Consider the following 87,301-nt stretch of genomic DNA (forward strand, 5'->3'; position numbering starts at 1 on the left):
GCTGGCGACCATGGTCCCCGCCCAGGCCGCCACCCCCGCCCTGGTCACCGTCGGCTTCCTGATCCTGGCGAACTCCATCAAGGAGATCGACTGGTCCGACTTCACCATCGCGATGCCGGCCTTCCTCACCATCGTGATGATGCCGTTCACCTACTCCATCACCAACGGCATCGGCTTCGGCTTCATCACCTTCTGCCTCCTGCGCATCGTCGCCGGCCGCGCCCGCACCGTCCCGATCGCGATGTACGGCGTCGCCGCCGTCTTCGCCTTCTACTACCTGATGCCGGCCCTCGGCCTGCTCTGACGCCGCCCGGCCCCACGACGGCCCTCCCCCGCGCCGCGGGGGAGGGCCGTCGGGCTGTTCGATATCAGGCGAGGTGTGATCTCGATATCATGGGGATCCGCCGGCCGACGGAAGGACGACCATGACACGTACCGTCATCGACCTCGACGACGACCTCCTCGCGGAAGCCCAGCGGCTCTTCGGGACCTCCACCAAGGTCGCCACGGTGAACGCCGCCCTGCTCGAAGCGGTCAAGCTCGCCCGCCGGATAGAGTTCGCGGACGCCGTGGCCAGCGGGGAGTTCGACCTCCTCGGCGAGCCCGGTGACCGGGCGGTGGCGTGACCCGGGAGCACTTCCTGATCGACAAGTCGGCCCTGGCGCGGTGGGGCAAGGCAGCCGTCCGCCCGGTGCTCGACGACCTCTCCCAACGGGCCCTGCTCGCCGTCAGCCCGACGGTGGAGATGGAGGTGCTGTTCAGCGCCCGCACCCTGGCCGAGGCCGAGCGGCTGCGCCACCTGCTCCGCGGCTTCGACTACCTGCCGTGCCCCGACGAGGTGTGGGACCGGGCGAAGCAGGTGCAGCAGCAGGCGTTGTTCCGCGGGAACCACCGGGCGCTGTCGATGGCGGACCTGCTCATCGCGGCCACGGCGGAGCGGCACGGCGTCACCGTCCTGCACTACGACGGCGACTACGACATGATCGCGGCGCTCACCGGGCAGCCCACCCGCTGGGTCGTACCGGCGGGGACGGCCGACTGAGTCCCTGCCCGAGCGGCTGACGCCTCCCCTCACCAACGGCATCGGCTCCGTCACCTCCCGCCCCCTGCGGGGCGGAGCAGTTCCGCGGGGGAGGACCTGGGCGACCTCACGGTCCGGTCCGGTTCTGAGGGCCGAACGAACGGCTGTGGGCCACGACGCGGCTTCCTCCTCCGGCGAAGAGCGTGGTGCGCAGTTCACCCCTTGAGCCCGTGCGGGACGAGACGAAACGGACCGGCGGAACGTCCCGAGCGTCCTGCGAACGCGGTGGGGACGTCCGGAAAGACGTCTTTCCACCGCCCGCAGGCGACAAGGCGACAGTCGGGTACAGGGGCGCCGTGCGGTGCGAGGTGCACCCGGAACCGCCACGGCGGGCCGGGAGGCCCGTTCGGGGCGGTGCCGGGAGGGGGTTCAGCAGGGGAGGCGGCCGGTGCGGGAGGAGCCGGGGGGCCACAGGACGTCGACCGGCAGGCCGGCGGCTCGGGCGGTGGCGACCATGTCGGCCGTTCCGCCCGGGCCGTTGCCGGGGCGGCCGTCCCAGACTGCGATCAGGCGGTCGGCGAGGCGTAGCAGTCGGTCGTTGGCGGCGACGTACGCGGCCGGGTCGAGCCGGGCGGCGGGCAGGACCAGGACCCGGTGTGCGGAGGCCCGGAGGCGGTCGAAGGCGGCGCGGTCGGCCGGGTCGGTCGGTGGGGGTGGGTAGTCGGGGGCGGGCAGGACGGCGAGCAGGCGGGCGCCGCGGGCCAGGACGGCCTCCGCGAACAGGGTGTCGGCGCCCGGGGCGAGGCAGGAGACGCCGGTCAACTCCGTTGCGGGGTACGGCGCGAGGAGGGCGTCCAGGGCGGTGCGGACGGCGCGGGCGGTGTCCGGGGCGAGGTCGAGGTGCCCGGTCACGGCGATCACGGGCATGGCGGGCGCTCCCCGGGCTGGACGTCGGTGCTGTGCCGGATCCTGCCAGGACGGCGGCCCGGTGGGCGGGAGTTGGCGCGGATCGGGCCGAAAACCGTCCGGCCGTACGGGAGTCGGTCCTGTCCTCCGGAGCGGGGCCCGCCGCGTGCTGGACAGTGCGGGTCGCCCGCCCGACAATCACGCTATGGCCGCTCAGGAGTTCAGCACCCAGCTCGCCCGCCCCTCGCAGGCCGAGCGGGACAGCGCGCTGGAACTGCTGCGGGACGGGGTCGGCAGCGGCCGGCTCTCGCACGACACCTTCATCCGCCGGATGGAACTGGTGCTGACCGCCCGCAGCCGCGCCGAACTCGCCGAGGTGGTCGGCGACCTGCGCACCTACGGACCGGTCTCCCGGGCGCTGCTGCGCACCGTCGCCAGGGTCTCCGCGCTCCAGGTCCGGCTGCGGCAGACCTGGCACGCCGAGCAGCTGACCAGGCTGCGGCTGCCCGATCCGGGCGTGCGGCGGCTGCGGATCGGCCGGATGACCGGCTCCGACCTCCGGCTGGGCGACTCGACCGTCTCCCGGCGCCACGCCGAGCTGCGCTTCGAGACCGGCGACTGGGTCCTCTACGACCTGGGCTCCAGCAACGGCACCTACGTCAACGACCGCCGGGTGGCCGGCGGCACCGTGGTCCGGGCCGGTGACCGGCTGCGCTTCGGACGGCTGGGCTTCCACCTCACCGCGGACTGAGCGCGCGCCGGACGGGGAGGAGCGGGCGGCCGGGCGGCCGGCGTCGAGTCGAACGGACGGATGCCTCGCGCGCGTGTGGTCGAAATCAATTTTCCTTAGACTCGGTAATGACGTAGGCTAAGGACATGCCCGAGATGTACGAGGACGACCTGCTGGCGGTCAGCCAGCTGCGGTCGGCCGCGATGCGCCTGGCCCGCCGGTTGCGACACCAGCGGGTCGAGGAGTCGCTGAGCCCCACCGAGATGGGGGTGCTCGGCACGCTCGCCCGCTGCGGCAAGGCGACGCCGGGCGAGCTGGCCCGCAAGGAGCACGTCCAGCCGCCGTCCATGACCAGGATCATCGCGATGCTGGAGGAGAAGGGCCTGGTGCGGCGCGAGCCGCACCCGGAGGACCGCCGACAGGTGGTGGTCAGCAGTACGGAGCAGGCCGAGGAGATCCTCAACGAGTCCCGCCGCCGGCGCAACGCCTGGCTGGCCGGGCTGGCCGAGGGCCTCGACGCGGAGGAGTGGGAGCGGCTCAAGGCGGCCGCGCCCGTGCTCTACAAGCTGGCCAACCTGTAGCACCGCCCCGATCCCGACCGATCCGTTCGATCCCGTCCGACCCGTCCCGGGTGAACGAAGGAGAACCGCATCACCGCAGGACCCACCAGTGCCACAGACCGCACCGCGACCGCCCGACCGGTCGCGGTGCGCCGAGGGGAGACCATCTTGACACCGCCGGCCGCCCGCGCCGCCGCGATCCGCACCGCGACCATCCGCACCGACCTCCGTACCGACACCCGGCGCCCGGTCACCCGCCCCGCGGGCCCGCGCCACGAAGAACCGCTCGTCGACGAAGCGGCCGCCACCACCGGGGCGGCGCCCGCCGGCGCCCCCGCCGCGCAGAGCCAGGCACCCGCCTCCGCGGGCCTGCCGGGCAGCGGCGACGACGACCCCGACGAACGCACCGCGGCGGTGACCCCCGCCGCTTCGCCGGGCCGGTTCACCCGCCCGGGAGGGATGTTCTCGTCCCTGCGCATCCGTAACTACCGGTACTACTTCGCCGGCCAGGTGGTCTCCAACACCGGCACCTGGATGCAGCGCATCGCCCAGGACTGGCTGGTGCTCAGCCTCACCGGCAGCCCGTTCGCGGTCGGCATCACCACCGCCATGCAGTTCCTGCCGATGCTGCTGCTCGGCCTGTGGGGCGGCGTCCTCGCCGACCGGCTGCCCAAGCGCCGCCTGCTGATCGCGACCCAGGGCGCGATGGGCCTGCTCGCCGCCGTCCTCGCCGTGCTCACCGTCACCGGTGCCGTCACGCCCGTCGTGGTGTACCTGTTCGCGCTGCTGCTCGGCCTGGTCACGGTGGTCGACAACCCGACCCGGCAGGCGTTCGTCAGCGAGATGGTGCCCGCCAAGGACCTGGCCAACGCGGTCAGCCTGAACGCCGCCAACTTCCAGACCGCCCGCCTGGTCGGCCCGGCCGTCGCCGGCGCGCTGATCGCCGCGGTCGGCAGCGGCTGGGCGTTCGCCGTGAACGCGTTCTCCTTCGTCGCGGTCATCGGCGGCCTGCTCGCCATGCGCAGCAGCGAACTGCGCCCCGTCGAGCGGATCGCCCGCGAGCGCGGACAGCTCCGCGAGGGCCTGCGGTACGTCAAGGAGCGCCCCGAGCTGCTCTGGCCGATGGTGCTCGCCGGTTTCATCGGGACCTTCGGCTTCAACTTCCCGACCCTGCTCTCCGGCTTCGCGCACGACACCTTCCACGTCGGCGCGGGCGCGTACGGCCTGCTCAACACCGCGATGGCGGTCGGCTCACTGACCGGCGCCCTGCTCGCCGCCCGCCGCGGCGCGCCCCGGCTGCGCCGCCTGGTCTTCGCCGCGTGCGCCTTCGGCGCGCTGGAGGTGCTGGCCGCGTTCGCCCCGGGCTACTGGACCTTCGCCCTGCTGCTCACCCTGATCGGCGTGTTCGGTCTGACCTTCAACACCTCGGTCAACTCGGCCCTCCAGCTCGGCACCGACCCCGAGATGCGCGGCCGCGTCATGGGCCTGCTGGTCCTGGTCTTCACCGGCGGCACCCCGATCGGCGCCCCGCTGGTCGGCTGGATCACCGCCCAGTACGGCCCGCGCTTCGGCCTGCTCGCCTGCGGCCTGGTCTCCGCCGCGGCGGCCGGCGTGGTCGCCCTGGTGCTCGGCCGGATCAGCGGCCTGCGCCTGCGCCTGGACCCGCACCCGGTGCGGACCCGGGGCCGGGTGTTCTCGGTGGTGCAGAAGGACGACCTGGCGACCGCCTGCTAGTCCCTCGGCGGGTCAGTCCGCGGGCCGGTCCGCCGGCGGACCGGCCCGCCGGCCCGGGTGGACGCGCAGCTCCAGCAGTTGCCCGGGCCACGGGCCGGTCGGCCGGTCCTCGGTGAACGCGGCGGTGCGGGTGAACCCCAGCCGTTCGTACTGGGCGACCAGCCCGCCGTCGCCGCCCGCGTAGCAGTCCACCCGCAGCAGGCCGGCGCCGCGCTCGCGGGCCAGGCGGCGGGCGTCGGCGACCAGGGCCGCCCCGACGCCCGCCCCGCGGTGGGCCGGGTCGGTCACCAGCCAGCGGACGAACAGCTCCGGCTCGCCCGCCGCCGGGAGGCCCGCGGGGGCGCGGTCGGCCAGCACGCAGATGCCGAGCGGGCCGCCGCCACCGCCGCCGCTCTCGCCGTCACCGCCGTCACCGCCGCCGCCACCGCCGCCGCCCTGGCCGCCGCCGCCGTCGTCGGGCCAGGCGATCCGGACCAGGTGCTCCGCCGTGACCCGCCCGGCCCGTTCGACCGCGCCCGGACGCCGCGACCAGGGCACCGGGCCCCACTGGTCGGTGCGGCCCCGGGCGGCCAGCCAGGCGACCGCGCCGTCGAGCAGGGAGAGCAGGACGGCGGCGGATTCCGGTCCTCCGGTACGGATGCGCATGACCTTCTTTCTATCCGACTTCCCGGCCGACCCGCGGGCAGGGGGTGCGGCAGGATGACGGGATGAGGCTCTTCGTCGCCGTGAACCCGCCGGCCCGCGTCAAGCAGGAACTCGTCGACGCCGTACAGCCCCTGCGCGCCCTCCCCGGCGCGGACCGGCTGCGCTGGACCGAACCCGCCGGATGGCACCTCACGCTGGCCTTCCTGGGCGAGGTCCCGGCCGACGAGGTGGCCGCGCTGGAACGGGAGCTGGCCCGGTTCGCGAGCACCCACCCGGTGCACCGGCTGCGCCTGGCCGGGGCCGGCACCTTCGGCGAACGGGCGCTCTGGGCGGGCGTCGAGGGGGACGTCCAGGCCCTGCGCCGGCTGGCGGCGGACGTGCGGACGGCGCTCGACGCCACCGACGAGGAACGCGGCTTCCACCCCCACCTGACCCTGGCCCGGGCCGCGACCACCCGCGGCCGCGGACCCGCCGGCCCGGGCGGGCCGCGGACGCTGGCCGCCCCCCTGCGGGACTTCCGGGGCACGCCGTGGACGGCCGCCCGGATCCAGCTGATGCGCAGCGAGACGGGCTACGGCCCGGCCCGCTACACGGTGGTGGAGGGCTGGCCGCTGGGCACGTGAACGGCGGCCGGGACGCGGGGCCGCGCGGCGGGTCTCAGCCCAGGTCCGGGGCGTCGCGGAGGACGACGCGGGCGGGGGCGGTGGTGCCGAGTTCCAGCAGGGCGAGGGTGTTGGGCCCCGGGCGGAGGAGGGGCCAGGGGCAGTACAGGGTGTGCTGGGGGCCGCGGGCGTCGTAGCGGCCGAGCAGGAAGCCGTTGACCCAGAGGTAGCCGTGCCCGCCCTCGGGGACGGCGAGGAAGGCGTCGCCGGGGGCGTCGAGGTGCAGGGTGCCGCGGGCGAGGAGTTCCGGGGCGGGGGTGCCGGGGGACCAGGTGCCGGGGTCGGGGAGCGGGTCGAGGGCGAGCGGTTCGGCCTGCCAGCCGTGCAGGTACTGGCGTTCGTGGCGGACGCCGGTGAGGCCCTTGGCCTCGCCGGTCGGCGGCCCGTAGTTGACCCGGCCGAGCGATTCGACCAGCAGCCGGACGCGGGCGCCGCCGCCCGCGGCGACCGGCTCGGCGGGGACGCCCCGTTCGAGCGAGGCGACGTGCTCGCCGTCCACCCGCAGGGCGGCCCGGTCGCACAACCCCTCGACGGTGAGCGGGAGTTCGGGGCTGAGCGCGGGTACCGTCGCGGTGTAGCGGACCAGGCCGTGCTCCAGCCCGAGCTCCTCGAACGACGGCGGCACGGGGGCGGTGACGGCGGGCCCGAACGGCAGCTCGGCGCACTCGTCGAGGAGCACCTCGCGGGCCGCCAGCAGCGGTGCGGGCGCGGGCAGCACGGGTTCGCGCTCGTCCAGGTAGCGGACGAGTTCCGGCTGTTCGGCGGCGAACTCGGCGATGACCTGCCGGAAGGCGTCGAACTTGGCGGTGGGCAGGCCGCGTTCGTCGAGCGGGGCGTCGTAGTCGTAGGAGGTGGTGGTCGGCTGGTAGGGGGAGTGCGTCCAGTCGGTGGAGTTGAACGGCGGGTCGGCGTGGTTGGCGCCGGCGGTGGTGCCGAAGTTGGTGCCGCCGTGGGCCATGTAGAGGTTGACCGAGCCGCCGGCGGCGAGCAGGCGGCGCAGCGTGTCGGCGGCGTCGGCGGCGTCCCGGGTGTGGTGCGGCTCGCCCCAGTGGTCGAACCAGCCGTTCCAGAACTCCATGCAGAACGGCGGGTCCTCGGGGCGGTGGCGGCGCAGCACGGCGAAGGCGCCCTCCGGGTCGGAGCCGAAGTTGACGGTGGCCAGCACGCCGGGGACGGTGCCGGCCGCGAGCAGGTGGTCCTCGGGGCCGTCGGAGGTGAACAGCGGGACGGCGATCCCGCGCTCGCGCAGCCCGCGGGCCAGGTGGTCCAGGTACGCGGCGTCGCCGCCGAACGACCCGTACTCGTTCTCGACCTGCACCATCAGCACGCCGCCGCCGGGACGGCCCCACTGCCGCCCGACCACCTGCGGCAGCAGCGCGTCGAAGTAGGCGTCGACGGCGGCCAGGTACTCCGGGTCGCTGCTGCGGACCCGCCGGCCGAGCCGGGCGGTGAGCCAGCCGGGCAGCCCGCCGTTGTCCCACTCGGCGCAGATGTACGGGCCGGGCCGGACGATCGTCCACAGCCCCTGCCGGTGCGCCTCGTCGAGGAACGCCCCGAGCTCGTCCAGCCGCGCGTACCGGCCGGTCGCGGGCTCGTGCAGGTTCCACGGCACGTACGTCTCGACCGTGTTCAACCCCATCGCCCGCACCGCCGCGAGCCGGTCGGCCCACTGCTCGGGGCGGCTGCGGAAGTAGTGCACCGCGCCGGACAGGATGCGCAGCGGCCGCCCGTCGAGGCGGAACCCGGTCGAGTCGTAGGTGAGCATGCCCCCAGCCTGCCCAACGCCACGGCCTCCAGCCGCGGAGACATGCGGAACATCCGGGGCGCGCCTCCCGGGGCCCTTCCCCGGCTCTTCCCCGGCCCCTTCCCCGGGCCCCTGATCGCGGGGCCGGGCGTTCGACCGGCTAGTCTCGAAGGGTGGACCCGAAGACCCGTATGCGGATCGTCACCGGCGCGTTCGTCCTGCTGCTCGCCGTGGTGATCGTCAGCGCCATCGTGCAGAAGTAGCCGCCGTCCGGCCCGCCGGGGCGGCCCCGGGACGCGTCGAGGGCCCCGGTCCGGTGGACCGGGGCCCTCGACGGAGGCGGGCGGGTCAGTCGTTCAGGTGCTCGACCACGTAGTCGATGGCGCCGGTGAGCTTCTCGACGTCGGCCGGGTCGACGGCCGGGAACATCGCGATGCGCAGCTGGTTGCGGCCCAGCTTGCGGTAGGGCTCGGTGTCCACGATGCCGTTGGCACGCAGTGCCTTGGCGACCGCGGCGGCGTCGACCGAGTCGTCGAAGTCGATGGTGCCGACGACCTGGGAGCGCTCCTCGGGCTTGGCCACGAAGGGCTGCGCGAAGGAGGACTTCTCGGCCCAGGAGTACAGGATCGAGGAGGACTCCGCGGTGCGGGCCACCGCCCAGTCCAGGCCGCCCTGGCCGTTCAGCCACTCCAGCTGGTCGGCCAGCAGGAAGAGGGTGGAGATGGACGGGGTGTTGTACGTCTGGTCCTTCGAGGAGTTGTCGATCGCGGTCGGCAGGTCGAAGAACGGCGGGACGTACCGGCCGGAGCCGGCGATCTCCGCGGCGCGCTCCAGCGCGGCCGGCGAGAAGGTGGCCAGCCAGAGGCCGCCCTCGGAGGCGAAGGACTTCTGCGGGGCGAAGTAGTAGACGTCCGTCTCGCGGATGTCGACCGGCAGGCCGCCGGCGCCGGAGGTGGCGTCGACCAGGACCAGCGAGCCGGCGTCCGCGCCCTCGGGGCGGCGGATCGGCATCGCGACGCCGGTGGAGGTCTCGTTGTGGGTGAGGCCGTAGACGTCCACGCCCGCCTCGGCGACCGGCAGCGGGTGGGTGCCCGGGGCGGTCTTGATCACCGTCGGCTCGGCCAGCCACGGGGCGGCCTTCACGGAGGAGGCGAACTTGGAGGAGAACTCGCCGAAGTCCAGGTGCTGCGACTTCTCGCGCACCAGGCCGAACGCGGCGATGTCCCAGAACGCGGTGGAGCCGCCGTTGCCGAGCACGACCTCGTAGCCCTCCGGCAGCGAGAACAGCTCGGCGACGCCCTGGCGGACGCGCTTGACGATGTTCTTGACCGGGGCCTGGCGGTGGGAGGTGCCCAGCAGGGAGGTTCCGGTGGCGGCGAGGGCACTCAGGGCCTCGGGGCGCACCTTGGAGGGGCCGCAGCCGAAGCGGCCGTCGTTGGGCAGATTGTCGGCGGGGATCTGAATCTGAGCCACCCCCGCAGCCTATCCCCCGGACGCGCGGCGGCGGAACGCCCGTCCGGCCGCTGAGACGTGATCTTGCCCGCCCCGGACAGCCCGCACCGGGGCGCGTGACCCCTGGTCAGGGGGCGTGCGCGCGCCCGGCGGCGGACGTGTCCGAACTGACGATCCGTCAGCTTTTCACCCGGAAGTGGCTCCGGGAGCGGCTCCGGAGGCGGGTCAGCCGGCGATCTGGTCCCAGCCCTCGATCTCCTGCGGCTTGCGGGAGCTCGGGCCGATGTAGCGGGCGGCCGGGCGGACCAGCCGGCCGGTGCGCTTCTGCTCCAGGATGTGCGCCGACCAGCCGGCGGTGCGGGCGCAGGTGAACATCGAGGTGAACATGTGCGCCGGGACCTCGGCGAAGTCCAGCATGATGGCGGCCCAGAACTCGACGTTGGTGGCCAGGACGCGGTCCGGGCGGCGGTTGTGCAGCTCCTCCAGCGCGGCCTTCTCCAGCGCCTCGGCGATCTCGTAGCGCGGCGCGCCGAGCTCCTTGGCGGTGCGGCGCAGCACCCGGGCGCGCGGGTCCTCGGCGCGGTAGACCCGGTGGCCGAAGCCCATCAGGCGCTCGCCCTTGTCCAGGGTCTTCCGCACGTAGGCGGCCGCGTCGCCGGTGCGCTCGATCTCCTCGATCATGCCGAGCACCCGGGAGGGCGCGCCGCCGTGCAGCGGGCCGGACATCGCGCCGACCGCGCCGGACAGCGCCGCCGCGACGTCCGCGCCGGTGGAGGCGATCACCCGGGCGGTGAACGTGGAGGCGTTCATGCCGTGCTCGGCGGCCGAGGTCCAGTACGCGTCGACGGCCTTGACGTGCTTCGGGTCCGGCTCGCCGCGCCAGCGGATCATGAACCGCTCGACGATCGTCCCGGCCTTGTCGATCTCGCGCTGCGGGACCATCGGCAGGCCCTGGCCGCGGGCCGACTGGGCCACGTACGACAGCGCCATCACGGCGGCCCGGGCCAGGTCGTCGCGGGCCTGCTCGGCGGAGATGTCCAGCAGCGGCTTGAGGCCCCAGACCGGGGCGAGCATGGCGAGGGCGGACTGCACGTCGACCCGGATGTCACCGGAGTGGACCGGGATCGGGAACGGCTCGGCGGCCGGCAGGCCGGGGGCGAACTTGCCGTCGACCAGCAGGCCCCAGACGTGCCCGAAGGAGACCTGGCCGACCAGGTCCTCGATGTCCACCCCGCGGTAGCGCAGCGCCCCGCCCTCGCGGTCGGGTTCGGCGATCTCGCTCTCGAAGGCGACTACACCCTCAAGGCCGGGTACGAAATCCGACATCAGAACGGCTCCTTCAGTGATCCGACGCGGCGGGCGGCCGTGGTGGGGCGGCACGCCGGTGGCCGATGGTGGTTGGCACTCGGTGTCAGATTGTCAGGCACGGAGTGCATTGCGCCATACACCGTGACGGTGATGTTTCCCCCACGGGCCGCTCGAACCCCTGTCGTCTCCGGCTTCCTCGACGGATTTTCGGGACGTCCCGGGCGCTAGCCGGACGATTTCCCGCGCAGCGGGCCGTGGAGCGGTGGCGAGCCACCCTATCCCCAGCCGTTCGCCCGGACGCGGCGGCGCCCGGCGCTTGTCGTACGGGATGATGGAGGGGTGCCTACCGCGGAACGCCACCCGAACGCCGAGCCGAGCGCCCCGTCCCTGCCCGCCGGGCCCGCCGGCCCCGCCGCGCCCCCTGCGGCTGCCGCGCCCGTCGCGCCCGTCGCGCCCGCCGGGCCGACCGGGCCCGCCGGGGAGCGGCCCGGGCCGGACCCGTCCGTGATGCGCGAGCACTACCGGCACGCCGGGCTGGCCGAGGAGCAGCTCGCCGACGACCCCTACCAGCAGTTCACCCGCTGGTTCCACGAGGCGGGCGAGGCGGGCGTGGCCGAGCCGAACGCGATGGTGCTCTCCACCGCCGACGCCCTGGGGGTGCCCTCCGCGCGCACCGTCCTGCTCAAGGGCTACGACCGGCGCGGCTTCGTGTTCTTCACCAACTACGGCTCCCGCAAGGGCACCGACCTGGCGGCCAACCCGAACGCCGCGCTGCTCTTCCCGTGGATCACGCTGGCCCGCCAGGTGATCGTCGCCGGCCGGGTGGAGAAGGTCGGCCGGGACGAGACCGCCGCCTACTTCCGCACCCGCCCGCACGGCTCCCAGCTCGGCGCCTGGGCCAGCGAGCAGTCCAGCCCGGTGGCCGACCGCGAGGTGCTCGAACAGCGCTACGCCGACCTCGCCGCCCGGTACCCGGAGGGCGAGGGCGTCCCCGTCCCGCCGTTCTGGGGCGGCTACCGGGTCGTCCCGCGCAGCGTGGAGTTCTGGCAGGGCCGGGAGAACCGCCTGCACGACCGGCTGCGCTACGTCGCCACCGCCGACGGCTGGCAGGTCGAGCGGCTCTTCCCCTGACGGGCGCCGGTTCCCCAGTTCGAGTCCCGCTAGCACGGGCGGTCGAACGGCGGTACCGCCGAACGGGCGAAAACGCGGCGACTGACCCTCCCTCAACTGCCGTACGGAGTACGGTCGGCGGTGCCGATCGCGGGTTTTCGAGCGGGGGTTGCCGGTAACCGGCGGGGGCTATGCTGTGCATCGGTGTCAGGCCGCAGTGACTCACGACACTGTCTTCCGGCTGCGGCGATCCCCCGTCCGCACGCCTCAGTGAAGAAGGCAACGCCGATGACCACTGCCCTCGCCGAAGACCTGACCGAGCCCCGGGTCGCCCTCCAGCGCGCCGCCCTGGCCGACCTCGCCGCGCTGGACGCCGAGGACCTCGCCGCCCAGATCGCCCGGGTGCTGCCGGACGCGGCGGCCCGCCAGGTGGCGGTGGCCGCGTTCCAGTCGTCGATCTGACCGTACGGGAACAGCCGGATCGGTTCGCCCGCGATGTCCGCCACCGTGCCGTTCAGCCAGTTCGTGCTGAAGGTCCACAGCCGCTGTGACCTGGCCTGCGACCACTGCTACGTGTACGAGCACGCCGACACGAGCTGGAGCCGCAAGGCCAGGGCGGTCTCGGACGAGGTGCTGGAGCGGACGGCCGGACGGATCGCGGAGCACGCCAGGACCCACCGGCTCCCCGCCGTGCACGTCGTGCTGCACGGCGGGGAGCCGCTGCTGGCCGGTCCGGACCGGCTGCGCCGGGCCGCCGAACTGCTGCGGGCCGCCCTGCCCGCCGGGTGCGCGCTGGACCTGCGGATCCACACCAACGGGGTGCTGCTGGACCGCCGGTTCTGCGAACTCTTCGCCGAGCAGGACATCAGGGTCGGGGTCTCGCTGGACGGCGACCGGCTCGCCAACGACCGGCACCGCCGCTTCGCGGACGGCCGCTCCAGCCACGCCAAGGTGCTGGCCGCGCTGGCCCTGCTGCGCGAACCGGAGTTCCGGCACCTGTACGCCGGGCTGCTGTGCACCGTCGACGTGGCCAACGACCCGGTCGCGGTGTACGAGGCGCTGGTCGCCGAGCAGCCGCCGCGGATCGACTTCCTGCTGCCGCACGCCACCTGGGACCACCCGCCGGCCCGCCCCGAGGGCGCGGGGCCGACCCCCTACGCGGACTGGCTGCTGGCGGTCCACCGGCACTGGACCGAGCGGGGCCGCCCGGTGCCGGTGCGGATCTTCGACTCGGTGCACCGCACCCTGCGCGGCCGCTCCAGCCTCACCGAGTCGCTCGGGCTGGACCCGGCGGACCTGGTGGTCGTCGAGACCGACGGGACGCTGGAACAGGCCGACAGTCTCAAGACCGCCTACGACGGCGCGCCCGCCACCGGCTTCGACGTGTTCGCGCACAGCCTGGACGAGGTCGCCCGGCACCCGGGGATGCTGGAGCGGCAGTCCGGCCTGGCGGGCCTGGCGGCCCGGTGCCGGGCCTGTCCGGTGGTCCGCAGCTGCGGCGGCGGCCTCTACGCCCACCGATACCGGACCGGCGGGGGCTTCGACCAGCCGTCGGTGTACTGCGGGGACCTCTTGAAGCTCATCACCACCATCCGCGACCGGGTCTCGGCCCGGGCCGCCGCGCCCGCCCGGCCGCGGCAGCCGCTGACCGACCGGCACCTGGACGAACTGGCCCACGGGCTCGGCGGCGCGGACGCCGTCACCGCCCTCGGCCAGGCCCAACTGGAGCTCTCCCGACGGCTGGTGACCGCCGCCGGGGCGCCCGGGAACAGCGCCGCCTGGCAGCTGCTGACCACCGTCGACCGCGCCGCGCCCGGCGCGCTCGACGCGGTGCTCGCCCACCCCTACACCCGGACCTGGGCGGTGCGCCGCCTGGCCCGGGACGGGCGCGGCGACCAGGAAGACCAGGGCGACCAGGGCGGGCTGGCCGAGCTGGCGGCCGCCGCCGCGGTTCGCGGGCGGACCGGGTTCGAACTGGTGCTGCCGGTCCGCGCGGGCTGGCTGCACCTGCCGACGCTCGGCCGGCTGCGGCTGGACGGCCGGACCGAGGCGGTGCTGCGCGGCGACGCCGACGGGCTGTCCTGCGCCGGGCACACCGTCCGCTGGGACCGGCCGGGCGACCACCTGTGGCAGCCCGTCCGCAGGGTCGCGCTGCCCGGCTGGACGCTCGCCCTGGAGGACACCGACCCGCGGCGCGACAGCCACCAGTGGCCCGCCGCCGACCGGCTCTCCGACGCCGAACTGCTCGACTGGACGGGCGCGTTGCGCGAAGCCTGGGAGCTGCTCGGCCGCGACCTGCCCGACTACGCGGCCGGCATCGCGGCCGGCCTGGGCACCGTCACCCCGCTCGCCCCCGGCCCGGACGGGCGCGACGTCAGCGCCGCCGCCCGGCAGGCGTACGGGGCGGTCGGGATCGCCCGGCCGACCACCGCCCCGGTGCTGGCGCTGCTGCTCGCCCACGAGTTCCAGCACGTCAAGCTCGGCGCGGTGCTCGACCTGTACGACCTGCACGACCAGGCCGACGACCGGCTCTACCACGCCCCCTGGCGGCCCGACCCGCGCCCGCTGGAGGGCCTGCTGCAGGGCACCTACGCGCACCTCGCGGTCGCCGCGTACTGGGCGGGCCGGGTGCGGGCCCACGACGGCCTCCGGGACGACGCCGCCACCGCCGCCCGGCTCCAGCTGGCCACCTGGCGGGCGCACACCGCGGACGCGATCGGGACGCTGGAGCGCTCCGGCTCGCTCACCCCGCTCGGGCTGCGCTTCGCCGCCGGGATGCGCGCCGCGCTGGCCCCCGCCCTGGAGGTGCCGGTCGGCGCCGCCGCCGAGCGGGCCGCCCGGGAGGCCGCCGCCGCGGACCCGGCCGCCCGGCAGGCCGCCGCGGTGCGGCGGTGACCGACACCGCGCTGCTCCGGACCGGACCGGGGCGCACCCGACCGGAGCCGGGGCCGCCCTGGTCGGTCGGGCAACTGGCCGGCCAGCTGCGCGAGCTGGGCGTCCGGGAGGGCGGGACGCTGCTGGTGCAGTCCTCGCTGCGGGCGGTCGGGCCGGTGGCGGGGGGCGCGCACGGGGTGGTGCGGGCGCTCCTCGCGGCGCTGGGGGCGCGCGGCACGCTGGTCGTCTACACCGCTACGCCCGAGAACTCCCGCACCTCCCCGTACTACCGGGCCCGGACCGCCGGCCTGACCCGCGCCGAGCTGGCCGAATACCACGACCGGATGCCCGCCTGGCACCCCCGCACCCCCGCCTCCCCGACCGTGGGCCGGCTCGCCGAGGTGGTCCGGCAGTGGCCCGGCGCGCTGCGCAGCCCGCACCCGCAGACCTCGTTCGCCGCGCTCGGCCCCGCCGCCGGGGAGCTCACCGCGGTGCACCCGCTGGACTGCCACCTCGGCGACGAGTCGCCGGTCGGCCGGATGTACCGCGCCGGGGCCCAGCACCTGATGCTGGGCGCGCCGATGCGCCACTGCACCCCCCTGCACCTGCTGGAGTACTGGCAGCCGGACCGGCCGCAGCAGCTCTACACCTGCGTCCGGCGCACCGACGGCGCCGCCCGGGCGGTCGAGGAGTTCACCGCCACCCGGCTGGACGACGGGCACTTCGAGGAGATGGGCGGGATGCTGCTCCGGGAGCTGGCGGAGCTGCGGCAGGGCCCGGTCGGCGCCGCCCGGAGCGTCCTGCTGCCGATCCGGGAGGCGGTCGACCTCGCCGCCAACTGGTATTCGGACAGGCGAAGTTGAGACCGGATCAGATCAAGGCCCTATTCCATTCGGACCGCCGGTCTTCCTACACTTGAGACCCTTTCGGGGGAACAGTGACAGGCGGGCTCGGGGGAGGCGCGTGTGAGCAGCGGTGCGGGCCAGCGCAAGGACGCGCCCAGGCCGTACTTCTTCCTCAGCTACGCGCACACCCCGCGGATCAACTCGCGCGGCGCCGCCGACCCCAACCTCTGGGTGGCCAAGCTCCACCAGGACCTGTGCGAGGCGATCCTGCAGATCACCGACGCGCCGTCCGGCCACCCGGTCGGGTTCATGGACCGCTCCATGCACCAGGGGCAGAAGTGGGCCGAGCGGCTGTCGCGGGAGCTGGCCACCTGCCGGGTGTTCGTGCCGCTGTACTCGCCGCGCTACTTCAAGTCCGAGGCGTGCGGCCGGGAGTGGCACCTGTTCACCCGCCGCTCGGTCTACCAGCGGCGGCCCACCGCGGAGCGGATGACCGGCATCGTCCCGGCGCTGTGGGTCTCGATGGAGCACTACCAGCTGCCCCGGGTGGCCGGTGAACTCCAGTTCAACCACGACAGCTTCGGCGCCGAGTACGCCACCGAGGGCCTGTACGCGCTGATGAAGATCGCCGCGTTCAGCTCGCAGTACCACACCGCGGTGTGGCGGCTGGCCCGGCGGATCGTCGACGTCGCCGAGCAGACCGTCATCCCGGCCGGGCAGGTGCTCGACTTCGAGTCCCAGCCGTCCGCCTTCGACCCGCCCGACAGCGCCGACCAGGTCCGGATCTCGGTGTTCTCCTACCGGGAGCGCGAACTGCCGCCGCAGCGCAGCCCGCTCTGCTACGGCGAGCAGCGCGCCGACTGGCAGCCCTACCGCCCGGACTCCTCCCGGCCGCTGGCCCAGGACGCCGCCGACATCGCCCGCGGGATGGGGTTCCAGCCCACCGTGCGGGAGTTCGAGGAGGAGTCCGAGCACCTGCTGACCGGCGAACGGCCGGCCGCCCCCTGCGTCCTGCTGGTCGACCGGTGGGCGTTCCTGGACGGGCGGCGCTCCGAGGCGGTGCGCCGGGTGGACCGCCGCAACCACGGCTCGGTGGCCGTCATCGAGCCGTGGAACCGCGGGGACCAGCAGAACCTCGACCACGAGCGGATGCTCGACGAGCTCGGCGACAGCGTGCTGACCGTCAGCCGCCGCTCCCGGCGGCGGCCCACCCTGCGCGAGGAGGCCGCGGTCGGCACGCCCGGCAGCATCGAGGAGTTCCGCGGCGAGATGGAACGCGCCGTGATGCGCGCCTGCACCGCCCACGAGCAGCAGCGGTACCAGAGCCGCCCGGAGGACGGCCCGGCCGACCGCAGACCCGGCATCGGGCCCTGAGCCGGGCCCACGACGGCAGCAGGACACCGGGCGGTCGGGACTCCGACCGGTGAGCACGGCGTGCGGTACCACGACGGGCACCCAAGGGCCCGGGGGAGGGAACGTCATGACCGAGAGGCCGACGAAGGGCCCGCAGCACCAGTCGCCCCGCCGCGACACCACCGAGGACCGGCGGGGCCGGATCGTCACCTTCTACTCCTACAAGGGCGGCACCGGCCGCACCATGGCGCTGGCCAACGCCGCCTGGATCCTGGCCGCCAACGGCCGCCGGGTGCTGGTCGTCGACTGGGACCTGGAGGCCCCCGGACTCGCCCAGTTCTTCCGGCCCTTCCTCAACCCCGAGGTGGTCGCCGCCACCACCGGCATCATGGACCTGTTCGGCGACTACCTGGAGGAGGCCCGCCGCCCGGTCGACCGGGACCCGGACTGGATCGAGGACTTCGCCCGGATCCACCCGCACGCCCTCTCGCTGGCCTGGCCGCACTTCCCCGGCACCGGCCGGATCGACCTCGTCCCCGCCGGGCAGCAGAACCGCGACTACTCCGTCGCCCGTCTCGACTGGGACCTGCTCTACGAGCGCTACGAGGGCCGCCGCTTCATCCAGTCGCTGCGCGCCGACATGAAGCGCCGCTACGACTACGTGCTGATCGACAGCCGCACCGGCCTCACCGACACCGCCGACATCTGCACCGTCGAGATGCCCGACGACCTGGTGGTCTGCTTCACCCTCAGCGACCAGTCGATCGACGGCGCCTCCCGGGTCGCCCGGGTGATCGAGGACCGCTACGGCGACCGCGGCATCCGCATCCTGCCCGTCCCGATGCGGATCGACGAGGGCGAGAAGGAGAAGGCCGACGCCGGCCGGGCGCTGGCCCGGGTCAAGTTCGCCGGCCTGCCCGCCGACCGCGGCGAGGCCGACCTGGCCCGCTACTGGGCCGGGGTGGAGATCCCCTACCGGCCGTTCTACGCCTACGAGGAGATCCTCGCCCCGTTCGGCGACCAGACCGGGCTGCCCGGCTCGATGCTCGCCGCCAACGAGCGGCTCACCAAGGAGATCACCCGCGGCGAGGTGCTCGGGCTGCCGCCGATGCCCGAGGACCTGCGGCTGCGCTTCCTCGACGGCTTCGCCCGCCGCCGCCCCACCGCCCCCGCCGACCTGTACCTCAGCTACGTCCCCGAGGACCGGGCCTGGGCGGACTGGATCTCCGCGCTGCTCGCCGACGCCGGCTACCGGGTCGTCCCGCGCGACGTCGGCGCCGGGGCCAACCCGCGCGAGGCCACCGGCCGCGGCATCGACTCCGCGTACCGCACCGTCGCCCTGCTCTCCGCCTCCTACCTGCAGTCCCCGCAGGCCCAGGCGCTGTGGGACCGCACCGTGCTGGCCGACCCGGCCGGCGCCCGCCGCCAGCTGATCCCGGTCCGGGTCTCCGACGTCCGGCTCAACGCGCCCTACAACAACCGCAACCCGGTCGACCTGATCGGCCGCGACGAGGCCGCCGCCGCCACCGCGCTGCTGCGGGCGCTCGGCCGCACCGAGGCCGAGCTGCCCGAGCGCAGCCCCGGGGCGCCGCGCTTCCCCGGCACCAAGCCCACCTACTGGGAGGTGCCGCAGCGCAACCACTCCTTCACCGGCCGGGTCAAGGTCCTCGACGACCTGCGGGCCCAGCTCGCCGGCGGCACCACGGCGGTGCTGCCCCCGCCGCAGACCCTGTACGGCCTCGGCGGCGTCGGCAAGACCCAGGTGGCGCTGGAGTACGCCCACCGGTACATGTCGCACTACGACCTGGTGTGGTGGATCGACGCCGAGCAGAGCGAGAACGTCGTCTCCGACCTCGCCGACCTCGCCGGGCGGCTCGGACTGCGGGTCGGCGACAACGTCAGCGAGGCCGCCCAGGCCACCCGCGACGCGCTCCGGCAGGGCATCCCGACCCCCAACTGGCTGCTGATCTTCGACAACGCGGACGAGCCCGCCGAGATCCGCCGGTTCTTCCCCGACGGCCCCGGCCACATCCTGGTCACCTCCCGCAACCAGGGCTGGTCCGGCCAGGCCGGCGTGCTCAACGTCGACGTCTTCGACCGCACCGAGTCCGTCGACCACCTCACCCGCCGGGTCCGCGGCCTGGCCCGCGCCGACGCCGACCGGGTCGCCGAGGCGGTCGGCGACCTGCCGCTGGCCGTCGAGGTCGCCGCCGCCTGGCTGGAGACCACCCGCACCCCCGTGGAGACCTACGTCAACCAGCTCAAGGCCGAGGCCACCAAGGTCCTCGCGGCCGGCGAGACCCCGGTCGACTACCCCACCCCCGTCGGCCTCACCTGGAACGTCTCCATCGCCCGGCTGCGCGAGCAGTCCCCCGCCGCGGTCCGGCTGCTCGAACTGTGCGCGTTCTTCGCGCCCGAGCCGATCTCGCTGCGGCAGTTCTTCTTCTCCGAGCAGATGCGGCTCGCCCTCCACCCGTACGACGAGGAACTCACCGACACCTTCCTGCTCGGCAAGGTGCTGCGCGCCGTCAGCCGCTACGCGCTGGCCAAGACCGACGCCGGCTCCGACTCCTTCCAGGTCCACCGGCTGGTCCAGGCCGTCGTCCGCAGCGGCATGAGCGAGAGCGAACGCAACCTCGCCATGCACCAGGTGCACCGCATCCTGGTCAACGCCCGGCCCCCGCGCGGCGACACCGACGACCCCGCCAACTGGCCGACCCTGGAGAAGATCTGGCCCCACCTCACCCCGTCCCGGGCCCAGGACTGCGACGAGCGCGAGGTGCGCGAACTGCTCATCGACCGGGTCCGCTACCTGTGGAAGCGCGTCGACCTCGACCAGGCCCTCCAGCTCGGCCACCAGCTCGACACCGCCTGGACCAGCCGCTCCGAGAACGAACCCGACCCGGTCGAGCAGAAGATCTGGCGCCGGCAGATCCTCAGCCTGCGCCTGCAGATCGCCAACGTGCTGCGCTCCCAGGGCTCCTACGGCGAGTCCCTGGCGCTCAACCAGGCCACCCTGGTCGGCCAGCGCGAACTGCTCGGCGAGCACCACCCGTACACCCTGATGACCGCCAACTCGATGGCCGCCGACCTGCGCTACCTCAACCGCTTCCAGGAGGCGCTCGCCCTCGACCAGGACACCTACGACCAGTTCGTCGAACTCTTCGGCGAGGACGACCCGCGCACCCTCACCGTCGCCAACAACCTCGCCATCGACCACCGCCTGGTCGGCAACAGCCTCGCCGCCCGCGACCTCGACCAGGACACCGTCGAGCGCAACGCCGCCGTCCGCGGCCCGCACCACCCCTACACCCTGGGCACCAAGTCCAACCTGGCCCGCGACCTGCGCGAGATGGGCGACTACAAGGGCTCGGTGGAACTCCTGCGGGAGGTCACCGAGGCCTTCGCCGACCTCCAGCAGTCCGACCTGCCCGAGGAGCTGCGCAACGCCAAGTCGCTGGCCGTCTCGCTGCGCCGGGCCGGCCAGTACACCGAGGCCCGGGAACTCACCGAACGCACCTACGAGCGCTACGTCGACCTGTTCGGCCCCGACTTCGCCGACGCCCTCGCCTGCCGGCTCAACCTCGCCGCCGACCACAGCGCCGCCGGCGACAAGGAGACCGCCCGCGACATCGCCACCGACGCCTACGAGGGCCACCGGCGGCTCTTCGGCGACCAGCACCCCTTCACCTTCGCCTGCGAGAACAACCTCTCCATCTACCTGCGCGGCTCCGGCGACATCGAGGGCGCCATCACCCACGGCCGCACCGCGGCGGCGGGCCTGGCCCGGGTGCTGGGCGACGACCACCCGTTCGTCCTCAACGCCATGATCAACCTCGCCAACGCGCTCGGCGAGAACGGCGAGCACCGGGAGGCGGAGGCGCTCGGCCGCACCGCGTACGAGGGCCTGGTCAACCGCTACGGCGCCACCCACCCCGACGCCCTGGTCTGCCAGGCCAACCTCGCCATCACCCTGCGCGAGGCCGGCCGCCGCAACGAGGCGGAGGCGCTGCGGATGCAGGCGGTCGCCGGGCTGGTCGAGCTCTTCGGCGAGGACCACCCGTCGGTGGTCGCGGCCCGCGGCTGGCAGCGCAGCAACCGCGACCTGGAGCCGCAGCCGCTGTGAGGGCGGGCGGGGACGGGCGGAGACGGGCGGGGGCGGGCGTCGTCGGGCGTCGGCAGGGGCGCGCGGGTGGCCGCGCGCGCCCGGTGGCGCCCTACGCGTGGGCGGCCCAGCGGATCGCGTCGGTCATCTCCTTGAGCGCGCCGAAGTGGGCGGCGCCCGGTTCCAGGTAGAGCTGGGCGCCGGGGATGTGGTCGGCCAGCCAGGAGGAGTGGCCGACCGGGGAGAACCTGTCCTCGGCGCCGTGCCAGAGGCGGACCGGGGCGCGGATGCTCTCCACCGCGAAGCCCCAGTCGGCGATGAAGGCCAGCACGTCGTCGATCCAGCCGTCGGCGCCGTAGCGGAACGCCTGCCGGTAGGTCGAGTGCAGCATCCGGCGGATGCCGATGTCGGCGACCACGGTGCGGTCCGGCGGGGTCAGTTCGGGGACCAGGTTGCGGATCAGCTGGGCCGGGTCGCGGCGGATCACCCGGGACCGGAGCTGGAACTGGCCGGCGATCCGGGGCTGACCCAACTCGGCCTGCCGGTAAGCCTGTTCGTTGGACGGGGTCATGCCCTCGAACCAGTCGAGGCCGTCCGCGTGGCGCGGGGCGAGCGAGACCTGGGTGGCCGCCCGGCGCACCCGGTCGGGCAGCAGCGCGGCGCAGGCGAGCGCGTGCGGGCCGCCGCCGGAGCGGCCGACCACGGCGAAGCGGTCGAGGCCGAGCGCGTCGGCGATGACGGCCACGTCGGTCGCGGCGGCGGCCACCGCGCGGCCGGGCAGCCGGGTGGAGTCCCCGTAGCCGGGCCGGTCGAAGGAGATCAGCCGGACCCGCATCCGGGCCAGGACGGCGCTGCGCGGGGCCGGGCCGACCCGGCTGCCCGGGGTGCCGTGCAGCAGGAACACCGGCCGGCCGGACGGGTCTCCGGACGTCTCGACGGCGAGGACGCCACCGTCCGGGGTCTCGATCCTCCGTGTCGCCACGCGGCGGCCCTCCTGCTCAGCTGGGGATGTCGAGGCTGCGCACCTCGCGGCGCGCCTGCCAGGTGGTGTGCTCCCGGGAGATGGCGTCCTCGGCGTCCCGGGCGAGCCGGGCCCAGGTCTCCTCGGCGTCCGCCGCGTTCAGGTCGGCGGAGGCCAACAGGGCCTCCACCTTGGAGAGTTCGGCCGCGGCCAGGGTGTAGGCGGCGGCCTGCGGACGGTACTGGCGCAGCTGGGCCCAGGCGGAGACCGAGGCGGCGACGGCCGAGATCGCGCCGAGCGCGTCGAAGCCGAACTGGCCGAGCGCGCGCAGCACGGCCAGCAGCAGGCCGAGCGCGGGCAGCACCACGGCGAGCCGGCCGACCCGGCGGGTGGCGTTGCGGCACTGGATCGCCTTGGCCTGGTACCACTGGCGCTGGCTCTGCACCCGCTCGCGCAGGTAGACCTCGCGGCGCACCGGCAGCGGCTGGTCGCGCAGCCGCTCCATGGTGTCGGTGATCTGCGGGTGGCGGGCCGGGGCGCGCCAGGTGCTCAGCTCCTCGGTGACCCCGGGAGAGACCAGTTCGGTGTCGAACTCGCCCAGGATGCCCGAGAGCTGGACGTCGTAGAGGCGCTCGGCGTCGGGCAGCTTGCGCGGCGGCGGCTGGTAGGAGTCGGCGCGCACCGCGTACTTCCACACCAGCGTCTTCACCGACTCGGCGACCGCCCGGCCGTCGTACCAGAGCCGCTGCGGGTTCTGCCGGGCGACGGTGAGGGCGATGAACAGCGCGCCCAGGTAGGCGAGGGCGGCGGCCCAGGCCCAGACCGGGCCGTCCGCGGAGCCGGCGAAGGCGGCGCCGACCAGCAGGAGCAGCTCCCAGCGGGAGAGCGCCACCGCGCGGGCCTGGCCCTGCAGGGACGCGCCGTCGGCGGCCCAGAAGACGCCCGGGAGCAGCTCCTGCTCCCGCACGAAGCCGATCGAACGCCCCGCACCAGCCGCCATCCCCGCCCCCCGCAGCGCAGTCCCACCGGTCTCGGGAGTCCTTCCCCGTGCCGGGTGAACTTACGCGAACGGCAACGGAGTTGGCCGAATGGGACGGGTCCGCGGGCGGGGTGGCGGGGACGGCCGGGCGGCGGGTGGGGCGGCGGGGCGGGGCGGGCCGCCCGCCGGGTCACCAGGCGTAGAAGATCCGGTCCGCGTTGTCGGCGATCACCTTGTTGTTCCACTCGGTGCCGCCGTCCACGTTGCCGGAGCGGAACAGCGGCGGGGTGATGCCCCGGTCGGCGAGCTTGGCGATCGCGGCGGCCGTGACCGACTGCATCAGGGCGCTGGTGGTGATGGTGGACACCGAGCCGAACGGGGCGCCCGCGCCGGGGTGGTCGAGTTCGCCGTCGCCGATCCCGATCTTGCTGTCCAGCACCACGTCGCAGTGGTCCTTGAGGTAGGTGCCGGACGGGTGGTTGGAGGTGACCGCGCCGGGATAGGCCAGCGAGGTCACGCCGATCACCTTCAGGCCGCGGTCGCGGGCGTGCTGGGCCAGCTCGACCGGCATCACCTGGCGGCCGGAGAGCGAGATCACGAACAGCAGGTCGCCGCTGCGGGCCGGGGTGAGGTCGAGCGTGGTGGTGGCCAGCCCGGAGACCCGCTCCAGGGCGCTGCCCAGGTGCGCGGGCATCACGTTGACGCCGGTCATCCCGGGCACGTTGAGCAGGTTCATCACGACCAGGCCGCCGGCCCGGTAGACCACGTCCTGGGCGGCCAGTGAGGAGTGCCCGGCGCCGTAGGTGAAGATCCGCCTGCCGTGCTCGACGGCCTCGGCCAGCAGCTCCGCGGCGGCCTCGATGTTCTCCCCCTCCTCGGCGCGGATCCGCTCCAGGTGGGCCACGGCGGCGTCCAGGTACCGGCCGACCAGCTCGCTCATCTCTGCTCCGTCCGAGCTCGGTGGTGGCCCAGTGGTTTGGACCACACTGTGGAGAAAGCTACGGCGTGCACGGTGGCCCGTGCCGGACCCGGCTGTCAACCGGCGCGGAAAGGGGGCGGGCATAGCGGGCGGGCGCAGCCGGTTGTCATTCCCATGCGTCAGAATTGGCGGTGAGGACACCGAAGAACGGAGCCAGGCGCGATGTCAGGGCTGATCGACACCACTGAGATGTACCTCCGCACCATCCTGGAGCTGGAGGAGGAAGGCATCACCCCGATGCGCGCCCGGATCGCCGAGCGGCTGGAGCAGTCCGGCCCGACGGTGAGCCAGACGGTGGGCCGGATGGAGCGGGACGGGCTGCTCCAGGTCGCCGAGGACCGCCACCTCGAACTGACCGGCGAGGGCCGCAAGTTGGCCGTCCGGGTGATGCGCAAGCACCGGATCGCCGAGTGCCTGCTGGTCGACGTGATCGGCCTGGAGTGGGAGCAGGTCCACGAGGAGGCCTGCCGCTGGGAGCACGTGATGAGCGAGACGGTCGAGCGCAAGGTGCTCGCCATGCTCGGCCACCCGACCCAGTCCCCGTACGGCAACCCGATCCCGGGCCTGGACGAGCTCGGCGACACCAAGGCCGAGGGCGAGGGCTACGACGCCGGGCTGATGACGCTGGAGACGGTCGCCGTCGCGGACGGCGCGGACGGCGCGGACGTGGTGGTCCGCCGGATCGGCGAGCCGATCCAGACCGACGGCGAGCTGATGCGCACCCTGCGCCGGGCGGGCGTCCGCCCGGGGGCGACGGTGCGGGTCGCCCCGGCCTCCGGCGGCGTGCTGGTCGGCACCGGCGAGAGCGCGGCCGAGCTCGGCAAGGAGATCGCCGCGCACGTGTTCGTCGTCCAGGCGTAGGACGTAGCAGAAGGCGCGAAGGCGAGAAGGCCGGGCGCACGGTGCGGCGCGGGTCGCGGCACGGCGCACGGCGGCAGGGCCCGGTGTCCCCACACCGGGCCCTGCGCGTTCCCTCCCGCTCCCCCTGCTCCCCTCCGGTCCCTCCCTGCTCCCCTCCGGTCCCCACCCGTCGCGGGGTGGTCGTGCGCGGCTCCCCGGCCGCGCCCGGCCGCCCCTCTCCCTCCCGCCCCGGTCTCCCTCCCGCTGCCGCATCCGGCTTCCCCGTCCGAACGCCCTCCCGGCAGCCCCCCGCGCTCTCGGCCCGCCCGCTCCTTCCGCTCCGTCCGTTCCGTTCCGTGCCGACGCTGAGGATGATCCCCTCGGCAACCGCGGCCAATCCTTGAGCGATGTCACCCGATCGGTGGGCTTCCCCCGTTGACCTGCGGGTATGACGACCGGTTCCGGAAGATCACGCTCCGGACGGCCGCGACGGACGAACGGCGGGCCCGGCGGTGCACGAACGGCGGGCCCGGCCTCCGGATCGGGAGGCCGGGCCCGCCAGGGCCGCGCGGGGTGTCGCGCGGGCTGCCCCCCACCGGATCGGCCGGGGGCACGCTCGGGAGGTCAGCGCACCGCCGCCGCCGGGCGCTGCGCGGAGCGCGGGGCGCCGGCCTCGCGCCCGCAGGCGTACGCGAGCGGGCTGACCAGCTCCAGCGCGTCCGGCAGCCAGCGGTTCAGCGCGGACGGCGGCCGGGCCCACTGCGCGGACGCGTACCCGCCGACCCGGGACGGCGGGGCCACCACCCAGTCGCCCTCGCCGCGCGCCACCAGGTCGAGGCGGTCCGGGGACCAGCCGATCTGCCGGAGCATGTCCGGCAGCTTGCCGACCACCCCGGGCAGCACCAGGAAGTGCAGCCGCCGCCCGCTGCGCCCCGGCGCGGCCGGCACCGCCACCACCGGGCCCAGTTGCAGCCCCATCCGCTCCATCCGGGCCAGCGCCAGGCAGCCCGCCACCTCCGGCACGTCCAGCACGTCGAACGTCCGGCCGGTGGGCAGCAGGATCGAGGCCGCCGGGTTCTCCGTCCACCACTTCCGGACCACCCCGGGCCCGGCGCTCGCCCGGCCCCGCCAGTCGTCGCCGACGGGGTGCGCGCCGGGGAGCGCGCAGCGCTCCTCGCCGCACGAGCAGCGGGCCGGGCCGTCGCCGTCGCCGTCGAGCAGCCAGGCGCCCGGCGCGACCTCCCAGTGCCGGTCCTCGGCGTAGCGGACGGCTTCGATCAGCAGCGGCGGCAGGTTCGGTTCGGGGGCTCCCGGGGTGTTGTCCACGTGCAGCACAACTACCGTCCGTGAGTGCGGGTTACGGCCCGGGGCCGAACGCTTCGAACGGGACGCGCCCTGTCACCCGGGACGGTGATCCTGGTCGGAAACCCTCGGCCGGACAGGGGCGGTAACGGGCGCAGTGGGGGCGCACAGGGGCATTCACCCGGGCGCGTGGGGAGCGGGTACGTCACCGTGGGTATTCCGCATGGTGTTGCACAGTCGTCGCCCTCCGGTCGGGTCCGGACGGCGTTGGGGAGGCGGAAAAATCCCATGGCCGCGAGACCACTCGTCGCACGAGAGCCGAACGAGCGTCTGCAGCAGCTGATCCAGGAGGCGGGCTGCTCCAACGCGGGCCTGGCCCGCCGGGTCAACCTCTGCGGCGCAGAACACGGACTTGACCTTCGCTACGACAAGACCTCCGTCGCCCGCTGGCTGCGCGGGCAACAACCACGCGGGCAGGCGCCCGCGGTGATCGCCGAGGCGCTGGGCCGCAAGCTCGGCCGCGGCGTGACCGTGGACGAGATCGGCATGGCCGACGGCAAGAGCCTCAGCTCCGCCGTCGGCCTCCAGTTCGCGCCCAGCCTGGGCGCCGCGCTGGAGCAGATCTGCGAGCTGTGGCGCAGCGACGTCGGCAAGCGGGACTTCCTGGCCGGGACCACCGTCGCCGCCTCCGCCCTGGTCGAGCCCAGCCGGGACTGGCTGATCACCCCGCCGGACCCGGTGGTCGCCCGCACCGGCGGCACCCGGGTCGGCCTGGCCGACGTCGCGGCGATCCGGGCCACCACCCAGATGCTGGTCGACCTCGACCACCGCTTCGGCAGCGGCCACGTCCGCCCGGTCGTGGTGCACTACCTCAACAGTGTGGTCTCCGGCTTCCTCGGCGGCTCCTACCGGGACGAGACGGGCCGTCAACTCTTCGGCGCGGTCGCCCGGCTGACCGAACTGGCCGGCTACATGGCGGTCGACACCGGCCAGCCCGGCCTCGCCCAGCGGTACTACATCCAGGCGCTGCGCCTCGCCCAGGCCGCCGACGACCGCGGCTACGGCGGCTACGTGCTGGCCGCCTCGATGAGCCACCTCGCGGCGACCCTCGGCAACCCCCGGGAGATCGCCCAACTCGCCCGCGCCGCCCAGGAGGGCGCCCGCACGGTGGCCACCCCGACCGCGATGGCGATGTTCTACGCCGCCGAGGCCCGCGGCCACGCCCTGCTGGGCGACGCGTACGCCTGCGAGAGCGTCGCCGCCAAGGCGCTGGCCGCGATGGAGCGGCGCAACCCCGCCGACGACCCCGACTGGATCGTGCACTTCGACGAGGCGTACCTGGCCGACGAGTTGGCGCACTGCCACCGGGACCTCCAGCAGGGCGAGCGGGCCGAGCACTACGCCCGCACCGCGCTCGAACTGCACCCCGCGCACCGGGTCCGCCGCCGCGCCGTCGACCTGGTCCTGCTCGCCACCGCCCAGCTCCAGCAACGGGACCTGGAACGCGCCTGCGAGACCGGCACCGAGGCGGTCCGGCTGCTCAGCGGGCTGCGCTCCAACCGGGGCGTGGAGTACCTGGACGACTTCCGCACCCGGCTGGAGCCGTACCGCGGCCACCGGGCGGTGCGGGAGTTCCACGCCCGGATGGACGGGGAGGCCGCGTAGGGCCCGCGCTCCGGACCCGCCCCGGCGGGCCGCGGAACGTGAAGCGATAGCACAGAACAGCAGCCCACGTAGTCACCTGTGCCGGTGAACCGGTACCGTGGCCTCGCAGTTGTGGTCCGCCGTCAGCAATCCGGCGGGGCAACCGAAAGGCCCGGGATCCCGGTGCCGTGCACAGGTGAGGAATCGCGTTGAGCCAGCGCCGCTCGTATCCCAACTCCGGCGAGTTCAATCTGGACGACCTGTTCCGCCCGGAGCCCGCCGCAGACGGCCAGGGCAGTCCGGCGCAGGCCGCCGCGCAGCCCCCGTACGCCCAGCCGCAGCCCCCCGCGCCCCCGCAGGCCCCCGTCCCGCAGCAGCAGTCCGCGCCGCCGCTGGGCCAGAGCGGCAGCCCCGAGTACTGGGGCGCGCCCGGGCAGCAGGCCCAGGCGGCCCCGCAGGCCCCGGCGGGCGACGAGGGCGCCACCCAGTACCTGCCGCCCTACCCGGCCGGCGGCCCGGCCGTCGGCGGCCCCCCGCCGGGCTACCCGCAGCAGCCGCAGCCGGGCTACTCCGACGCGACCTTCGGCGGCCAGGGCGCCCCGCAGCAGCAGGCGTACGCCCCGCAGCCCTCCTACGGCGGGAACGGCGGCTACGGCGCCCCGCAGCAGCAGGCGTACGCCCCGCCGCAGCCCGCCCGGGACGGCGGCCGCCGCAAGCCGAACCCGAAGGTCCTGATCGGCGCGGGCGTGGCCGGCGTCGCGCTGGTCGCGGTGCTGGTCGGCGTGCTGGCCGGCGGCGGGGACGACAAGCCGAAGGACACCGCGAAGAGCGGGGCCCCGGCCGCCCAGAGCGCCGCCCCCAGCGCGAACGGCGGCGACGCCGGGGTCACCCCCGAGGCGAAGGCCCAGGCGCAGGCCATGTCGGACCTGCTCGGCACCGCCAGCTCCAGCCGCACCTCGGTGGTCAACGCGGTCGCCGCGGTCGGCAAGTGCCAGAACCTGCCGGACTCGCAGGCCGCGCTCACCGCGGCCGCGGGGCAGCGGCAGGACCTGCTCACCAAGCTCGGCGCCCTGAAGGTCGACAAGCTGACCGACGGCGCGAAGCTGGTCACCCAGCTCCAGCAGGCCTGGCAGGCGTCCGCCACCGCCGACTCCGAGTACGCGCAGTGGGCGGGCGACCTGACCGGCGGCTGCGACCCGGCCAAGGCCAAGGACAACGACCACCTCCGCAACGGCGACGCGGCGAGCGGCACCGCCACCACGGCGAAGAAGCAGGCCGCGGAGCTGTGGGGCGCGATCGCCGGGAAGACCGGGCTGCCGAACAAGAGCGCCGGCGAGCTCTGAGCCCCCGGCGGGGCCGGAGCACCGGGAAGGGCCGGAGCGGGGGAGTCCCCGGTCCGGCCCTTCCGCGTGTCCCGCCCGCGTGTCCCGCCCGCGTGTGCCGCCCGCGTGTGCCGCCCGGCGGGCTACGCCGGGGGCGTGTCGCCGGTGAGCACCCAGCGGACGTCGGTGAAGCCCTGGTGCTGCTCGGTCAGGCGGCCGTTCTGGACCCGCTGGAAGGTGACCGAGGTGTTCACCAGGCGGGGGGAGTCGGCGCTGGGCAGCATGTCGGCGACGCCCCAGCTGAGCGGCGGGGTGGCGCCGGCGGTGTCGATCGGGTCGCCGCTGTCGAGGACCACCTGGAGTGCCTTGGGGGTGACCGGCCGGCCCGGGCCGATCCGGTCGGCGGCCTGGCGGAGCACCTCGTAGGCGACCCAGGTGGTCTGCACGCCGGGGTCGGCGACGTCGATGGTGGCGCCGTTGCCGTAGCCGCGGACGGTGGCGCGCAGGCCGTCCCAGACGGCGGAGGACTCGGCGGGGAACCAGCTGGTGGCGTACGCGCCGCGCAGCGGGCCGTTGTCGCCGCCGGTGGAGTCGACCACGGACTGCTGGAAGGAGCCGATGACGGAGGCGAGCTGGGTGTTCTTCGGGTTGGCGCGGCGGTACGGGTCGAGCAGGTTGGCGGTGGGCTCGGCGCCGAGCGCGGAGAGCAGGCAGTTGCCGGGCCTGTCGTCGCCGATGGCCCGGCGGGCCTCCTGCGAGTAGTCGTTGGACTTCTCGGGCGCCTTGATGTCGACCACCTTGATCCCGGCCCGCCCGACCGCGCCGCCGAGGTGGTTGACCAGTCCGTCGCCGGCCCGGGTGTCCGGGCGGATCAGCGCGATCTGCTTGCAGCCGGCCTCGACCAGCTGGCGTCCGCTGCCCGCGACCAGGGCGGGCAGGCCGCCGTTGACCGGGTAGGAGAGCGGGCTGCTGAACTCGGGGCCGGAGAGGCCGTAGCCGCCGACGAACGGGATGCCGGCCTGTTCGAGGACCGGCATGAAGGTGCTGCCGTACTGGCTGGCGGAGCCGACCACGGCGACCGCGCGGGCGTCGACGGCCTGTTCGGCGCAGGCGGTGGCGCCGTCGGTGGTGTCGTGCTCGTTGCAGGTCAGGACGCGGACCCGGCGGCCGGCCAGGCCGCCGTGGTCGTTGAGCTCGCGGCCGACGGCCTCGGCGAGCGCGGTCATCCCGGGGCGGTCGGCGGCGCCGGTGTCGGCCGGGGCCCAGGTCATCACGGTGACGTCCTGGCCGGCGGCGTCGGCGGCGGCGGGTCCGCCGCAGGCGGAGGCGGCGAGCAGGGCGGGCAGCAGCGCGGCCGAGGCCGCGAGGGCGGCGGTGGAGCGGCGGCGTCCGCTGACGGCGGGTGGCGGCTGGGGGGTTCCGTTCCGCGTCATGACGCTCTTTCCTCCCTGGACGTGCTGCTGCGGGTGGTCCCGTGCTCCGTTGCGCAGGCTCGGCGGATCAAGGGTGGTGGCCACCGGGCACGCCGGGAGGGACGCGGCGTGAACGGACCGCCAACGCGGGAGTAACACGGAGCGCCCCCGCCCGGCGGCGCACGTGGAGGGGGTGGCGGGGGCCCCGGCGGGGGCGGATGTGGAGCCGGGCCCGGTCGGGAACGTACGATCGGCTCCCGTGTCCGACAGCATCGATTCTCCGCACCGGTCTGCCCGAAACACTTCTCGAACGGGCGGCCGCTCCAGCACGATGGGCGGCATGCCTCTGAGTGATCTGCCCTGGTGGCGCTGGCGGGCCCGGATCCGCTCGGCGCTGCACATGTTCTCCGACCCGGTCTTCCAGCGGGCGGCCTGGCTGGACGGCTCCGGCGGGTACGGCGACGTCACCGACGCCGTGTACCGGCTGGTCGAGGACACCTGGCTGGACCGCTGGTCGGCGGAGAAGTACGTCGGCTCGATCTTCCGGGACTCCGCCGAGGCGGTCGCGGTGGACGGCGCGGTGCTGCGGGTGCTGCGGATCGTGCACCAGGTCGGCGCGGACGCCCCGGCCGCGGCCTACCTGGGCCACCCGGACTGGCCGGAGGCGGTGCGGGCGGCCCGCGAGGCGCACCACCGGCTGGCCGCCGGCGACGGCGAGGACCCGGACCTGCCGCCCCGCTCGCTGGCGGAGCTCCGGCGGCTGACCGCGCGCGGCTGACCGCCCGGCGCGCTGACGGCGGGCTGACCGGGCGGTCCCGGATGCCGGTCGGCGTCCACGTGCCGGGTCGATCTGTGCCAGGCTGGGCCGTCGCCGTCACCCACCCGAGCCGAGAAACGGGGCCCCGCACGATGGAAGAGACCGCCCGCTCCCAGTACGTCCTGACGCTGTCCTGTCCCGACAAGCAGGGCATCGTGCACGCGGTCTCCAGCTACCTGTTCATGACGGGTTGCAACATCATCGACAGCCAGCAGTTCGGCGACGCGGGCACCGGCCTGTTCTTCATGCGGGTGCACTTCTCCGCCGAGCAGCCGGTGACCGCGGAGAAGCTCCGGGCGAGCTTCGCGGCGATCGGCGCCTCGTTCCGGATGGAGTGGCAGATCCACGCCTCCGCCGAGCGGATGCGGGTGCTGCTGATGGTCTCCAAGTTCGGGCACTGCCTGAACGACCTGCTGTTCCGCACCCGGATCGGCGCGCTGCCGGTGGAGATCGCCGGCGTGGTCTCCAACCACACCGACTTCCGCGAGCTGACCGAGTCCTACGGCATCCCCTTCCACCACATCCCGGTGACCGGGGACACCAAGGCGGCGGCCGAGCAGCGGCTGCTCGACCTGGTCGACGAGGAGCGGGTCGACCTGGTGGTGCTGGCCCGCTACATGCAGGTGCTCTCGGACGACCTGTGCAAGGCGCTGTCCGGACGGGTCATCAACATCCACCACTCCTTCCTGCCGAGCTTCAAGGGCGCCAAGCCCTACCACCAGGCGCACGCCCGGGGCGTGAAGCTGATCGGCGCGACCGCGCACTACGTCACCGCCGACCTGGACGAGGGCCCGATCATCGAGCAGGAGGTCGCCCGGGTCACCCACGACGTCACCCCCGAGCAGCTGGTGGCGCTCGGCCGGGACGTCGAGTGCCAGGCGCTGGCCCGCGCCGTGAAGTGGCACAGCGAGCGCCGGGTGCTGCTGAACGGCACCCGCACGGTGGTGTTCGCCTGACCGCGGGCCGCGCCTGACGCCCGATCGGCTCCCCGTCCGCTCCTGCTCGCTCCCGTCCACTCCCGTCCGCCGCGGTCAGCTCCCGCGCGTCCGGCGGCGTTCGAGTGCCGTTGGACATTTGTAGGAAGGGTGGTTCGCACGTGGCGCCCCCCGTGTCGGAGCGCCGTCGGCGGTACGGTCGGGCATGCCCGTGCGGGCGGTGCCGCCGTCCGGTCGTGCGAAGCCCGGCAGGGTGAGCGGGACAGTATGCACCGAGCCGTCCCCCGAACGCTGGAATATGCCCGAAGCTCTTGCTGCGACCCGGTCGCGGAATCATTCTGGGGCGTATTCGTGTCGATGCCATGGGCAGTCCTGGTCGGTGACCTCCGCTCCGAGCGGCCGACCGGAGCGGCGGGATCAAGCGGGCCGAATACCTAGTGCGGGTGGTGGAACGGTGCAGGTACTCCAGGTACAGCTGGCGGTCCAGGCGGACCCGGCGGAGGTGTCGCGGGCCCGGCGGTGGGTCCGCGACCGGCTGCGGGCGGGCGGGATCGACCAGGACTCCCCGGTGGCCGAGACCCTGGTGCTGGTGGTCTCCGAGCTGGTCACCAACGCGGTGGTGCACACCGGCCGCCCGGCGGTGCTCAGGCTGCTGCTGCCGGCCGGCCCGGCCGCCGGGCCGGCCACCGTCCGGGTGGAGGTCGCCGACGCCAGCCGCACCGCCCCCGCGCCGCGGCACGCCGGGCCCGACCAGGAGGCCACCAACGGGCGCGGCCTGGAGCTGGTCGAACTGCTCTGCGAGCGCTGGGGCTGGTACCCGGACGGCTCCGGGAAGCGGGTGTGGTGCGAGATCGGCGGCCCGGACGCGGCGGGCTGCCCGCTGGCCGTCCAGCCGGCCGCCCCGGTGGCCTCGGCGCGCTGAACCGGGCGGCGGGGCGGGGCGATCGGGCAGGGCGGTCAGACGGTGCGCGGTGCCGTGGCGCGCGGTGCCGCAGTGCGCCGGGCGCCCGCCGGGACGGCCCCCGCGCGCCGGTCGCGCGCGGCCCGCGCCCCGGACGATCCCGTCTGAATTTCGGACAACCCATTGACGTGACGTATCCGACTGATCACTCTTGGGTGCGGCGCCCGTTGCGAGGGGACGCCGAGGGAGACCGGGCGGTGCCGACACTCAGGGGGTCGTTGGCCGTCCCCGTCCGGAACCTCGGCGAGATCGGGCCGCCCGGGCGTCACGGCTTCAGGGCCCGGACGCCGACCGGACGGCGGACCGCCGTGCCGTGCTCGGGGTGCGCACGGCGGGCCGTCGTACGGTCACGCGGCGCGCAGACGCCGCATCGTGACCGGAAATCGCTGGAAACCGGCAGTGGTCTACACCAAAACTGTGGGATGTGACCGCACCCGAACTGCACACCGCTCCCACCCCGCAGGTCAGCGCAGCGAGACCGCCCGCCATCTGGTCGGGCAACTTCCGCCTCTACTTCACCGCCCGCTCGGCCGGACTGCTCAGCGACGCGATGCTCCCGGTCGCCGTCTCGGCCGGCCTGATCGCCGCCCACCACTCGACCTCCACGGTCGGCTTCGCGATGGCCTTCCTGCTCGGCCCGTTCGCCGGACTGGTGCTGTTCGGCGGGGTGCTCGCCGACCGGTTCACCGCCCGGCGGCTGATGATCTTCGCCGACCTGCTCAACCTCACCACCCGGATCCTGCTCGCGGTGCTCTTCTTCCGCGGCTTCGACCAGCTCTGGCAGCTCTACCTGCTGCTCGCGCTGGCCGGCACCGCCGCCGCGATGTTCCAGCCCGGCGCCGCCTCCACCGTCCCGCTGGTCTCCACCGACGTGCAGGGCGCCAACGGCGTGCTGCGGATCTCCGAGGCGCTCACCACCCTGGTCGGCCCGCCGCTGGCCGGCCTGCTGGCCGCCGCCTCCACCGGCTGGGTGATGGTGATCGCCGCCGTGATGTACGCGGTCAGCGCCTCCTGCCTGCTCGCCCTGCGGCTGGGCCCCGTCCCGGCCCCGCCGCCCGGCGACAGCCTGTGGCGCAACCTGGTGGGCGGCTGGCACGAGTTCTGGTCCCGCAGCTGGATGTGGGGCGTCATCCTGATCTGGATGGTCTTCACCGTGCTCTCCTGGGGCCCGCTCGGCCCGGTGGTGGCCGGCCAGATCATCGAGCGCGAGGGCGGCACCGTCTACGGCCTGATCAACGGCATGTTCGGCGCGGGCACCGTGATCGGCGGCCTGCTGGCGATCCGGGTCAAGCCGGTCCGCCCGCTCGCGGCCGGCGCGGTCGCGCTGTTCGCCTTCGCCGCCCAGCAGTTCGCGTTCGCGGCCGGCCTGCCCTGGCCGCTGCTCGGCACCGCCCAGCTGGTCTCCGGCATCGGCATCAGCTTCTGGGGCGTCATGTGGGCCACCAGCGTGCAGACCCAGGTCCCCGGAGAGGTGCTCAACCGGATCCACGCGTACGAGGTGGCGGGCTCCGTCTGCATGTTCCCGCTCGGCTCCGCGCTGGCCGGCCCGGCCGTCAACGCCCTCGGCGCGACCCGGGTGTACCTGATCGGCGGCGTCGTCACCCTGGCCGTCGCCTCGACGCTGCTGCTCAGCCCGCCGATCCGCAACCTGCGCCGGGTCCCCGACGGCGGGGCGGTGGCCGGCGGGCACTGAACCGCCCCCGGCTGTCAGGAATTCGGGCATTCGTGGCAGCCGGACCCGTCGTCGCGGCGGGGCCGGACCGGGAGACTCGGACGGGTGAAGGAACTGGAACTCAGCACCGGCCCGGCCCCCGAACCGGACGCGGGCCCCGCCCCCGCCGCGGGCCCCGAACCGTCCCGCCGCACCCCCCGCGTCCACTACGGCTGGATCGTGGTCGCCGTCTCGCTGGTCGTGCTGATCGGCTCGGCCGGTTTCCGCTCCACGCCCAGCCTGATGATGGACGCCCTGCACGACGAGTTCGGCTGGTCCCGCGCCACCATCTCCAGCGCGGTCTCCGTCAACCTCGCCCTCTACGGCCTCACCGCGCCGTTCGCCGCCGCCCTGATGGACCGCTTCGGCGTCCGCCTGGTGGTGGTCTGCGCGCTGCTCACCATCGCCACCGGCGCCGGACTCACCATGCTGATGACCCACCCCTGGCAGCTGGTCCTGTGCTGGGGCGTGCTGGTCGGGCTCGGCAGCGGCTCGATGGCCGGGGCCTTCGCCACCACCATCTCCGGACGCTGGTTCGAGGCCCGGCAGGGCCTGGTCACCGGCGTCCTCACCGCCGCCGGCGCGGCCGGGAACCTGGTCTTCATGCCGCTGCTCGCCGCGCTCGTCGAGCACCAGGGCTGGCGCACCGCGGTCGTGGTGGTCTCGCTGTGCGCCACCGCGGTGGCCGTCCCCGTGCTGCTGCTGATGCGCGAACGGCCCTCGGACGTCGGCCAGTTGCCCTACGGCGCGACGACCGCCCCGCCGCCCCCGGCCGTCGACGGCTCGGCGGTCGCCCGCTCGCTGCGGGTGCTGCGGCTGGCCGCCCGCGCCCGGGCGTTCTGGCTGCTCGCCGGGTCGTTCGCGATCTGCGGCGCCACCACCGTCGGCCTGGTCGGCACCCACTTCGTCCCGGCCGCCCACGACCACGGCATGCCCGTCACCACCGGCGCCTCGCTGCTCGCCCTGATCGGCGTCTTCGACATCGCCGGGACGGTCGCCAGCGGCTGGTTCACCGACCGCTTCGACTCCACCCGGCTGCTGATCACCTACTACGCGCTGCGCGGGCTCTCGCTGGCCTTCCTGCCCGCCCTGTTCGGGCAGAGCCTGCGCCCGCCGATCCTGGCCTTCGTGGTCTTCTACGGCCTCGACTGGGTCGCCACCGTCCCGCCCACCGTCGCCCTCTGCCGCCGCCACTTCGGCGCGGACGCCCCGATCGTCTTCGGCTGGGTGCTGGCCGCCCACCAGGTCGGCGCCGCGGTCGTCGCGGGCCTGGCCGGACTGGCCCGGGACAGCTTCGGCGACTACGACGTCACCTGGTACGCGGCGGGCGGCCTGTGCGCGGTGGCGGTCGGCTGCTGCCTCGCGCTGCGGGGCCCCGGCCGGGCCGCCGCCGCGGGTGCCTAGGCTGGCCGCATGAGCCTGCGATTCGTGCTGGACCCCGAACCGACGCCCGCGCTGCGGGAGGAGATCACCGCGCTGTGGACGGAGGTCTCCAACGCCGGCGGCGCGGTGGGCTTCGTGCCCCCGGTCGAGGCCGCGCAGGTCCGCCCGGTCGCGGAGCGGCAGTTCGGGGCGCTGGACGCGGACCGGCTGCTGGTCGGGTACGAGCCGGGCGGCCGGGTCGCGGCGGTGCTGTTCTTCGCGGACATGCGCTTCGACCTGATGGACCACTGGCGGATGCTGAAGCGGGTCATGGTGCACCCGGAGTTCCAGGGGCGCGGCTACGGCGCGCAGCTGCTGGCGGAGGCGGAGCGGGTGGCCCGGGCGTGGGGCCTGGCCGGGCTGCGGCTGACCCTGCGCGGCGGGCACGGGCTGGAGGAGTTCTACGGGCGCGGCGGGTACGTCGAGGTGGGCCGGGTGCCGGGGGCGATCCGGGTCGCCCCCGGCGACGACCGGGACGACGTGACGATGTGGCTCGACCTGCGCACCTGAGCGGTGTGAGGTCGTGCTTCACTGGGAGGGCCATGACTCCCGCGCGCTCGGCGGCGCGACCCGGCAGCGAAGGACGAACCCGGTGAGCAGCAAGAACCACGCCACGCTCCGCTACACCTCCCTGCGGGCGAGCATCTTCCTGGCCTGCCTGCTGGTCGCGCTGATCCTGGGCCACTTCAAGGTGATCCCGGTGGTCGGGGCGATGGGCGTGCTGCTGCTGTTCGTGCTGGCCGCGGTCGCCTCCTCGGCGATCAGCTACGTGGTGCTGAGCAAGCAGCGCGACGAGATGTCCGCGCAGATCGCGGAGCGGATCGAGGCGCGCAAGTCCCGGGCGGCGGTGCGGGACTCCGCGGAGGACGCGGCGGACGACGCGGCCCGGGCGGCCGCGTCCGGGCAGGCGCAGGCCGGCTGACCGCGTTGGCGGGCGGCCCGGGCGGCGAGGGCTCGCGGCGGCGCCCGACCGGCCGGGACGTGGCCCGGCTGGCGGGGGTCTCGCAGGCGACCGTCTCGCTGGTGTTCTCCGGCAGCGCCGGGCAGCGGGTCTCGGCGGCGACCAGCGCGCGCATCCACGCCGCGGCCCGGGAGCTGGGCTACCGCCCGCAGGCCGCCGGCCGCCAACTGCGGCTGGGGCGCAGCGGGATGGTGCTGCTGGCGGTGCCGAACCTGCTGGGGCCGTTCTTCGGCCGGGTGCTGACCGGCGTGCACGAGGAGGCGGCCCGGCACGGCCTGGCGGTGGTGGTCTCCAGCGGCTGGGACGCGGCGACGCTGGCCGAGGCGGCCGCGGCCGGGCGGTTCGACGGGCTGCTGGTGTGCTCGCCGGACGACGGGCAGCTGGGCCCGCTGCCCGCGGACACCGCGGCGGTCTTCCTGGACGCCGACCCGGCCGCCCACCCGGGCCGGCCGACGCTGGAGCTGGACCTGGCGGCGGGCATGCGGGCGGCGGTCGACCACCTGGCGGGGCTGGGCCACCGGCGGATCGGCTACCTGCGCTCGGTGCACTCGGCGTACACCTTCCGGGTCCGGCAGGCGGCGTTCGCGGCGGCCTCGGCGCACCTGGAGGTGCGGGAGCTGGCGGTGAGCCTGAACGAGGGCAGCCGGGAGGCGGCCCGGGCGGCCTGGGAGCTGCTGGACGGGCCGGGGCGGCCGCGCGCGGTGGTCTGCGACGACGACGTGGTGGCGTCCGGGCTGTACCGGGCGGCGGCGGAGCTGGGGCTGCGCGTCCCGGACGACCTGTCGGTGGTCGGCATGGACAACATCCCGGTGGCGGAGCTGCTCAGCCCGCCGCTGACCACGGTCGACCTGCCGGGCGAGCAACTGGGCCGGGCCGGGCTGGCCGCCCTGACGGCCCTGCTGGACGGCGAACTGCCGCCGCCCGTGGAGCCGTTGGCGACCACGCTGGTGGTGCGCGGCTCCACCGCGGCGGCCTGAGCGAGCGGCCCGGCGGCCTGAGCGAGGGGGCGGGAGGGCGGCCGGGCCGGGCGGCTACTGCTCGCCGAGGATCATCCACTTCTCCGGCACCGACACCGGCGCGAAGCCGACCTTGGCGTACACCTCGTGCGCGTCCCGGGTGGCGAGCATCAGGCGGCGCAGGCCGCGGTCGGCGAGCTCGTCGCGGACGGCGGCGGCCAGCGCGGTGCCCAGGCCCCTGCCGCGGGCCCGCGGGTCGATGTACACGTCGCACAGCCAGGCGAAGGTGGCGTGGTCGGTGACCACCCGGGCGTAGCCGACCTGGGTGCCCGAAGCGTCCTCGTAGAGGCCGAAGTTGAGCGAGTTCTCGATGGCCCGCTCCTGCTTCTCGCGGGGGCGGCCGAGCGCCCAGTAGGCGTCCTCGGAGAGCCAGCGGTGCACGGCCTCCCGGTCGAGGCGGGCGGGGTCGGTGGAGAGGCTGTGGCCGGCGGGCAGGTCGAAACTCGTCATGGGGCGCATCCAAGCAGGGCCGGGGCGGCGCGGGCGAGCGGTTTGCGGGGGGCCCGGCCGGGGCGGGCGGGGCGGCTGGGGTCGGGGTCGGGGGCGGGGTCGGCCCGGGTCAGGTCAGGGCGGGGACGGGGGCCGGAGCGGCGGGGCGCAGCCGGGTGCGGGCGGCGAGCAGCAGCAGGCCGCCGAGGGTGATGCCGCCCGCGGAGCACAGGGCGACGGCGTGCAGGGAGGTGTCGACCAGGGCGCCGGAGACCGCGTAGCCGGCCGCGTTGCCGGTGGCGAACAGGGTGACCAGCCAGGCGAACGCCTCGGTGACGGTGCCGGTGGGGGCGAGTTCGGCGACCAGCACGAAGGCGGCGGCCAGCAGCGGGGCCAGGCCCAGGCCGGAGACGAAGGCCAGCGCGGCCATCGGCCACGGGCCGGGCAGGAGCAGCAGCGGCAGGTAGCAGGCGGCCATGCCGAGGGCGAGCACCCAGGTGCGGGTCGCGGTGTCGGCCTTCCAGCGGGCGCCGCCGTAGGCCAGCGCGCCGAGCAGCCCGGCCAGGGCGGCCAGCGCGAGCAGGGTGCCCGCGCCGCCGGGCAGGCCGCCGGGGTGCTGTTCGGCGTACGCGATGAACAGCACGTTCTGCGCGCCGACCGCCCAGCCGGCGCCGGCCAGGCCGAGCAGCAGCAGGACCAGGCCGGGGGAGCGCAGCGGCCCGAGCAGCCCGGCGGAGGCTTCGCGCGGCGGGGCCTGCCAGGCCCGGGCGGGGGCGGAGCCGGCCACCACCAGGGCGCCGAGCAGGCCGAGCACGGCGGCGGTCCAGAGCGCGGCGGTGGGGGAGAGGGCGCCGGCGATCCCGGCCACGGCGAGCGGCCCGGCGACGTACAGCATCTGCTGGGAGGCGGAGTCGAAGGCGTAGGCGGTGTCGAGCTGTTCGGGGGCGACGACGTCCGGCCAGAGCGAGCGCAGGCAGGGTTCGAGCGGGGGCATGCAGAGCCCGGCGACCGCCGCGCCGAGCGGGGCGGCGAGGGCGGAGCCGGGGGCGAGGGCGAGCAGCGCGTAGCCGGTGCCGGCCAGGACGGCGGAGGCGAGCAGGACGCGGGGCTGCCCGGTGAGGTCGACGATCCGGCCGAGGACGGGCCCGCCGACGGCGGCGGCGATCGCGTACGCGGCGGTGGCCAGGCCGATCCGGCTGTACGGGGTGCCGGCCTCGCGCAGGGCGAGCGCGATGACCAGAGCGGTCATGCCGGCGGGGAGCCGGCCGAGCAGGGTGCCGAGCAGCAGCCGGGTGACGTGCGGGGCGCGGAGCAGTGCGGCGTAGCCCATGGGTGTCCTTCCGGCGGCGGGGCGTCGCCTCAAGTTATACGTATAACCGGAAGAGCGTCAAAGCCGCTGGCCGGGCTGACGGCCTGTCAGGTAAGGGTGGTTCGAGAACGACCTAAAACAAGTACTTTGAACATCTCAAAGGTTTGTTGCTAATGTGCCGGTCATGACCACCGCAGACGCCGCGCACCAGGCCGGGACGAGCACCCCGCTCGTGCCGCGCTGCCCGCGTCTGCCCGGTGCCGTGGACGGCCCGCGCCGCTGTCGCTGCGGCGGCTGTATGCGGGCGGCACGCCGCTCCTGACGCGTCCGACAGCTCAGCTGTCGGCCACCGGGTCTCCCCGCCCGGCCCCCGCGTCCGCCGTGCCGCCGCCTCCGCCCCCCACCCCGCCCCACTTCCCCCCCGGAGTCGCAGACCCATGTCCACCGCGCCCGCGCCCGAGCCCACCCTGCTGGGACGCCTCCGCCGCACCCCCTTCTGGGTCCAGATCGTCAGCGGCCTCGTCCTCGGCCTGCTGCTCGGCTGGATCGCCCGCGCCGGCGACGTCAGCTGGCTGACCACCACCCTGGACACCATCGGCAAGACCTTCGTCCAGCTGCTCAAGCTGGCCGTCCCGCCGCTGGTCTTCACCGCGATCATCGTCTCGGTCGCCAACCTGCGGAACGTCACCAACGCGGCCCGCCTCGCCGCCCGCACCCTGTTCTGGTTCCTCGCCACCTCGCTGATCGCGGTCGCCGTCGGCCTCGGCCTCGGCCTGCTCACCGACCCCGGCAAGGGCGCGAACCTCTCCACCCAGGGCCTCAAGGGCGTGGAGAAGGGCGGCACCTGGATCGACTTCCTGACCGGCATCATCCCGACCAACATCGCCGACGCCTTCCTGAAGGTGAACGTCCTCCAGATCGTCTTCCTCGGCGTGGTCGTCGGCGCGGCCGTCCTCAAGCTCGGCGACAAGGCCGAGCCGGTCCGCAAGATCTCCGAGTCCGTCCTCGAACTCGTCCAGACCGCCCTGTGGTGGGTCATCCGGCTCGCCCCGCTCGGCACCCTCGGCCTGATCGGCAAGTCCGTCGCCGTCTACGGCTGGGACCTGCTCAAGCCCTTCTCCACCCTCACCATCGACGTCTACGTCGGCTGCGCGATCGTCCTGTTCGGCGTCTACTCGCTGCTGCTGCGCTTCGTCGGCGGCCTCAACCCGCTGAACTTCTTCAAGGGCGCCTGGCCCGCGATCCAGCTGGCCTTCGTCTCCCGCTCCTCGGTCGGCACCCTGCCGGTCACCCGCCGGGTCACCGAGCGCCTCGGCGTCCCGTCCGAGTACGCCTCCTTCGCGGTGCCGTTCGGCGCCACCACCAAGATGGACGGCTGCGCCGCGATCTACCCGTCGCTCGCCGCGATCTTCGTCGCCCAGGTGTACGGCATCGACCTCGGCATCAAGGACTACCTGCTGATCGCCTTCGTCTCGGTGATCGGCTCCGCGGCCACCGCCGGCCTCACCGGCGCGATCGTGATGCTCACCCTGACCCTCTCCACCCTGGGCCTCCCGCTGGAGGGCGTCGGCCTGCTGCTGGCGATCGACCCGATCCTCGACATGATGCGCACCGCCACCAACGTGGCCGGTCAGGTCGTCGTCCCGATCCTGGTCTCCGCCCGCGAGAAGACGCTCGACCTCGCCGCCTACAACACCCCCACCGGCGACCTGCTCGCCGCCGACCGCCCGGCCACCGTCCCGGCCCGGACCGTCGACGAGCCCGTCGCCGCCTGACCCGCGAACGCCCCGCGCACACGGAAGGCCCGCACCCCCTCGGGGTGCGGGCCTTCGCCCATTGGAGTGAGACCGCTTTGGGCGGGTCGGGGCGGTCGGTAGCGCGGGGGCGACGAAGGAGGGGTCGATGAGCGCTCCGCCCAGCGAGCGGTCGTCCGACGTCGCCGATCCGGAACGGGCCTTGAAGTACGCGATCCAGCACCACGCGGGCGACCGCGTCCAGGATGTCGCGGCCGTTCCGCGCGCGCTCGGGTACACCCGGGCGGTGGGGCCGCTGCCGTTCGGGGAGCCGGTCGAACTGCCGGAGCCGTTCGGGCTGCGGGTGGACACGTCCGGCTCCTGAGTGCCCACGCCGTCAGCGGCGGGCGTGGCGGATCTTGAGGCGGCCGAAGCCCGGGGTGCCGGTGATGCGCACGGTGGGGCCGGGGGTGGCGGCGGGGGTGCGCGGGGGGCGGTAGCGGACGGTCTTCCAGGCGTGCTGGAGGCCGTCGAGGTCGACGGTGGCGTCGTGCGGGACGGTGATGGTGGCGCGGCCGAAGCCGAGGCCGAGCCTGATGTCGACGACCGGGTGCTCGATCACCGCGGCGCTCAGGTCGAGGTGGACCTTGGCGAAGGCGGAGGTCACGGTCAGGGTGCGGGGCACCCGCCAGGGGCCGCGGCGGACGAGGCGGCCGTTCATGGCGCTCAGCGTGACGGCGGTGCCGGGGGCCTCGGCGGGCAGGTCGTGCAGGACGGCGTCGAGGTCGGCGCGGACGGTGGCGGTGAGGGCCGCGTGGATCCGCTGGTCGAGCTCCTCCTGGGTGATCCGCTCCTCGGCGTAGGCGAGTTGGAGGCGGTCGACGGCGGCCTCGCGGTCGGCGGCGGCGACCCGGGTCTGCGGCTGGTCCGGGAGGGAGGAGGTCACCCGGGCAGCGTAGTGGGAGTGCGGTGGGGACGGCTGGTTCCTGGACGAGTGTCCGGATATCCTGGACACCTGTCCAGGAGAGGGGAGTGGCCATGGAGGTCGCGGCGGCGGTGCTGGTGGGGGCGGTGGCCCTGTTGCACGGGTACATCCTGGTGCTGGAGATGTTCCTGTGGGAGCGGGCGCCGGGGCGGTCGCTGTCCGGGTTCGACCCGGAACTGGCCCGGCGGACGGCCCCGTTGGCGGCCAACCAGGGCCTGTACAACGGGTTCCTGGCGGCCGGCCTGGTCTGGGGCCTGCTGGCGGACGACCCGACCGGCTTCCGGGTGCGGGTCTTCTTCCTGGTCTGCGTGGTGGTGGCGGGCGGGTACGGCGGCCTGACGGCCAACCGGCGGATCCTGCTGGCCCAGGCCCTGCCGGGCGCGGTGGCGCTGGCCGCGGTGCTGGTGGCGGGGTGAGCGCGCAGGGCGACCCGCGGGCGGAACGGACCAGGGCGAAGCTGCGGGCCGCGCTGCTGGCGGAGTGCGCGGACCGCCCGCTGGCGGAGCTGCCGGTGGCGGCGGTGGCCCGCCGGGCGGGGGTCGGCCGGGCGACGTTCTACCTGCACTACCCCGACCTGTCGGCGCTGGCCGTGGACGCCTGCGCGGGAGTGGTCCGGGACGCGGTGGACGCGCTGCACGCCTGGCGGGGCGTCGCGGACCCGGCGGCCCCGCCGTCCGCGCTGGTGGAGTTCTTCGACCGGGCGGACACCCACCGCGGCCTCTACCGGGAACTGCTGGCCCCGGGCGGCGGCGGCCCGCTCGGCCCGGTGCTCCACCGCGAACTGCGGGAACGCAGCCGGACGGAACGGGAGTTGGCCGGCGCACCGGACGCCCCACTGGTCGCCGCCGCGGTGGCGGGCACCTTCACCGGCGTGCTGGCGGACTGGCTGCACGGCCTGGTCGCCGAACCCCCGGCCACCGTCGCGGGGCGGGTGTGGCGGCTGCTGATCGGCCTGCACCGCACACCGCTGGGGTGACGGCGGCGTCGTCGTGCGGCGGGTGGGGACGGAGTAGGCGAGGAGGCGGGTGGGAGGCGGCGGTCGGCGGGATGGGGAGCCCGGCGGCCCGGGCGGGTCCTGGGGCTCGGCGGGGACGGCGAGCGGGTGCCGGTGGCGGCGTCCGATGCCGCTGCCGGTCCGGTTCGTGTCGTCCGGTCCGGCTCGTGGCGGCGTCGCCGGGCGGCGTCAGGTCTGGCGGGACCAGCGTTGGGCGAGCACGGTGCAGACCATGAGCTGGAGCTGGTGGAAGAGCATCAGCGGGAGCACGGTCAGCCCGACCGCGGAGGCCGGGAACAGGATGGTGGCCAGGGGGAGGCCGTTGGCCAGGGACTTCTTGGAGCCGCAGAACTGGATGGTGATGCCGTCCGGGCGGGAGAAGCCGAGGCGGCGGGAGGCCAGGCGGGTGAAGGCGAGGACGGTGAGGAGGAGGGCCAGGGAGATCGCGGCCAGCCAGAGCAGCTGTCCGGCGGTGACCCGGTTCCAGATGCCCTCGCGGACGCCCTCGCTGAAGGCGCTGTAGACGATCAGCAGGATCGAGCCGCGGTCCACCACCGTGGTGACCAGCCGGTGCCGGGCGATCCACGGGCCGACCCGGCGGCGCAGCAGTTGGCCGAGGGCGAACGGGACGAGCAGTTGCAGGACGATGTCGAGCACCTGGCCGCCGTCCACGGTGACGCCGGAGCCGCCGGTGAGCAGCCAGGTGGCCAGCAGCGGGGTGAGCACGATGCCGAGCAGGCTGGAGAAGGTGGCGGCGCAGATCGCGGCCGCGACGTTGCCGCCGGCGACCGAGGTGAACGCGATCGAGGACTGCACGGTGGACGGCAGCAGGGTGAGGAAGAGCACGCCGGTGAACAGCTGCGGCGGCAGCACCGCGTCCGGCAGCAGCCGGGTGGCCTCGCCGAGCAGCGGGAACAGCACGAAGGTGCAGCCGAGGATCAGCAGGTGCAGCCGCCAGTGCCGGGCTCCGGCCAGCGCCTCCTGCGGGGAGAGCCGGGCGCCGTACAGGAAGAACAGCAGGGCGACGGCGAGCGAGACCCCGTGGGTGACGGCGGTGGCGGCGGCGCCGCGGGCGGGCAGCAGGGTGGCCAGCAGGACGGTGCCGAGCAGCAGCAGGAGGTAGGTGTCGATGCCGATCCGGCCGAGTGAGCGGTCGAGGGCGCGGCGGGCGGATCGGAGGCGGTGCATGCACCGATGATCCCCCGGCGGCGGTCGGCGGCTCCGGGCGGGTCCGCTCCGGGCGGGGGGCCGAAACGGGCACGGGGGAGAAATTCGGGCGGAATGGGGAAATGCGGGGGAAGGGGGAAAAGGCAGGAGGCCCGCCGGCAGCGGGCCTCCTTGGGAACTACTACTCGTACGGACCCGAGGGGCCGTGAGCGATCAATTGGGAGATCCCGTCTCAGACGGGGGTGACGTTCTCCGCCTGCGGGCCCTTGGGGCCCTGGGTGACGTCGAAGTTGACCGCCTGGTTCTCCTCCAGCGAGCGGAAACCGCTCGCGTTGATGGCGGAGTAGTGGACGAAGACGTCGGGGCCGCCGCCCTCCTGGGCGATGAAGCCGAAGCCCTTCTCGGCGTTGAACCACTTGACGGTTCCGGTCGCCATACCGTTCTCCTTGCGAGGGACGTTGTGGACACCACACCTTGTGGCGCCCGGGTCCGCTGCGCTGATCGCCCTGCCTCCGGACGAGTCCGGAGTTTTTCGCACAGTGCTTCAATCAAACTCAATTGATGCCTGATACTGCTGAAAAATTACAAAAAGCCTGCGGTTACATGCTCCGCAGGCTCCAAGTACTGCAAGGGGAATCAAACTGCAACTGAGGGGAACGGTAGCACGCGGTGGCTGCCCCGACCAGGGGTGAACAGCGGTGTCGGACGGTGTGTCGGACACCGGGTGCGAACCGTCCCAATCAGCGGGCATACCCTGCCGGGAGGGCACCAACCGCAAGGGAGCACACGGTGAGCAGTAGGGATGCCGAACGGCCGGAGACCGCGGTCAGGCCGCGGGTCGGGCATATCCAGTTCCTCAACTGTCTTCCCCTCTACTGGGGTCTCGCGCGCACGGGCAACCTGCTCGATCTCGACCTGAGCAAGGACACCCCGGAGAAGCTGAGCGACCGGCTGGTGGCCGGCGCCCTCGACATCGGCCCGATCACCTGCGTGGAGTACCTGCGCAACGCCGACCGGCTGGTGGTGCTGCCGGACATCGCGGTGGGCAGCGACGGCCCGGTGATGTCCTGCGTGATCGTCAGCAAGGTCCCGCTGGCCGAGCTGGACGGCCGCCGGGTCGCGCTCGGCTCCACCAGCCGCACCTCGGTGCGGCTGGCCCGGCTGCTGCTGGAGGAGCGCGAGGGGGTGCGCCCCGAGTACTTCTCCTGCCCGCCCGACCTGGACGCGATGCTGGCCGACGCCGACGCCGCCGTCCTGATCGGCGACCCCGCGCTGCGCGCCTCGCTGGAGCAGGCCCCCCGGCAGGGGCTGGCCGTGCACGACCTCGGCGCGATGTGGAAGGAGTGGACCGGCCTGCCGTTCGTCTTCGCGGTCTGGGCCGCCCGCCGCGAGTACGCCGAGCGGCACCCCGCGCTGACCGCCGCCGTCCACCGGGCCTTCCTGGAGTCCCGCGACCTCTCGCTGGCCGAGGCCGGCAAGGTCGCCGAGCAGGCCGCCCGCTGGGAGGAGTTCGACGCCCCGCTGCTGGAGACCTACTTCTCCGAGGCGCTCGACTTCTCGCTCGGCGAGCGCCAGCTGGCCGGCATCGCCGAGTTCGCCCGCCGGGTCGCCGCCGACAGCGGCTTCGCCCCCGACGTGCCGATCCGGCTGCTGGAGGCCGCGCCCGCGGTGGCCTGAGCCGCGCCCGGGCGGTCCGGCGTCCGCGGCCCGAGCCGCGGCCGGGCGGTTCGGCGTTCCCGGCCGGCGGCCGTCCTGGGATGATCGGACGGCCGGGCCGGGCGCCGCCCCGGCGGCGTGAGGGGGACGGGCATGGAACTGCTGACGGCGGACGACCCGACGGCGATCGGCGACTACCGGCTGCTGCGCCGGCTCGGCGCCGGCGGCATGGGCCGGGTCTACCTGGGCCGGACCGCGGGCGGGCGGACCGTCGCGGTCAAGGTGGTGCGCCCCGAACTGGCCGACGACCCCGAGTTCCGGGCCAGGTTCCGCCAGGAGGTCTCCGCCGCCCGCCGGGTCGGCGGGCGCTGGACCGCCCCGGTGCTGGACGCCGACACCGAGGGCCCCCGCCCCTGGCTCGCCACCGGCTACGTGGCCGGCCCCGCGCTCGGCGAGGCCGTCCGCACGGCCGGCCCGCTCCCCGTCCCCTCGGTGCACGCGCTCGGCGTCCGGCTCGCCGAGGCCCTGGAGCAGGTGCACGCCCTCGGCCTGGTGCACCGGGACGTCAAGCCGTCCAACGTGCTGCTCACCCTGGACGGGCCCCGGCTGATCGACTTCGGGGTGACCCGCGCGCTGGACGCCGCCTCCGCCGTCACCCACAGCGGCTACGTGGTCGGCTCGCCCGGCTTCATGTCGCCCGAACAGGCCGCCGGCGCACCCACCGGACCGCCCGCCGACGTCTTCTCGCTCGGCGCCCTGCTGGCCTTCGCCGCCACCGGCACCGCCCCGTTCGGCGAGGGCGTCAGCGCCGCCGTCCTGCTCTACCGGGTGCTCCACGAGGAGCCGGAACTCGGCGGCCTGGGAGGCGAGTTGCGCGCGGTCGTGACCGCCTGCCTGGCCAAGGACCCGGCGCTGCGCCCCACCCCCGCCGCGCTGCGGGCCCGGCTCGCCCCCGCCGCCGCGGACGGCCCCGAGGGCTGGCTGCCCGGCCCGCTGGCCGCCGCGGTCGGCCGGGCCGCGGTCGAACTCCTCGACCTGGAGGGCGACAGCGGCCCGACCGGCGCGGTGGCCGTCGACCGGATGCCCACCGTGCTCGACGGCGGACGGCGCCCGACCGGACCGGCCCCGGAACCCGGGCGGGACCGGACGCGGGACCGGGGCCCGGCGGAGGAACGTACGCGGCGCCGGGCGCGGTGGGCGGTGCCGGTGGCGGTCGCGGTGCTGGCCGCCGCGGCCTACGGCGGGCTGGCCGCCGGCGGCCACCTGCCCTGGTCGTCGGCCGACCCCGGCGGCAGCCCCTCGCCGGGGCAGGACGCCGCCACCGGGACGGCGGGTGGCGGCGGCACTCCCGGCACGGGCGGCGGCGGGACGCCCCGGGCCGGCACGAGCCCGAGCGGCAGCGGCACGGCGGGCCCGAGCACCGCCGCGAGCACGAGCACGAGCGCGGACACGAGCGCGAGCGGGACGGGGTCGCCGGCCCCGGGCGGCGGCGCGGCGCTGCCCGGCGCGTTCCTCGGCACCTTCAAGGGCACCATCACCACCAAGATCGTCCCGCTGCCGTCCACCTTCACCGTGACCTTCACCGCGGGCCGGGTCGGCGAGGACGTCGGGCGCACCGGCAACGCCTCCGCGTTCGACAGCACCGTCTGCCGGGGCGTGCTCACCCTGCTCTCCGCCACCGACCGCGAGGTGCTGCTCCAGGAGCGCCCGGACGGCAACGACAGCGCCTGCACCGGCGTGCCCGAGAAGCAGCGCTACACCCTGCTCGACGGCGGCGGGCTGCACCTGGCGGTCAGCGGGGCGCAGCTCGGCACCGATCCGGAGGGCGACCTGGCCAAGCAGTGACGGGCCCGCGGCGGCGCGGGAAGAGGGCTGCGGCGGCGGCGAAATGCGCTGGCGTAGGCTGGGCGGGTCCGCCCCTCCGACGCAGAAAGCAGGCCCGCCAGGTGTCCGAGCAGAACCTTTCCGCCACCCAGTTGCAGGCCGTGCTGGACCGAGCGGCCGAGGGCGGCCGGATCACCGCCGAGGAGGCGCTGGAGCTGTACCGCTCGGCCCCGCTGCACGCGCTCGGCACGGCGGCCGACGCGGTGCGCCGGCGGCGGTACGCGGGCGTCGAGCACATCGCCACGTACATCATCGAGCGGAACATCAACTACACCAACGTCTGCGTGACGGCGTGCAAGTTCTGCGCGTTCTACGTGCCGCCGAAGAGCGACAAGGGCTGGTCGCGGGACCTGGACGAGATCCTGCGCCGCTGCGCGGAGACGGTCGAGCTCGGCGGCACCCAGATCATGTTCCAGGGCGGGCACCACCCCGACTACGGCGTCGAGTACTACGAGCGGAACTTCGCCGCGATCAAGGCGTCCTTCCCGCAGCTGGTGATCCACTCGCTGGGCGCCTCCGAGGTCGAGCACATGGCGAAGCTCTCCGGCGTCACGGTCGAGGAGGCGATCACCCGGATCCACGCCGCGGGCCTGGACTCGTTCGCGGGCGCCGGCGCCGAACTGCTGCCCGAGCGGCCGCGCAAGGCGATCGCGCCGCTCAAGGAGTCCGGCGAGCGCTGGCTGGAGATCATGGAGACCGCGCACCGCCTGGGCGTCGAGTCCACCTCCACCATGCTGATGGGCACCGGCGAGACCAACGCCGAGCGGATCGAGCACCTGCGGATGATCCGCGACGTGCAGGACCGCACCGGCGGCTTCCGGGCGTTCATCCCCTACACCTACCAGCCGCAGAACAACCACCTGAAGGGCTCGACCCAGGCCACGGTCTTCGAGTACCTGCGGATGATCGCCGTCGCGCGGCTCTTCCTCGACAACGTCGCCCACATCCAGGGCTCCTGGCTCACCACCGGCAAGGAGGCCGGCCAGCTGTCGCTGCACTACGGCGCGGACGACCTCGGCTCGGTCATGCTGGAGGAGAACGTGGTCTCCGCGGCCGGCGCCAAGCACCGCTCCAACCTGCACGAGCTGATCCACCTGATCCGCACCGCCGGCCGGGTGCCCGCCCAGCGCTCCACCACCTACGAGCACCTGCGGGTCCTGGACGACCCGGCCAACGACCCGGTCGACCCGCGGGTCGCCTCGCACATCGCCTCCACCGCGATCGAGGGCGGCACCGCGCACCCCGAACTGACCATCCTGGCGACGAACTGACGCCCCCGGTCCGATGCTGACGCTGCACCGGGCGGAGCTGCTGTGCCCGGGTGACGGGGCGTCCGCCGCCGGATCGCCCGCCACCGGTGCGGTGCTGGTCGACGGGGCGGTGCTGGTCGACGGGGCGGCCGTCGCCGCGATCGGCCCGTTCGCGGAGCTGGCGGCCGGGAGCCCGGCCCGGGTCCGGGAGTGGCCCGGGGTGCTGGTGCCCGGGCTGCTCAACCGGCACGGGGCGTGGCTGCTGGAGGGCGTCTACCACCCCGACCCCCGGGAGGGGATCGGCGAGCAGCCGCTGCCGCCCGCCGACGGCCTGACGGACGGCCAGTGGGGCGGCAGCGCCCGGCGCGGGCTGCAACGGCTGCTCGGCCACGGCGTGACGGCGCTGACCGGACCGTTCGCCCGGGCCGCGGTCCGCACGGCGGTCGGCCGCTCCGGCCTGCGCACCGCCCCGGGCACCCCCGGCACCGCCACCGCCCCGGGGCCGCTCGACCCGCTCGCCGCCGGCCCGTTGGCCGCCGCCCTGCACCGGCCCCTGACGGTCGGCGGGGCGGCGGACTTCACCGTGTTCGCGGCCCGGACGGTCGAGGAGCTGGACGGCGGCGGGGCGGTCTGCCTGGCCACCGTCCTGGACGGCCGGCTGCTCCACCGGCGGCGGTGACGCAGGCGGCAGCGACGGCGGCGGCGACCGGACCCCGGGCGGGGCCCGGCCGGTTCGTTTCCGAAGCACCCGGGCTTTTCTGACTGGCCGTGACCTGGACGGGCCTTTGCGGTTACCATCCCGGTCAGACCTCCACCCGAGCCAGGAACAGGACGTATGCGCGCCGCGACCCCCGAACGTCTTCGGACCAGACCGGCTCGGGGCTGGTACGTCGGGGCCGTGCTGAGCGCCGTGGTCGCGCTCGCGATGTGCCTGCTGGGCTGGCGGCAGGCCGACCAGGCGGACCGGATCGACGCGCACCCGGTGCGGGTCGAGGGGACGGTCACCCAACTGCCGGGCGGCAGCGGGACGTACAGCCAGGTCGCCTACCCGGTGGACGGGCGGCGGCTGACCGCCGCGGACCTGTGGCTGCCGGCCGACGCCAAGGTCGGCGCACCGATCTGCCTGGAGCGGGCGGCGGACGACGCCTCCGCGGTGCGGGTGTGCGGGAAGACCTACCCGCAGCCGGTGGGCGTCGGGCTGGCCCAGACCAGCGTGCCGGCGGCGGTGCTGCTGTGCGCGCTGTGCCTGTGGCGGATCTGGCGCTTCCGCCGCCACCAGGCGGGCGAGGAACGGGCCAGGGCCGCCTTCACGGTGGCGTTCGCCGCCGAGGGGATGCCCGCGCTGACGCAGGGCAAGCGCTCCCGGCGCCGCCGCAAGGGGGGCCGCCGCGCCCTGCGGTGAGCCCTGGTGGCGGTCCGCGCCGCGGCAAGGTGAACAATGGGCGTGTGACCCGAGCCCATCTGGACAAGCAGCCGCAGGACGTCGCCGCCATGTTCGACGACGTCGCGGCCAAGTACGACCGCACCAACGACGTGCTCTCGCTGGGCCAGGCCCGGCTCTGGCGCCGGGCGGTGGCCGATGCGGTGGGCGCCGTCGCGGGCCAGCGCATCCTGGACCTCGGTGCGGGCACCGGCACGTCCTCGCTGCCGTTCCTGGAGGCGGGCGCCGACGTGGTGCCGTGCGACTTCTCGATCGGCATGCTGAGCGAGGGCAAGAGCCGCCACCCCGAACTCGCGCTGACCGCCGGGGACGCGACCCGGCTGCCGTTCGCCGACGAGTCCTTCGACGCGGTGACGATCTCCTTCGCGCTGCGCAACGTGCAGGACCACGAGACGGCGGTGCGCGAGATGCTGCGGGTGACCAAGCCCGGCGGGAAGCTGGTGATCTGCGAGTTCTCCACGCCGACCTGGACGCCGCTGCGCACCGTCTACACCGAGTACCTGATGCGGGCGCTGCCGCCGGTGGCCACCAGGGTGTCCTCCAACCCGGAGGCGTACGTGTACCTCGCGGAGTCGATCCGGGCCTGGCCGGACCAGCCCGCGCTCTCCGCCGAGCTCCAGCGGGCGGGCTGGACGAAGGTGGCGTGGCGCAACCTGACCGGCGGCATCGTCGCCCTCCACCGCGGCTTCAAGGCCCCGTAGACTGCGAGGGTTCGGCACCCCGTCCGCCGGAAAGGCGCTGACGGGGCGTCGGCCCCGACTCCGTGCCCCCGACGCGCTCAGGAGAGAGCCCCGTATGACCGAGACCGCCGTCGAGTCCACCGCCGACGTCATCGTGGTCGGCGCCGGTCCGGCCGGCTCCAGCACCGCCTACTGGCTGGCCCAGGCGGGTCTGGACGTGCTGCTGCTGGAGAAGACCGAGTTCCCGCGCGAGAAGGTGTGCGGGGACGGCCTGACCCCGCGGGCCGTCAAGCAGCTGGTCGACATGGGCATCGACGTGTCCACCGAGAACGGCTGGCTCCAGAACAAGGGCCTGCGGATCATCGGCGGCGGCGTCCGGCTGGAGCTGGACTGGCCTGAGCTGGCCTCCTTCCCCGACTACGGGCTGGTGCGCAAGCGCGCCGACTTCGACGAACTGCTGGCCCGGCAGGCGCAGAAGGCCGGCGCCCGGCTGTACGAGAGCTGCAACGTCAGCGGCCCGGTCCAGGACCGCACCGGGCGGATCACCGGCGTCACCGCCAAGCTCGGGCCGGACAAGCGCGAGGTCGAGTTCCACGCGCCGCTGGTGGTGGCCGCGGACGGCAACTCGACCCGGCTGTCGCTGGCCATGGGCCTGCACCGGCTCGAGTCCCGGCCGATGGGCGTCGCCTACCGGACGTACTTCACCTCGCCCCGGCACGACGACGACTACCTGGAGTCCTGGCTGGAGCTGTGGGACACCCGCGGCGGCCAGAAGAAGCTGCTGCCCGGCTACGGCTGGATCTTCGGCATGGGCGACGGCACCTCCAACGTCGGTCTGGGCATCCTCAACTCCTCGCCCGCCTTCGGCGACCTGAACTGGCGCGAGGTGCTCAAGAGCTGGTGCGCCGGCATGCCCGAGGAGTGGGGCTACACCCCGGAGAACATGACCGAGCCGATCCGCGGCGCGGCCCTGCCGATGGCCTTCAACCGGCAGCCGCACTACACCCGCGGCCTGCTGCTGGTCGGCGACGCGGGCGGCCTGGTCAACCCGTTCAACGGCGAGGGCATCGCCTATGCGATGGAATCCGGCCAACTCGCGGCGGGCGTCATCGTCCAGGCCATGGCCCGGATCACCCCCGAGGGCCGGGAACGCGCCCTGGCCCGCTACCCCCAGCTGCTCAAGGACACCTACGGCGGCTACTACACGCTCGGCCGCGCCTTCGTGAAGCTGATCGGCAACGACCGGGTGATGCGGATCGCCGCCGAACGCGGCCTCACCCACCCCGTCCTGATGAAGTTCGTCCTCAAGCTCCTCGCCAACCTGACCGACCCGAGCGGCGGCGACGCCGCGGACCGGATCATCAACGGCCTGACCAAGGTGGCCCCGCGCGCCTGAGGACGTGGCGCGCCACGATTCCCTGGAAGTACCGGTCGTCCAAGGACGTCCACTGCACCTGGTGCGGTGGACGTCCTTCTCGTTGCAGGGCCCGGTCGTCGGGGTGCTGGCGAAAGGGGCTAGCTCTAGGCGACCAAGAGCCGATATATTTATAGGGTTAGATTCTTACCCAAAATTGGATGGTGGCGAGTGGGCGACTGGAACATCGAGATCGGGCAAGAGCTCAAGCGGGTGGAGATCCACGCGGAGTACGGCGGTCGCCGGCAGGGCGGTATCGGGCCGTCACGGGTCAAGCCGGTCGTCCTGCTCTTCACCGATCCGATCAAGGGGCACCGGCACGGCTACTTCGACGGTTGGGGCCTGGACGGCTGCTACCACTACGCGGGCGAAGGCCAGGTGGGCGACCAGAAGATGACCCAGGGCAACCTGACGATCCTGAACCACCGCAAGGACGGGCGGGACCTCCACCTCTTCCAGGGGGTGTCTTCGGGGGTGACCAGGTACATCGGGCAGTTCGAGCTGCCCGAGGAGGACCCGTGGTACCTGACGGACGCGCCCGAGACGAACGACGGACCCGTCCGCAGCGTGATCATGTTCCGCCTGCGCCCGGTGAAAGCGGCGCCGGCCACGGGTACCCAGCTTCCGCACACGCCCGAATCCGAACTCATCGTGCGGGAGGTCGAGATCGAGCAGCAGTACGCCGAGCGCACCTACGTCGAACCGCACCGCGAGCCATACGAAGCCGAGCGCCGGGAGGCCAAGCTCGTGCGGGACTACGCAGATCACCTGCGTGCTGCCGGGCACGTCGTCGTCCGGCAGCGGATCGCTCCGGCCCGGGAGCTCAAGCCGATCATCACGGACCTCTACGACAAGACGGCCGACCGTCTCGTCGAGGCCAAGGGCACGGTGACCCGGGAGGCGGTCAGGATGGCCGTTGGTCAACTCTACGACTACGGGCGCTACTTCGAACCGGTTACGAGCTGGGCCCTGCTCGTGCCGTCGGAGCCCCGGGCGGACCTGATCGATTTCTGCAAGTTCGCCGAGGTGGAGGTCATCTGGCCGGAGGAGGGCGGCTATCGAGAGGCCGGCAACCTGTCGGCTTCCGAAGGGCGGCGTACCGGAAGCCGGCGGGCCTGACGCAGGACCCGGGGAGTCGGCGGGCGCGTGCGAGGGCGCTTGGTCGCCGCCTTTCGCTTGGGGCTCCGGGGGGGGAACTTGGGACGTTTCCGGCTCGGGGAGGCGGGTGTCGGCCGTACGCTGGGGCGTCCCTGACGGGCAGTCACAGGCTTGCCGTCGGAAGGATCCGACGCGTGGTGCACCCGAAACAATTGGACCCCTACGAGTCCCCCAGGTCGTTCTACGGCTCGGAGCTGCGCCGACTGCGCGAAGCCCGGGGGCTCTCGCAGGAGCGGCTGGGGGAGCTGGTCTTCTGCTCCGCCACGTACGTCAGCCAGATCGAGAAGGCGGACCGCCGGCCGCAGGAGGACCTGTCCGAGCGCTTCGACGGCGCGCTCGGGACGGACGGCCACTTCGCCCGGCTGTACCCGCTGGTCACCCGCACGCGCTTCGCCGAGTACTTCACTGCCGCCGCCGAACTCCAGGCCGTGGCGCAGACGATCAGTGAGTACGCCCCGGCCTTGGTGCCGGGGCTGCTCCAGACGCCGGAGTACGCGCGGGCCCTCTTCCGGTCCGCCCAGCCGCTGCGTTCGGAGGCGGAGACCGCCGAGCTGGTCAGCCTGCGGATGGGCCGTGCGCGGATCCTCGACGGCCCGGCGAGCCCGATGCTCTGGGTGGTCCTGGACGAGAGCGCGATCCGCCGTCCGAGCGGTGGCGCGGCGGTGATGGCCCGAACAGCTCTCCCACCTCGCGAAACTGGTGCGGGAGAACCGGATCATCGTCCAGCTGCTCCCGTACTCCGCCGGTGCCCACGCGCTGCTGGAGGGCGCGCTGTCCCTGATGACCTTCGCCGACGCCCCGCCGGCGGCGCACCTCGAAGGACCCACGCAGGTCAACTGGTCGACGATCCGTTCACCGTCACCAAGTGCGTGCTGTCCTATGATTTCGTCCGGGCCGCCGCGCTGTCGCCGGAGGCATCCCTGCCCCTGATCGCATCGGCGGCGGAGGAACACGCACATGGGCAAGAGTGACCGCTACGGCCGGTCCGAGCAGTGGCGCAAGAGCAGCTATAGCGGCGGCAACAACGGGAACTGCGTCGAGGTGAGCGACGCCCGCCCCGGTACCGTCCGGGACTCCAAGGACCCTGACGGCCCCCGGCTGTGCTTCGCCCCGGACGCGTGGTCGGCCTTCGTCGCGGGCGTCAAGCGGGGTGCGTTCGGCGAGGTGTGATGCGAGGAGCCCCCGCGTGGCCGGAGTCGGCGGCGCGGGGGCTCTCGGCGTCGGCGGGGCCGCGCCCGGCCCGGGCGGGTCGGAAAGCGGTTGCCCGTCGCCTTCCGGGTGCGGGAGAGTGGCGCCCTCCGAACCGTCCCGTCCGATGCCGCACGGGCCCCCGTCGACCCTTCCGGGAGCCGTGCCGTGGCCGTGGTGTCGCTCGATGTCCGTCCGCGGTTCGCGCGGGACCTGCCGCTGCTGGCGGTGGCGGTGGTGTGGGGGTCCAGCTTCCTGGTGGTGAAGCGGGTGGCCGGGCCGGAGACGGTGGTGGCGGTGCTGGTGCTGCGGTTCGGGCTGGTGCTGCCGGTGCTGGGGGCGGTGGCGTGGCGGCGGCTGCGCGGGCTGTCGGCGGCGCAGTGGGCCGGCGGGGCGCTGCTGGGGGTGGTGCTGGGGGCGGTGTTCCTGCTGGAGACGTACGGGGCGGTGCACACCTCGGCGACCAACGCGGGGTTGGTGATCAGTCTGACGATGGTGTTCACGCCGCTGGCGGAGGCGGCGCTGCGGCGCAGCGCGCCGTCGGGGGCGTTCCTGGCGGCGGCGGCCCTGTCGGTGCTGGGGGTGGCGCTGCTGACCGGGGACGGCGGGCTGCGGGCGCCGTCGGCGGGCGACCTGCTGGTGCTGGGGGCGGCGGGGGCGCGGACGGTGAACGTGCTGGCGACGGCCCGGCTGCGGGCGGTGCGCGGGGTGGACGCGCTGGCCCTGACCTGGGTCCAACTGGCCTTCGCCACGGCGGTGTTCGTGCTGGCGTCACCGTTCGCCGGCCCGTCGCCGTTGAGCGTGGCGGGGTCCCTGGACGCGGCCCGCTGGGGCCTGCTGCTGTACCTGTCGCTGCTGTGCACGCTGTTCGCGTTCTTCGTGCAGCTGTGGGCGGTGCGGGCGACCTCGCCGTCCCGGGTGAGCCTGCTGCTGGGCACCGAGCCGCTGTGGGCGGCGCTGTGCGGGGTGCTGCTGGCGGGGGACCGGCCGGGGCCGCTCGCGCTGCTGGGGGCGGTGGCGGTGCTGGCGGGCACCGAGTGGGGGCGGCGGCGGGCGCCGGGCGTCCTTGAGAGCTTGTGAACGAAGGGTCAAGCGGCTGCCGCGCCGGGTCCACCGCCAGGGTGAGATCCACTATCACGTCCACCGGATCACTCCGAAATTTGCCTCGGCCGCCACAGAATTGATATAGGGCGTGGCCGAACGGCGGTCGTTTCCCACCGGATCGCGACTGTATGTGGCCAATCGCCCACATCGGGTGGAGCGGTGGTGATCGATCCGCCTTCGTGGGCCTTCGTCGGGTGGCGAAGATCACAAAGATCATCGGGAACTGCGTGTCGCAGATCACAAGCGGACAGGCATAGGATGCGCTCCAACCTGGCTTTGTGAACTGCCTCACATGGAGCCGGATCCCACGAAGTGGATCATCATTTCACCGTCGGTGACCTGGTGGTTCCGATCTGCAGTCAAGGACGACTGGACGGAGGGAGCGGGGGCTATGAATGCCTACGCGCCGATCCTCGTACTCGGTGCCATCGCGGCGGCGTTCGCGGTCGGCTCCGTCGTGATGGCCTCGCTCACCGGCCCGAAGCGCTACAACCGGGCCAAGTTGGAGGCGTACGAGTGCGGTATCGAACCGACCCCGCAGCCGGTGGGCGGCGGGCGGTTCCCGATCAAGTACTACCTGACGGCGATGCTCTTCATCGTCTTCGACATCGAGATCGTCTTCCTCTACCCGTGGGCGGTCAGCTTCGACGCCCTGGGGATCTTCGGGCTGGTCGAGATGCTCCTGTTCATCGCCACCGTGTTCGTCGCCTACGCCTACGTCTGGCGCCGCGGCGGCCTGGAGTGGGACTGACCACCGGCCGCCGTTTGTGAACGGGCGGACAAGCCAACGGACTCGAAGGCATGGAGAGGGAACTGATGGGTATCGAGGAGAAGCTGCCGAGCGGCTTCCTGCTCACCAGCGTGGAGGCCGCCGCGGGCTGGGTGCGGAAGGCTTCGGTCTTCCCGGCGACCTTCGGTCTGGCCTGCTGCGCGATCGAGATGATGACCACCGGCGCGGGCCGCTACGACCTGGCCCGGTTCGGCATGGAGGTCTTCCGGGGCTCGCCCCGGCAGGCCGACCTGATGATCGTGGCGGGCCGGGTGAGCCAGAAGATGGCGCCGGTGCTGCGGCAGGTCTACGACCAGATGCCGAACCCGAAGTGGGTCATCTCGATGGGCGTGTGCGCCTCCTCGGGCGGCATGTTCAACAACTACGCGATCGTCCAGGGCGTCGACCACATCGTCCCGGTGGACATCTACCTGCCGGGCTGCCCGCCCCGCCCGGAGATGCTGCTGGACGCGATCGTCAAGCTGCACGAGAAGATCCAGCACGAGAAGCTCGGCGTGAACCGCCGCCGGGCCGAGGAGGAGGCCGAGCGCCTCGCGCTGCAGGCCGTCCCGACCAGCGAGATGCGGGGGCTGCTGCGATGAGCGACTCCGACAAGCCGGAGCAGGCGCCCGAGGTGCCGGCGACCCGGCGGGAGATCCCGGTCGAGGTGGTCGGCCGCCGGCAGGGCATGTTCGGCGCCCGCGGCACCGGCGACACCTCCGGCTTCGGGGGCCTGGACGCCCCGATCGTGCTGCCCGGCGCCAGCGAGCGCCCCTACGGCGGCTGGTTCGACGAGGTGGCCGACGAGTTCGAGGGCGCGCTGGAGGAACAGGGCCTCGACGTCGCCGACGTGATCGGCAAGACCGTCGTCGACCGCGGCGAACTGACCTTCCACATCGAGCGCGAGCACCTGCTGAAGTCGGTGCGCATCCTGCGCGACGACCCGGCGCTCCGCTTCGAGCTGTGCCTGGGCGTCAGCGGCGTGCACTACCCGCAGGACAGGGGCCGGGAGCTGCACGCCGTCTACCACCTGCGCTCGATCACCCACACCCGGCTGATCCGGCTGGAGGTCACCGCGCCCGACGCGGACCCGCGCGTCCCGTCCGTGGTGAGCGTCTACCCGACCAACGACTGGCACGAGCGGGAGACCTACGACTTCTTCGGCCTGGTCTTCGAGGGCCACCCGGCGCTCACCCGGATCATGATGCCGGACGACTGGCTGGGCCACCCGCAGCGCAAGGACTACCCGCTCGGCGGCATCCCCGTCGAGTACAAGGGCGCCCAGATCCCGGCTCCCGACCAGCGGAGGTCGTACAGCTGATGAGCAGCACCCACTACGAAGCAGGCGCCCGGGAGACCACCGAGGGACGGGTGTTCACCGTCACCGGCGGCGACTGGGGCGAGGTCGCCGAGGCGGTGGCCGGCGCCGACGACGAGCGGATCATCGTCAACATGGGCCCGCAGCACCCGTCCACCCACGGCGTGCTGCGGCTGATCCTGGAGATCGACGGCGAGACGGTCACCGAGGCCCGCTGCGGCATCGGCTACCTGCACACCGGCATCGAGAAGAACATGGAGTTCCGCAACTGGGTGCAGGGCACCACGTTCGTGACGCGGATGGACTACCTCACCCCGCTGTACAACGAGACCGCCTACTGCCTGGCCGTGGAGAAGCTGCTCGGGATCACCGCCGACGTGCCCGAGCGGGCCACCGTGATCCGGGTGCTGATGATGGAGCTCAACCGGATCTCCTCGCACCTGGTGGCACTGGCCACCGGCGGCATGGAGATCGGCTCCACCACCCTGATGATCTACGGCTTCCGGGACCGCGAGGTCGTCCTGGACATCTTCGAGCTGGTCACCGGCCTGCGGATGAACCACGCCTACGTCCGCCCCGGCGGCCTGGCCCAGGACCTGCCGCCCGGCGCGGTCGACAAGATCCGCGAGGGCGTCAACCTGCTGCGCTCGCGGATGCACGAGTACGACAAACTGGCCACCGACAACCCGGTGTTCAAGGCCCGGCTGGTCGACGTCGGCTTCCTCGACCTGCCCGGCTGCCTGGCGCTCGGCGCCACCGGCCCGATCCTGCGGGCCACCGGGCTGCCGCACGACCTGCGCAAGTCCGACCCGTACTGCGGCTACGAGACCTACGACTTCGACGTCGCGGTGGCCGACACCGCGGACTCCTACGGGCGGTTCCTGATCCGGCTGGAGGAGATGCGGCAGTCGCTGCGGATCGTCGAGCAGTGCCTGGAGCGGCTGGCCCCCGGGCCGGTCATGGTGGCCGACAAGAAGATCGCCTGGCCGTCCCAGCTGGCCGTCGGCCCCGACGGCATGGGCAACTCGCTGGACCACATCCGGAAGATCATGGGCACCTCGATGGAGGCCCTGATCCACCACTTCAAGCTGGTCACCGAGGGCTTCAAGGTCCCGGTCGGCCAGGCCTACGCCGCGGTGGAGTCGCCCAAGGGCGAACTCGGCGTGCACGTGGTCAGCGACGGCGGCACCCGGCCCTACCGGGTGCACTTCCGCGACCCGTCGTTCACCAACCTGCAGACGATGGCCGCGATGTGCGAGGGCGGCCCGCTGGCCGACGTGATCGTGGCGGTGGCCGGGATCGACCCGGTGATGGGAGGCGTGGACCGGTGAGCAGCACAGAACTCGGCCTGCCGGCGCTGCCGGCCAAGCCCTACCCGCCGGAGGTCGAGCAGCGACTCGCCGCCGACGCCCGGGAGTTGATCGCCCGCTACCCGCAGTCCCGCTCGGCGCTGCTGCCGCTGCTGCACCTGGTGCAGGCCGAGGACGGCTGCGTCACGCCGACCGGCATCCGGTTCTGCGCCGAGCAGTTGGACCTGACCACCGCCGAGGTCACCGCGGTCGCCACCTTCTACACCATGTACCGGCGGCGCCCGGCCGGCGAGTACCACGTCGGCGTGTGCACCAACACGCTGTGCGCGGTGCTCGGCGGCGACCAGATCTTCGACGAGCTCTCCGAGCACCTCGGGATCGCCAACAACCGCACCACCGAGGACGGTTCGGTCTCGATCGAGCGGATCGAGTGCAACGCGGCCTGCGACTACGCCCCCGTGGTGATGGTCAACTGGGAGTTCTTCGACAACCAGACGCCGGAGAGCGCCAAGCAGCTGGTCGACCAGCTGCGCGCCGGGCAGGAGGTGGCGCCCACCCGCGGCGCCAAGCTCTGCTCGTTCAAGCAGACCTCCCGCATCCTGGCCGGCTTCGCCGACGAGCGCCCCGGCGCGGTCGACGAGTCCGGGGCCGGCGGCGCGCCCTCGCTGGCCGGCCTGCGGCTGGCCCGGGGCGAGGCGCTGCCCGGCACCCCGGGCGCCAAGGTGGTCTCCCCGCGGCACGAAGGGACGGAAGCGTGATGACCTCCGCCGAGCCGGCCGAGAAGCTCCTCTCCCCGGTCCTCTCCGCGTCCTGGGACGACCAGCGCCCCTGGACCCTGGAGACCTACCGCCGCCACGGCGGCTACGACGGCCTGGCCGCCGCCCTCGCGATGCCCCCGGACGACGTGATCGCCCTGGTCAAGGACGCCGGCCTGCGCGGCCGCGGCGGCGCCGGCTTCCCCACCGGCATGAAGTGGCAGTTCATCCCGCAGAACGACGGCAAGCCGCACTACCTGGTGGTCAACGCCGACGAGTCCGAGCCGGGCACCTGCAAGGACATCCCGCTGCTGTTCGCCAACCCGCACGCGCTGATCGAGGGCATGGTCATCGCCTCGTACGCGATCCGCTGCGAGCACGCCTTCGTCTACCTGCGCGGCGAGGTCGTCCCGGTGCTGCGCCGCCTCCAGGCGGCCGTCGCCGAGGCGTACGAGGCCGGGTACCTCGGCAAGGACATCCAGGGCTCCGGCATCGACCTGGACATCACCGTGCACGCCGGCGCGGGCGCGTACATCTGCGGCGAGGAGACCGCGCTGCTCGACTCGCTGGAGGGCCGCCGCGGCCAGCCCCGGCTGCGCCCGCCGTTCCCGGCGATCGCCGGCCTGTACGCCTGCCCGACGGTGGTGAACAACGTCGAGTCGATCGCCTCGGTGCCGCCGATCCTGGCCCGCGGCAAGGACTGGTTCACGTCGCTGGGCACCGAGAAGTCGCCCGGCTTCACGCTGTACTCGCTCTCCGGGCACGTCACCAACCCCGGCCAGTACGAGGCGCCGCTCGGCATCACGCTGCGCCAGCTGCTGGACGTCTCCGGCGGCGTCCGGGCCGGGCACCGGATCAAGTTCTGGACCCCGGGCGGCTCCTCGACCCCCATGTTCACCGAGGAGCACCTGGACGTCCCGCTGGACTACGAGGGCGTCGGCGCGGCCGGCTCGATGCTCGGCACCAAGGCGCTCCAGGTCTTCGACGAGACCACCTGCGTGGTGCGGGCCGTCACCCGGTGGACCGAGTTCTACGCCCACGAGTCCTGCGGCAAGTGCACCCCGTGCCGCGAGGGCACCTACTGGCTGGTCCAGCTGCTCAAGCGGATCGAGGCCGGGCAGGGCGCGGCCGGCGACCTGGAGAAGCTGCTGGACATCGCCGACAACATCAACGGCAAGTCCTTCTGCGCGCTGGGCGACGGCGCGGCCAGCCCGATCGTCTCCTCGCTCCAGCACTTCCGCGCCGAGTACCAGCAGCACATCGACGAACACCGCTGCCCGTTCGACCCGGCGGCCTCCACCGTCTGGGCCGGCCGGGCCTCCGCCCACGAGTCCGCCACCGAGAGGGAGGTGCACGCGTGACGGTCACGGAGCCTTCCACCCAGACCGAGCTGGTCACGCTCACCATCGACGGCACCGAGGTCAGCGTCCCCAAGGGCACGCTGGTGATCCGCGCCGCCGAGCAGATCGGCACCCAGGTCCCGCGCTTCTGCGACCACCCGCTGCTCGACCCCGCCGGGGCGTGCCGCCAGTGCATCGTGGAGGTCGAGGGGCAGCGCAAGCCGGTCGCCTCCTGCACCGTCCCGGTCGCCGAGGGCATGGTGGTGCGCACCCAGCTGTCCTCGCCGGTCGCCGAGAAGGCGCAGCGCGGCGTGATGGAACTGCTGCTGATCAACCACCCGCTGGACTGCCCGGTCTGCGACAAGGGCGGCGAGTGCCCGCTGCAGAACCAGGCGATGTCCACCGGCGACCCCGACTCCCGGTTCGAGGGCGTCAAGCGGACGTACGAGAAGCCGGTCCCGCTCTCCACCCAGGTGCTGCTGGACCGCGAGCGCTGCGTGCTGTGCGCCCGCTGCACCCGCTTCTCGCAGCAGATCGCCGGCGACCCGTTCATCGACCTGGTGGAGCGCGGCGCGCTCCAGCAGGTCGGCACCGGCGCGGACCAGCCGCTGGACTCCTACTTCTCCGGCAACACCATCCAGATCTGCCCGGTCGGCGCGCTCACCTCCGCCGCCTACCGGTTCCGCTCCCGCCCGTTCGACCTGGTCTCCTCCCCGTCGGTGTGCGAGCACTGCTCGGCGGGCTGCGGGCAGCGCACCGACCACCGGCGCGGCAAGGTGCTGCGGCGCCTGGCCGGCAACGAGCCGGAGGTCAACGAGGAGTGGAACTGCGACAAGGGCCGGTTCGCGTTCCGCTACGCCCAGCAGCGCGACCGCCTCACCACCCCGCTGGTCCGCCGCGACGGCGAACTCGTCGCCGCGTCCTGGCCGGAGGCGCTGGCCCGGGCCGCCGAGGGGCTGCGCGGGGCGCGCGCCGCGGTGCTCGCGGGCGGCCGGGTGACGGTCGAGGACGCGTACGGCTACGGCAAGTTCGCCCGCGTCGCGCTCGGCACCAACGACGTCGACTTCCGGGCCCGGCCGCACAGCGCCGAGGAGGCCGACTTCCTGGCGGCGGCGGTCGCGGGGACGGGCGTGGACCTGGACGGCGGCGGGGTGACCTACCGGCAGCTGGAGGCCGCCCCGGCGGTGCTGCTGGTCGGGCTGGAGGCCGAGGAGGAGGCGCCGATCGTCTTCCTGCGGCTGCGCAAGGCCAACCGGGCGTCCGGGCTGCGGGTGTTCTCGATCGCCTCGCACGCCTCCCGCGGCCTGGCCAAGCTGCACGGCGCGCTGCTGCCGGCCGCCCCCGGCACCGAGGTCGAGTGGCTGGCGGCGCTGGCCGGCGACGAGGTGCTCGCCGACGACGCCGGACGCTGCGCGGACGCGCTGCGCTCCCCGGGCGCCGTCGTGCTGGTCGGCGAGCGGCTCGCGCAGACCGCCGGCGGCCCGACCGCCGCGCTGCGCCTGGCGCACGCCACCGGGGCGAGGCTCGCCTGGGTGCCGCGCCGGGCCGGTGAGCGCGGCGCCGTCGAGGCGGGCGCGCTGCCCGGGCTGCTGCCCGGCGGCCGGGCCGTCGCGGTGCCCGCCGCCCGCGCCGAGGCCGCCGCGCACTGGGGCGTCGCCGAGCTGCCGGCCCGCCCCGGCCGCGACACCGGCGAGATCCTGGCCGCCGCCGCCGCGGGCGAGCTCGACGCGCTGGTGGTCGGCGGGGTCGGCCTGGAGGACCTGCCGGACCCGGCGCTGGCCGAGGCGGCGCTGGCCCGGGCGGAGTTCGTGCTCTCGCTGGAGCTGCGCCCGTCCGCGGTCACCGCGCACGCCGACGTGGTGCTGCCGGTCGCGGCGGTCGCCGAGAAGGCCGGCACCTTCCTGGACTGGGAGGGCCGGGTCCGGATGTTCGAACCCGCGCTCAAGCCCGACCAGTTGATGCGCGGCCACCTGCACGCCGACGTCCGGGTGCTGAACATGCTCGCGGACGCGCTGGACCGGCCGATCGGCCTGCCCGACGTCCGGGCGGCCCGGCTGGAGCTGGACCGCTTCACCCCGTGGCAGGGCGCCCGCCCGGCCGCGCCCGCCGCGCACCCCGCCGCGCTGCCCCGCCCGGCCACCGGGCAGGCCGTGCTGGCCGGGCACCGGATGCTGCTGGACCACGGCTCGCTGCAGGACGGCGACACCCACCTGGCCGGCACCCGGCACCCGGTGGTGGCCCGGCTGTCCGCGGCCACCGCCGCCGAGGTCGGCGCGCGCGGCGCGCTGCGGGTCACCGGACCGGCCGGGTCGCTGACCCTGCCGCTGGAGATCACCGACGCGATGCCGGACCGCACGGTCTGGCTGCCGCTCAACTCGACGCCGGACGGCGGCGCGTACCGCACGCTCGGCACCACGGTCGGCCACCTGGTCACCATCGCCCCGGCGGAGGAATCATGAGCCCCCTCGCTGCCCCCCTGGCCGCCGCCGACACGCTCGGCTTCTTCGGCCGCGACCCGTGGTGGCTGGTGCTGCTGAAGGCGGTGTTCTGCTTCGCGTTCCTGGTGCTGACGGTGCTGATCGCCATCGTCTGGGAGCGCAAGGTCGTCGCCTGGATGCAGCTGCGGATCGGCCCGAACCGGCACGGCCCGTGGGGCATGCTGCAGTCGCTGGCCGACGGCGTGAAGCTGGCGCTCAAGGAAGACCTGGTGGTCAAGGGCGCCGACAAGGCGGTCTACGTGCTGGCGCCGGTGGTGGCGGCGATCCCCGCGTTCATGGCGTTCGCGGTGATCCCGTTCGGCCCGGCCGACAACCAGGTGTCGATCTTCGGCACCCGGACGCCGCTCCAGCTGACCGACCTGCCGATCGCGCTGCTGTACATCCTGGCCACCGCCTCGGTGGGCATCTACGGCATCGTGCTGGCCGGCTGGTCGTCCGGCTCGACGTACCCGCTGCTCGGCGGCATCCGCTCCTCCGCGCAGATGATCAGCTACGAGATCGCGATGGGCCTGTCCTTCGCGGCGGTGTTCATCTACTCGGGCTCGATGTCCACCTCGGAGATCGTCTCCTCGCAGCAGCCCACCTGGTTCGCGGTGCTGCTGCCGGTGTCCTTCATCGTGTACGTCATCGCGATGGTCGGCGAGACCAACCGGGCCCCGTTCGACCTCCCGGAGGCCGAGGGCGAGCTGGTCGGCGGCTTCAACACCGAGTACTCCTCGCTGAAGTTCGCGATGTTCATGCTGGCCGAGTACGTCAACATGGTCACCGTCTCGGCGGTCGCCTCCACCCTGTTCCTGGGCGGCTGGCGCGCCCCGTGGCCCGTCTCGACCTTCTGGGAGGGCGCCAACCACGGCTGGTGGCCGATGCTCTGGATCGTGCTGAAGATCCAGCTGCTGCTGTTCTTCTTCATCTGGCTGCGCGGCACCCTGCCCCGGCTGCGCTACGACCAGTTCATGAAGCTCGGCTGGAAGGTGCTCATCCCGGTCTCGCTGGTCTGGCTGGTGATGGTCGCCACCGTGCGGGCGCTGCGCAACGAGGGCTACGACTTCGCCAAGGTGGTGCTGTACGTGGGCGCGCCGCTGGCGGTGGTCCTGCTGGCCGCGCTGGTGGTCGACCTGCTGCGCAAGAAGCCCGCCGAACCGCCCGCCGCCGAGCCGGCGTTCGACCCGATGGCCGGGGGCTACCCCGTGCCGCCGCTGCCCGGGCAGGAACTGCCGCCCGTCCCGCGCCGCCGCCGCCGGACCCCGCAACTCCAGGACGCCCTCAACGGGGCCGACCATTCCGAAGGGAGCTGATCCGAGAATGTCTGACGAGTCCTCCGAGACCTCAGAGAAGTCGGTCCTCGGGCCGGCCGCCGGCTTCGGCGTGACCTTCAGGGCCATGTTCAAGAAGCGGCTCACCGAGCAGTACCCGGAGTACAAGAAGCCCACCGCTCCGCGCTTCCACGGCCGCCACCAGCTCAACCGGCACCCGGACGGACTGGAGAAGTGCGTCGGCTGCGAGCTGTGCGCCTGGGCCTGCCCGGCCGACGCCATCTACGTCGAGGGCGCCGACAACCGGGACGAGGAGCGCTACTCGCCCGGCGAGCGCTACGGCGCGGTCTACCAGATCAACTACGCCCGCTGCATCCTGTGCGGGCTGTGCATCGAGGCGTGTCCGACCCGGGCGCTGACCATGACCAACGAGTACGAGCTCGCGGACTCCTCCCGGCAGGACCTGATCTTCACCAAGGAGCAGCTGCTGGTCGGGCTGACCGAGGGCATGGTCGACGCCCCGCACGCGATCTTCCCGGGCGCCGACGAGGGCGCGTACTACCGGGGCGAGGTCACCGGCGCGGCGCCCGGCACCGTCCGGCAGGAGCGGCACGAGCGCGAGAAGGAGGAGCGGTCATGACCTCCACCGGCGAGGCCGTGCAGTTCTGGGTGCTGGCCGTGGTCGCGGTCGGCGGGGCGCTCGGCATGCTGCTGATGCGGAAGGCCGTGCACTCGGCGCTCTGCCTGGCGGCCACCATGCTCGCGCTGGCGGTCTGCTACATGGCGCAGGGCGCGGTCTTCCTCGGCGTGGTGCAGATCGTGGTCTACACCGGCGCGATCATGATGCTGTTCCTGTTCGTGGTGATGCTGGTCGGCGTCTCCTCGGCGGACTCGCTCAAGGAGCAGCTGAAGGGCCAGCGGATCGCCGCGGTGCTCTGCGGCCTGGGCTTCGGCGTGCTGCTGATCGCCGGCCTGGCCAACGCCCACCTGCGCAACTTCACCGGCCTGTCCGGGGCGAACGCCGAGGGCAACGTGCAGGGCCTGGCCCGGCTGATCTTCACCAAGTACGTCTGGGCGTTCGAGGTGACCGGCGCGCTGCTGATCACCGCGGCGGTCGGCGCGATGGTGCTGACCCACCGTGAGAAGGTCCGCGCCCCGCTGACCCAGCGCCAGCTGGCCGCCCGGCGGGTCAGGGACAACATCCAGGTGCCGCCGCTGCCCGCCCCCGGCGTGTACGCCCGGCACAACGCGGTGGACGTCCCGGCGCTGCTGCCGGACGGCACCGTCGCCGAGGACTCGGTGATGGGCACCCTGCGCGAGCGCGGCCAGATCCGCGACGTCAGCCAGGAGATGCTCCGGCGGATGGCCGAGCTGGAGGAGACCACGGCCGACTGGCTGGGCCGCCCGTCCTCCGCCCGCCCCAAGGTGTCCGGGCCGCGCCAGGCGCTGGAGACCGTGCCGACCCCGACGTCGGCCCCGACCGAGGAGGAGGCGGAGTGAACCCGGCCAACTACCTGTACCTCGCCGCGCTGCTGTTCACCATCGGCGCCTCCGGGGTGCTGCTGCGGCGCAACGCGATCGTGCTGTTCATGTGCGTGGAGCTGATGCTGAACGCCTCGAACCTGGCGCTGGTCACCTTCTCCCGGATGCACGGCAACCTGGACGGCCAGATCATCGCGTTCTTCACCATGGTGGTCGCGGCGGCCGAGGTCGTGGTCGGCCTCGCCATCATCGTCTCGATCTTCCGGACCAGGCACTCCGCTTCGGTCGACGACAGCAACCTGATGAAGCTGTAGGCGGAGGGCCCTTCACAGTGAACTCTCTCATTCCGCTGCTGATCGCGGCGCCGCTGGCCGGTGCTGCCCTGCTGCTGCTCGGCGGACGGGTCCTGGACCGGTCCGGGCACTGGATCGCGACCCTGCTGGCCGCGCTCTCCTTCGCCTTCGGACTGGCCCTGTTCGCGGACATGCTCGGCCGGGACGCCGAGCACCGCGCCGTCACCGAGCGGCTGTTCAGCTGGATCCCGGTCGACGGCTTCCAGGCCGACGTCTCCTTCCAGCTCGACCAACTCTCGGTCACCTTCGTCCTGCTGATCACCGGCGTCGGCACCCTGATCCACCTGTACTCGGTGGGCTACATGGCGCACGACGAGCGCCGCCGCCGCTTCTTCGCCTACCTGAACCTGTTCCTGGCCGCCATGCTGGTGCTGGTGCTGGCCGACAACTACCTGCTGCTGTACGTCGGTTGGGAGGGCGTCGGGCTGGCGTCCTACCTGCTGATCGGGTTCTGGCAGCACAAGCCGAGCGCCGCGACGGCCGCCAAGAAGGCGTTCATCGTCAACCGGGTCGGCGACATGGGCCTGTCCATCGCGATCATGCTGATGTTCGTCGAGTTCGGCTCGTTCGCCTTCCGGCCGGTGTTCGCCACCGCGGGCGACGCGAGCGAGGGCAAGCTCACCGCGATCGCGCTGATGCTGCTGCTGGCGGCCTGCGGCAAGTCCGCCCAGGTGCCGCTGCAGTCCTGGCTGGGCGACGCGATGGAGGGCCCGACCCCGGTCTCCGCGCTGATCCACGCGGCCACCATGGTCACCGCCGGCGTCTACCTGATCGTCCGCTCCGGGGCGATCTTCGACCTGGCGCCGGACGCCCGGACCGCCGTGGTGGTGGTCGGCACGGTGACGCTGCTGTTCGGTGCGATCGTCGGTTGCGCCAAGGACGACATCAAGAAGGCGCTGGCCGGGTCGACCATGTCGCAGATCGGCTACATGGTCATGGCCGCGGGCCTGGGCCCGATCGGCTACGCCTTCGCCATCATGCACCTGGTCACCCACGGCTTCTTCAAGGCCGGGATGTTCCTCGGCGCCGGGTCGGTCATGCACGGCATGAACGACGAGGTGAACATGCGGCACTACGGCGGCCTGCGCAAGCACATGCCGGTCACCTTCGTCACCTTCGGCCTCGGCTACCTGGCGATCATCGGCTTCCCGGGCCTGTCCGGCTTCTTCTCCAAGGACAAGATCATCGAGGCGGCGTTCGCCAGGGGCGGCACCGAGGGCTGGATCCTCGGCCTGTGCGCCCTGCTCGGCGCCGCGGTCACCGCGTTCTACATGACCCGGGTGATGGTGCTGACCTTCTTCGGCGAGAAGCGCTGGCAGCCGGACGCCGAAACCGGCGAACCGCCGCACCCGCACGAGTCCCCGAGGACCATGACCGTCCCGATGGTCGTGCTGGCCTTCGGCTCGGTCTTCGCCGGCGGCCTGTTCGCCTTCGGCAGCTCCTTCCTGCACTGGCTGGAGCCGGTCACCGGCCACGCCGAGGGCGACTCGCCGCTGTCCCCGCTCGCGGTCAGCCTGATCGCCACCGCCTGCATGCTGGCCGGCGCGGGCCTGGCCTGGCAGATGTACGGCCGCGGCCCCGTCCCGGTCACGGCCCCGATCGGCTCCCCGCTCACCCGGGCCGCCCGCCGCGACCTGCTCCAGGACGACTTCAACCACGCCGTCCTGGTCCGCCCCGGCTCGGCACTGGCCGCCACCCTGGTCTGGTTCGACAGCCGGGGCCTGGACGGCTTCGTCAACGGCCTGGCCGCCGCGATCGGCGGACTCTCCGGCCGGCTGCGCCGGATCCAGACCGGCTACGTCCGCACGTACGCGCTCTCCATGTTCGGCGGCACGCTGGTGCTGGTCGCCTCCACTCTCCTGATGAGGTCGGTCTGATGAGCTACCTCCTCTCCGCCACCTGTGCCGTCCCGGCCGCCGGAGCGGTGCTCACCGCCGCCCTCCCGGCCGGGACCAGCGAGGCCCGGCGGCGCACCACCAAGACCGTCGCGCTGGCGGTCTCCGCCGTCACCCTCGGCCTGGCCGCCGCGATCGCCGCCTCCTACGAACCCGGCGGCGCCCGCTACCAGTTGACCGAGTCCTACTCCTGGATCCGCTCCTTCGGGATCAGCTTCTCGCTGGGCGCGGACGGCATCGGCACCGCGCTGGCGCTGCTCACCGCCGTGCTGGTGCCGCTGGTGATGCTGGCCGGCTGGCACGACGCGGACCCGGCCGTCCCCGAGGGCTCGTTCGAGTCCAAGCGGCGCACCCAGGCGTTCTTCGCGCTGATCCTGGCCGTCGAGGCGATGGTGCTGGTGTCCTTCCTGGCCACCGACGTCTTCGTGTTCTACGTGTTCTTCGAAGCCATGCTGATCCCGATGTACTTCCTGATCGGCGGCTTCGGCGACCGGGCCGGCGGCCCCGACTCGGACCGCCAGCGCTCCTACGCCGCCGTCAAGTTCCTGCTGTACAACCTGCTCGGCGGCCTGGTCATGCTGGCCGCCGTGATCGGCCTGTACGTGGCGGCCGGGAACCAGGGGCAGGCGACGTTCAGCCTGACCGCGCTGACCGACGCGATCTCCTCCGGCAAGCTGGTCATCGGCCCCGACGCGCAGCGGGCGCTGTTCCTCGGCTTCTTCTTCGCCTTCGCGGTGAAGGCCCCGATGTGGCCGCTGCACACCTGGCTGCCGAACGCGATGGGCGAGTCCACCGCCGGGACGGCCGTGCTGATCACCGCGGTGGTCGACAAGGTCGGCACCTTCGCGATGCTGCGCTTCTGCCTGGGCCTGTTCCCGGACGCGTCGAAGACCTTCGCCCCGGTGATCATGGTGCTGGCGCTGATCGGCATCGTCTACGGCGCGCTGGTCGCGATCGGCCAGAAGGACATCAAGCGGCTGGTCGCCTACGCGTCCATCTCGCACTTCGGGTTCATCATCCTGGGCGTCTTCGCGATGACCAGCCAGGGCCAGTCCGGCGCGACGCTCTACATGGTCAACCACGGCATCTCCACCGCCGCGTGGATGCTGGTGGCCGGCTTCCTGATCTCCCGCCGCGGCTCCCGCCTGATCGCCGACTACGGCGGCGTGCAGAAGGTCGCCCCGGTGTTGGCCGGCACCTTCCTGATCGGCGGCCTGGCCACCCTGTCGCTGCCCGGCATGGCCCCGTTCGTCAGCGAGTTCCTGGTCCTGGTCGGCACCTTCAGCCGCTACCCGGCGCTCGGCGTCATCGCCACCTTCGGCATCGTGCTGGCCGCGCTGTACGCCCTGCTGCTGTACCAGCGCACCATGACCGGCCCGGTCAAGGCCGGCGTCGAGGGCGTCAAGGACCTCAAGGCCCGCGAACTCGCCGTCGTCGCCCCGCTGGTGGCGCTGACCCTGCTGCTGGGCGTCTACCCGAAGCCGCTCACCGACCTGGTCAACCCGTCCGTGAACGACACCCTCAGCCAGGTCCACCGCACCGACCCCGCGCCGGCCCACCCGGTCGCCGCCACCAACGGAGGTGAGCAGGAGTGAACCCCGTCCACGCGCTGGCCGCCGCCGGCGGCAACAGCCCGAGCATCCCCGCCCCGCACATCGAGTACGGCCAGCTCTCCCCGATGCTGGTGGTCTTCGGCGCCGCGGTGCTGGGCGTCCTGGTCGAGGCGTTCCTGCCCCGCCGGCTGCGCGCCACCACCCAGCTGGGCGTCTCGCTGCTCGGCCTCGGCGGCGCCTTCGCCGCCGTGGTGGTGCTCGCCGCGCAGGGCCACGCCACGACCAGGGCCGGGCTGCTGGCGATGGGCGCGGTCGCCATCGACGGCCCCGCGCTGTTCCTCCAGGGCGTGATCCTGCTGACCGCGGTGCTGACCGTGCTCACCTACGCCGAGGGCCGGCTGGAGCCGCGGATCAACGGCCACCGGGTCGACGCGTTCGCCGCCCAGGCCGCGGCCGTCCCCGGCGGCGAGCAGGAGCGCGACGCCACCCGCGAGGGCCTGCGCACCACCGAGATCTACCCGCTCACCCTGTTCGCGGTCGGCGGCATGCTGCTCTTCCCGGCCGCCAACGACCTGCTGACCATGTTCGTGGCGCTGGAGGTGCTCTCCCTCCCGCTGTACCTGATGTGCGCGCTCGCCCGCCGCCGCCGGCTGATCTCCCAGGAGGCGGCCGTCAAGTACTTCCTGCTCGGCGCGTTCGCCTCGGCGTTCTTCCTGTTCGGCACCGCCCTGCTGTACGGCTACGCGGGCTCGGTCCAGCTCGGCGAGATCGCCGACGCGGTCTCCGGCGTCGCCCCGGTCACCCCGGCGCTGGCCGTCACCACCCAGAACGACGCGCTGCTGCTGATCGGCCTGGCCATGCTGGCCGTCGGCCTGCTGTTCAAGGTCGGCGCGGTGCCCTTCCACTCCTGGACGCCGGACGTCTACCAGGGCGCCCCGACGCCCGTCACCGGGTTCATGGCGGCCGCCACCAAGACCGCCGCGTTCGGCGCCCTGCTGCGGCTGTTCTACGTCGCCTTCCCCGGCCTGCGCTGGGACTGGCGGCCGGTCATGTGGGGCGTGGCGATCCTCACCATGGTGGTCGGCGCGGTCCTCGCCGTCACCCAGCAGGACGTCAAGCGGCTGCTCGCCTACTCCTCGGTCGCGCACGCCGGGTTCATCCTCACCGGCCTGATCGCCACCGACCGGCGCGGCGTCTCGGCGGTCCTCTTCTACCTGCTGGCGTACTCCTTCGTGACGCTCGGCGCGTTCGCCGTGACCACCCTGGTGCGCGACTCCAAGGGCGAGGCCACCCACCTGTCCAGCTGGGCCGGACTGGGCCGCCGCTCGCCGCTGCTGGCCGCGGTGTTCGCGCTGTTCCTGCTGGCCTTCGCGGGCATCCCGCTGACCTCCGGCTTCACCGGCAAGTTCGCGGTCTTCCAGGCCGCGGCCGAGGGCGGGGCCACCCCGCTGGTCATCGTCGGCGTGCTCTCCTCCGCGGTCGCCGCGTTCTTCTACATCCGGGTCATCGTGCTGATGTTCTTCTCCGACCCGCAGCCCTCCGGCCCCGCCGTCGCCGTGCCCAGCCCGCTCACCGCCACCGCCATCGGCGTCGGCGTCCTGGTCACCCTCGGACTCGGCCTGCTCCCGCAGTACTTCCTCGACCTGGCCTCCAGGGCCTCGCTGTTCGTCCGCTGACCCGCCCCCGCGGCCCCGGCCCCGGCCCCCACCGGGGCGGGGGCCGGACGGCCGTTCGGGGGGTGAACGGCGCGCCGGTGAAGCGTTTCGCCACTCGTCGCCACCCGTAGGCTCGGCTCCTACACTGGGTGCAGGAGGTGGCCATGACTGCCGAACCGATCGACTGGACGTCCCCGCCCTCGGGAGGCTGGACCTACGACCAGGTCAAGGACCTCGATCTGCCCTTCGAGTTCGAGTTGGTGGATGGGGCGATCGTGGTTCGCGGCATGACCAATCTGTGGCACGACACCGTGCGCGACGAGCTGTACTTCGCACTCCGCAGCGCCCGGCGGGACCCGCACCAGGCTGCCGCCGAGCGTTGCGTGCTGGTCGACCCCTACAACGTGCCCAAGCCCGACGTGATCGTCTTCGACCGCACGGGGCTCGACTTCTTCACCACGGAGTGCGTCCCGGCCACCGCCGTGGCCCTCGCCGTCGAGGTGGTCTCGCACGGCTCGCGCAGCGACGACCGGTTCCGCAAGCCCGGCATGTACGCCGAGGCGGGCGTGCCGTTCTTCTGGCGGGTCGAGCGCGGCGAGGACGGCCTCCCCGTGGTCTACGAGTTCCACCTGGACGCGGAGACCGGCGTGTACGCCCCGGCACCCGGCACGGCCGTCCACCACGGCACGCTGCGCACCCTCCTGCCGTACCCCGTCGAAGTGGATCTGACCCGGATCGTCCCGCGCTGACCAGCGCCCTCCCTGCCGCCTCCCGCCACCGGGGGAGTCGGGCCCATGCCCGTGCAGTGATCCACTCCGGACCGGATACGCTGCTTCGTATGTGCATCGGCGGCGCTGAGGGACCGGCCCGCTGGATCGACCAGGGACAGGAGTGGTCAGCGTGACCGTCGTGGGGCCCTTCGGGCTGAGCGTGCAGGACCGCGATCTGACCCGGGACGTCCAGGCCGGGATGGAGGCCGTGGAGGCCGCCCTGGCCGAGGCCGTCAAGAGCGACGTGCCCTTCATCACGGTGACCGCCAGCCACCTCATCGAGGCCGGCGGCAAGCGCTTCCGCCCGCTGCTGGTGATGCTGGCCGCCCAGTTCGGCGACCCGGCGGCGCCCGGCGTGGTGCCCTCCGCGGTGGTCGTCGAACTGACCCACCTCGCCACGCTGTACCACGACGACGTGATGGACGAGGCGCCGGTGCGCCGCGGCGCCCCCAGCGCCAACAGCCGCTGGGACAACTCGGTGGCCATCCTCACCGGCGACTTCCTGTTCTCCCGCGCCTCCCAGGTGCTCTCCGACCTCGGCACCGAGGCCGTCCGCATCCAGTCCGACGCCTTCGAACGGCTGGTCACCGGCCAGATCCTGGAGACCGCCGGGCCGCGCCCCGAGGACGACCCGCTGCGCCACTACCTGGACGTGCTGTCCGGCAAGACCGGTTCGCTGATCGCCGTGGCCTGCCGCTTCGGCGCCCTGATGGCCGGTGCCGAGCGCTGGATCGTCGACCTGCTCACCCAGTACGGCGAGCGGATCGGCACCGCCTTCCAACTCGCCGACGACGTCCTCGACATCGCCAGCGACGGCCACGAGTCCGGCAAGACCCCCGGCACCGACCTGCGCGAGGGCGTCCCCACCCTGCCCGTGCTGCTGCTGCGCCAGATGCCCGTCGACCCGGACGACCCCGAGGACGTCCGGCTGCGCGAACTGCTCGACACCGACCTGGCCGCCGACGACGCCGCGCACGCCGAGGCGCTGCGCCTGCTGCGCCGCCACCCGGCGCTGGAGCGGGCCCGCCGCGAGACGCTGCGCTACGCCGAGGACGCCCGGGCGCTGCTCGACACGCTCCCCGACTGCTCGGCCAAGGCCGCCCTCCAGGAGCTGTGCGACACCGTCGCGATCCGCACCATGTAGCGGCCGCGGCCCGGCGCCCGCCCGGTTCTCGATAGGGTCGGTGCCATGTTGCGCGTGGTGATCGCCGAGGACTCCGTACTGCTCCGCGAGGGGCTGACCCGACTGCTGACGGACCGCGGGATGGAGGTCGTGGCGGGGGTCGGCGACGGCGACGCCCTGGTGCGGGCGGTCGACGCGCTGCACGCCGAGGGCGCCCTGCCCGACGTCGTGGTGGCGGACGTCCGGATGCCGCCGACGCACACCGACGAGGGCGTCCGGGCCTGCGTGGAGCTGCGCGGACGGCACCCCGCCCTGGGCGTGCTGGTGCTCTCCCAGCACGTCGAGGAGCAGTACGCGAGCGAGCTGCTGGCCGGCTCCACCCGGGGCGTGGGCTACCTGCTCAAGGACCGGGTCGCCGAGGTCCGAGAGTTCGTCGACGCGGTCGCCCGGGTCGCCGCGGGCGGCACCGCGCTGGACCCGGAGGTGGTGCAGCAGCTGCTCAGCCGCAGCCGCCAGGTCGACACCCTGGCGGCCCTGACCCCCCGCGAGCGCGAGGTGCTGGGCCTGATGGCCGAGGGCCGTACCAACGCGGCGATCGCCCGGCAGCTCGTGGTCTCCGACGGCGCGGTCGAGAAGCACGTGTCGAACATCTTCCAGAAACTGGGTTTGGGCCAGAGCCAGCAGGACCACCGGCGGGTTCTCGCCGTCCTCGCCTACCTGGAGTCCTGACCTCCCGCTGACCCGCCCGAACGGTCTGCGCGAGTTCCCCTCCAGCCGCGCCCCGCCCGCTTAGGATGCCCAGTGGTGCACCAGGCGGACGGGGCACACGGCTCACGCCCGCTGCTGGCTCCCCGACGAGGAGGTCCGCGGCAGTGACCAGTCAGGTCGATCAGTCGGAAGCAGTGGACGGTCCGGACGGCGGCGGCCCCGGCGGGGCGGCGCGGGCGGCGTCCGGGCGGACGGCGAAGCCGATCAGGCGGTTGGATCGGGTGGTCATCCGGTTCGCGGGTGACTCGGGCGACGGGATGCAGCTGACCGGGGACCGGTTCACCTCGGAGACGGCGGCGTTCGGGAACGACCTGTCGACGCTGCCGAACTTCCCGGCCGAGATCCGGGCGCCCGCCGGGACGCTGCCGGGGGTCTCCAGCTTCCAGCTGCACTTCGCGGACCACGACATCCTGACGCCGGGGGACGCGCCGGACGTGCTGGTGGCGATGAACCCGGCGGCGCTGAAGGCGAACGTGCCGGACCTGTCGCCCGGGGCGGAGATCATCGTCGACACCGACGAGTTCACCAAGCGGGCGCTGGCCAAGGTCGGCTACCCGGCGGACCCGCTGGGCGACGGCTCGCTGGCGGCGTTCCGGCTGCACCCGGTGCCGCTGACCACGCTGACCCTGGAGGCGCTCAAGGACAGCGGCCTGGCCCGCAAGGACGCCGAGCGGGCGAAGAACATGTTCGCGCTGGGCCTGCTGTCCTGGATGTACCACCGGCCCACGCACGGCACGGAGCTGTTCCTGCGGCAGAAGTTCGCGAAGAAGCCGGAGATCGCCGAGGCCAACGTGGCGGCGTTCCGGGCGGGGTGGAACTTCGGCGAGACCACCGAGGACTTCGCGGTCTCCTACGAGGTGCCGCCGGCCGAGCTGGCCCCGGGCACCTACCGCAACATCTCCGGGAACCTGGCGCTGTCCTACGGCCTGGTCGCGGCGGGGGAGTGCTCCGGGCTGCCGGTTTTCCTCGGCTCGTACCCGATCACCCCGGCCTCGGACATCCTCCACGAGCTGTCGAAGCACAAGGACTTCGGGGTGCGCACCTTCCAGGCCGAGGACGAGATCGCCGGGATCGGCGCCGCGCTGGGCGCGGCGTTCGGCGGCGCGCTGGGGGTGACCACCACCTCCGGGCCCGGGGTGGCGCTCAAGAGCGAGACGATCGGGCTGGCGGTGTCGCTGGAGCTGCCGCTGCTGGTGGTCGACATCCAGCGCGGCGGGCCGTCCACCGGCCTGCCGACCAAGACCGAGCAGGCCGACCTGCTGCAGGCGATGTTCGGCCGCAACGGCGAGGCGCCGGTGCCGATCGTGGCGCCCGCCACCCCCGCCGAGTGCTTCGGCGCGGCCCTGGACGCGGCCCGGATCGCGCTCACCTACCGCACCCCGGTGTTCCTGCTCTCGGACGGCTACCTGGCCAACGGCTCCGAGCCGTGGAAGCTCCCCGCCGTCGACGAACTCCCGGACCTGCGGGTCGAGTTCGCCACCGCGCCGAACTGCCCGGACGGCACCTTCCGCCCCTACCAGCGCGACCCGCACACGCTGGCCCGCCCCTGGGCGGTGCCCGGCACGCCCGGCCTGGAGCACCGGATCGGCGGCATCGAGAAGCAGGACGGCACCGGCGACATCTCCTACGACCCGGCCAACCACGACTTCATGGTCCGCACCCGGCAGGCCAAGGTCGACAACATCGCGGTCCCCGACGTCGAGGTCGACGACCCGGAGGGCCGGGCCCGGGTCCTGGTGCTCGGCTGGGGCTCCACCTACGGCCCGATCACCGCCGCGGTGCGCCGGGTGCGGGCCGACGGCGGCCACGTCGCCCAGGCCCACCTGCGCCACCTCAACCCCTTCCCGGCCAACCTCGGCGCGGTGCTGCGCGGCTACGAGCGGGTGATCGTCCCCGAGATGAACCTCGGCCAGCTCGCCCTGCTGCTGCGGGCCCGCTACCTCGTCGACGCCCAGTCCTACAACCAGGTCCGCGGCCTGCCGTTCAAGGCCGCCCAACTCGCCGACGTGCTGCACGCCGCCCTCGGCAGCCTCGACGCGCAGGAGAACCGATGACCGACTTCCCCGCCCTGCGCCTGGTCCCCAAGGCGGACGGGGCGCAGACCGCGAAGGACTTCAAGACCGACCAGGAGGTGCGCTGGTGCCCCGGCTGCGGCGACTACGCGATCCTCGCCGCCGTGCAGTCCTTCATGCCCGAGCTGGGCATCCGGCGCGAGAACACCGTCTTCGTCTCCGGCATCGGCTGCTCCTCGCGCTTCCCGTACTACATGAACACCTACGGGATGCACTCCATCCACGGCCGCGCCCCGGCGATCGCCACCGGCCTGGCCGCCTCCCGCCCCGACCTGTCGGTGTGGGTGGTCACCGGCGACGGCGACGCGCTCTCCATCGGCGGCAACCACCTGATCCACGCGCTGCGCCGCAACGTCAACCTGAAGATCCTGCTGTTCAACAACCGGATCTACGGCCTGACCAAGGGCCAGTACTCGCCCACCAGCGAGGTCGGCAAGATCACCAAGTCGACGCCGATGGGCTCGCTCGACGCCCCCTTCAACCCGCTCTCGCTGGCCGTCGGCGCCGAGGCCACCTTCGTGGCCCGCACCATCGACTCCGACCGCCGGCACCTGCAGTCCGTGCTGCGGGCCGCCGCGCGGCACGAGGGCACCGCGCTGGTGGAGATCTACCAGAACTGCAACATCTTCAACGACGGCGCCTTCGAGCTCCTCAAGGAGCCGGGCACCCGCGACGAGGCGCTGATCCGCCTCGAGCACGGGCAGCCGGTCCTGGTCGGCGCCGAGCGCCACGTGGTGCGCGACCCGGACGGCGAACTGCGCATCGCCCCGCGCGGCGAGGGCACCGCGATCGTCCACGACGCCCACGCGGCCGGTCCGGCCACCGCCTTCGCCCTCACCCGCCTCGCCGACGCCGACACCCTGCACCACACCCCGATCGGCGTCCTGCGCGACGTCGCCCGCCCGGTCTACGACACCCTGATGACCGAACAGCTCGCCCGCGCCGAGGCCCAGCGCGGCCGGGGCGACCTCGCCGCCCTGCTCGCGGGCCCGCACACCTGGACGGTGGGCGGGTAGCGGACCTCCCCGCCGGGGCCCGGGGGAGCACCGTTCCCCCGGGCCCCGGCGCTGTCAGCACCGTCCTCACCATTCGGGGATGACACCAGCGTTCGCGGGCCGCTACCTTTCGGGTGACACGGACGGCGCGCGGGTGAGGGGCAGGCCATGGCGGAGGGTTCGCGGGAGGCCAGGGTCGGGTTGTGGAACGGCTTCGCGGCGTACGGGATGTGGGGGCTGTTCCCGCTGTTCTGGCCGCTGCTGGAGCCCGCCGGGGCGGCCGACATCCTGGCCAACCGGATGGCCTGGTCGCTGGTCGCGGTCGCGGCGATGCTGCTGGTGCGGCGGCGCTGGGCGTGGGTCCGGCCGCTGCTGCGCCAGCCCCGGCGGCTGGGCATGCTGGCGCTCGCGGCGGCCACCGTCTCGGTGAACTGGGGCGTCTACATCTGGGGCGTGAACTCCGGGCACGTGGTGGAGACCAGCCTGGGGTACTTCATCAACCCGCTGGTGACGATCGCGTTCGGCGTGCTGGTGCTGCGCGAGCGGCTGCGCCCGGCGCAGTGGACGGCGGTGGGCGTCGGCACCGTCGCGGTGCTGGTGCTGACGGTGGCGTACGGCCGGCCGCCGTGGATCGCGCTGACGCTGGCGTTCTCGTTCGCCACCTACGGGCTGCTGAAGAAGAAGGTCGGCCTGGGCGGGGCGGAGAGCCTCGCGGTGGAGAGCGCGGTGATGTTCCCGTTCGCGGTGGCGTTCCTGGTGTACCTGGAGGTGCGCGGCCAGGGCACCCTGGGCCACCACGGCTGGGGCCACACCGCGCTGCTGGTGGCGAGCGGGGTGATCACGGCGGTCCCGCTGATGTGCTTCGGCGCGGCGGCGCTGCGGGTCCCGCTGACCACGCTGGGGCTGCTCCAGTACCTGGCGCCGGTCTCGCAGTTCCTGATCGGCGTGACGGTGTTCCACGAGACGATGGAGCCGGCCCGCTGGGCCGGGTTCGCGCTGGTCTGGGTGGCGCTGGTGGTGCTCAGCTGGGACGCGCTGCGGCGACTGCACGTCGAACGGCGGCGCACCCCGGTGCCGGCCACCGCCGCGGGCTGACGGCCGGGGCCGCCGGACGCCCGGGCGGCGGCGAGGCCGCGGGCGGGCAGCAGGCCGAAGCGGGCGAGCGGGTCGACCGGTCGGCGGGCGCGTGGAGAGCGGCGGACGGGTGCGCGGGCGCCGCGCGAGCGGGCCGGGGCGGTCCGCCGTCCCCTCCTCCGGCCCGGGGCCGCGTCGAGGGCCGGGCCGGGCCCGGGGCCGGTGAAGAACGTCTCCGCGGGATCTCCTCAACCGGATGCCCGGACTGCTAACGTCCGTGCTGCGCGACCCGGCCGCCAGCTGTCCCGGCGCGCGGGAGGAACTCCTGTGGTGCACCTCGCCCGTCCCGTGCTCCGCCACGTCCCCGCCGTCCGGCGGGAGGCCGGCGGGTCGCAGAGCGGCGAGCTGCGCATCGTCCGGCACCGCGGCCTGCCCGCCGAGATCCGCTGGCACCCCGGCACGGGCGACCCGGTCGACCTGCTGCCGCCCTACCGCCTCGACCGGGTCGAGCTCCGCCACTCCCACCTGGCCCGCCTGCACGGCCTCACCGCCGGGGTGCGCCTGGTCAGCGCCGGGTGGTCCCCGCTCTTCCTGGTCCCGCCGGCCGACCTCCCGGCCCTGGCCCTGGCCGCCGCCTCCACCCGGCGCACCGGCTTCTGACGGCCGGACGGACGGGGCCGGACAGCCGGCGGCCGTCCGACCCGCGCCCGCGGGTCAGGAGTGCTTCGCCGCCTGCTGGAGTGTCTCCGGGGTGACGGCGCCCAGGTAGACCCGGCCGTCGGTGGTGATCAGGGCGTTGACGATGCGGGTCGAGACCAGGGTGCCGCCGTCGACGGGACGGCCGGTGAACTTGGCCAGGCCCTTCGCGGCCTCGGCGCCCGCGGTGCCGTGCAGCACGGCGGTCCAGCCCTCGCCGATCACCCCGCCCGCCGCACCCCGGCCCGCGGCGTCCTGGCCGGGGGCCGGTTCGGCGGGCCGGGCGGGCAGGGCGGGCAGCGCGGAGGCGAGCGGGTCGTGCGGCAGGGCGGAGGCCGGTGCCTCGACCACCTTCGCGCCCTTGGGGGCGGTGAACTCGAAGGTCCCGGCGGCCGGTTCGGCGTAGGAGAGGGTGCCGAACCGGATGTCGAACGCGGTCGCGCCGTCGGTCGTGCGGACCTGGACGGCCAGCGGCACGCCCTTCTCGGCGTCGATCGAGACCCGGATCTCGTCGATCGTCGAACCGGCCTGCTTCGGCCGGACGCTCAGCCGGTACGCGTCGTGCCCGGCGATCCGCTCGGTGCCGCTGACGGTGACGGAGGTGGTCGCGGCGGAGTGCGCCAGGAGCTGCGCGGCGACGTCCTGCGGGGTGAACGAGCCGATGCCGGCCCTGCCCGCGGCGTGCTCCCCGGCCCCGGCCCCGGCAGCGCCGCCGACGCCGGTGAAGTGCAGGGCCTGCCGGGAGTCGCGGTCGTAGGCCCAGACCTGGTCGCCGTCGTGGACCAGCTCGTAGCCGGACTTCTCGCCGGAGAGGGTGAGCCGCTGCCGCTCGGGCCCGTCCGCGGCGACGGTCAGGGTGTGCGAGCCGCCGAGCAGTTCGACGGCCTTCAGCTGCGGGTCGGCGCCGCCGACGCCCGCGCCGGCGCTGCGGGCCAGGTTGCCGAGGGCGCCGGAGCCGGACGCGGCGTCGGTGAGGACGGTGGGCAGGCCGAGGTCGGCGCTGATCCGGACGGTGCCGGAGAAGGTGTCGGTGTCCGCGGCGAGCGCCTTCGCGACCAGGTCCTGGGCGCTGACCGAGGGCAGGTCGGGCGCCTCGTCGCTGGCGAGCGCGGGCACCAGGCCGATGCCGGTGGCGACGGCCGCGGCGACCGCCAGCGGCACGCCCACCCGGACGGCGGTGCGCCGCTTCGCGGGCCTGGCCGGGCGCTCGGCCCGCTCGGCCGGAGCGATCCGGAGCGGTGTGGTGTCCTGTCCTGCGTCTGCGGTGGAGTCGTGCTCCATGGCAGCCCCCTTCCGAGTGCCTGTGCGCTGTCACCGTCCATTAGAGCCCCCGGGGGCGTCCGGGGGCGTCGCCCGGCGGCAGCAGATCGCCGTACGCCTCCCGTCGTATCCGGGGCGTCGCGACCCTGAGACGCCGTCAGGGTCCTGTAGTCCCGGAGGGCTACCTCTCGCGTAGGGTCGGGCCCATGAGCCTTCAGCCCTCGTCCGCAGCCGCCACCGCCCCGACCGCGACCGCGATGCGGCGCGCGCTGCGCCGGGCCCGGGACGGGGTGGCGCTGGACGTCGCGGAGGCGGCGGTGCTGCTGCAGGCCCGCGGCGAGGACCTGGCGCAGCTGTGCGCGGTCGCCGCCCGGCTCCGGGACGCCGGGCTGGAGCAGGCCGGCCGCCCCGGTGTCATCACGTACTCGCGCAAGGTGTTCGTCCCGCTGACCAGGCTCTGCCGGGACCGCTGCCACTACTGCACCTTCGTCACCGTGCCGGGCAAGCTGCGCAAGGACGGCCACGGGCTGTACCTGTCCCCGGACGAGGTGCTGGACATCGCCCGCCGGGGCGCCGAACTCGGCTGCAAGGAAGCCCTGTTCACGCTCGGCGACCGCCCCGAGGAGCGCTGGCCGGAGGCCCGCGAGTGGTTGGACGCGCACGGCTACGACGACACCCTGGCGTACGTGCGGGCGATGGCGGTGCGGGTGCTGGAGGAGACCGGGCTGCTGCCGCACCTCAACCCCGGGGTGCTGTCCTGGACGGACTTCCAGCGGCTCAAGCCGGTCGCCCCGTCGATGGGCATGATGCTGGAGACCACCGCCGTCCGCCTCTGGTCGGAGCCCGGCGGCCCGCACCACGGCTCGCCCGACAAGGAACCGGCCGTCCGGCTGCGGGTGCTGGAGGACGCCGGGCGCAGCGCGGTGCCGTTCACCACCGGGGTGCTGATCGGCATCGGCGAGACGTACGAGGAGCGGGCCGACGCGCTGCTGGCGATCCGCAAGGTCTCCCGCGCCTACCAGGGCGTGCAGGAGGTGATCGTGCAGAACTTCCGGGCCAAGCCGGACACCGCGATGCGGGCCATGCCGGACGCCGAACTCTCCGAGCTGGCCGCGGCGGTGGCGGTGGCCCGGCTGGTGCTCGGCCCGGCCGCCCGGATCCAGGCCCCGCCGAACCTGGTGGACGCCGAGTACGCGCTGCTGATCGGCGCGGGCATCGACGACTGGGGCGGCGTCTCCCCGCTGACGCCCGACCACGTCAACCCGGAGCGCCCCTGGCCGCACGTCGAGGAGCTGGCCGAGCGCACCGCCGCCGCCGGGTTCGCGCTGCGCGAGCGGCTGACGATCCACCCCGAGTACCTCAAGCGCGGCGAGCCCTGGCTGGACCCGCGCCTGCTGCCGCACGTCAGGGCGCTGGCCGACCCGGCCACCGGCCTGGCCGTCGAGGGCGCCCGCCCGGTCGGGCTGCCCTGGCAGGAGCCGGACGAGCCGATGACCGGCGGCGGCCGCACCGACCTGTTCCGCACCGTCGACACCGAGGGCCGCACCGGCGACCGGCGCTCCGACTTCGACGACGTGTACGGCGACTGGGAGTCGCTGCGCGAACAGGCCGCGCTGCCCGCCCCCCGGCGGCTCGACGGGGACCTGCGGGCCGCGCTCTCGACGGCCGCCGACGACCCGGAGAAGCTGACCGACGACCAGGCGCTGGCGCTGTTCCACGCCGACGGCCCGGCGCTGGACGCGCTGACCCGGATCGCCGACGAGCTGCGCCGCGACACCGTCGGCGAGGACGTCACGTACTGCGTCACCCGGAACATCAACTTCACCAACGTCTGCTACACCGGCTGCCGGTTCTGCGCCTTCGCCCAGCGCCGCACCGACGCGGACGCCTACACCCTCTCGCTGGAGCAGGTCGCCGAACGGGCCGAGCAGGCCTGGGCGGTGGGCGCGACCGAGGTGTGCATGCAGGGCGGCATCCACCCGGACCTGCCGGGCACCGCCTACTTCGACATCGCGCGGGCGGTGAAGGAGCGGGTGCCGGGCATCCACGTGCACGCCTTCTCGCCGATGGAGGTGGTCAACGGGGCCACCCGCACCGGCCTGTCCGTCCGCGACTGGCTGGCCCGGGCGAAGGAGTCCGGCCTGGACTCGATCCCCGGCACGGCGGCGGAGATCCTGGACGACGAGGTCCGCTGGGTGCTCACCAAGGGCAAGCTGCCCGCCGCGACCTGGGTCGAGGTGGTCACCGCCGCGCACGAGCTGGGCCTGCGCTCGTCCTCGACCATGATGTACGGCCACGTCGACACCCCGAAGCACTGGCTGGGCCACCTGCGGCTGCTCGCCGCGATCCAGCAGCGCACCGGCGGCTTCACCGAGTTCGTCACGCTGCCGTTCGTGCACACCAACGCGCCGGTCTACCTGGCGGGCATCGCCCGGCCCGGCCCGACCGCCCGCGACAACCGGGCGGTGACCGCGATGGCCCGGCTGCTGCTGCACCCGCACCTCACCAACATCCAGACCAGCTGGGTCAAGCTGGGCGCGGAGGGCGCCGCCGAGATGCTCCGCAGCGGCGCCAACGACCTGGGCGGCACCCTGATGGAGGAGACCATCTCCCGGATGGCGGGCTCCTCCTGGGGCTCCTACAAGTCGGTGCGCGACCTGGAGGCGATCGCCGCCCTGGCCGGCCGCCCGTCCCGGCAGCGCACCACCCTGTACGGCGAGGTGCCGGCCGAGCGCCGGGCCGCCGCGCTGGCCTCCGACGGGCACCTGCCCCGGCTGCTGCCGCTGGCCGACTAGGGCCGGGCGGTCCGCGGGGCCGCGGTGGCGCGTCGGCCGGTGGCGGGCCGGGCTGGCGGTGGCGGGCCGGGCGGGCGTGGTCGGGCGGGCGGGCGAATCGATGTTCGGGTCGGGGGGCCTTTTCGCGCTGCTCTTCGAATAAGGTGCGTCTACCGCCCGTGCGCCCGCCCGTGGCCATCGACCGAAAGGGTTCCGCCCCGTGATGCCTCTGTGGTCACGCGCCCAGCAGCAGGACTTCCGCAGCCGGGTCCGGGGCTGCCTGCTCGGCGGGGCGATCGGGGACGCGCTCGGCGGCGGCATCGAGTTCGAGCAGTTGGAGCAGATCCGCGCGGTCCACGGCGAGGCGGGCGTGACCGGCTACGTCCCCGCGTACGGGCGGCGCGGCGCGATCACCGACGACACCCAGATGACCCTGTTCACCGTCGACGGCCTGATCCGCTCCCACATCAACCGCGACGCCGGCTCCTGGCACCCGCCGTCCGACGTGCACCGCGCCTACCTGCGCTGGTACGCCACCCAGCAGGACTGGGGCCCGGACGAGCGCCGCAAGGACCTGGGCTGGCTCGGCCGCGAGGAGTGGCTGTACGCCCGCCGCGCGCCCGGCCAGGCCTGCCTGTCCGGCCTGGCCGGCACCGAGAGCGGCCCGCTGCCCACCGTCGAGGAGCCGCGCAACCCGAACTCCAAGGGCTGCGGCACCGTGATGCGGGCCGCCCCGTTCGGGCTGCTCACCGCCTGGGACCCGGCGCTGGTCTTCCAACTCGCCGTCGAGTGCTCGGTGCTGACCCACGGCCACCCCACCGGCTACCTGTCCGCCGGGGCGTTCGCGGTGGTCGTCCACGCGGTGGCCCGCGGCGGCACCCTGGAGGAGGGCGTCCACCTGGCGCTGGCCCTGCTCTCCGAGCGCACCGGCCACGAGGAGACCACCGCCGCGCTGCGCGCCGCCCTGGACGCGGTGCGGGCCGGGGCGCCGTCCCCCGAGCGGGTCGAGGCGCTCGGCGAGGGCTGGGTCGCCGAGGAGGCGCTCGCCATCGGCCTGTACTGCGCGCTGGTCGCCGAGGACGTCCGCAGCGGCCTGCTGCTGGCCGTCAACCACTCCGGCGACAGCGACTCCACCGGCTCGATCTGCGGCAACCTGCTGGGCGCCCTGCACGGCGAGACCGCCCTCCCGCCGGACCTGCTGGCCGAGGTCGAGGGCCGCGGCACCGTCCTGGAACTCGCCGACGACCTGGTGCTGGAGCTGCTGCACGGCCCCGAACTGCACGGCACCGACGCCTGGTCGCTCCGCTACCCGGCCGCCGACGCCTGACCCGGGGCCGCCGACCGCCCGGACCGCCGACCGCCCGGGGCCGGTCGCGAAGGCGTCCGGACGCGAAGGTGCCCGCCGCGCGGGAAGCGGCGGGCACCCCGTACCGGTCGGAGGATCAGACCTCGCCGAAGCGGCCCGCACCGGCCGCCGCGGCGAACGCCGCCCAGGACTCGCCGGAGAAGCGCAGCTGCGGGCCCTGCGGGTCCTTGGAGTCCCGGACCGCGACGGAAGCCGAACCCGGCAGGGCGATCTCCACGCAGGCACCGTTGCCCCCGCTGTAGCTGCTCTTGCGCCAGGTCAGGCTCTCGGTGGCCTTGCTCATTTCATGAACTCCTCTGCGATGGTGGCGATCATCGACCGGCTCTCCGCGACGCTCAGCGCCGCGGCCCTCAGGTGGTCGTACAGATTGGTATAGCGGCGGACGTCGGCGTCCTTCTCCAGGTAGAGATCGCTCGTCACTCCTTCGAAGTAGACGACCGTGGAATCCGCCGACTCGGGGAACTCCAGCAGGGAGAATGTCCCGGTCATGCCGGGGTGGGAGCCGTGGCTGAAGGGGATCACCTGGAGGTTGATGTTCGCCCGCTCGCCCAGTTCGACGAGCTGGTACAACTGCTCGGCCATGACCCGCTTCCCACCGACCTGGCGGCGCAGCACGGCCTCGTCTATCACGACCCACAGGCTGCCCAACTGGTCCTCGCCGTGGATGCGGTGCTGCCGCTTGAGCCGGACGTCCACCCGGCGGCGGATCGCGGTCGGGTCGGTGTCCGGCTGCGTCCCGGCCACCACCGCCTCGGCGTACTCGCGGGTCTGCAGCAGCCCCGGCACGAACGAGGACTCGTACGCCCGGATCGAGGACGCCTCCGCCTCCAGCCCGATGTACACGCTGTACGGGATGTCCCCGAACTCGTGCCACCAGCCGCGCTGGCGCGACTCCTTGGCCATCTCCATCAGCCCGGCGCGGACCCGTTCGTCCTCGACCTCGTAGACGTCGCACAGGTCGCGCACGTCGCGCTGGCTGATCGAGCGGCGGCCGTTCTCCAGTCGGCTGATCTTCGACTGGGAGACCATCAGGCGGCCGGCCACCTCTTCGGCGGTCATCCCCCTGAGCTCGCGCAGACGCCGCAGTTCGGCGCCGAGCCTACGGCGGCGAACCGTCGGATTCACGCTGGCGGACACATTGACCTCCGGCCCCACTTCTGGCAACAGTGCGGTAATTGGTACCAACCCCCTGACGCTGAGCAGCATGCCACTTCACCTACGGTCCATGCCCGGGAATCGCAGTACCGCAGTAGAACAGATCATCTGAAAATAGCTCAATATGGAACCGGGCCCTTGCGCTCGGCCCGCCCACCCGCTAAAGGGAAACCCGTGCGCCGCACGGCTCCTGACGCGGCGTCGGAGCGCGGAGCGGGCGGCGGTGCGGCGGAACGACAGAGGGCGGGGGGGGCGGGGGGGGGGCCCCGGGGCCCCCCCCCCCCCCCCCCCCCCCCCCCCAACCGCGGGGGGCCCCCCCCCCCCCCCCCCCCCCCCCCAACACCCAACCCACCACCCCGCCCCC

The 87,301-nt window shown here is 73.8% G+C and carries 80 protein-coding genes and 1 pseudogene (1 of these 81 cut by a window edge); 63 read left to right on the top strand and 18 right to left on the bottom strand.

The features are described from left to right. From ACIQVD_RS04490 to ACIQVD_RS04500, 3 genes are all read left to right on the top strand, one after another. On the top strand, nt 1–304 hold the end of the coding sequence (locus ACIQVD_RS04490; protein ID WP_400682469.1) for an NCS2 family permease. Its footprint begins 1,160 nt before the window's first position; only the last 304 of its 1,464 coding nucleotides appear in the window; its start codon lies off the left edge, out of view; it ends in the stop codon at nt 302–304. 121 nt (nt 305–425) lie between these two features. Beyond that, a complete protein-coding gene (locus ACIQVD_RS04495) occupies nt 426–626 on the top strand; it encodes a type II toxin-antitoxin system VapB family antitoxin (RefSeq protein WP_402285986.1) in 201 nt (66 codons plus the stop codon). Then, nucleotides 623–1,042, top strand: coding sequence for a PIN domain nuclease (locus ACIQVD_RS04500; protein ID WP_402285989.1), 420 nt, complete (start codon nt 623–625; stop codon nt 1,040–1,042). The genes ACIQVD_RS04495 and ACIQVD_RS04500 overlap by 4 nt, the downstream gene beginning before the upstream one ends. Nucleotides 1,043–1,450: 408 nt before the next feature. On the opposite strand, the gene ACIQVD_RS04505 is transcribed toward ACIQVD_RS04500, so the two are convergent. Further along, nucleotides 1,451–1,948: a hypothetical protein gene (locus tag ACIQVD_RS04505; protein WP_402285992.1), complete on the bottom strand. Its 498-nt coding sequence runs from the start codon at nt 1,946–1,948 to the stop codon at nt 1,451–1,453. Nucleotides 1,949–2,132: 184 nt separating this feature from the next. Here ACIQVD_RS04505 and ACIQVD_RS04510 point away from each other — a divergent pair, with 184 nt between their 5' ends. The 3 genes from ACIQVD_RS04510 to ACIQVD_RS04520 all read left to right on the top strand — a co-directional run bounded on the left by ACIQVD_RS04510 (nt 2,133) and on the right by ACIQVD_RS04520 (nt 4,951). After that, the gene (locus tag ACIQVD_RS04510; protein ID WP_400682462.1) at nt 2,133–2,678 is read left to right on the top strand and encodes an FHA domain-containing protein; all 546 of its coding nucleotides are present in this window, start codon (nt 2,133–2,135) and stop codon (nt 2,676–2,678) included. A gap of 125 nt (nt 2,679–2,803) precedes the next feature. Beyond that, nucleotides 2,804–3,238, top strand: a complete 435-nt coding sequence (locus tag ACIQVD_RS04515; RefSeq protein ID WP_100836774.1) for a MarR family winged helix-turn-helix transcriptional regulator — start codon at nt 2,804–2,806, stop codon at nt 3,236–3,238. Nucleotides 3,239–3,676: 438 nt separating this feature from the next. Beyond that, complete coding sequence (locus ACIQVD_RS04520; protein ID WP_400682704.1) at nt 3,677–4,951, top strand: MFS transporter; 1,275 nt, start codon at nt 3,677–3,679, stop codon at nt 4,949–4,951. 12 nt (nt 4,952–4,963) lie between these two features. Here the strand turns inward: ACIQVD_RS04520 and ACIQVD_RS04525 are convergent, their stop codons facing one another. Continuing rightward, the gene (locus ACIQVD_RS04525; protein ID WP_402285995.1) at nt 4,964–5,596 is read right to left on the bottom strand and encodes a GNAT family N-acetyltransferase; all 633 of its coding nucleotides are present in this window, start codon (nt 5,594–5,596) and stop codon (nt 4,964–4,966) included. Nucleotides 5,597–5,658: 62 nt separating this feature from the next. Here ACIQVD_RS04525 and thpR point away from each other — a divergent pair, with 62 nt between their 5' ends. Continuing rightward, nucleotides 5,659–6,219, top strand: a complete 561-nt coding sequence (gene thpR / locus ACIQVD_RS04530) for an RNA 2',3'-cyclic phosphodiesterase (RefSeq protein WP_402285997.1) — start codon at nt 5,659–5,661, stop codon at nt 6,217–6,219. A 34-nt stretch (nt 6,220–6,253) separates the two neighbouring features. On the opposite strand, the gene ACIQVD_RS04535 is transcribed toward thpR, so the two are convergent. The 3 genes from ACIQVD_RS04535 to ACIQVD_RS04545 form a co-directional block, all read right to left on the bottom strand. Continuing rightward, nucleotides 6,254–8,023 carry a beta-galactosidase family protein gene (locus ACIQVD_RS04535; protein ID WP_402286000.1) on the bottom strand — a complete coding sequence of 590 codons (1,770 nt, stop codon included), beginning with the start codon at nt 8,021–8,023 and terminating at the stop codon, nt 6,254–6,256. Between the two features lie 327 nt (nt 8,024–8,350). Further along, nucleotides 8,351–9,475, bottom strand: coding sequence for a phosphoserine transaminase (serC, locus tag ACIQVD_RS04540; protein ID WP_100836769.1), 1,125 nt, complete (start codon nt 9,473–9,475; stop codon nt 8,351–8,353). Nucleotides 9,476–9,679: 204 nt separating this feature from the next. Continuing rightward, on the bottom strand, nt 9,680–10,780 hold the full coding sequence (locus ACIQVD_RS04545; protein ID WP_400682456.1) for a citrate synthase 2: 1,101 nt from the start codon (nt 10,778–10,780) through the stop codon (nt 9,680–9,682). 321 nt (nt 10,781–11,101) lie between these two features. On the opposite strand from ACIQVD_RS04545, the gene pdxH reads away from it, so the two are divergent. From pdxH to fxsT, 6 genes are all read left to right on the top strand, one after another. After that, nucleotides 11,102–11,893, top strand: a complete 792-nt coding sequence (gene pdxH, locus ACIQVD_RS04550) for a pyridoxamine 5'-phosphate oxidase (RefSeq protein WP_400682455.1) — start codon at nt 11,102–11,104, stop codon at nt 11,891–11,893. A gap of 267 nt (nt 11,894–12,160) precedes the next feature. Beyond that, nucleotides 12,161–12,334 carry an FxSxx-COOH cyclophane-containing RiPP peptide gene (gene fxsA / locus ACIQVD_RS04555; protein ID WP_400682454.1) on the top strand — a complete coding sequence of 58 codons (174 nt, stop codon included), beginning with the start codon at nt 12,161–12,163 and terminating at the stop codon, nt 12,332–12,334. A gap of 33 nt (nt 12,335–12,367) precedes the next feature. Further along, nucleotides 12,368–14,767: an FxsB family cyclophane-forming radical SAM/SPASM peptide maturase gene (locus ACIQVD_RS04560; protein WP_402286005.1), complete on the top strand. Its 2,400-nt coding sequence runs from the start codon at nt 12,368–12,370 to the stop codon at nt 14,765–14,767. Next, on the top strand, nt 14,764–15,609 hold the full coding sequence (locus ACIQVD_RS04565) for an aminoglycoside N(3)-acetyltransferase (RefSeq protein WP_402286008.1): 846 nt from the start codon (nt 14,764–14,766) through the stop codon (nt 15,607–15,609). Before ACIQVD_RS04560 ends, ACIQVD_RS04565 begins: the two co-directional genes overlap by 4 nt. Nucleotides 15,610–15,711: 102 nt before the next feature. Then, entirely contained in the window at nt 15,712–16,965 is a 1,254-nt protein-coding gene (locus ACIQVD_RS04570; protein ID WP_400682450.1) for a TIR-like protein FxsC, read from the top strand. A 106-nt stretch (nt 16,966–17,071) separates the two neighbouring features. Next, entirely contained in the window at nt 17,072–21,070 is a 3,999-nt protein-coding gene (gene fxsT / locus ACIQVD_RS04575; protein WP_400682449.1) for an FxSxx-COOH system tetratricopeptide repeat protein, read from the top strand. Nucleotides 21,071–21,161: 91 nt separating this feature from the next. Here the strand turns inward: fxsT and ACIQVD_RS04580 are convergent, their stop codons facing one another. The 3 genes from ACIQVD_RS04580 to ACIQVD_RS04590 all read right to left on the bottom strand — a co-directional run bounded on the left by ACIQVD_RS04580 (nt 21,162) and on the right by ACIQVD_RS04590 (nt 23,929). Beyond that, nucleotides 21,162–22,031 (bottom strand): alpha/beta fold hydrolase, encoded by an 870-nt coding sequence (locus ACIQVD_RS04580; protein ID WP_400682448.1) that lies wholly within the window; start codon nt 22,029–22,031, stop codon nt 21,162–21,164. A gap of 16 nt (nt 22,032–22,047) precedes the next feature. Further along, nucleotides 22,048–22,977, bottom strand: a complete 930-nt coding sequence (locus ACIQVD_RS04585) for a DUF4231 domain-containing protein (protein WP_402286011.1) — start codon at nt 22,975–22,977, stop codon at nt 22,048–22,050. Between the two features lie 202 nt (nt 22,978–23,179). After that, nucleotides 23,180–23,929, bottom strand: a complete 750-nt coding sequence (locus tag ACIQVD_RS04590) for a sugar isomerase domain-containing protein (protein ID WP_400682445.1) — start codon at nt 23,927–23,929, stop codon at nt 23,180–23,182. A gap of 201 nt (nt 23,930–24,130) precedes the next feature. Between ACIQVD_RS04590 and ACIQVD_RS04595 the strand changes: the two genes are divergently transcribed. Continuing rightward, on the top strand, nt 24,131–24,829 hold the full coding sequence (locus ACIQVD_RS04595) for a metal-dependent transcriptional regulator (protein WP_400682443.1): 699 nt from the start codon (nt 24,131–24,133) through the stop codon (nt 24,827–24,829). Nucleotides 24,830–25,432: 603 nt separating this feature from the next. Here ACIQVD_RS04595 and ACIQVD_RS04600 read toward each other — a convergent pair. Further along, the gene (locus ACIQVD_RS04600; protein WP_282202264.1) at nt 25,433–26,143 is read right to left on the bottom strand and encodes a bifunctional DNA primase/polymerase; all 711 of its coding nucleotides are present in this window, start codon (nt 26,141–26,143) and stop codon (nt 25,433–25,435) included. 255 nt (nt 26,144–26,398) lie between these two features. On the opposite strand from ACIQVD_RS04600, the gene ACIQVD_RS04605 reads away from it, so the two are divergent. Together ACIQVD_RS04605 and ACIQVD_RS04610 are read left to right on the top strand one after the other, a co-directional pair. Then, nucleotides 26,399–27,775, top strand: a complete 1,377-nt coding sequence (locus tag ACIQVD_RS04605) for a hypothetical protein (protein WP_030910841.1) — start codon at nt 26,399–26,401, stop codon at nt 27,773–27,775. Nucleotides 27,776–27,963: 188 nt separating this feature from the next. Then, nucleotides 27,964–29,097, top strand: coding sequence for a hypothetical protein (locus ACIQVD_RS04610; protein WP_402286015.1), 1,134 nt, complete (start codon nt 27,964–27,966; stop codon nt 29,095–29,097). A gap of 122 nt (nt 29,098–29,219) precedes the next feature. Here ACIQVD_RS04610 and ACIQVD_RS04615 read toward each other — a convergent pair whose 3' ends face one another. Then, nucleotides 29,220–30,509 (bottom strand): ABC transporter substrate-binding protein, encoded by a 1,290-nt coding sequence (locus ACIQVD_RS04615; protein WP_400682441.1) that lies wholly within the window; start codon nt 30,507–30,509, stop codon nt 29,220–29,222. Between the two features lie 319 nt (nt 30,510–30,828). Here ACIQVD_RS04615 and ACIQVD_RS04620 point away from each other — a divergent pair, with 319 nt between their 5' ends. From ACIQVD_RS04620 to ACIQVD_RS04655, 8 genes are all read left to right on the top strand, one after another. Next, nucleotides 30,829–31,266, top strand: coding sequence for a hypothetical protein (locus tag ACIQVD_RS04620; RefSeq protein WP_400682440.1), 438 nt, complete (start codon nt 30,829–30,831; stop codon nt 31,264–31,266). 131 nt (nt 31,267–31,397) lie between these two features. Beyond that, complete coding sequence (purU, locus tag ACIQVD_RS04625; RefSeq protein ID WP_400682438.1) at nt 31,398–32,261, top strand: formyltetrahydrofolate deformylase; 864 nt, start codon at nt 31,398–31,400, stop codon at nt 32,259–32,261. A 433-nt stretch (nt 32,262–32,694) separates the two neighbouring features. Then, nucleotides 32,695–33,162: an ATP-binding protein gene (locus ACIQVD_RS04630; protein WP_400682437.1), complete on the top strand. Its 468-nt coding sequence runs from the start codon at nt 32,695–32,697 to the stop codon at nt 33,160–33,162. 463 nt (nt 33,163–33,625) lie between these two features. After that, the gene (locus ACIQVD_RS04635) at nt 33,626–34,894 is read left to right on the top strand and encodes an MFS transporter (RefSeq protein ID WP_400682436.1); all 1,269 of its coding nucleotides are present in this window, start codon (nt 33,626–33,628) and stop codon (nt 34,892–34,894) included. A gap of 84 nt (nt 34,895–34,978) precedes the next feature. Next, nucleotides 34,979–36,316, top strand: coding sequence for an MFS transporter (locus ACIQVD_RS04640; protein WP_402286020.1), 1,338 nt, complete (start codon nt 34,979–34,981; stop codon nt 36,314–36,316). A gap of 9 nt (nt 36,317–36,325) precedes the next feature. After that, nucleotides 36,326–36,844 carry a GNAT family N-acetyltransferase gene (locus ACIQVD_RS04645; protein ID WP_400682435.1) on the top strand — a complete coding sequence of 173 codons (519 nt, stop codon included), beginning with the start codon at nt 36,326–36,328 and terminating at the stop codon, nt 36,842–36,844. 82 nt (nt 36,845–36,926) lie between these two features. Continuing rightward, entirely contained in the window at nt 36,927–37,256 is a 330-nt protein-coding gene (locus tag ACIQVD_RS04650) for a DUF4229 domain-containing protein (protein WP_400682433.1), read from the top strand. A 5-nt stretch (nt 37,257–37,261) separates the two neighbouring features. Continuing rightward, nucleotides 37,262–38,272: a LacI family DNA-binding transcriptional regulator gene (locus ACIQVD_RS04655; protein WP_402286023.1), complete on the top strand. Its 1,011-nt coding sequence runs from the start codon at nt 37,262–37,264 to the stop codon at nt 38,270–38,272. 54 nt (nt 38,273–38,326) lie between these two features. Here ACIQVD_RS04655 and ACIQVD_RS04660 read toward each other — a convergent pair whose 3' ends face one another. Together ACIQVD_RS04660 and ACIQVD_RS04665 are read right to left on the bottom strand one after the other, a co-directional pair. After that, nucleotides 38,327–38,761, bottom strand: coding sequence for a GNAT family N-acetyltransferase (locus tag ACIQVD_RS04660; RefSeq protein ID WP_400682430.1), 435 nt, complete (start codon nt 38,759–38,761; stop codon nt 38,327–38,329). Between the two features lie 109 nt (nt 38,762–38,870). Next, nucleotides 38,871–40,070: an MFS transporter gene (locus ACIQVD_RS04665; RefSeq protein ID WP_402286027.1), complete on the bottom strand. Its 1,200-nt coding sequence runs from the start codon at nt 40,068–40,070 to the stop codon at nt 38,871–38,873. Nucleotides 40,071–40,486: 416 nt separating this feature from the next. On the opposite strand from ACIQVD_RS04665, the gene ACIQVD_RS04670 reads away from it, so the two are divergent. Both ACIQVD_RS04670 and ACIQVD_RS04675 read left to right on the top strand, forming a co-directional pair. Beyond that, a complete protein-coding gene (locus tag ACIQVD_RS04670) occupies nt 40,487–41,824 on the top strand; it encodes a dicarboxylate/amino acid:cation symporter (protein WP_400682427.1) in 1,338 nt (445 codons plus the stop codon). Nucleotides 41,825–41,951: 127 nt separating this feature from the next. Continuing rightward, nucleotides 41,952–42,167 carry a hypothetical protein gene (locus ACIQVD_RS04675; RefSeq protein WP_402286030.1) on the top strand — a complete coding sequence of 72 codons (216 nt, stop codon included), beginning with the start codon at nt 41,952–41,954 and terminating at the stop codon, nt 42,165–42,167. A 12-nt stretch (nt 42,168–42,179) separates the two neighbouring features. Here ACIQVD_RS04675 and ACIQVD_RS04680 read toward each other — a convergent pair whose 3' ends face one another. Further along, nucleotides 42,180–42,728, bottom strand: coding sequence for a DUF1707 domain-containing protein (locus ACIQVD_RS04680; protein ID WP_400682423.1), 549 nt, complete (start codon nt 42,726–42,728; stop codon nt 42,180–42,182). A 92-nt stretch (nt 42,729–42,820) separates the two neighbouring features. Here ACIQVD_RS04680 and ACIQVD_RS04685 point away from each other — a divergent pair, with 92 nt between their 5' ends. Together ACIQVD_RS04685 and ACIQVD_RS04690 are read left to right on the top strand one after the other, a co-directional pair. Then, nucleotides 42,821–43,183, top strand: a complete 363-nt coding sequence (locus ACIQVD_RS04685) for a DUF1304 domain-containing protein (RefSeq protein ID WP_100836746.1) — start codon at nt 42,821–42,823, stop codon at nt 43,181–43,183. After that, on the top strand, nt 43,180–43,743 hold the full coding sequence (locus ACIQVD_RS04690) for a TetR/AcrR family transcriptional regulator (protein ID WP_402286033.1): 564 nt from the start codon (nt 43,180–43,182) through the stop codon (nt 43,741–43,743). Before ACIQVD_RS04685 ends, ACIQVD_RS04690 begins: the two co-directional genes overlap by 4 nt. A gap of 207 nt (nt 43,744–43,950) precedes the next feature. Here the strand turns inward: ACIQVD_RS04690 and ACIQVD_RS04695 are convergent, their stop codons facing one another. Further along, nucleotides 43,951–44,949 (bottom strand): bile acid:sodium symporter family protein, encoded by a 999-nt coding sequence (locus ACIQVD_RS04695; RefSeq protein ID WP_402286035.1) that lies wholly within the window; start codon nt 44,947–44,949, stop codon nt 43,951–43,953. Nucleotides 44,950–45,160: 211 nt separating this feature from the next. Next, nucleotides 45,161–45,364 carry a cold-shock protein gene (locus tag ACIQVD_RS04700; RefSeq protein WP_100836743.1) on the bottom strand — a complete coding sequence of 68 codons (204 nt, stop codon included), beginning with the start codon at nt 45,362–45,364 and terminating at the stop codon, nt 45,161–45,163. 353 nt (nt 45,365–45,717) lie between these two features. On the opposite strand from ACIQVD_RS04700, the gene ACIQVD_RS04705 reads away from it, so the two are divergent. The 33 genes and pseudogenes from ACIQVD_RS04705 to ACIQVD_RS04865 all read left to right on the top strand — a co-directional run bounded on the left by ACIQVD_RS04705 (nt 45,718) and on the right by ACIQVD_RS04865 (nt 80,346). Continuing rightward, nucleotides 45,718–46,605 (top strand): menaquinone biosynthetic enzyme MqnA/MqnD family protein, encoded by an 888-nt coding sequence (locus ACIQVD_RS04705; RefSeq protein WP_100836742.1) that lies wholly within the window; start codon nt 45,718–45,720, stop codon nt 46,603–46,605. 132 nt (nt 46,606–46,737) lie between these two features. Then, a complete protein-coding gene (locus ACIQVD_RS04710) occupies nt 46,738–48,429 on the top strand; it encodes a serine/threonine-protein kinase (protein ID WP_402286038.1) in 1,692 nt (563 codons plus the stop codon). A 101-nt stretch (nt 48,430–48,530) separates the two neighbouring features. Further along, nucleotides 48,531–49,739, top strand: a complete 1,209-nt coding sequence (gene mqnC / locus ACIQVD_RS04715; protein WP_402286040.1) for a cyclic dehypoxanthinyl futalosine synthase — start codon at nt 48,531–48,533, stop codon at nt 49,737–49,739. A gap of 13 nt (nt 49,740–49,752) precedes the next feature. Continuing rightward, on the top strand, nt 49,753–50,397 hold the full coding sequence (locus ACIQVD_RS04720) for a hypothetical protein (RefSeq protein WP_402286042.1): 645 nt from the start codon (nt 49,753–49,755) through the stop codon (nt 50,395–50,397). A 219-nt stretch (nt 50,398–50,616) separates the two neighbouring features. Then, nucleotides 50,617–51,120, top strand: coding sequence for a hypothetical protein (locus ACIQVD_RS04725; RefSeq protein WP_111554736.1), 504 nt, complete (start codon nt 50,617–50,619; stop codon nt 51,118–51,120). Nucleotides 51,121–51,164: 44 nt separating this feature from the next. After that, a complete protein-coding gene (locus ACIQVD_RS04730; protein ID WP_100836737.1) occupies nt 51,165–51,860 on the top strand; it encodes a demethylmenaquinone methyltransferase in 696 nt (231 codons plus the stop codon). A 94-nt stretch (nt 51,861–51,954) separates the two neighbouring features. Continuing rightward, a complete protein-coding gene (locus ACIQVD_RS04735) occupies nt 51,955–53,235 on the top strand; it encodes a geranylgeranyl reductase family protein (protein WP_400682414.1) in 1,281 nt (426 codons plus the stop codon). Between the two features lie 189 nt (nt 53,236–53,424). Then, on the top strand, nt 53,425–54,372 hold the full coding sequence (locus ACIQVD_RS04740) for a restriction endonuclease (RefSeq protein WP_402286046.1): 948 nt from the start codon (nt 53,425–53,427) through the stop codon (nt 54,370–54,372). Between the two features lie 176 nt (nt 54,373–54,548). Next, nucleotides 54,549–55,067 (top strand): annotated as a pseudogene (locus ACIQVD_RS04745) (Scr1 family TA system antitoxin-like transcriptional regulator); the annotation flags it as partial. Nucleotides 55,068–55,110: 43 nt separating this feature from the next. After that, nucleotides 55,111–55,341, top strand: a complete 231-nt coding sequence (locus ACIQVD_RS04750) for a Scr1 family TA system antitoxin-like transcriptional regulator (protein ID WP_402286686.1) — start codon at nt 55,111–55,113, stop codon at nt 55,339–55,341. Between the two features lie 27 nt (nt 55,342–55,368). After that, nucleotides 55,369–55,581 carry a DUF397 domain-containing protein gene (locus tag ACIQVD_RS04755; protein WP_402286048.1) on the top strand — a complete coding sequence of 71 codons (213 nt, stop codon included), beginning with the start codon at nt 55,369–55,371 and terminating at the stop codon, nt 55,579–55,581. A gap of 186 nt (nt 55,582–55,767) precedes the next feature. Beyond that, nucleotides 55,768–56,679, top strand: coding sequence for a DMT family transporter (locus ACIQVD_RS04760; RefSeq protein ID WP_400682405.1), 912 nt, complete (start codon nt 55,768–55,770; stop codon nt 56,677–56,679). A 415-nt stretch (nt 56,680–57,094) separates the two neighbouring features. Then, the gene (locus ACIQVD_RS04765; RefSeq protein WP_014137597.1) at nt 57,095–57,454 is read left to right on the top strand and encodes an NADH-quinone oxidoreductase subunit A; all 360 of its coding nucleotides are present in this window, start codon (nt 57,095–57,097) and stop codon (nt 57,452–57,454) included. A gap of 65 nt (nt 57,455–57,519) precedes the next feature. Continuing rightward, nucleotides 57,520–58,074, top strand: a complete 555-nt coding sequence (locus tag ACIQVD_RS04770) for an NADH-quinone oxidoreductase subunit B family protein (RefSeq protein ID WP_030459087.1) — start codon at nt 57,520–57,522, stop codon at nt 58,072–58,074. Continuing rightward, on the top strand, nt 58,071–58,793 hold the full coding sequence (locus tag ACIQVD_RS04775) for an NADH-quinone oxidoreductase subunit C (RefSeq protein WP_400682404.1): 723 nt from the start codon (nt 58,071–58,073) through the stop codon (nt 58,791–58,793). Before ACIQVD_RS04770 ends, ACIQVD_RS04775 begins: the two co-directional genes overlap by 4 nt. Continuing rightward, nucleotides 58,793–60,121: an NADH-quinone oxidoreductase subunit D gene (locus ACIQVD_RS04780; RefSeq protein WP_100836730.1), complete on the top strand. Its 1,329-nt coding sequence runs from the start codon at nt 58,793–58,795 to the stop codon at nt 60,119–60,121. Before ACIQVD_RS04775 ends, ACIQVD_RS04780 begins: the two co-directional genes overlap by 1 nt. Continuing rightward, entirely contained in the window at nt 60,118–60,858 is a 741-nt protein-coding gene (nuoE, locus tag ACIQVD_RS04785) for an NADH-quinone oxidoreductase subunit NuoE (protein ID WP_400682402.1), read from the top strand. The genes ACIQVD_RS04780 and nuoE overlap by 4 nt, the downstream gene beginning before the upstream one ends. Then, the gene (gene nuoF, locus ACIQVD_RS04790; protein ID WP_400682400.1) at nt 60,858–62,216 is read left to right on the top strand and encodes an NADH-quinone oxidoreductase subunit NuoF; all 1,359 of its coding nucleotides are present in this window, start codon (nt 60,858–60,860) and stop codon (nt 62,214–62,216) included. Before nuoE ends, nuoF begins: the two co-directional genes overlap by 1 nt. After that, the gene (locus ACIQVD_RS04795; protein ID WP_402286052.1) at nt 62,213–64,654 is read left to right on the top strand and encodes an NADH-quinone oxidoreductase subunit G; all 2,442 of its coding nucleotides are present in this window, start codon (nt 62,213–62,215) and stop codon (nt 64,652–64,654) included. The genes nuoF and ACIQVD_RS04795 overlap by 4 nt, the downstream gene beginning before the upstream one ends. Further along, nucleotides 64,651–65,988, top strand: coding sequence for an NADH-quinone oxidoreductase subunit NuoH (gene nuoH, locus ACIQVD_RS04800; RefSeq protein WP_400682397.1), 1,338 nt, complete (start codon nt 64,651–64,653; stop codon nt 65,986–65,988). Before ACIQVD_RS04795 ends, nuoH begins: the two co-directional genes overlap by 4 nt. Nucleotides 65,989–65,995: 7 nt before the next feature. After that, complete coding sequence (gene nuoI / locus ACIQVD_RS04805) at nt 65,996–66,586, top strand: NADH-quinone oxidoreductase subunit NuoI (protein WP_100836726.1); 591 nt, start codon at nt 65,996–65,998, stop codon at nt 66,584–66,586. Next, nucleotides 66,583–67,446 carry an NADH-quinone oxidoreductase subunit J gene (locus ACIQVD_RS04810; protein ID WP_400682395.1) on the top strand — a complete coding sequence of 288 codons (864 nt, stop codon included), beginning with the start codon at nt 66,583–66,585 and terminating at the stop codon, nt 67,444–67,446. The genes nuoI and ACIQVD_RS04810 overlap by 4 nt, the downstream gene beginning before the upstream one ends. Beyond that, nucleotides 67,443–67,742 (top strand): NADH-quinone oxidoreductase subunit NuoK, encoded by a 300-nt coding sequence (gene nuoK, locus ACIQVD_RS04815; RefSeq protein WP_100836724.1) that lies wholly within the window; start codon nt 67,443–67,445, stop codon nt 67,740–67,742. The genes ACIQVD_RS04810 and nuoK overlap by 4 nt, the downstream gene beginning before the upstream one ends. A 17-nt stretch (nt 67,743–67,759) precedes the next feature. Beyond that, nucleotides 67,760–69,658: an NADH-quinone oxidoreductase subunit L gene (gene nuoL / locus ACIQVD_RS04820; protein WP_400682393.1), complete on the top strand. Its 1,899-nt coding sequence runs from the start codon at nt 67,760–67,762 to the stop codon at nt 69,656–69,658. After that, complete coding sequence (locus ACIQVD_RS04825) at nt 69,658–71,271, top strand: NADH-quinone oxidoreductase subunit M (protein ID WP_400682391.1); 1,614 nt, start codon at nt 69,658–69,660, stop codon at nt 71,269–71,271. The genes nuoL and ACIQVD_RS04825 overlap by 1 nt, the downstream gene beginning before the upstream one ends. After that, nucleotides 71,268–72,905, top strand: coding sequence for an NADH-quinone oxidoreductase subunit NuoN (nuoN, locus tag ACIQVD_RS04830; protein ID WP_400682389.1), 1,638 nt, complete (start codon nt 71,268–71,270; stop codon nt 72,903–72,905). Before ACIQVD_RS04825 ends, nuoN begins: the two co-directional genes overlap by 4 nt. Nucleotides 72,906–73,048: 143 nt before the next feature. Further along, nucleotides 73,049–73,633, top strand: coding sequence for a Uma2 family endonuclease (locus tag ACIQVD_RS04835; RefSeq protein ID WP_111554723.1), 585 nt, complete (start codon nt 73,049–73,051; stop codon nt 73,631–73,633). Between the two features lie 151 nt (nt 73,634–73,784). Then, nucleotides 73,785–74,798, top strand: a complete 1,014-nt coding sequence (locus ACIQVD_RS04840) for a polyprenyl synthetase family protein (protein WP_111554722.1) — start codon at nt 73,785–73,787, stop codon at nt 74,796–74,798. A 45-nt stretch (nt 74,799–74,843) separates the two neighbouring features. Further along, on the top strand, nt 74,844–75,506 hold the full coding sequence (locus tag ACIQVD_RS04845; RefSeq protein ID WP_400682387.1) for a LuxR C-terminal-related transcriptional regulator: 663 nt from the start codon (nt 74,844–74,846) through the stop codon (nt 75,504–75,506). Nucleotides 75,507–75,649: 143 nt separating this feature from the next. Next, nucleotides 75,650–77,599, top strand: a complete 1,950-nt coding sequence (locus tag ACIQVD_RS04850) for a 2-oxoacid:acceptor oxidoreductase subunit alpha (protein WP_402286059.1) — start codon at nt 75,650–75,652, stop codon at nt 77,597–77,599. Next, complete coding sequence (locus tag ACIQVD_RS04855; RefSeq protein WP_400682383.1) at nt 77,596–78,633, top strand: 2-oxoacid:ferredoxin oxidoreductase subunit beta; 1,038 nt, start codon at nt 77,596–77,598, stop codon at nt 78,631–78,633. Before ACIQVD_RS04850 ends, ACIQVD_RS04855 begins: the two co-directional genes overlap by 4 nt. Before the next feature lie 147 nt (nt 78,634–78,780). Continuing rightward, a complete protein-coding gene (gene rarD, locus ACIQVD_RS04860; RefSeq protein WP_400682381.1) occupies nt 78,781–79,707 on the top strand; it encodes an EamA family transporter RarD in 927 nt (308 codons plus the stop codon). Between the two features lie 309 nt (nt 79,708–80,016). Next, nucleotides 80,017–80,346, top strand: coding sequence for a hypothetical protein (locus ACIQVD_RS04865; protein WP_400682380.1), 330 nt, complete (start codon nt 80,017–80,019; stop codon nt 80,344–80,346). 54 nt (nt 80,347–80,400) lie between these two features. Here ACIQVD_RS04865 and ACIQVD_RS04870 read toward each other — a convergent pair whose 3' ends face one another. Beyond that, the gene (locus ACIQVD_RS04870; protein ID WP_402286063.1) at nt 80,401–81,663 is read right to left on the bottom strand and encodes an outer membrane lipoprotein carrier protein LolA; all 1,263 of its coding nucleotides are present in this window, start codon (nt 81,661–81,663) and stop codon (nt 80,401–80,403) included. A 185-nt stretch (nt 81,664–81,848) separates the two neighbouring features. Here ACIQVD_RS04870 and ACIQVD_RS04875 point away from each other — a divergent pair, with 185 nt between their 5' ends. Next, on the top strand, nt 81,849–84,437 hold the full coding sequence (locus tag ACIQVD_RS04875) for a bifunctional FO biosynthesis protein CofGH (protein WP_400682376.1): 2,589 nt from the start codon (nt 81,849–81,851) through the stop codon (nt 84,435–84,437). A gap of 202 nt (nt 84,438–84,639) precedes the next feature. Beyond that, complete coding sequence (locus tag ACIQVD_RS04880) at nt 84,640–85,743, top strand: ADP-ribosylglycohydrolase family protein (RefSeq protein ID WP_400682375.1); 1,104 nt, start codon at nt 84,640–84,642, stop codon at nt 85,741–85,743. A gap of 115 nt (nt 85,744–85,858) precedes the next feature. Here ACIQVD_RS04880 and ACIQVD_RS04885 read toward each other — a convergent pair whose 3' ends face one another. Together ACIQVD_RS04885 and ACIQVD_RS04890 are read right to left on the bottom strand one after the other, a co-directional pair. Next, a complete protein-coding gene (locus ACIQVD_RS04885; protein WP_400682374.1) occupies nt 85,859–86,065 on the bottom strand; it encodes a DUF397 domain-containing protein in 207 nt (68 codons plus the stop codon). Next, complete coding sequence (locus ACIQVD_RS04890; protein WP_100838530.1) at nt 86,062–86,919, bottom strand: helix-turn-helix transcriptional regulator; 858 nt, start codon at nt 86,917–86,919, stop codon at nt 86,062–86,064. The genes ACIQVD_RS04885 and ACIQVD_RS04890 overlap by 4 nt, the downstream gene beginning before the upstream one ends. Nucleotides 86,920–87,301: the final 382 nt, after the last annotated feature.

The sequence above is a fragment of the Kitasatospora sp. NPDC090308 genome, from assembly GCF_044769485.1.
Lineage (GTDB): Bacteria > Actinomycetota > Actinomycetes > Streptomycetales > Streptomycetaceae > Kitasatospora > Kitasatospora fiedleri.

Coding starts and splice junctions, on each gene's coding strand:
- ACIQVD_RS04495 (WP_402285986.1), top strand. CDS start 426: ATGACACGTACCGTCATCGACCTCGACGACGACCTCCTCGCGGAAGCC.
- ACIQVD_RS04505 (WP_402285992.1), bottom strand. CDS start 1,948: ATGCCCGTGATCGCCGTGACCGGGCACCTCGACCTCGCCCCGGACACC.
- ACIQVD_RS04510 (WP_400682462.1), top strand. CDS start 2,133: ATGGCCGCTCAGGAGTTCAGCACCCAGCTCGCCCGCCCCTCGCAGGCC.
- ACIQVD_RS04515 (WP_100836774.1), top strand. CDS start 2,804: ATGCCCGAGATGTACGAGGACGACCTGCTGGCGGTCAGCCAGCTGCGG.
- ACIQVD_RS04520 (WP_400682704.1), top strand. CDS start 3,677: ATGTTCTCGTCCCTGCGCATCCGTAACTACCGGTACTACTTCGCCGGC.
- ACIQVD_RS04525 (WP_402285995.1), bottom strand. CDS start 5,596: ATGCGCATCCGTACCGGAGGACCGGAATCCGCCGCCGTCCTGCTCTCC.
- thpR (WP_402285997.1), top strand. CDS start 5,659: ATGAGGCTCTTCGTCGCCGTGAACCCGCCGGCCCGCGTCAAGCAGGAA.
- ACIQVD_RS04535 (WP_402286000.1), bottom strand. CDS start 8,023: ATGCTCACCTACGACTCGACCGGGTTCCGCCTCGACGGGCGGCCGCTG.
- ACIQVD_RS04545 (WP_400682456.1), bottom strand. CDS start 10,780: ATGTCGGATTTCGTACCCGGCCTTGAGGGTGTAGTCGCCTTCGAGAGC.
- fxsA (WP_400682454.1), top strand. CDS start 12,161: ATGACCACTGCCCTCGCCGAAGACCTGACCGAGCCCCGGGTCGCCCTC.
- ACIQVD_RS04560 (WP_402286005.1), top strand. CDS start 12,368: ATGTCCGCCACCGTGCCGTTCAGCCAGTTCGTGCTGAAGGTCCACAGC.
- fxsT (WP_400682449.1), top strand. CDS start 17,072: ATGACCGAGAGGCCGACGAAGGGCCCGCAGCACCAGTCGCCCCGCCGC.
- ACIQVD_RS04590 (WP_400682445.1), bottom strand. CDS start 23,929: ATGAGCGAGCTGGTCGGCCGGTACCTGGACGCCGCCGTGGCCCACCTG.
- ACIQVD_RS04595 (WP_400682443.1), top strand. CDS start 24,131: ATGTCAGGGCTGATCGACACCACTGAGATGTACCTCCGCACCATCCTG.
- ACIQVD_RS04605 (WP_030910841.1), top strand. CDS start 26,399: ATGGCCGCGAGACCACTCGTCGCACGAGAGCCGAACGAGCGTCTGCAG.
- ACIQVD_RS04615 (WP_400682441.1), bottom strand. CDS start 30,509: ATGACGCGGAACGGAACCCCCCAGCCGCCACCCGCCGTCAGCGGACGC.
- ACIQVD_RS04620 (WP_400682440.1), top strand. CDS start 30,829: ATGCCTCTGAGTGATCTGCCCTGGTGGCGCTGGCGGGCCCGGATCCGC.
- purU (WP_400682438.1), top strand. CDS start 31,398: ATGGAAGAGACCGCCCGCTCCCAGTACGTCCTGACGCTGTCCTGTCCC.
- ACIQVD_RS04645 (WP_400682435.1), top strand. CDS start 36,326: ATGAGCCTGCGATTCGTGCTGGACCCCGAACCGACGCCCGCGCTGCGG.
- ACIQVD_RS04660 (WP_400682430.1), bottom strand. CDS start 38,761: ATGACGAGTTTCGACCTGCCCGCCGGCCACAGCCTCTCCACCGACCCC.
- ACIQVD_RS04665 (WP_402286027.1), bottom strand. CDS start 40,070: ATGGGCTACGCCGCACTGCTCCGCGCCCCGCACGTCACCCGGCTGCTG.
- ACIQVD_RS04670 (WP_400682427.1), top strand. CDS start 40,487: ATGTCCACCGCGCCCGCGCCCGAGCCCACCCTGCTGGGACGCCTCCGC.
- ACIQVD_RS04675 (WP_402286030.1), top strand. CDS start 41,952: ATGAGCGCTCCGCCCAGCGAGCGGTCGTCCGACGTCGCCGATCCGGAA.
- ACIQVD_RS04685 (WP_100836746.1), top strand. CDS start 42,821: ATGGAGGTCGCGGCGGCGGTGCTGGTGGGGGCGGTGGCCCTGTTGCAC.
- ACIQVD_RS04695 (WP_402286035.1), bottom strand. CDS start 44,949: ATGCACCGCCTCCGATCCGCCCGCCGCGCCCTCGACCGCTCACTCGGC.
- ACIQVD_RS04700 (WP_100836743.1), bottom strand. CDS start 45,364: ATGGCGACCGGAACCGTCAAGTGGTTCAACGCCGAGAAGGGCTTCGGC.
- ACIQVD_RS04710 (WP_402286038.1), top strand. CDS start 46,738: ATGGAACTGCTGACGGCGGACGACCCGACGGCGATCGGCGACTACCGG.
- ACIQVD_RS04720 (WP_402286042.1), top strand. CDS start 49,753: ATGCTGACGCTGCACCGGGCGGAGCTGCTGTGCCCGGGTGACGGGGCG.
- ACIQVD_RS04735 (WP_400682414.1), top strand. CDS start 51,955: ATGACCGAGACCGCCGTCGAGTCCACCGCCGACGTCATCGTGGTCGGC.
- ACIQVD_RS04755 (WP_402286048.1), top strand. CDS start 55,369: ATGGGCAAGAGTGACCGCTACGGCCGGTCCGAGCAGTGGCGCAAGAGC.
- ACIQVD_RS04765 (WP_014137597.1), top strand. CDS start 57,095: ATGAATGCCTACGCGCCGATCCTCGTACTCGGTGCCATCGCGGCGGCG.
- ACIQVD_RS04770 (WP_030459087.1), top strand. CDS start 57,520: ATGGGTATCGAGGAGAAGCTGCCGAGCGGCTTCCTGCTCACCAGCGTG.
- ACIQVD_RS04775 (WP_400682404.1), top strand. CDS start 58,071: ATGAGCGACTCCGACAAGCCGGAGCAGGCGCCCGAGGTGCCGGCGACC.
- ACIQVD_RS04780 (WP_100836730.1), top strand. CDS start 58,793: ATGAGCAGCACCCACTACGAAGCAGGCGCCCGGGAGACCACCGAGGGA.
- nuoF (WP_400682400.1), top strand. CDS start 60,858: ATGACCTCCGCCGAGCCGGCCGAGAAGCTCCTCTCCCCGGTCCTCTCC.
- nuoH (WP_400682397.1), top strand. CDS start 64,651: ATGAGCCCCCTCGCTGCCCCCCTGGCCGCCGCCGACACGCTCGGCTTC.
- nuoI (WP_100836726.1), top strand. CDS start 65,996: ATGTCTGACGAGTCCTCCGAGACCTCAGAGAAGTCGGTCCTCGGGCCG.
- ACIQVD_RS04810 (WP_400682395.1), top strand. CDS start 66,583: ATGACCTCCACCGGCGAGGCCGTGCAGTTCTGGGTGCTGGCCGTGGTC.
- ACIQVD_RS04825 (WP_400682391.1), top strand. CDS start 69,658: ATGAGCTACCTCCTCTCCGCCACCTGTGCCGTCCCGGCCGCCGGAGCG.
- ACIQVD_RS04835 (WP_111554723.1), top strand. CDS start 73,049: ATGACTGCCGAACCGATCGACTGGACGTCCCCGCCCTCGGGAGGCTGG.
- ACIQVD_RS04845 (WP_400682387.1), top strand. CDS start 74,844: ATGTTGCGCGTGGTGATCGCCGAGGACTCCGTACTGCTCCGCGAGGGG.
- ACIQVD_RS04855 (WP_400682383.1), top strand. CDS start 77,596: ATGACCGACTTCCCCGCCCTGCGCCTGGTCCCCAAGGCGGACGGGGCG.
- rarD (WP_400682381.1), top strand. CDS start 78,781: ATGGCGGAGGGTTCGCGGGAGGCCAGGGTCGGGTTGTGGAACGGCTTC.
- ACIQVD_RS04870 (WP_402286063.1), bottom strand. CDS start 81,663: ATGGAGCACGACTCCACCGCAGACGCAGGACAGGACACCACACCGCTC.
- ACIQVD_RS04875 (WP_400682376.1), top strand. CDS start 81,849: ATGAGCCTTCAGCCCTCGTCCGCAGCCGCCACCGCCCCGACCGCGACC.
- ACIQVD_RS04880 (WP_400682375.1), top strand. CDS start 84,640: ATGCCTCTGTGGTCACGCGCCCAGCAGCAGGACTTCCGCAGCCGGGTC.
- ACIQVD_RS04885 (WP_400682374.1), bottom strand. CDS start 86,065: ATGAGCAAGGCCACCGAGAGCCTGACCTGGCGCAAGAGCAGCTACAGC.